At 41.4% G+C, this 115343-nt stretch carries 90 protein-coding genes, 3 tRNA genes and 1 pseudogene (2 of these 94 running past the window's edge); 39 read left to right on the top strand and 55 right to left on the bottom strand.

Annotated features, from left to right (window positions below):
- The 5 genes from D8S85_RS02145 to D8S85_RS02125 form a co-directional block, all read left to right on the top strand.
- A protein-coding gene (locus D8S85_RS02145) for a polysaccharide deacetylase family protein (RefSeq protein WP_106624587.1) crosses the window boundary here: on the top strand, window positions 1–383 show its 3' end. 943 nt of this gene lie to the left of the window's left edge; the window shows 383 of its 1326 coding nt (coding positions 944–1326); the start codon falls outside the window, past its left edge; its stop codon occupies window positions 381–383.
- The gene (locus D8S85_RS02140) at window positions 380–1522 is read left to right on the top strand and encodes a carboxylate--amine ligase (protein ID WP_106624586.1); all 1143 of its coding nucleotides are present in this window, start codon (window positions 380–382) and stop codon (window positions 1520–1522) included. The genes D8S85_RS02145 and D8S85_RS02140 overlap by 4 nt, the downstream gene beginning before the upstream one ends.
- The gene (locus tag D8S85_RS02135) at window positions 1519–2193 is read left to right on the top strand and encodes a PHP domain-containing protein (protein ID WP_158641687.1); all 675 of its coding nucleotides are present in this window, start codon (window positions 1519–1521) and stop codon (window positions 2191–2193) included. The genes D8S85_RS02140 and D8S85_RS02135 overlap by 4 nt, the downstream gene beginning before the upstream one ends.
- 193 nt (window positions 2194–2386) lie before the next feature.
- Complete coding sequence (buk, locus tag D8S85_RS02130) at window positions 2387–3460, top strand: butyrate kinase (protein WP_127074759.1); 1074 nt, start codon at window positions 2387–2389, stop codon at window positions 3458–3460.
- 148 nt (window positions 3461–3608) lie between these two features.
- Complete coding sequence (locus tag D8S85_RS02125; protein WP_106624583.1) at window positions 3609–5006, top strand: hypothetical protein; 1398 nt, start codon at window positions 3609–3611, stop codon at window positions 5004–5006.
- 73 nt (window positions 5007–5079) lie between these two features.
- Here D8S85_RS02125 and D8S85_RS02120 read toward each other — a convergent pair whose 3' ends face one another.
- The 6 genes from D8S85_RS02120 to D8S85_RS02095 form a co-directional block, all read right to left on the bottom strand.
- Window positions 5080–6234: a M20 metallopeptidase family protein gene (locus D8S85_RS02120; RefSeq protein ID WP_228423318.1), complete on the bottom strand. Its 1155-nt coding sequence runs from the start codon at window positions 6232–6234 to the stop codon at window positions 5080–5082.
- 47 nt (window positions 6235–6281) lie between these two features.
- Complete coding sequence (locus D8S85_RS02115; protein WP_106624582.1) at window positions 6282–7613, bottom strand: nucleobase:cation symporter-2 family protein; 1332 nt, start codon at window positions 7611–7613, stop codon at window positions 6282–6284.
- Between the two features lie 5 nt (window positions 7614–7618).
- Window positions 7619–8185: a xanthine phosphoribosyltransferase gene (gene xpt / locus D8S85_RS02110; RefSeq protein ID WP_106624581.1), complete on the bottom strand. Its 567-nt coding sequence runs from the start codon at window positions 8183–8185 to the stop codon at window positions 7619–7621.
- Window positions 8186–8313: 128 nt separating this feature from the next.
- Window positions 8314–12003 carry a phosphoribosylformylglycinamidine synthase gene (purL, locus tag D8S85_RS02105; RefSeq protein ID WP_106624580.1) on the bottom strand — a complete coding sequence of 1230 codons (3690 nt, stop codon included), beginning with the start codon at window positions 12001–12003 and terminating at the stop codon, window positions 8314–8316.
- Window positions 12004–12089: 86 nt separating this feature from the next.
- Entirely contained in the window at window positions 12090–13403 is a 1314-nt protein-coding gene (locus tag D8S85_RS02100) for an MATE family efflux transporter (protein WP_106624579.1), read from the bottom strand.
- Window positions 13400–16906, bottom strand: a complete 3507-nt coding sequence (locus D8S85_RS02095; protein ID WP_106624578.1) for an AAA family ATPase — start codon at window positions 16904–16906, stop codon at window positions 13400–13402. The genes D8S85_RS02100 and D8S85_RS02095 overlap by 4 nt, the downstream gene beginning before the upstream one ends.
- A 60-nt stretch (window positions 16907–16966) precedes the next feature.
- Between D8S85_RS02095 and D8S85_RS02090 the strand changes: the two genes are divergently transcribed.
- On the top strand, window positions 16967–17269 hold the full coding sequence (locus tag D8S85_RS02090; RefSeq protein ID WP_106624577.1) for a Dabb family protein: 303 nt from the start codon (window positions 16967–16969) through the stop codon (window positions 17267–17269).
- 64 nt (window positions 17270–17333) lie between these two features.
- On the opposite strand, the gene D8S85_RS02085 is transcribed toward D8S85_RS02090, so the two are convergent.
- Window positions 17334–17987 carry a hypothetical protein gene (locus D8S85_RS02085; protein ID WP_127074758.1) on the bottom strand — a complete coding sequence of 218 codons (654 nt, stop codon included), beginning with the start codon at window positions 17985–17987 and terminating at the stop codon, window positions 17334–17336.
- 348 nt (window positions 17988–18335) lie between these two features.
- Here D8S85_RS02085 and D8S85_RS02080 point away from each other — a divergent pair, with 348 nt between their 5' ends.
- Window positions 18336–18842 carry a hypothetical protein gene (locus tag D8S85_RS02080; protein WP_106482176.1) on the top strand — a complete coding sequence of 169 codons (507 nt, stop codon included), beginning with the start codon at window positions 18336–18338 and terminating at the stop codon, window positions 18840–18842.
- Here the strand turns inward: D8S85_RS02080 and D8S85_RS02075 are convergent.
- The 6 genes from D8S85_RS02075 to D8S85_RS02050 all read right to left on the bottom strand — a co-directional run bounded on the left by D8S85_RS02075 (window position 18839) and on the right by D8S85_RS02050 (window position 22595).
- Window positions 18839–19168, bottom strand: coding sequence for a hypothetical protein (locus D8S85_RS02075; protein WP_127074757.1), 330 nt, complete (start codon window positions 19166–19168; stop codon window positions 18839–18841). The genes D8S85_RS02080 and D8S85_RS02075 overlap by 4 nt on opposite strands.
- Window positions 19134–19484: a hypothetical protein gene (locus tag D8S85_RS02070; protein WP_106482180.1), complete on the bottom strand. Its 351-nt coding sequence runs from the start codon at window positions 19482–19484 to the stop codon at window positions 19134–19136. The genes D8S85_RS02075 and D8S85_RS02070 overlap by 35 nt, the downstream gene beginning before the upstream one ends.
- A gap of 14 nt (window positions 19485–19498) precedes the next feature.
- Window positions 19499–20392 carry an IS1595 family transposase gene (locus D8S85_RS02065; RefSeq protein WP_106482182.1) on the bottom strand — a complete coding sequence of 298 codons (894 nt, stop codon included), beginning with the start codon at window positions 20390–20392 and terminating at the stop codon, window positions 19499–19501.
- Between the two features lie 553 nt (window positions 20393–20945).
- Window positions 20946–22091 carry an IS256 family transposase gene (locus D8S85_RS02060; protein ID WP_127074756.1) on the bottom strand — a complete coding sequence of 382 codons (1146 nt, stop codon included), beginning with the start codon at window positions 22089–22091 and terminating at the stop codon, window positions 20946–20948.
- 347 nt (window positions 22092–22438) lie between these two features.
- Window positions 22439–22511 (bottom strand) — tRNA-Gly (locus tag D8S85_RS02055).
- A gap of 11 nt (window positions 22512–22522) precedes the next feature.
- A tRNA-Gly gene (locus tag D8S85_RS02050) sits at window positions 22523–22595 on the bottom strand.
- Window positions 22596–22847: 252 nt separating this feature from the next.
- Here D8S85_RS02050 and D8S85_RS02045 point away from each other — a divergent pair.
- From D8S85_RS02045 to D8S85_RS02020, 6 genes are all read left to right on the top strand, one after another.
- Entirely contained in the window at window positions 22848–23360 is a 513-nt protein-coding gene (locus tag D8S85_RS02045; RefSeq protein WP_106624575.1) for a gamma carbonic anhydrase family protein, read from the top strand.
- Window positions 23361–23389: 29 nt separating this feature from the next.
- Window positions 23390–24040: a ribulose-phosphate 3-epimerase gene (gene rpe, locus D8S85_RS02040; RefSeq protein WP_106624574.1), complete on the top strand. Its 651-nt coding sequence runs from the start codon at window positions 23390–23392 to the stop codon at window positions 24038–24040.
- An 82-nt stretch (window positions 24041–24122) separates the two neighbouring features.
- Entirely contained in the window at window positions 24123–24998 is an 876-nt protein-coding gene (locus D8S85_RS02035; RefSeq protein ID WP_106625231.1) for a cell division ATP-binding protein FtsE, read from the top strand.
- 297 nt (window positions 24999–25295) lie between these two features.
- The gene (locus tag D8S85_RS02030) at window positions 25296–28013 is read left to right on the top strand and encodes a carboxypeptidase-like regulatory domain-containing protein (RefSeq protein WP_158641686.1); all 2718 of its coding nucleotides are present in this window, start codon (window positions 25296–25298) and stop codon (window positions 28011–28013) included.
- Window positions 28014–28038: 25 nt separating this feature from the next.
- Window positions 28039–28509: a hypothetical protein gene (locus tag D8S85_RS02025; protein ID WP_106624572.1), complete on the top strand. Its 471-nt coding sequence runs from the start codon at window positions 28039–28041 to the stop codon at window positions 28507–28509.
- On the top strand, window positions 28506–28955 hold the full coding sequence (locus D8S85_RS02020) for a hypothetical protein (protein ID WP_106624571.1): 450 nt from the start codon (window positions 28506–28508) through the stop codon (window positions 28953–28955). Before D8S85_RS02025 ends, D8S85_RS02020 begins: the two co-directional genes overlap by 4 nt.
- A gap of 89 nt (window positions 28956–29044) precedes the next feature.
- Here D8S85_RS02020 and D8S85_RS02015 read toward each other — a convergent pair whose 3' ends face one another.
- Window positions 29045–29500, bottom strand: coding sequence for an SPOR domain-containing protein (locus D8S85_RS02015; RefSeq protein WP_106624570.1), 456 nt, complete (start codon window positions 29498–29500; stop codon window positions 29045–29047).
- 430 nt (window positions 29501–29930) lie between these two features.
- Between D8S85_RS02015 and D8S85_RS02010 the strand changes: the two genes are divergently transcribed.
- Window positions 29931–30395 carry a sigma-70 family RNA polymerase sigma factor gene (locus D8S85_RS02010; RefSeq protein ID WP_240648792.1) on the top strand — a complete coding sequence of 155 codons (465 nt, stop codon included), beginning with the start codon at window positions 29931–29933 and terminating at the stop codon, window positions 30393–30395.
- A gap of 35 nt (window positions 30396–30430) precedes the next feature.
- Here the strand turns inward: D8S85_RS02010 and D8S85_RS02005 are convergent, their stop codons facing one another.
- The 11 genes and pseudogenes from D8S85_RS02005 to D8S85_RS01955 form a co-directional block, all read right to left on the bottom strand.
- Window positions 30431–30691, bottom strand: a complete 261-nt coding sequence (locus tag D8S85_RS02005) for a hypothetical protein (RefSeq protein ID WP_106624568.1) — start codon at window positions 30689–30691, stop codon at window positions 30431–30433.
- A 423-nt stretch (window positions 30692–31114) separates the two neighbouring features.
- Window positions 31115–31318 (bottom strand): annotated as a pseudogene (locus tag D8S85_RS02000) (cysteine peptidase family C39 domain-containing protein); the annotation flags it as partial.
- Window positions 31319–31339: 21 nt separating this feature from the next.
- Window positions 31340–34714, bottom strand: coding sequence for a hypothetical protein (locus D8S85_RS01995; protein ID WP_106624567.1), 3375 nt, complete (start codon window positions 34712–34714; stop codon window positions 31340–31342).
- Window positions 34715–34748: 34 nt separating this feature from the next.
- A complete protein-coding gene (locus tag D8S85_RS01990) occupies window positions 34749–35147 on the bottom strand; it encodes a hypothetical protein (RefSeq protein ID WP_127074755.1) in 399 nt (132 codons plus the stop codon).
- A gap of 47 nt (window positions 35148–35194) precedes the next feature.
- Entirely contained in the window at window positions 35195–35974 is a 780-nt protein-coding gene (locus tag D8S85_RS01985; RefSeq protein ID WP_127074754.1) for a peptidase associated/transthyretin-like domain-containing protein, read from the bottom strand.
- Between the two features lie 38 nt (window positions 35975–36012).
- Window positions 36013–37092 carry a redoxin domain-containing protein gene (locus D8S85_RS01980; protein WP_106624564.1) on the bottom strand — a complete coding sequence of 360 codons (1080 nt, stop codon included), beginning with the start codon at window positions 37090–37092 and terminating at the stop codon, window positions 36013–36015.
- Between the two features lie 72 nt (window positions 37093–37164).
- Complete coding sequence (locus D8S85_RS01975) at window positions 37165–38598, bottom strand: PKD-like family lipoprotein (RefSeq protein WP_106624563.1); 1434 nt, start codon at window positions 38596–38598, stop codon at window positions 37165–37167.
- Between the two features lie 21 nt (window positions 38599–38619).
- A complete protein-coding gene (locus tag D8S85_RS01970; protein WP_106624562.1) occupies window positions 38620–39369 on the bottom strand; it encodes a DUF4843 domain-containing protein in 750 nt (249 codons plus the stop codon).
- 29 nt (window positions 39370–39398) lie between these two features.
- A complete protein-coding gene (locus tag D8S85_RS01965) occupies window positions 39399–40853 on the bottom strand; it encodes a RagB/SusD family nutrient uptake outer membrane protein (RefSeq protein WP_106624561.1) in 1455 nt (484 codons plus the stop codon).
- Between the two features lie 4 nt (window positions 40854–40857).
- On the bottom strand, window positions 40858–44010 hold the full coding sequence (locus tag D8S85_RS01960; RefSeq protein WP_158641685.1) for a SusC/RagA family TonB-linked outer membrane protein: 3153 nt from the start codon (window positions 44008–44010) through the stop codon (window positions 40858–40860).
- 220 nt (window positions 44011–44230) lie between these two features.
- Window positions 44231–45397 (bottom strand): FecR family protein, encoded by a 1167-nt coding sequence (locus tag D8S85_RS01955; protein ID WP_106624559.1) that lies wholly within the window; start codon window positions 45395–45397, stop codon window positions 44231–44233.
- Between the two features lie 519 nt (window positions 45398–45916).
- On the opposite strand from D8S85_RS01955, the gene D8S85_RS01950 reads away from it, so the two are divergent.
- The 13 genes from D8S85_RS01950 to D8S85_RS01890 all read left to right on the top strand — a co-directional run bounded on the left by D8S85_RS01950 (window position 45917) and on the right by D8S85_RS01890 (window position 62450).
- On the top strand, window positions 45917–47266 hold the full coding sequence (locus D8S85_RS01950) for an AAA family ATPase (RefSeq protein ID WP_106624558.1): 1350 nt from the start codon (window positions 45917–45919) through the stop codon (window positions 47264–47266).
- 1 nt (window position 47267) lies between these two features.
- A complete protein-coding gene (locus tag D8S85_RS01945; RefSeq protein WP_106624557.1) occupies window positions 47268–47978 on the top strand; it encodes an RloB family protein in 711 nt (236 codons plus the stop codon).
- 170 nt (window positions 47979–48148) lie between these two features.
- Window positions 48149–50698: a prolyl oligopeptidase family serine peptidase gene (locus D8S85_RS01940; RefSeq protein WP_106625230.1), complete on the top strand. Its 2550-nt coding sequence runs from the start codon at window positions 48149–48151 to the stop codon at window positions 50696–50698.
- A 362-nt stretch (window positions 50699–51060) separates the two neighbouring features.
- Window positions 51061–51708, top strand: coding sequence for a DUF47 domain-containing protein (locus D8S85_RS01935; protein WP_106624556.1), 648 nt, complete (start codon window positions 51061–51063; stop codon window positions 51706–51708).
- Window positions 51708–53399, top strand: coding sequence for a LuxR C-terminal-related transcriptional regulator (locus tag D8S85_RS01930; RefSeq protein WP_106624555.1), 1692 nt, complete (start codon window positions 51708–51710; stop codon window positions 53397–53399). The genes D8S85_RS01935 and D8S85_RS01930 overlap by 1 nt, the downstream gene beginning before the upstream one ends.
- A gap of 28 nt (window positions 53400–53427) precedes the next feature.
- Window positions 53428–54807: an OprO/OprP family phosphate-selective porin gene (locus D8S85_RS01925; protein WP_106624554.1), complete on the top strand. Its 1380-nt coding sequence runs from the start codon at window positions 53428–53430 to the stop codon at window positions 54805–54807.
- Between the two features lie 33 nt (window positions 54808–54840).
- Entirely contained in the window at window positions 54841–55677 is an 837-nt protein-coding gene (locus D8S85_RS01920; RefSeq protein ID WP_106624553.1) for a lamin tail domain-containing protein, read from the top strand.
- Between the two features lie 34 nt (window positions 55678–55711).
- Window positions 55712–56356, top strand: a complete 645-nt coding sequence (locus tag D8S85_RS01915; protein ID WP_106624552.1) for a hypothetical protein — start codon at window positions 55712–55714, stop codon at window positions 56354–56356.
- 5 nt (window positions 56357–56361) lie between these two features.
- Window positions 56362–56829, top strand: coding sequence for a CYTH domain-containing protein (locus D8S85_RS01910; RefSeq protein ID WP_106624551.1), 468 nt, complete (start codon window positions 56362–56364; stop codon window positions 56827–56829).
- A 151-nt stretch (window positions 56830–56980) separates the two neighbouring features.
- Entirely contained in the window at window positions 56981–58579 is a 1599-nt protein-coding gene (locus D8S85_RS01905; RefSeq protein WP_106624550.1) for an SLC13 family permease, read from the top strand.
- A gap of 12 nt (window positions 58580–58591) precedes the next feature.
- Window positions 58592–60052, top strand: a complete 1461-nt coding sequence (locus D8S85_RS01900; RefSeq protein ID WP_106624549.1) for a hypothetical protein — start codon at window positions 58592–58594, stop codon at window positions 60050–60052.
- Between the two features lie 94 nt (window positions 60053–60146).
- Window positions 60147–62177, top strand: a complete 2031-nt coding sequence (locus tag D8S85_RS01895; protein WP_181951169.1) for a transketolase family protein — start codon at window positions 60147–60149, stop codon at window positions 62175–62177.
- Between the two features lie 200 nt (window positions 62178–62377).
- A tRNA-Met gene (locus D8S85_RS01890) sits at window positions 62378–62450 on the top strand.
- 51 nt (window positions 62451–62501) lie between these two features.
- Here D8S85_RS01890 and D8S85_RS01885 read toward each other — a convergent pair.
- Together D8S85_RS01885 and D8S85_RS01880 are read right to left on the bottom strand one after the other, a co-directional pair.
- On the bottom strand, window positions 62502–63029 hold the full coding sequence (locus D8S85_RS01885) for a GNAT family N-acetyltransferase (protein WP_106624547.1): 528 nt from the start codon (window positions 63027–63029) through the stop codon (window positions 62502–62504).
- Window positions 63030–63119: 90 nt separating this feature from the next.
- Entirely contained in the window at window positions 63120–63413 is a 294-nt protein-coding gene (locus D8S85_RS01880) for a hypothetical protein (protein WP_106624546.1), read from the bottom strand.
- 162 nt (window positions 63414–63575) lie between these two features.
- On the opposite strand from D8S85_RS01880, the gene D8S85_RS01875 reads away from it, so the two are divergent.
- The gene (locus tag D8S85_RS01875) at window positions 63576–65186 is read left to right on the top strand and encodes a hypothetical protein (protein WP_106624545.1); all 1611 of its coding nucleotides are present in this window, start codon (window positions 63576–63578) and stop codon (window positions 65184–65186) included.
- A 10-nt stretch (window positions 65187–65196) separates the two neighbouring features.
- Window positions 65197–65679: a GNAT family N-acetyltransferase gene (locus D8S85_RS01870; RefSeq protein ID WP_106624544.1), complete on the top strand. Its 483-nt coding sequence runs from the start codon at window positions 65197–65199 to the stop codon at window positions 65677–65679.
- Between the two features lie 43 nt (window positions 65680–65722).
- Here D8S85_RS01870 and D8S85_RS01865 read toward each other — a convergent pair whose 3' ends face one another.
- From D8S85_RS01865 to D8S85_RS01825, 10 genes are all read right to left on the bottom strand, one after another.
- On the bottom strand, window positions 65723–66997 hold the full coding sequence (locus tag D8S85_RS01865) for a DNA cytosine methyltransferase (protein WP_127074752.1): 1275 nt from the start codon (window positions 66995–66997) through the stop codon (window positions 65723–65725).
- A 157-nt stretch (window positions 66998–67154) separates the two neighbouring features.
- Window positions 67155–67313 carry a hypothetical protein gene (locus D8S85_RS21390; RefSeq protein ID WP_158641683.1) on the bottom strand — a complete coding sequence of 53 codons (159 nt, stop codon included), beginning with the start codon at window positions 67311–67313 and terminating at the stop codon, window positions 67155–67157.
- 529 nt (window positions 67314–67842) lie between these two features.
- Window positions 67843–71028 carry a prolyl oligopeptidase family serine peptidase gene (locus D8S85_RS01860; protein WP_106624542.1) on the bottom strand — a complete coding sequence of 1062 codons (3186 nt, stop codon included), beginning with the start codon at window positions 71026–71028 and terminating at the stop codon, window positions 67843–67845.
- A gap of 5 nt (window positions 71029–71033) precedes the next feature.
- Window positions 71034–73364 carry a zinc-dependent metalloprotease gene (locus D8S85_RS01855; protein WP_127074751.1) on the bottom strand — a complete coding sequence of 777 codons (2331 nt, stop codon included), beginning with the start codon at window positions 73362–73364 and terminating at the stop codon, window positions 71034–71036.
- An 11-nt stretch (window positions 73365–73375) separates the two neighbouring features.
- Window positions 73376–75790 carry a zinc-dependent metalloprotease gene (locus D8S85_RS01850; RefSeq protein WP_127074750.1) on the bottom strand — a complete coding sequence of 805 codons (2415 nt, stop codon included), beginning with the start codon at window positions 75788–75790 and terminating at the stop codon, window positions 73376–73378.
- 1 nt (window position 75791) lies between these two features.
- The gene (locus tag D8S85_RS01845) at window positions 75792–76757 is read right to left on the bottom strand and encodes a zinc-binding metallopeptidase (RefSeq protein ID WP_106624539.1); all 966 of its coding nucleotides are present in this window, start codon (window positions 76755–76757) and stop codon (window positions 75792–75794) included.
- Between the two features lie 2 nt (window positions 76758–76759).
- Window positions 76760–78214 (bottom strand): RagB/SusD family nutrient uptake outer membrane protein, encoded by a 1455-nt coding sequence (locus D8S85_RS01840; protein WP_106624538.1) that lies wholly within the window; start codon window positions 78212–78214, stop codon window positions 76760–76762.
- Window positions 78215–78224: 10 nt separating this feature from the next.
- Window positions 78225–81737: a SusC/RagA family TonB-linked outer membrane protein gene (locus D8S85_RS01835; protein WP_240648951.1), complete on the bottom strand. Its 3513-nt coding sequence runs from the start codon at window positions 81735–81737 to the stop codon at window positions 78225–78227.
- Window positions 81738–81874: 137 nt separating this feature from the next.
- Window positions 81875–83035: a FecR family protein gene (locus D8S85_RS01830; protein ID WP_106624536.1), complete on the bottom strand. Its 1161-nt coding sequence runs from the start codon at window positions 83033–83035 to the stop codon at window positions 81875–81877.
- 77 nt (window positions 83036–83112) lie between these two features.
- Window positions 83113–83676: an RNA polymerase sigma factor gene (locus tag D8S85_RS01825; RefSeq protein ID WP_228423317.1), complete on the bottom strand. Its 564-nt coding sequence runs from the start codon at window positions 83674–83676 to the stop codon at window positions 83113–83115.
- Between the two features lie 129 nt (window positions 83677–83805).
- Here D8S85_RS01825 and D8S85_RS01820 point away from each other — a divergent pair, with 129 nt between their 5' ends.
- Window positions 83806–84378 carry a hypothetical protein gene (locus D8S85_RS01820; RefSeq protein WP_127074748.1) on the top strand — a complete coding sequence of 191 codons (573 nt, stop codon included), beginning with the start codon at window positions 83806–83808 and terminating at the stop codon, window positions 84376–84378.
- A complete protein-coding gene (locus D8S85_RS01815) occupies window positions 84378–85511 on the top strand; it encodes a serine/threonine-protein kinase (RefSeq protein ID WP_106624533.1) in 1134 nt (377 codons plus the stop codon). The genes D8S85_RS01820 and D8S85_RS01815 overlap by 1 nt, the downstream gene beginning before the upstream one ends.
- Window positions 85512–85548: 37 nt before the next feature.
- Here the strand turns inward: D8S85_RS01815 and D8S85_RS01810 are convergent, their stop codons facing one another.
- The 13 genes from D8S85_RS01810 to trmD form a co-directional block, all read right to left on the bottom strand.
- The gene (locus tag D8S85_RS01810) at window positions 85549–85776 is read right to left on the bottom strand and encodes a hypothetical protein (RefSeq protein ID WP_106624532.1); all 228 of its coding nucleotides are present in this window, start codon (window positions 85774–85776) and stop codon (window positions 85549–85551) included.
- Window positions 85773–86249 carry a DUF3990 domain-containing protein gene (locus tag D8S85_RS01805; RefSeq protein WP_106624531.1) on the bottom strand — a complete coding sequence of 159 codons (477 nt, stop codon included), beginning with the start codon at window positions 86247–86249 and terminating at the stop codon, window positions 85773–85775. The genes D8S85_RS01810 and D8S85_RS01805 overlap by 4 nt, the downstream gene beginning before the upstream one ends.
- A complete protein-coding gene (locus tag D8S85_RS01800) occupies window positions 86246–86674 on the bottom strand; it encodes a DUF3791 domain-containing protein (RefSeq protein ID WP_106624530.1) in 429 nt (142 codons plus the stop codon). The genes D8S85_RS01805 and D8S85_RS01800 overlap by 4 nt, the downstream gene beginning before the upstream one ends.
- Window positions 86675–86757: 83 nt before the next feature.
- On the bottom strand, window positions 86758–88368 hold the full coding sequence (locus D8S85_RS01795; protein ID WP_106624529.1) for a leucine-rich repeat domain-containing protein: 1611 nt from the start codon (window positions 88366–88368) through the stop codon (window positions 86758–86760).
- A gap of 3 nt (window positions 88369–88371) precedes the next feature.
- Window positions 88372–89328 carry a hypothetical protein gene (locus D8S85_RS01790; RefSeq protein ID WP_106624528.1) on the bottom strand — a complete coding sequence of 319 codons (957 nt, stop codon included), beginning with the start codon at window positions 89326–89328 and terminating at the stop codon, window positions 88372–88374.
- Entirely contained in the window at window positions 89325–91088 is a 1764-nt protein-coding gene (locus D8S85_RS01785; RefSeq protein WP_106624527.1) for a WG repeat-containing protein, read from the bottom strand. Before D8S85_RS01785 ends, D8S85_RS01790 begins: the two co-directional genes overlap by 4 nt.
- A 50-nt stretch (window positions 91089–91138) precedes the next feature.
- Window positions 91139–92014 (bottom strand): fimbrillin family protein, encoded by an 876-nt coding sequence (locus tag D8S85_RS01780; protein WP_158641682.1) that lies wholly within the window; start codon window positions 92012–92014, stop codon window positions 91139–91141.
- 35 nt (window positions 92015–92049) lie between these two features.
- A complete protein-coding gene (locus tag D8S85_RS01775) occupies window positions 92050–95487 on the bottom strand; it encodes a leucine-rich repeat protein (protein ID WP_127074747.1) in 3438 nt (1145 codons plus the stop codon).
- A gap of 16 nt (window positions 95488–95503) precedes the next feature.
- The gene (locus D8S85_RS01770; protein ID WP_158641681.1) at window positions 95504–96403 is read right to left on the bottom strand and encodes a fimbrillin family protein; all 900 of its coding nucleotides are present in this window, start codon (window positions 96401–96403) and stop codon (window positions 95504–95506) included.
- A gap of 174 nt (window positions 96404–96577) precedes the next feature.
- Complete coding sequence (locus tag D8S85_RS01765) at window positions 96578–97510, bottom strand: ribonuclease Z (protein WP_106624523.1); 933 nt, start codon at window positions 97508–97510, stop codon at window positions 96578–96580.
- A gap of 3 nt (window positions 97511–97513) precedes the next feature.
- The gene (gene rpsA / locus D8S85_RS01760; RefSeq protein ID WP_394345041.1) at window positions 97514–99355 is read right to left on the bottom strand and encodes a 30S ribosomal protein S1; all 1842 of its coding nucleotides are present in this window, start codon (window positions 99353–99355) and stop codon (window positions 97514–97516) included.
- Window positions 99356–99533: 178 nt separating this feature from the next.
- Window positions 99534–100544 (bottom strand): DUF4114 domain-containing protein, encoded by a 1011-nt coding sequence (locus D8S85_RS01755; RefSeq protein ID WP_106624522.1) that lies wholly within the window; start codon window positions 100542–100544, stop codon window positions 99534–99536.
- A gap of 170 nt (window positions 100545–100714) precedes the next feature.
- On the bottom strand, window positions 100715–101392 hold the full coding sequence (trmD, locus tag D8S85_RS01750; protein WP_106624521.1) for a tRNA (guanosine(37)-N1)-methyltransferase TrmD: 678 nt from the start codon (window positions 101390–101392) through the stop codon (window positions 100715–100717).
- Between the two features lie 458 nt (window positions 101393–101850).
- Between trmD and D8S85_RS01745 the strand changes: the two genes are divergently transcribed.
- Window positions 101851–103002: a sigma-54-dependent transcriptional regulator gene (locus D8S85_RS01745; RefSeq protein ID WP_106624519.1), complete on the top strand. Its 1152-nt coding sequence runs from the start codon at window positions 101851–101853 to the stop codon at window positions 103000–103002.
- A gap of 182 nt (window positions 103003–103184) precedes the next feature.
- Complete coding sequence (hydF, locus tag D8S85_RS01740) at window positions 103185–104375, top strand: [FeFe] hydrogenase H-cluster maturation GTPase HydF (protein ID WP_106624518.1); 1191 nt, start codon at window positions 103185–103187, stop codon at window positions 104373–104375.
- A 118-nt stretch (window positions 104376–104493) separates the two neighbouring features.
- Here hydF and D8S85_RS01735 read toward each other — a convergent pair whose 3' ends face one another.
- The 5 genes from D8S85_RS01735 to D8S85_RS01715 all read right to left on the bottom strand — a co-directional run bounded on the left by D8S85_RS01735 (window position 104494) and on the right by D8S85_RS01715 (window position 109140).
- Window positions 104494–105393: a porin family protein gene (locus tag D8S85_RS01735; RefSeq protein ID WP_127074746.1), complete on the bottom strand. Its 900-nt coding sequence runs from the start codon at window positions 105391–105393 to the stop codon at window positions 104494–104496.
- A gap of 54 nt (window positions 105394–105447) precedes the next feature.
- Window positions 105448–106362: an anti-sigma factor family protein gene (locus tag D8S85_RS01730; protein ID WP_127074745.1), complete on the bottom strand. Its 915-nt coding sequence runs from the start codon at window positions 106360–106362 to the stop codon at window positions 105448–105450.
- Window positions 106363–106374: 12 nt separating this feature from the next.
- Complete coding sequence (locus D8S85_RS01725; protein WP_106624515.1) at window positions 106375–106860, bottom strand: RNA polymerase sigma factor; 486 nt, start codon at window positions 106858–106860, stop codon at window positions 106375–106377.
- Complete coding sequence (locus D8S85_RS01720) at window positions 106853–108064, bottom strand: hypothetical protein (RefSeq protein WP_106624514.1); 1212 nt, start codon at window positions 108062–108064, stop codon at window positions 106853–106855. Before D8S85_RS01720 ends, D8S85_RS01725 begins: the two co-directional genes overlap by 8 nt.
- A gap of 143 nt (window positions 108065–108207) precedes the next feature.
- Window positions 108208–109140: a YitT family protein gene (locus D8S85_RS01715; protein WP_106624513.1), complete on the bottom strand. Its 933-nt coding sequence runs from the start codon at window positions 109138–109140 to the stop codon at window positions 108208–108210.
- A gap of 184 nt (window positions 109141–109324) precedes the next feature.
- On the opposite strand from D8S85_RS01715, the gene D8S85_RS01710 reads away from it, so the two are divergent.
- From D8S85_RS01710 to D8S85_RS01685, 6 genes are all read left to right on the top strand, one after another.
- A complete protein-coding gene (locus D8S85_RS01710) occupies window positions 109325–109909 on the top strand; it encodes a TetR/AcrR family transcriptional regulator (protein ID WP_106624512.1) in 585 nt (194 codons plus the stop codon).
- Between the two features lie 22 nt (window positions 109910–109931).
- Window positions 109932–110885: a 3-oxoacyl-ACP synthase III family protein gene (locus D8S85_RS01705; RefSeq protein ID WP_228423315.1), complete on the top strand. Its 954-nt coding sequence runs from the start codon at window positions 109932–109934 to the stop codon at window positions 110883–110885.
- A 107-nt stretch (window positions 110886–110992) separates the two neighbouring features.
- Window positions 110993–112387, top strand: a complete 1395-nt coding sequence (gene mnmE / locus D8S85_RS01700) for a tRNA uridine-5-carboxymethylaminomethyl(34) synthesis GTPase MnmE (RefSeq protein WP_127074744.1) — start codon at window positions 110993–110995, stop codon at window positions 112385–112387.
- Between the two features lie 271 nt (window positions 112388–112658).
- Complete coding sequence (locus D8S85_RS01695; RefSeq protein WP_025867783.1) at window positions 112659–113537, top strand: helix-turn-helix domain-containing protein; 879 nt, start codon at window positions 112659–112661, stop codon at window positions 113535–113537.
- Between the two features lie 117 nt (window positions 113538–113654).
- Entirely contained in the window at window positions 113655–114770 is a 1116-nt protein-coding gene (locus D8S85_RS01690; protein WP_127074743.1) for a tyrosine-type recombinase/integrase, read from the top strand.
- Between the two features lie 166 nt (window positions 114771–114936).
- Window positions 114937–115343 carry the 5' portion of a hypothetical protein gene (locus D8S85_RS01685; RefSeq protein ID WP_127074742.1) on the top strand. 367 nt of this gene lie beyond the right edge of the window, so 407 of the gene's 774 nt are visible here — the first part of the coding sequence; the start codon lies at window positions 114937–114939; the stop codon falls past the right edge of the window.

Genomic DNA, 115343 nt, shown 5'->3' with positions numbered 1-115343 from the left:
GAATAAAATATGACACTTCGCTGATGTTTGCCGAACACGTAGGTTTTAGGCGGGGATGTTGCTCCCCATTTTATCTCTACGATTTTGAGAGGAACCGAATCTCCTCGGTGATAGAAATTCCATTGATTGTCATGGATACTACATTTCGCAACAAGCATTACATGGGAATACCTCAAGGAAAGGTGTTAGAGGAGATTAAACCTTTGATTGACGTGACACAACAATTTAATGGAATGTTAACCATTTTGTGGCATAACAATTTCTTTTCAGATTACAAATACGCGGGCTGGCGACAACTATATGTTGAACTCTTACAATATATGAATGAACAAAAAGCGTGGTTGACTAATGGAGAACAAGTTTATAACATGTATACCCAATGAATAAATCAGACATATTAATACTTGATGGAGATCACAAGAATTCTCTGGCCATTGTTCGTCACTTGGGACAAACCGGAAATTATCGGCAAGATATCGTAGCTCATAACAAACAATCGATAGCCTTGTTTTCAAAGTACGTGAATCAAAAATTTCTATTACCTTCTCCTAAAAAGGAACCTGAGGCTTTCTATGTTCAACTAGTGGAATTATTGAAAAGAAATAGGTATAAAGCTTTACTCCCTGTATCGTTTAAGACTTTTCAGATTTGTTCCTTACATCGGGAAGAGATTCGACAGTACACGCATCTAACCATCACAACCTCAGAAAACATCTTGCTGGCTTCCAGTAAAATCCGCACATACAATTTAGCACAGGAATTGAAAATTCCTATCCCGGAAACAATCGTACTGAATCATCCCGAGGAAATCGAATCCGTACATATCACCTACCCCTGTGTGATAAAAGCTCCCGAGGAAATGGGGGCAAACGTGGTGGAGTATGCCCATGATCGAAAAGAAATGATTGAAAAATACCACAAACTTTGCGAACGTTATAATTTTAGCGAAACATGGCCCGTGGTTCAACAATACATCCAAGGAAAGGGCTATGGCTTTTTTGCATACTACGAAAAGGGCATGTGTAAAGATTTTTTTATGCACAAGCGTTTGCGGGAATATCCTATCTCCGGTGGAGCCAGTACGCTGGCAGAATCCTATTCGGATAAAAAGTTGATGCAACATGGAAAGAGAATACTCGATTATTTAAGATGGGAAGGTGTAGCGATGGTCGAATTCAAGCAGGATGAGCGCACGGGTATTTTCTATTTGATGGAGATTAATGCCAAATTCTGGGGCTCACTGGATTTAGCTTTGGTTTGTGGGGTAAATTTTCCCAGAATGATGATTGAAGGAACGGAGGAAAAAAGAGTCTACGAAAAATCATTCCCTCAAGGAAAGCGTTTCCAATGGATTCTGAATGGTGATCTGTTTCATCTATTGGAACGACCAAGAATTTTCGGCTCCTTTTTCAAAGAAGTATTCCGGACGAAAAGTGACTTTTGGATACGAGATCCGTTTCCTAATCTTTATCAGCTGGCATATATACCGGTACACTATTACAAAAAATGGAAGAAAAAATGAAAATAGATTGTCATATCCACACTTGTCACTCTTACGACAGTATTATGCAACCCGCTAAAATCTTGATGACAGCAAAAAAGAGAGGGCTTCATGGCATTGTCGTATGCGACCACAATACCATTCGCGGAGGATTGGAAGCTTATAATTTAAACCATGATCCCGAATTTCATGTGATTGTTGGTGCCGAGATGGCAACAGATGCCGGAGATGTTACAGGAATCTTTTTAACCCGAGAAATCAAATCCAGGAACTTTACAGAAGTGGCATTGGAAATAAAGAAACAAGGGGGTAAAGTCATATTAAATCATCCTTACAAGCAACATGATCTCTCGAAGGTAGATTTCTCTCTTGTGGATTATATCGAAGCCTATAATGCCCGATTAGCCCCGATGGAAAATGAAAAAGCCTTACAATTGGCACAGAAGCATGGTATTCCTGTTCTAGCAGGTAGTGATGCTCACCTTTATGCAGAAATAGGTCATGGCATAACCGAGGTCGATTCCTTGGAAACATTTCACGTAGTTTCGGCCTCTTGTCAATACACCCCGAAAAAATTCACCATCGTAAGCCAATACATTAAAGCTTTAAAACAAAGAAAAATACGGATATTTTGGGTTACTACCAAAGTGGCAATAAAACAATTAAAAAAAAGTTTGAAGACGAATCGATAACTTCATGTTAGCCGGGCAAAAGATTAATAATATCGAAACAACGAAGGTATGAGTTACTATTCTTCGCTATAAAAAAAGAAAAAGAAATATTTTTGAAGAAAAACTTGCGTAATCACTTACAATTTATAAATTTTGCAGCCTCAAAACGTGCGAAAAAGAATAATTATTAATATTTAAAATAACAATTAAAATTATGTCATTTAAAATTCTTGCGATCAATCCGGGATCAACTTCCACGAAAATTGCAATCTTTGAAGATGAAACTGAGAAGTTTGTAAAGAATATCAAACATTCCGCAGAGGAAATTGCGAAATTTGATAACGTGGCTTCACAGTTCCAATTCCGGAAAGATATTATTCTTTCCGAACTGAAAGATGCTGGATTTAATATTAACGAAATCAATGCAATCGTTGGAAGAGGAGGTTTAGTTAAACCTATTGAATCCGGTGTATATGAGGTGAATGAAGCGTTAATTAACGACTTGAATAATCCTCCACTTGGAGAACACGCCTCTAATCTAGGTGGTCTGATCGCAAACGATATCGCTAAATCTCTTAATAACGGAACAAAAGCTTATATCGCTGATCCTGTAGTTGTTGATGAATTACAAGATGTAGCTCGATTAACCGGACATCCTGATTTCACGAGAGTATCTATCTTCCATGCCTTGAATCAAAAAGCAATAGCACGTACTTATGCCAAAGAGATTGGGAAGAAATACGAAGATATTAACTTGATTATTGCACATCTTGGTGGCGGTGTTTCTGTTGGAGCACATGATCACGGACGGGTAATTGACGTGAATAATGCTTTAGATGGGGATGGTCCGTTTTCTCCGGAACGCTCAGGAAGTCTTCCTACCGGTCAGTTGGTAAAACTATGCTTCAGTGGTAAGAAAACCGAAGCTGAGATCAAGAAAATGTTAAAAGGTGCCGGAGGATTAGTAGCTTACCTCGGAACAAACGATGCTTACGAAGTAGAAATAAAAGCAAAAGAAGACCCGAAATACAAATTAGTACAAGATGCCATGTCTTATCAAGTGGGTAAAGCTATCGGAGAAATGGCTGCCGTGTTAAAAGGTAAAGTTGATGGAATCTTGTTGACCGGAGGAATCGCTCATAATCCTTTCTTGGTTGATTACGTGAAAGAGATGGTTGGATTCATCGCTCCGATAAAAGTATATGCCGGTGAAGATGAAATGAGAGCATTAGCCATGAACGGACTGATGGTTCTTCGCGGAGAACTTTCTGGAAAAATCTACAAGTAATCATTTAGGATTAGTAATAGACGGTAAATGACTGGCTAATATTCATTATCCAGTCATTTTTATTAAGTACAATAACCTCTATCAGACTTGCAGACATCCGTTGCATATTTTTTGTAGTTTTGCAACGATACAAAATACAAATAACAACATGAAAAATACCATTTATTCATTCCAAATATTGAGCCTGCTAATTATCCTTGCATTTTCTAACTATAGTATGGCTCAGGAAGTATCCTTGAAAAAACAGGATATAAAAACAAAAGAAAGAATCACGTCCTACTTCTCCGGTCATCTGTCAGGTCATGCAGATGCCTATAACAACAAAAGCTCGCTCAAATTAGCAGATGTAAAAAAGATGCAACAAATCGTGTGGGCCGCATGGAAAGAGGCGAATAACAAATTCACAGAACAAAAACTGATTTATCTCGATAAACTGGAGAAAGCAAATTCAGGGAGATGGACTCTTCCGGTACGCCTTGAACCTCATGCTATCATGCCCTATTATTGGGGCTATAAGGGGGAAGCAGAACCAGAAGGAGGTTTCCCGTTATATTTATACACGCATGGCTCTGGAGACAAAACCGGTGAATGGAAAACAGGACTCAACATATGCCAAAAGTTCGATGATGCCCCATGTGTTTATTTTATACCTCAAATACCCAATATGGGTGATTACTATCGTTGGTGGCAAAAGGCAAAGCAGTTTGCTTGGGAAAAGATGCTGCGTTTAGCTTTCGTATCCGGAAAAATCAATCCCAATAAAGTTTACTTTTTCGGAATCTCAGAAGGCGGGTACGGTAGTCAACGGTTAGCCTCATTCTATGCAGACTATCTTGCAGCGGCAGGTCCAATGGCTGGCGGGGAACCCCTGAAGAATGCTCCTGTTGAAAATTGCAGAAACATTGCCTTCTCCCTGCTAACAGGAGAAAATGACAGAGGATTTTACAGGAATAAACTCACACAACGTACGAAAGATGCATTTGATAAATTAGAAAAAGCTAATCCGGGTAACTTTATCCACCGCATAGAACTTATCCCCGGTATGGGACACGGTATTGATTACAAACTTACAACTCCTTGGCTAAAACAATATACCCGGAATCCCTATCCCAAGCATGTGAGCTGGGAAAATTTCGAAATGGACGGAATATATCGTGACGGATTCTACAACCTATTTGTTGAAGAACGTTCTAATGATGATACGCAATCCAGGACCTACTATGAAATGGATATACAGGAAAATCATATTTCTTTAAAGGTGGATTTAGTTACTTATAAAGCAACAGAAATTGATCCGAACTGGGGGATCGAACTGGATTTTGAAAAAAGCTATCAACCTGCAACAAAAGGAAAAGTAATCATTTACTTGAATGATCAGCTAGTGGATCTAAACAAGGAAATTACATTGGTAGTAAATGGAAAAGAAGCTTTCAAGGGGAAAGTTAAACCACAACTTAAAAATATGGTAAATAGTTGTGCAGCATTCTTTGATCCGGAAAGAATCTATCCGGCAGCGATAGAAGTAAATATAGCAGATTTACAGTAATCATCGGAACATGTGATTAAAAATCCCCAAGACTCAGAGTCTTGGGGATTTTTAATATGTATCCTAAAGTATTTCATGAACCCAACATCTTGACACAATTTTCCACCATTAGTGTGATACCTATTTTCATGGCATTCTCGTCAGGAGCCATTCCCGGATTGTGAAGCGGAGGCATACTCTCCTGTTCCGGTGGACGAACACCCAAGACCCAGAATACTCCTGGAATCTTCTCCAAGTAAATGGCAAAATCTTCTCCTAAAGTAAGATGATCCATGAGGATCACATGTTGTTCACCCAGTAAATCCGTTGCATTTTTCGTCACAAATTCAGTCAAACTCTTGTCATTCACCAACACGGGCAATCCATTCCATGTTTTATCCAAATGGAATGTACAACCGTACAAATCACAAATAGAATTAGATTTCTCCTCAATTAACTCGAAAATCTTGTATCGTAAAGAGTTGTCATGTGTACGAACGGTTCCCAACACATCTACACGATCCGGAATTACGTTATTACATGTGCCTCCGTGTATAGAAGTAATTGAAAGAACGGCCGGGATCAACGGATCTCGAAATTTAGTAATTAACGTCTGGTAAAATTGTATCAAGCAAGCCGTGGCCAATATGGGATCCGACCCCATGTGTGGCATAGCAGCATGAGTACCTTTACCTTCCACGGAAAAAATAATATTATCAGAAGAGGCGAAAAAGGCCCCAGGACGAATTCCGACAGTTCCGGTCGGAAGGTTCGGAAATACGTGTTGTCCGAATATAGCTTGCGGAACGGGTTCTTTTAAAAGCTCGGGAAGTAATAAACGAGCCCCTCCCGGACGCTTCTCTTCACTGGGTTGAAAAACAATTTTTATTGTTCCCTGTAATTTATCTTCCCGTGATTTAAGAACAAGTGCAGCCCCTAAAACCATAGCCATATGCATATCATGTCCACAAGCATGCATCATGCCTTCATTTTGAGAACAATAGGGTAATCCGGTCTCTTCCTTGACTTTCAGAGCATCCATATCAGCCCGAATCGCGATACATTTCTCTCCTTTCCCCACGGTTGCAATTAATCCCGTCCCCACTTTTTGGTACGGGATTCCATTTCGTTCCAGTACTTCCGCAATATAGCGCTGCGTCACCACTTCTTGCATGGCAAATTCCGGATGTTGATGAAAATAACGTCGGAATTCAACAGCCAAAGGGTAAATCTCTTCTATTCCTATCATTTTATGCTATTCATCTAATCATTATTAATCCTAACAAGATGGCATCGTTATTCTTTCACGTGTATCAGTACATTCGACAAAATTGCCGTCAAACCTCCCGTTGTGATTCCGGACGAGAATATGTTTTTAATGGTATCAGAGCAACTGTTCAATATTTCCGGAATGAATTCGACACTTAATCCCAAAGAGAAACTTAATGCAATTACCAATGTGGCCTTCCTATTTATATTTTGGGAAGCAATAATGCGGATTCCGGCAGCAGCAACCGTACCGAACATAAGTAGTGTAGCTCCCCCCAGAACCGGTTCCGGCATTAACGAGAACACCAGTCCGACAGCAGGAAAAAGTCCCAATATCACTAGAAAAGCGGCAATATAATATCCCACGTAACGACTGGCCACTCCCGTCAATTGTATCATCCCGTTATTCTGGGCAAACACGGAATTCGGGAAAGAGTTAAATACCCCTGCCAAAAAAGAATTGAAACCATCGGCAAGGATTCCTCCGGAAGCCCGTTTAATAAACTTCTCTCCTTCCACGGGTTCCCCCGAAATCATAGAATTAGCCGTAATATCACCATACGCCTCGATAGCAGTAATCATATAAATCAACCCAACGGCAATAAATGATGACCAACTGAAAGCTAACCCATATTTAAAAGGAATAGGAATATTTACCCCGGAATAACTCTGTACAGACGAAAAATCTATCATTCCCATGAAATAAGCGACAACATACCCAACGACTAACCCGATCACGATGGAACTCATCCGTAAATATTTATTATTGCTTCGATTAAAGAAGATAATCAAGACCAACACCAGTAAAGCCAACCCAAGATTCTCGAAACTACCGAAAGTACCGTTCTCTTGAGCAATAACTCCCCCACCACAAGCCGTAATACCTACTTTCACCAAACTCATTCCGATTAATGTAACCACGATTCCCGATACCAGCGGGGTAATGACTTTCTTGGCATATTTCAAAACCCTACTAATCAGCATCTCAACCACAGAACCTGCCATGCACACCCCGAATATCAGAGGCAAACCACCCGCTAATCCCGTAGATATAATCGGACCTATAAACGAGAAACTTGTCCCTTGAATACACAATAACCCGGTTCCGATAGATCCCACCCGCTTACATTGAATAAAAGTAGAAATACCTGAGGCAAAAAGAGCCATAGAGACAAGGAAACCCGTTGTTTCCAAGTCAAGATTCAATGCTCCGGCAATAATTAACGGTGGGGTTATAATAGCAACAAAGATGGCTAATAAATGCTGTAATGCAGCAAAAAAAGCCTCTTTAAAAGGCGGACGATCCTCTATTCCATAAATAATGGCCGAACTAACCTGACAATTGGTCGTTTCATTCATACGGACTATCTTATTTTTATCTGACAATTATCAAGACTATCTATAATAGCTAAAGATTCAACATGAATCCCACGTTCTCTCAGTACTTCGCCCCCATGTTGAAAAGCTTTTTCAATAATAAATCCCATGCCTACCAATTGAGCCCCCGCTTGGTCTATTAAATCAATAATACCATTCGCAGCGTTCCCGTTTGCAAGGAAATCATCGATAAAAAGCACACGATCCTTCTTTGTCAAAAAATCTTTACTGATACAAACATTATATTCCCGATCTTTTGTAAAAGATCGTACCGTCGTTGAGATCATATTTTCCATTGTCTTCGGCTGCTTTTTCTTGGCGAAGACCACCGGTAATTCCAAAAGATACCCCACCATGATCGCCGGAGCTATCCCACTAGCCTCAATGGTCATCACTTTATTGAAATCCTTATTCGCAAAACGACGCACAAATTCCACCCCGATCGACTTCATTAAAATCGGGTCCATTTGGTGATTAATAAAACTATCCACTTTTAAAATGCCACCTTCAAAGCATTTTCCATCTTGTAAAATTCTTTTCTTGAGTAAATCCATGTTGATCGTACTTTTTTACACGCCGACAAAAATAAGAATAATAATCAAAATAATAGGTTCATTAAGTAAAATAAGAAGGAGTACCTCTGTGTGAAGTACTCCCTTCTATTGCATTCGTGAGATGTATATTATTTATGCTCCTCAATCCACAAACGGGCATTTACAAATGCTTCTATCCATGGGCTGACTTCATCTCCATTCCGATCTTCCGCGTAATATCCCCAGTTCCACGGATGGAGAGAACGTTCCAAGTGAGGCATCATTGCCAAGTGACGTCCGTCTTTACTACAAATTGCAGCCGTGGCAAAAGAAGACCCGTTCGGATTTGCCGGATAAGTATCGTGGCTATATCGAAGTGGTATATTATATTCTTCCTGTCCGTAAGGCAACTGGAATCTTCCCTCTCCGTGTGCCACCCAGATACCCAAACGAGACCCGGCTAATGATTTCAATAATACAGAATTACTTTCAACAACATCCACGCTCAAGAAAGCGGATTCGAATTTATGGGAAGTATTATGCAACATCTTTACTTTCTCGCCCTGTTCCGGGTACACCAAATCAAGCTCAACCATCAATTGGCAACCGTTACAAATACCCAAACTCAAAGTATTTTCACGCTTATAGAAGTTTTCCAAAGCCACCCGAGCCTTTTCGTTATATTTAAAAGCTCCGGCCCATCCTTTAGCCGACCCAAGCACGTCCGAGTTCGAGAACCCACCAACAAACACGATAAAATTCACGTCTTCCAAGGTTTCTCTTCCGGAAACAAGATCTGTCATGTGAACATCCTTCACGTCAAAACCGGCCAAATGCATGGCCCATGCCGTTTCGCGCTCGCACTGACATCCTTTCTCTCGGATAACGGCAGCTTTTATACCAGAAGGTTTAACCCGATTGACATCCAAACCATATTGGGAAAGCTTACCGCTGAATGAAGGAGTAAACTTGTATTTCAGATCGTGATTCTTATAGTTTTTATATCTTTCAAGGGCCAACTCATTACCACTCTGACGACGATCCAGCAAATAAGATGTCTTGAACCACAAATCTCTCAACGACGGGATATCCAAGTTGAAAGTTTTACTATCTTTTTTGATATTCAACTTTCCGGCTTTACCCAAACGCCCCAAGAAATTGTAAGCTACACCGGCTTCATCCAAAATAGCAGCAACCTTCTTGCAATCCTTGATCTGTACAAGTACACCCGGATTCTCTGCAAACAGGATCTTCACGATATCCTTTTCAGCCAAATAAGAAAAATCAATATTCAATCCCAAGCGATTGTCGGCAAAACACATCTCCAATAAGGTCGTAATCATACCTCCGGCAGAAATATCGTGTCCGGCTAAAACATATCCCTCCTCAACCAAACGCTGTATTGCCATGAAAGCATCCACGAAATAAACGGAATCCTTTACATCCGGAGTCTCTTTACCCACCCGGTTCAACACCTGGGCCAAACTGGAACCACCCAATTGCAATTTATCAAAAGAAAAGTCGATATACACGATTTCCGAATCTTGATCCGGTTTCAGTACCGGGGAAACGATCTTCTTCACATCGGTAACCTCACCCACGGTAGAAATAATCACAGTTCCCGGAGCGTACACCTTGTCCTTTCCATACTTTTGCGTCATAGAAAGAGAATCTTTTCCCGTCGGGATATTGATTCCCAACTCAATGGCAAAATCACTGGCAGCTTGAACGGCCTTATACAAACGGGCATCTTCACCGGCATTTTTACAAGGCCACATCCAGTTAGCAGACAAGGAAACACCTTTAATTCCCTGTTCGATAGGAGCCCAAACCAAATTCGTCAAGGCCTCTGCAATCGCCAATCTCGAACCGCAAGCCGGGTTTGCCAATGCAGCTACCGGAGCATGTCCGATGGACGTGGCAATACCTCTCTCTCCACGATAATCGAGGGCCATAGCACCCAAGTCATTTAAAGGTAACTGCAGAGGTCCGGCACATTGCTGACGAGCCACGCGACCGGTAACAGAACGGTCAACTTTATTGGTTAACCAATCCTTACAAGCAACAGCTTCAAGCTGTAATACTTGCTCGATATACTCTTCAACTTTATCTTCACTATATTCGATATCGGCAAAATGCTCTCTTTGGGTTTTATCCTCCATAACAGTTTTCGGGGGATTTCCAAACATATCTGTCATCTCCAAATCGATGGGTTTCTCTCCAGTTCTAGCATCCTCAAACACGAAACGATGATCTCCCGTGGTCTCTCCTATCACGTACATCGGAGCCCGCTCCCTATCAGCCACTCGCTGTAATGTCTCCACATCCTTTGCCTTCATCACGAGCCCCATCCGTTCCTGTGACTCATTTCCCACGATCTCTTTGTCAGAAAGAGTAGGATCTCCGACAGGTAATTTCTCCAAATGAATCAATCCACCTGTTTCCTCCACCAACTCGGACAAGCAATTCAAATGCCCTCCTGCCCCATGGTCATGAATGGATACAATCGGGTTCACATCGCTCTCGGCCATAGACCGGATGGCGTTACATACCCGTCTTTGCATTTCCGGATTGGAACGTTGCACCGCATTCAACTCAATAGCGTTGGCATATACCCCGGTATCTACAGAAGAAACGGCACCACCCCCCATTCCGATGCGGTAATTATCACCCCCAAGAAGCACAACTTGTTCTCCGGCTTCCGGGGTCTTTTTCATGGCTTGTTCTTTATTAGCAAAACCGATACCACCGGCCTGCATAATTACTTTATCGTAACCATACGTCTTTTCATGTTCCTCGTGCTCGAACGTGAACACGGAACCCACGATAAGTGGTTGTCCGAATTTATTTCCAAAATCAGATGCCCCGTTAGAAGCCTTGATCAAAATATCTTCCGGAGTCTGGTATAACCATTTTCGAGGATCAATAGCTGATTCCCAAGAACGCCCTGCCTCCAAACGCGGATATGATGTCATATAAACTGCCGTACCTGCTAATGGAAGAGCCGCTTGTCCTCCTGCTATACGGTCGCGGATCTCTCCACCCGAACCGGTTGCCGCCCCATTAAAAGGCTCCACCGTGGTCGGGAAGTTATGAGTTTCCGCTTTCAAAGAAATAACCGTGTTAATATCTTTTTGCGTGTAAAAATCCGGTTTATCCGGTGTTGCCGGGGCAAATTGCACTGCAGCCGGTCCTTCAATAAATGCGCAGTTATCTTTGTAGGCAGAAACAATCCGGTTGGGATTCGTTCTGGAAGTTTTCTTGATCATGGAGAACAGAGACTCTTCTTGCTCTTCCCCATCAATAATAAACGTACCCCCGAAGATCTTATGGCGACAATGCTCGGAATTCACTTGTGAAAAACCAAACACCTCGGAATCCGTCAAACGGCGATTTAATTTCTTGCTAAGACCTTCCAGGTAAGAAATTTCATCTTCATTCAGCGCCAATCCCTCCTGTTGGTTATATGCCCGGATATCCTCGATATACACGATTGGGTCCGGTTTCTTGTCAATCGTAAATGTATCTTGATTCAGACCTTTGTAAAATGCTTGTAACATCGGGTCAAAAGCCGCTTTTTCATCTTCCACACGAGTAAACTCCTCTATCCGCAAAATTCCGGAAATACCCATATTTTGAGTAATCTCCACGGCATTAGTACTCCACGGGGTAATCATTTCCCGACGGGGTCCCACGAAAAAGTTCTCCAATGAATTGCTTTGAACTTTTTTAGCCCCACTGAATAACCATTCCAACTTACTTACATCTAAAGGGTTTTCCGATTCTTTATAGTGTACGGCATACACTGTTGCATCTTTTTGATAGAATACTATAGCCATGTGTTTTATTTGTTTATTTTCAACTACACGTATTTGCACCGCGAATATAATAAAAAGCGAGCAAATAAACCTATCCCATCTTCAATTTATGATCTCAAACGCTGGAGATATTCTAAAGTAAATACCCTCCGACTCCATAAAGTCTGCATCCCCCCGCGTAGCGCAAGGTAAACCAAGAAGGCCAACCATAACATGTGATTATTCGTAGCCCCGGAAAAACAGTAATAAATCACAAAAAAACTACCGGAAGCGACTAACATAGACCATAACATAAAACGGGTAGCTGTAGCTCCGATCAAAATTCCATCCCACAAAAAAGCAGCAAATCCTGCTAGCGGAATAGCAAGCACCCAGTAGAAATAATGTCCGGCAGTCTCTATCACGATCTTGTCATTCGTCAATAATCCCAAGAAATTTTCTCCTCCAACCCCGTACAATAACGTGAAAACCAACGACAACCCAACACCCCAACCAAACAATGCCCTTACCGCTCGTTTCAACTGTATCAGATTGCAAGCACCCACGTAACGTCCCGACAGCGCCTCCCCCGCGTAGGCAAAACCGTCCATGATATAAGAAAACAAGGTAAACAACTGCATAAGCAACGTGTTAACAGCCAGAATTACATCTCCTTGACGAGCTCCTGTTGAAGTAAAAAATGTAGTCACCCCAATCAAACAAAGTGTCCGGAGAAATATATCCCGGTTCACGGCAAAGAAACGCCGCATAGCAATTAATTGAAGACTTCCTTTAAACGTCATTCGCCCCCACAATTCTTTATAATTATAAAACCAAAGCCCCAAGGCCATCATCACCCCCGAATATTGAGCGACAACTGTCCCTAAGGCCACCCCCTCCACCTTCATCCCGAACAAAAAGACGAAACAGGAACTACATACAATATTAATCACGTTCATCACAATGGCAATATACATCGGATAACGGGAGTTCTGCATTCCGATAAACCACCCCGTGAAACCATATTGTGCCAACACCGCCGGAGCCCCCCAGATACAGATTCTAAAATAAGTGACCGTATATTGTTCCACCTCCGCACTCGTGTCCAATAGCCGAAAAGCCAGTCGCTCTATCGGATATTGCAAAATCAACATAGCTAGGGCAGAAAACAAGCCGACACTCACCGCCTGTACTAGTATCCGTATCTCTGCATCCTTATCCTTCCGACCGTATGCCTGCGAAGTTAGCCCACTGGTACCCATTCGCAGAAAACCGAAATTCCAGTAAAGGATATTGAACAACAATCCACCCACAGCGATGGCACCAATATAAGCTGTCGCCCCTAAATGTCCCACGATTGTCACGTCTACCAATCCCAACAAAGGAACGGTAATGTTAGACACGATAGAAGGAATAGCAAGATGAAGTATTCTGCGATTCATTGTTTGTACCCGATTGTATTCCTTTCTGATATCATACTATCCAACATGGCAGGTGTGAACATCTCAACATCCTGTTTCGTAACCGAGTGCTTCGTTTCCATGTCATTCGCTTTTTTGCTTTTGGCCAAACGCTGTACCCGATTTCGCATCATCATCTCAGCAACCAGTTTGATTAACCGGGCGCTGGCATGACTACGTTTTTTATTCGCAACAATATAAGATATAAATTGTTCCATATGTTGTTGAGCCGTTCTCGTCATCCGTGTATTATCCGTGGCAAGATCACGTTTCAATATTTCCATTAACTGATCAGCCGTATAATCCTCAAAAACAAGAATATTAATCATATCAGAAACCTTTTCTACTTCGTCATTGATAATCTGACGGGGCGGATCCTGTTTCGCGTATATCACGTTATAAGCTCCCGGTTGTGTTGCCAACTGATTCACAAGAATTGCCCTTACTCGATCCCGGAAACCGGCAACTTCATTCAGACTACTGGAATCTTCATCAAAGAAAAATAACCCACCTTTCGATTGCAATAAAGCCGTGCCAATACTTTGTATGACATCTTCCTCGGTCAACCCGAGTAAACGCTCTACCTTAAAACTCGTCACCTCACTCTTGTCTATAATTCCCATGGCTTTATAGATACGAGCAATAATCCGGGCAACCGTTCCTTTTCCCATCCCGGAGTTTCCGGTAAAGCACCATTGCAAGGATACGCGGGTATTCAGTTTTATCCCTTGTTGATTATAATGACGTGCCAAATCCACGAAATCATGAATCTGTTTTTTAAGTTTCGTCTGTCCCACCATGTGATCCAGATCTTTTAAGGCAGAGGCAATCTCTTTCTCGTCGAAGGTATCTCTATAAGAATTGGGTAACTCGGAAGTCGCCGTCGGAATATCCACGGCCATCAATGTCGTAATCTCCTTTCGAGTAAGTTCCCGCTCCTTCCTGATCTTCATGGTCCGAGCAGATAGGTTATGAATGGCTTTATCCACCATCTTCTCGACAAATAAAGCATTTCCAAAGAATTTGTCATGCTCGTTACACACTTGGGAAACCAAGGCTTTAAACGCTTCTTTCGCTTTCGGGTGCAAGGTATAATTCTTTTCCGCCACTTTTTGAACCGCAATCTCTAGCAACTCTTCCGGCGTGTAATCGGAAAAATGGAAATGATACGGGAAAAGAGTTTTCACTTTCGGATTTCCAGCCAAAGCTTTATCCATCGCTTCCGGATCACCACTCAATATAACAATGGTATCTCCATTATCGGTAGGCGACAACTGCCCGAAAATGACACTCAATGCCGCTGCCCCCACATTATCCTGAAACAAGGTATGAGCATCTTCCAAGAAAAGAATACCCCCTCTTGCCTGTTCGAAAACATACATGGCAATCTGCTGCGGGGGAATAGAGCCATCACCGATAAGCTCACCCCTGCTCCTAACAGTTACCATAGAGCTTTCCAAAATCCCGGCCGACTCGAATATTTCCCCGAGCATTCGAGCCACGGTAGTCTTCCCAGTTCCCCGATTCCCGGTAAACAACATGTGCAAAGGCGGAATCACATCCGCATACCCGTGTTTCTGTCTCTCCCGGATAAAATAGATATAATTAATATAACTAATCAAGCTGTTTTTCAACTCTTTCGATCCAATCATCTCATTCAATGCATCAACAGACTTACTAGGATCCGGTTGCTCCGGAGCGTCGATGTCTTCCACTTGAATTAACATCATATCTTCCTTGGTACGTGTTCCCTTGTGATTCGACATCAACCGTTTCGCCATCCGTGTCGAAGCATCATCCAGCCGCTCTTCTATAAACCTACCATTGGAAAAGCCGGATTCCCTCACGGAACAACAATCTTTCAACATATCGGAGAACTTATCCTCAGCCTCTGGAGTAAACTTAAATTGCCGTTTCTCCAACATTTGATGAGTGATTTCCATCAATTCCTCTGCCGAATAATCATCAAAAACAAACTGGTAAGGGAAACATTTCTTCATACCGGGAACACCTTCAACAATAGCCTGCAATGTCATCACATCTCCCGCCATGACAACCAACAAAGAAGGTTGCTCCTGCTCCAGAATTCCCAACAACACGGTAAAAATACGCATAGCCGGATCATTCGGGTCGTTGGTCGGGTACAATTCATCCGCATCCTCGATCAACAGAATACCGCCCATACTCTTCGCGATAGCCTCCCGGATCAACTGTTCTTCCGCATCCATTCCCGGACGGGTAAAATCCTCTCTCTTATACCGATGCACTTTACCGTTTACCAATACTCCCAAACGGTAAAACATCTCTCCCGTGATCTCGGTAACCAAGTGCTTACCCGTTCCCGGATTTCCCATAAGGATCATATTCAAAACCGGAAGTTTATCGTTAAAACCGTTCTCTTGTCGCATTTTCACAAATTCCGCCAACTCGTACATCCGGGTAATTTCTTCTTTCACCTTACGCAATCCCACCAACTGGTACAGGCGAGATAAAGCCTCTTCTTTATCTTGTGGAGTTGAGGGTACACCTGCGACCTCGTGTACCTGCCCGTTAACTTCTGCAATTTCGTCCGTAAAATTATAGGGTAAATCCTGCTCCCCGATCGAAAACTCCAAATGTATCACCGGTTGATCAAAACATAACACATCAACCCTATATTTCCCTTCTTCCCAAAAATTATTCAGCCCTGCCCCTAAATCCAATGCAAAGCAAAGCAAGCGCTTCCCTTCCCGATTCGGAATGTAATAATTCCCTTTAGCCACTCGGCTTGCTTTTAATATGCCATTCGAATCAAATACATTAATCAAAAATTCATACGTCCATTCGCTCGATAAAAAATTCTCTGCCACCAAATAAAACCGAATATCCTCCAACCCCTTGGCAGAAAAAGCTTGATACGAGTGAGGGCGCTGCACATCAGGAGCTTCCTCCACGCATTTATCGAACCCGATATCCAATAACTGGAAATAATCCCGAAACAAATCGTGCGGTTCCAATAAATGGATTTCATCCGATACCCCGGCTTGCCCGTCTATCATCACCTGTACCCGATAGACACCTTCTTGAAACTTAAAGTCCGTAAAATCCTCAGCAGAAAAAGTGGTTGAGAATTGGAAGACAGACTCTGTTTCAGGGATTGTAACCTTTCCTCCTTTTTGCGCCACCAACATAGGTCGGTCTCCCTGCATATATATCAAAGCAGCCACGATCTCCGCATCCCAAGGTTTTTCATCAAACTGCTTGTTTATCACTTCCGTGTCCACGAACAATGTCTCGATTTCGTTCAATCGAAAAACTGTACGATAACGCTTATTTCCGGTAAAATCAACTACCTCGCTACAACTCGTGCGAATACTTTTAAACTTGAAATTTATATCTGTAACCGTCTGTTTTTTTGATATTTTTGATTTTCTAGCCTTCTCCACCATAACTCGTTTGTTTTTACATTCATTCTTCAATCCCCCACCAATCTCACTTGCATTCAAAATTAGTTTTATTTTTTATAAAAGACTATTTTTGCAACGTATTATTTAAAATCAAAAAGTATGCTAAAACATATTGTCATGTGGAAACTCAAGGAGTTTGCCGAAGGAAAAACAAAAGCAGAGAACGCCTTAATCATGAAAGAGAGTCTGGAAAGACTAGTCGGTATCGTTCCGGAAATAAAATCCCTACAAGTTGGCATTAATGAAAAAACATCGGATATGGCATACGATGCCGTATTAATCTCCACATTCGAAGATACGGATGCCCTTGCTCGTTATAAAGTACATCCGGAACACGTGAAAGTCAGCAATTATTGCAAGAAAATCAGAGATAGTCGTGTATTTGTTGATTTTCACGAATAAAAAACAAATCAAATAAATTTGAGGAGGGAACTCAAACATAAAGCTTTATCCCTCCTTTATTTTCCTAAAAATGCACACCTATACTATCTAAATACTTTTTATTTTCATCCACTTGATGAATTGATTCTAATATAATTTCGCACAATATTTCTTCTGAAATCTCTTGACCTATATTCGTTGAATAGATTGTTTTCCCATTTTTATAATAAAGAAAATACTCGATTCCCCCTACTCGAAATATTTTAAAATCTCTTGAATCTGCATCCTGCAACCTTTCTGGGAACCATTTTATAACCTCTCCCCAATTTTCTGAAAATCTACTTAAAACCCAAGAATCTTCTTTCTTTTTCGCAAGCAAACTATATGCTAGACATCCGTCTTTTGAAATTGCAAAATACAAATCATCTGACACTGTAAGACTCTCTAGTATTTTTTCTGGAGAAGGATCCTCATAAAAAATAGCCGTATCAAAATCATAATATGGTAATAATGTAATATTTGTGCTATCTATATTTAAAATTTCAGCAAAAGAAAATGGGATCGCTGTCATCCTACTTTTTCCAGTAAACCCCAGAACCATTTCTTTGAGATCCTTTATAGCATGAATTTCCCTACTGGTTAAAGCGACACCTAATTCGGAATTTTTTTTATTATCATTTATTGCAATTGAATAACTGGATAATAAAAAAGCAATACTGATCATACATATTTTTCTCATACGTAATTATATACTATTTACACCAAACATAAGATTTTAGTTTGGATTTTCCAAATCGCTTTTAAACATCAGCCTCATACTTTGTTATTTCTTATAAAGTAACTACCTTTGTACCGTTAAAATATTGATAGCATTAGCTATTGTTTTGAGGGCTAAGAAAACGACCAAATTTCAAAGACAACCTCGAAGAACATTAGTTAGTGCCTGCGTCTTGGCGTGGGCATTACTCTTGTTGTGGTTGTCGGGTGCTTGGTCGTACCTCTTAGTCAGACAAGGTAAGTCCACGCCTTTTTGCGTGTTCAAATAATAGGTGTGCTGTCGCATTATTCACCTATAAATACACGTAAAATGGAGAAATTACTCTTAGCCTTGTGTTTGTTATTTGTAAGTTGTGGCAATAACAAGAAAACAGAATCTACCACACAAGAAACCTCGCAACCTGTTACTGAAACAAAAGCGGCAAAAGAACCTAAAACATTAATCGCTGGTGATGAACTTACATTCCCAAGTAAAAACGGTGGAGAAGTGAAGTTCCTTTTCAAAGAGATTAACACCATTAAGCTATCGGACGGAACATATAATCTTGTTCTGAAAGTTCAAATCAAAAACAACTTAACCCAGCAACTTCTTATAAGTGATGTTTCTTGGAAGCTAACAGATACCGATATGATAGAAGTTGAAGAATCTGGGGTATATGATTCTGAATTTGAAATGTTCAAACCCGCAATGTTTTTCTTCACTACCGTAGATGCTGGTTTCGGAAAAGTGGAAGAAGTAGGCTACAAAGTAAACAAAGGAACTTACTACCTTAGTATATGGGGATATACTTCTGCAAAGATTGAAATACGGGATTAAGATTCCGTATTTTTATTTTTCAGAGAAGGCCCTTTCAGAGATTCGTCCACCAAAAAATTGAAAAGATTGGTTGCTTTTGTATGCTCTATATACAAATTGAAATCTTCAATTTGCAAACCTGCTTTAGTTAAGAGATTCTTTACTTGATTTTTTGTGAGGTTTTTCTTTTGCGGTATTTTAATGTAAAGTTCTCCTTTCTTATGTATATCAAAGCCATTAGTTATGTTAGTACAGGTAAATCCACTTTCACTTAAAAAGTGCTCAAATATATCTGTGGCTATTGGGTACAATTCACCACAATTTTCTTGCTGGTGGGACTTCAACATCTATTTTTACTATTTGATAGTTACTAATTGTTACTTCATAAGACTGTTCGGTAAGACTGACAGCTTCTTCGTCTGTAAAAATAGGAACTTTAATTGAAGTATCCGTAATATTCCAACCTAAATTATGAAGATTTTTATACGCATTCCTATTTTGAAGTTCCTCAAGTAGCGTTTGGTGTACTTGTTCTACAACTTCATTTACTGTTTCACCACGTCCAAAGAAATACTGTAACTCTGGGCAGTAACTACAATAGGTATCCCATCTCGCAGGTTCCGGATGTTTGAAAACCACGAGTTTCACTGAAACTGTTTCCATAAAATTAATTGAGTTTATGTGCCAGTTATTGTTCTATAACTAACACGGATTAAATTCTTATCAATGATTTTCTTGAATTTAATTTCCGGTGAGTTTTTGCGGGTGTTGTAATTATACTCGAACTCTGCACAATACTTAGAAAGGTGTTCCCTACTCGGTCTATGGTAAGTTCCCATTATTGACCGCTTCAAATGTGACCATGCACCTTCAATAGTATTAGTGTGTACCTTACCACGAACATATTCTTTACGTCTGTGATTTACTACATCATGTGCATAGTCCGAGCATAGTTTAGTGTATGCCCACCATTCATCGCTGTTTATATGGGTTCCTTTCTTAACTCGTTTGTGGATAATTGGCTCTAAGGTTTTACGCTTCGCATTTGGTACGGGTGTAATGGATAAACGTCCACCACGTTGTACAGCACCAAATACGGGAGTTTTATTCTCAGAACCACGACCACGTTTGCCCTTTTTCTTTCCACCAACATACGTTTCATCAACCTCGACTGTACCACGTAGCTGGTTATCGGAATTACGATGTTCCAGCATATAACGAACCTTGTGTAATAAATACCAAGCGCTCTTTTGTGTAACACCGATAGTCTTGGACAACTCAATAGAGCTAATACCTTTCTTAGATAATGAAATCAGATAGAAAGTAAGAAACCATTTCTGTAATGGGATGTTTGAGTTTTCATAAATTGTACCCGTTTTCACCGAAAACTGCTTTTTACAATGTGCGCACTTGAAAGTTTTCCCGTTTTTATAACGGTATATTTTCTGTGCGTTTCCGCAATGCGGACAAGTTGGAGTATTACCCCATCTTCGTTTCTCTAAATACTTTCTACAAGAATCCTCATCGGGAAACTGTTTAAAGAAATAGAATAAGTTAGCGTTATTACTCATATTTCACCGAAATTTACTTGAAGTTACAAAATTTCGCTGAAACATCCAAATTACTAATCAACAATATCTTATGTTATTTTTATAGTGATAACTAATGATATTTTTATAGGAATAACTACTTTTGTGCCCATGAATACAGATAGTTTACGCTTTAAGAAATACCTAAAATTTAGAGTAGAACCTAAAAGATGTCCTACTCATAACAAATCTGCCCACATATCAGTAACCCACATGGAGTATAAGATTACGGATTGCTGCTGTTCGGAGTTTGAGTCTTTTTTGAACGACCTTTGCGAAAAATACAGGGTTGGCATCTTGTTGGGGAAGTACAAAAACGTCCCAAGGAAACGCTTACGACCACCTCATCAAAATCATCAGTAGAATGTTTTTCCGATAACTCTTGTAATTTTTGTATTACTTCATCAAAAGACTTACATCTTTGAAAAGATAAATGCCGAGAACAATAATCTCGGCATAAACCACGTTTATTTTGATAGTGTACCAAAAAGTGTGTATAGCCCTTCTTTTTTCATATTTGCAAATCTATTAATTTTTAATAAAATAATCTTGATTCTAAAAAATTATAAATTGGGTACTTGTAAATATCTGCATTTTGCGCCACCGTTCCCATGAGCAGGATGACGGCTCGCGGGTTTGGCATTGCGCCCCTCATGTTTATAACCCTCTTGTAATCCCTGTTCAGCCTTTCGATCCAGTTTGTAGTGTAAATCATCCCCCTGATTTCTCTTTCATACTTGAAGTACGTGAAGTAGAACCTGTACCTGTCGTGACAATATCTTTTCAAGACGGGATAACTTTTCTGCCACCTGGCAATAAACTCTTTAAATTTTAGAAAAGCCTTTTCCGGCGAGATCTCCCACTGGTCGGGAGCGCAAATTTGTTTAAGCTCTTCCAGCACTTGTTTCTTGTCCCTTGGCTTGACCTTTCCCGCGATATTCCTCTTCAAATGCACGGTACATAGCTGTAGATCCGCCAGCGGGAAAGTATCCGCCAGGACATTTTCAATGCCGGGGAGCCCGTCACACACCAGGAGGTTAACCTCCTGGACCCCTCTCGCTTTTAGATCCTCGAACACGTCTTTCCAGTTCGTGGCGCTTTCCACGGGGAAGTTCACGACGGTCAAAACTTCCCTTGTCCGGTCTTCTTTCACCCCTAAAACCGTGTAGTAGGCTTCGTTGCTCACGGACTCATCCCGCCGGGTGAGGACATAAGTGGCATCAATATAAAGAATGGGGTAACGCTTCTCAAGTTTACGCCCCAGCCAGGCGTTTACATCTTCACGTGCCGTGTTCAAGAGACGACTTACCTGACTTTTACTGTAATGCTTGCCGTAAAACTGTTCGTAAATTTTACCCACTTGTTCCGTGGTTAAACCACTACAATAAAGGCTACTCACTAGCTTTTGCGCTTCTTCTTCCTGGTCTTTCAACACGCCTAGTAACATCGGGTAAAAATTACTGTTACGACTACGCGGGACCCGAAGCTCGAAGACCTTACCTCCATGACAGACTCTACGGCCTCGAAAACCGTTACTCACGTCTGATAACGTTTCGTTATGAAGACTTCGCTCGGTGAGCATTAAACTCTCTAACCCGCGTTTTACTAATCCATGAAAACCGGATTCGCCATTTGTTATTTCTGAAATTATTTCCGAGATTTGTTCATGTGTAAATTCCATAAATATTCATTTTTGACAGTTCCATTACAAAAATAAAAAATTTGGGATTTACACACTTTTTGGTACACTATCATTTTTATCCATTTTTATATTAGGTTAGTATTGTATATAATTGCGTTCTCATAAATAACAATTTACATTGATTAATTGTAAAAATCAAGCTGAGACATCAAATGACATCAAAACTACGTAGGTACACTTTCATTCACAAGTTACAAAGAAAAATAGAAAAAGCAATAGAAATTCTAGCATTTTTTGAAACACTATCAAAAAATCAGTAAACTTTTCGAAAATAACATACGATTTAAAATAAAAAAAGACGCACAAGAAACTTGTGCGTCTTGAAGAGCGAAAAACGGGGCTCGAACCCGCGACCCCGACCTTGGGAAGGTCGTGCTCTACCAACTGAGCTACTTTCGCATTCAAAAGCGAGCGAAAAACGGGACTCGAACCCGCGACCCTAACCTTGGCAAGGTTATGCTCTACCAACTGAGCTATTTTCGCATTTATCATTCCATTTAAGAACTCAAGCGTGGGTTATTCCCAACTGCGATGCAAAAGTAACACCTTTTTTCTAAAAGCAAAAAAAATCAGAGAATTTTTTCCGGTCTCCAAGCGGAAATCTTTAAAAAGACCATCCCCTCTTGTTTTCTGCTATATATTTCGTAATTTCGACACGTTAAATTAGTTTACAAACCGGAAAGTTGAAAATGGAACACAAAATTCAATTTTCAACTCTCAATTTTCAATTATATTATGGCAATAATCAGAGAATTAAATGGACACACACCGAAATTCGGCAAGAATTGTTTTTTAGCTGAAAATGCCGCTGTTATTGGCGACGTGGAGATGGGTGACGATTGTAGTATATGGTACGGGGCTGTTCTGAGAGGCGATGTACACTATATTAAAATCGGTAACAAAGTAAATATTCAGGATAACGCAACGATACACGCAACCTATCAAAAATCCCCTACCAATATCGGAAATAACGTTTCTATCGCCCACAATGCCGTGGTTCATGGATGTACGATTCATGATAATGTACTGATTGGCATGGGTGCTATTGTCCTTGACAATGCTGTCATCGAAAGTAACTCCATCGTGGCAGCCGGTAGCGTGGTGACGAAAGGCACCGTTGTTGAATCCGGCTGGGTATATGCGGGGACTCCTGCAAAAAAATTAAAACAAATGGGGCCGGAGCTCTTACGCGATGAAGTGGAAAGAATTGTAAATTCTTACTCCATGTACGCTAGCTGGTACAAATAATTTAAATTCCAAATTTTAAACTCTTAGAAATGAGCGTTATTGTTTCTCCCTCGCTATTATCTGCAGATTTTCTGCATCTATCAAAAGATATTGAAATGGTAAACCGGAGCCAAGCCGATTGGTTTCACTTGGATATCATGGATGGAGTATTTGTCCCTAATATATCTTACGGGCTCCCGGTTGTTTCCCAAATAAAGAAAATGGCCACCAAACCACTGGATGTGCATTTGATGATCGTGCAGCCGGAACGTTACGTGGAGGCTTTTCACAAAGCCGGAGCAGATATCTTAACCGTACATTACGAGGCATGTACTCACTTACACCGTACGATTCAGCAAATAAAAGCACAAGGTATGAAAGCCGGGGTTTCACTGAATCCGCATACCCCAGTCTCCCTGTTAGAAGATATTATTAAGGACATTGATGTCGTTCTATTAATGAGTGTGAACCCGGGATTCGGAGGGCAGTCATTCATTGAACAGACCATCAACAAAGTCGATAAACTGAAAAAACTCATCATAGAATCAAATTCCCATACCCTCATAGAGATTGATGGCGGGGTCAATTTTGAAACCGGAAAACGCTTGGTAAATGCCGGTGCCGATGCCCTTGTAGCAGGTAGTTTCGTGTTCAACGCCACCGATCCGGAAGCAAACATCAAAGGACTAAAGGAGCTATAGAAAAGATTCAGTGATTACAAAAACGTTGGCCTTGTGCAGTTGGAATCTGCAATCTACAATCATTAAATCTAAAATTAATAAGGTGGAAGCAATTATAAAACTGGAAAACGCCGTTATTCGGCAGCAAAAAAACACGATTCTCAAAGATGTATCTCTGGAGATCAAGGAAGGCGAATTCGTTTACCTGATCGGTAAAGTCGGGAGTGGAAAAACGTCTTTGCTCAAAACATTATATGCAGAACTTCCTCTTGCTTACGGTAAAGGAGAAGTTGCCGGTTACCAATTGAGCAAGATCAAGAAATCACAAATTGCTTACTTGCGACGCAAATGCGGGATCGTGTTCCAGGATTTTAAATTACTGACAGACCGGAATGTTTACGCAAACTTGGAATTCGTTCTGAAAGCCACGGGATGGAGAGACAAAAAAGCGATCAAAGAAAGGATAAACGAAGTGTTGGACAAAGTAGAACTTCCCGACAAACGGGATAAATTCCCACACCAATTGTCCGGAGGTGAACAACAACGCATCGTGCTTGCCCGAGCATTACTAAACGCCCCTCCTATCATCCTGGCTGACGAGCCTACCGGGAACATCGATCCGGAAACTTCCTATCGACTGATCGAATTACTGAAAGATATATGTGACAGTGGTAAAACGGTCGTTATTGCCACTCACCAATACGATTTGATAGAACATTTCCCCGGGCGAGTTTTTCGTTGCGAGAACGGAGCCCTTCAAGAAGACTTCTCGTTTGCAGAAAAATTAGCTGCAAGAAATAAGGTCATGAATGAGGGCCTAGAAAGCGAATTGATTAACATCGACAATTCCGAAACTATTGAAAACCAGGAAAACATCGATCTTTCGGAAATTCAAGTTGAACCCCACCTAAAGATTATCGAAGAAAAAAAAGAAAAAGACAATGATGACTCCGATGTTATCGGGTTTGAATTGCTCTAACAAAATAAGAGTGTGAGGTCTAAATTCTCCGGCCTCATACTCTTTTCAATACACCTTTCGGACATCCACCTCGAAGAGTAAGTTATCATGTTCCCTCTAACTTACTTTCTCCCCCTTTAACCTAAGTTTTACATGTAAACACATAATTCTCAATACCAAACAAATTTCCCATCAAAACTAGTTAAAAATAAAATATCATTTTTTCAAGTTTAGGATAGTACGATATTAACATTTTCGTGTTATACAAGTAGAACCTATACCAACTAAACGATGAAAATTTCCAAATTAATCATGATTATGTGTTTTTCAGTCATGGGGTGTGCCCTTACACAAGGCCAAATCTACACGCCGACAACAGATAACAAGATTCACTTTTTTGGAGTAATCGTCGACTCCATAACGAAAGAACCTTTGCCAGGAGCCGTTATTTATCAAATCACCGAAGAAAAATTCAGAAAACTCACTCAATTCACGGTAGCCGATAAAAATGGTAAATTCCAATTCGAAACACCTAAATACTTTTCTACGCGCGTGGAGATTTCATGTGTAGGATACAAAGTTCGTAAATTCGTACTCCCGAAAGATCATCAAACTATGAACATGGGGAAGGTTTGGTTGGCTCCTGACATACAAAAACTTGACGAGGTTACCGTATCTGCCAGAGCAAAAATGTACAAGCAATTCGGTGATACCACGCGTATTTATGCCCGGTCCGTAAAAACACTAAAAGGAGATGCAATCATAGAGATCTTACGCCAAATCCCAGGTATTAAGGTGAATCAGGATGGTAGCGTCTCAATGGACGGGAAGCCCATAGAGTACACCCTTTTAAATGACAAACTGATCTTTGGGGATGACAAAATCACGGCTCTCTATACCATTGATGCTGATCAAGCGATGACAATCGATATTTATGATGAAGAGATTGAAAGTGCAACCTCTTTTAAAAAACAAAAAAGCACGGTGATGAATATCCGGACGAAAAAAGACTTTAACCGATATTTCACGGTCGAAGCATTGCTTGAAGGTGGACAAAATCATATCAAGCACGAAAATGGTAATGACCCAAAGATATACAATCTTAACGGAAAATTAGGGACATTTCAAGAAGGATTTCAAGCACAATTAAATACCATGAAATCAAATTTCATGGGTCAACAAGACAGGTACAACCAAGTGTTAAAGAATGAAATGCCACGAAAGCAAGAGTATATTAGAGGAAAATTAGTTCGGGAATTTGGTGATTTTAATAATTATCTGCGAGATCGTTATTCAATAACTGGTAGTTATTCAAAGGACAAAAATCAATACATTATCCGAAAGGAGAACACGTATTTCCCCACAGAAGATTTCGAGTCGCAACTTGCCAATAACGAGAATAAACAGACATCAGCCAATACAATATACAACGTTGCTGTAGATGGTAATTATACTTCAACCCCTAACATCAAGGCTCATTTTTCAGGATTGTTTATGTCTAAAGATAGCGACCAGTCACGAGTAAACCAATCTGAAACATTTCGAAACGGGACTCTCCTTACGACAACGCACAATAGAATAAATTCGGAAATAAATCATGCATACTCAAGTTCATACTTAAACTTTGCTTACAAGTTGAATAAAAAGAACTTTATGCATATCAACTTGGGAATAAATCATGAAAAACCGAAAAGGACAGAATCGCATGATTTGGAAATCATGAACTCGGAACTTGAAACTCATACTACTTTAGGAGTAAAAAACAATTCTCCGCACACAGACCTCTCGTCCTCGCTACACGTCACGCACCTGTTTGACACATCCATCGTCTCGGGACATTCTATCTCGTTACAAATTGAAACACTACACAAAAAAGCCAAAATAAATAATACAGCCGTAGATAAACAAACAGGCCTTATAGACGATATTTACTCGGAAAATTACGAAATGAATACCCAAACACTTTCCTCCGGCTTGGAATTTATTCATAAAATTCCGGGTAGAAGCATCACATCGAGAGTAACATTCAATCATATCGCGATAAATCGCGACGAAAGAATCCCGGAAAAATACGTTATTCGCAAAACATTCAACACGTGGTCTCCCTTCATTAATATATCTTGGGAAGGTGAAAAGCGTGGAAACATTTCATTAACATTCAGTATTTCGCAACAAATCCCACACGTAAAGCTTTTTAGCAACATACTTAATATCTCGAACCCTATGTTTCCGCAAACAGGGAATCCTGATTTAGATCCGGTTAAAGAGTACAATTTCAGTATGAAACACCGTTTATCCTCGGTGAAAAAGCAAATATCACTTAACACGGAAGTCAGATTAAAATATTACACGGACAATGTCGTGTACAAACGTCAATACTTCAAGAATAACACGATACTTCCCGAATATGACAGCTATGAGTTTCCAGCTGGTTCAACCCTCATCTCCCCGATCAATGGCAACGATTATTGGGACTTAAAGATATCCTCCTCCATACAAAAACAAATAAACTACTTGGGACGACTGGAAACCATTGTAAGTTATACCTTCAGAGATCCCCAATCCGAAGTGGCAGGAAGACTCGTCAGACAGCAAGAGCATAAAGGAACATTTAATATAAAATTGGCAACAAACTTTTCCAGACATATTCGATTGAACCTCTCGAACAGCACATCCTATCTTTGGAACCAAAATAGTGAAAAATATAAAGAACGGGGAATCCAAAATAAGGCAACCGTACATCTTCTCTTGAATTTCTTGCAGTACGCGAATTTCGAATCTGGGTACATCATGGACTATTACAACCCATCTGTATCCAACACGAAAATCAACAGTCATCTTTTAAATGCCATGCTAGGTTACCGTATTTTCAAGAAACGCAAAGGCTTGATCAGTCTTAATGCATTCAATATTCTCGACAAGAATACAAATTTCAAGACCTCTGTTTCAAATCAATTCATTTCCAACAGTTGGGACAGGCTTTTCGAAAGATATTACACGATTTCATTCGAGTACAAATTCAATTCTCAAAAATGAACTTAACACTTAAATATCAAGCATTATGAAAAAACAAATGAAACTATTATTCACAATCTTATTTAGTTGTACGATCACAAGCGTCTGCGCACAACTACAACAAGGGCAACTGATGAATATAAAGTTCTCAACTACCAAACCCATCCAAAAAGGGGATTCCGTTACAATCGTTGTAGAATGGGATCCTCAATATATTTCGACTATCATTTTCGAGAACGTATATACACCAACAAAGGAAGAAGTGAATAAGAGAAAATTCACCTTAGTTGTTAAACCGCAGAAAACTACAACATATCAGATAACAAGAATATACACAGAATGGAAACCAAATACTTTACCTCATACAATTAAAGTACTTGACGAAAATGGAGTTGAAATAAAAGAGGATAAAACAGAACAAAAAGAAGTAACAACAAACAAAGAAATACCTACCCCCAATAAACACAGCAATAATTCAAGCAAAAACAAGAAGAAAAACAAAAAGAAAATGCCATGAAAAAATACATTATACCGCTACTAATCGTCTTACTTTGCAGTATCATCGTAGGAGGATACTATCAATTGAAAAAAATAGGAATCACGAATATGTCTTTAAATAAAGATAAACCATCCATTCAAAAAGGAGATTCCGTTAACATTACGACTCAAATAGTAAGCGAAAAAAAAATTATGGAGATAAAATACTCAACTAGAGAACCCATCCCAAAAGGGGATTCCTTTACATTCCACGTGACATGGGATACCCTATACATTTCGAACATTATTTTCAAGGACGTGTACTCGCCAACAAAAGAAGAGATGAAAAACGGAATGTACACGCTTGTTGTTCATCCCGAAAAAACAACTACCTACCAAATACAAAAGGACTATACAACAGGAGAATCACGTATTTTACCTCATGAAGTCAAGGTGCTTGACGAGCATGGAATTGAAATAAAATAGGAATAAAAGAAGGTCCGATTTTAATACAAACTTACCCAAGAATACGCTAAAACTCGTAAACTTGGGTAAGATTTTATTCTTGACATTTACTATTGTTTGGAAATCAGCAGCCATGCATCTGCAAACTCCGGATATTGTTCACGAACTTTTAGTAATTCTTCACGAGCGGCACCCTCTTCATCAAACCCGGCAATACTTACCCGGCTCATCCCTGCACTATTTTTCATGATAATACTATGATACCCCATCCCGTTCAACTTAGCCTGTAACCTCACCGCGTTATCCACGTTAGAAAAACTACCGACAATCACGTTATATCGTTTCAACACGTCTCCATGAGTCATGGTCACGTTTTCTTCTCGAGAGACAACAGGCTTTGTATTTTCAGTTTTCTTTGTGGGATTCTGTGCCGTGGTTCGCACATTCTCTTTCACTACCACTGATTCTGTCTCCTCTTCCTCAAAAGGTGGTGCGTAAACACGTTTGTTCGTACCGCAACTGATCGTGATAAATGCCAACAAAATTACAGATACAATAATTCTCATTTTTCCCAATTTTTAATGTTATCAATCTTAATATTAAACAGACAAATTTAGTGATAATACATGAGAATCGGATTGGAATAAAAAGATTTTTTCTCACATAAGTGTATAACAAGGGATTGCTAAACATACAAAGAAATGAAAAAATAACCCCTTTGGAAAGAATCAAAAAACCAACGTTTAATAATAGCACAAATATAGGTTATTAATGATTATTTCCACCCGAAATGCTGTTTTATTATTTATTTTATTCTCAGGTGAAAGGCGCTCTAATTAACATTTCGTCTTATCATAATGGAATCGCATTTTTATAATTATTAAACGTTGGTTTAAAGATACTGCATTTGCATGGAAAGTCAATTAACAACAGATTTCTGGGGACAAGACAGCGATAAAGCTTTGCGCTATTTATATAACAAATACGTAGGCGGCTTTGCGCTATTTTTCAGCAAAATACGTAGATGATGATGCCACCATTGAAGACGTGGTGCAGGATGCATTTCTCAATTTGTGGGAGAAAAGGCATGAATTTAAAACAGAAAACACGATAAAAGCCTATCTATACAAAATCGTACGTAGTTTCTCTGTTGACACGATTCGCCGTAGAAACATAGCCAATCGATATGCCGAAAAAATTGTTTTCGAAAAAGACGATCAAGAATTCTTTCTGGAAAACATCGTTGAATCTGAAGTCTTTCAAATGATCCAAACAGTCTTTAACGAACTCTCTCCTGCCTGTCGTGAAGTCTACCAACTCAGTCTCCACGGAAAATCACACGAAGAGATTTCCCAATTACTGGACATCTCCGTGAACACCGTGAAAAAGCACAAAAACAATGCCAACCATTACATGCGTGAAAGACTGAAACACGTGCTTTCTTTCTTGTTATATCTATAATTCACTCTCCACATACCTATTTCTTTATTCAATCTTCACTTTATTTGCCATCTGAATAAATCTATAAGACCACATGTCTTTTCCCAAATATATTCATCGGGACAAAAAGTAAAACGACCTATTGCTTGTTTCACAGCTTCAGTAATTTCGACACGTTGTTGTGGCGAAAGTCCATTTTCTCTATCGATAGCGAAATAGGCAAGTTTCTCAACTATTTCAGCCGATTCAGAATAAGCCTGCACATTATAGGCATTCTCTGCAATTCGGAGATAATCTAATGCGTCTTGGTAAGTCATATAAATTATTCTATATTCTTTATTTCAAGTGCAAAACTACACCATATTCCTAATCAACACAATCTTTATGTAACCATTTATTTTGAATGAAAATAAAATCCAAATAAATGATTTCCGTCAATTCGGATACGGTCAGAATAGAAAAATGGTGCGAAACAGCACGAGAATCCAGTTTAGTTTGTTAGCCTATTATAGGCTAAACTAAACGTAGGCAGGCATTTGGGATGCCTATGTAGAAATATTATCTTTGCAAAAGTTTTAAACCTATGCGTTAAAGTTTGATTATTTATTAACGGCGAAAGCCACTGAAACTAGATTTTATGAAAAGAATTTTTCTAAACCTAGCCGCTTGCGCGCTGATGGCAATTGTTGTTTCGTGTGAGTATGACTCCCCGGACATCAGATACCAACAGACGACTTAAGAGCTTTTACCCCTTTTGCCAATAATCCTAATTTACTAGAAGCTTCTATCAGTCCTAAAACATTCGTACCTTTTTTATCTGTAGAAGCATATTGACGTATTCTAGCAATAGGAATCATCAGACCATAAAATGCAACGATCGAGGCGAGACAGATAGCACCACAATCCGTTATATCATGTTGTTTTATACAAGTTTTTCTTTTCATTAATTCAATTTTAAAGAGTATTTATCTCCTCTTCACCCACTTCACCGCATCCGCAAAAATCAGTTGCCCAGGGAAAGCTCCTCGATCAAGAAGCGATATACTTATTTCTCCCTTTGACAATTTATATTTTCCTAAAAAAATCCATCTACTTTCAAATATTTGCATATCAAACGTGGAATCCTCATCTCGTCCCTCATTGTCCTGCAAAAAAACATTTCTCGTACCACTAGGAAGTATATCTACCCTAATATTAGCTTTATAACCCTTTTGTTCTACGGAATAACAATATGAAAACAATTCAACTTGATACTGAAATCTATGATTCAACCCTAATTGATAAACGTAAAGTTCGTAATCTCCGTCTTCCGGAAGTAATGCTTTCCACGTTGCTTTTCCTGTCCCGTTTTTTACTACTTTACCACAAAAACTTCTCACGGGTTCCCCGATAGCATCATTAAATACTGAAGGCAACCACCCAGAAAACTTACCCTGAAGAAAATCTGTCATCATTCCATATTTAGGAGTATTTTGATGAAGTAACTTACTCAACCACGTTTCCCTTGATTCTGACATTGTAGTACAAAACATATCATCCTCATTATCAACAAGAATTTCATCCTTATCAGAAGTAAAGCAAATTGTATCTATTGATACTATTTCCATAAAAGAATCGCTTGTAGTTTTCAATTCCTGTGAAAATAATTTAAAATAACTGTCAGGATTATTCTGAGAAAAATTCGTATGAAGTAAGATATTCCATTTTCTTTTTTTCATCGGTACAGAAACATGTATACATGTACCAGAATAAACCGGAATGCTCTTTACTTCTTGTAGATCGGGAGTATAATCGTCCCCCTCCGAGTAAAGCGTAACAACACCATTACACTCCGATGGATTCCACACATCAAAAGAAACTAATGTCTCACAAAACTGACCTTCTGTCATTATTTTCTGATCCAAGTTTCTAATAAAGAAAAACGGAACTCCCGACATTCGATAGAATTCTTCAACAAAAGTAAGAAAATCAAAATGAAACTTTTGTTGAACCTCCTCTACAAATTGTTCAAAAGGGACTTCACGAAACAAATTACGAGAATAAAAATCAACAAGAAATGCTTTGAATTCATCTTGATCAATATGGCAATATATGTATTTTGCAAAATACTGGCTTTTAAGTTTGAGTATAGATCCTTCAAATGAAGACAACCTAGAACCACTCAAGACATTTTGCAAACTATGTGAGGAAAGATAATCAATCACACTATCATCCTTTGTACTCCCAACCTCAATACTGTTTTGTAAGATTTGAACACGATTATTCATCAGCATCTGACGAATAAAATAATCAATATAAGGGTATTTATCAGAGTATAAACACCCGGTAAAATTTGTAAACCAAAATGCCACGGAAGACATATTTTTTACAGGAGTTAAAAACAACTGATGATTTGACAAAAATGACAATAAATCCATTTTAGGAAATTCCATCGCTAAAGAATTAAAATAGCTTTCCGACCAGCTTGATATTTTCTCTTTTTCAGATACCTCCACAGATTGCATAGGCCTCATTTTCTCCATTTCCCGTGTATAGTTCTTCATGGAAACATACTGACTATTCTTACACCAATTTTCCGGTTGAAAAACCAATTCTGGCTGTACAAATTCACTTCCTTCTTTACCGATTCGGGAATAGGAACAAAGAGACACAGGGATCTCTACAAGAGTCATTTTAGAGAAAGGATACTTTATCCCGTACTTGTACTCAAATTTTTCTTTTACACCTCGTATCCCCTCCACTACTCCTTTTTGCGATCCATCAAGTATAGCTAAGAAATTATTTCCCTCGTTAAAAAAATATATTTCAAACAACGTACTATCAATCAATAGACTTCGACAATTATACTTACCCATACATAGAGTCAGTCCGGGTAAAGGATTTGTATTTTTAAAATAAGAACCTTCTCTCGAACGTGACGGTTTTCCTTGAGAAATCACCGTATACATCGTATCGTGAACGACTGTCAATGAATAGTTTGAAAAACTGATTTCCGAAGCCAATGGTTGAACGGGATTTACCAAAGGAGCACACACGGGATACCATAAACATTCCGGAGTTAAAAATGTATATGCTTCCTCAACCATTGCTGTACGCTTTCCATAACGCAAAATACTATTACTCCATTTGGTATTATTATATTCAGAATCATCTACATCTAAATAACAAACACTTTCATCAATTTTACCCGAATAATGAATAACAAAATTCCGGTACTCTCCGCAACCTATCGGGTAATCTAATAATAAGACTTGTTCATTTTTTCGATAGTGAACTTTTTCTCCCATACACGTCACGTTATTTACCGTTAAAGAAGGATTTAAATACAAAATAACATCTTTAATCTTTTTCTTGTTCGGATTATAAACTGTTATACTATCAAGCACGGATATCCATTCACCCTCCTGTTTATAAACTATTTTCTGTTCGCTGATTCTAATTCGTTCGTTATCTTTATATTCTTCATATAGAGCGATGTATTGTTTCCGCTTCTGGTTGATTTTATAGTAATGCCAATAATAGCTCCATCCACATCCTACACCTATGCCAAATAAAATTATCCCCAACAAAATACATCGTCGAACATCTTTTATAGAACCAGCCAAACGCTGCAATCTACTAACAGCAAAAAACAAAAACGAAATTCCAAATAGTATATATGCGAAACGTTGCAACAAATAAGTTGAAACACCAACATGACCGACTATATCAGAAAAAACATTTGGTATCGTCATTGCTAAAAAATCAAAGCAACCAAATTGTATATCAGATAAATAAAAAACATCTACAAGAATATATCCGAATAATATAAACATGGACAAAAATGGTGTTTTGAATACCACATTCAACCACACTGTTAATCCTGTTACAAATAACAACACGGGTAACGCCAGAGTTAACAAATAAAACAAATAAGGAAAAAAAGTAAAAGGATAGCTACCATTTCCTATATGAAATATACCGAGAATAATCAAATTTATAATATAGACCGTTATAAACAAACTAATAATAGCGATCCACTTACCAATAAGATAATCCAGATTACTATAAGGACGAACCAAAATAGCATCCAACGAATCTAATTTGCAATCTCTATAAATATAATTTCCTGCAATAAAAACAAGAAAGAATGACTGAAAAAGATTAAATAAGTACGTATTGATAAAAGGAATAGAACAAGAGAGTGCATAAAAATGATATACCGGAAAAACATGCTGCAAGACACTTTGTAACAAGATAAGTCCTAATATCGTCAAAAACACGAAAAAAATGAATAACCAATTCCTCCGCAATAATTTCATTTCATTACGAGCCACTAACATGATAAAATCAATATTCATAATTTCCGTATTTTAATTCAATAACAAACTATGGCTAAGCTATCATTATTAGTTTATTTTCAGGCAAAATAGCACACAATTGCAATAATTCAACGAGATAATTTAATGATGTATAACTATCAGACCATACTGTTGGAGATACCGTTACACGAATCTCGTTACAATTACTAGGAATCATGATACTAGTAACCGGTAGAAGGGCCATTGATAACCCCGGTACAAAAATATCACAATGACTAAAAGCAGCAACAGCAAAACAGGCTTCTCCAAATTTATCTGTATTTACTCTCAAATAATCTTGAGTCCCACTTTCATGAATCATAACAACAGTTCCAACAATAGGCTTCCCTTGATTATTACAAACAACTACTACTAAATCCACACAAAATGCTGAAAAATTCACAAAGAGTAAACAAATTAATATACTCATCATATATAAATACTTTTTACACATAGCACATGTATTTAAAATTATACAATTCATTTCAAACTTCCATTTCTTGAAAAAATCCTACCTTTTTTCATTATCACCCAAATGCCTAAACTCAAGACAATCAAACCAAAAATAATCCACCATAACTTTCCAGAAAACTCTGGTAAAGACTTCATCACAAAAACAGGAGTAATACGAGTTTGTACATCTTCAAGAAGTACCTCTTTTTCCATTGTTTCATACCCATTTTTACTGAATTTTATATGATATTTTCCGTATCTTGGAACATCTATATGAGTAGTTCCGCGAGATTCTGTTGTGGTTAATCCCCCATCTTTCACAAATTGATGAAGACTATCGTACACCATCATTTTTACTCCGACAATAAGTTCATTGTGAATATCTACAACCTTTACGTTAATTTGAGGTATTCCATATTTATATCGCGTACGGACACAATACCGTCCATCCTTGTTAATAATTTTAGAATGCCCTTCTTTGATTAATTCATTATCCTTATTCCATCTATTACACACATATTGAAATATATTCTCAGATATATAAATTTCGGCTCCATTTTTAATATTCCATTGCAATTGATTATCCTCAATAAATAGATAATTCTCCATTCTCCTTAGTGCCTTATAATAAATAACCAAATTCGGTCTCATCACCTGAGGATTATTCAAATCACCTTCGATCTTAAAAAAAACAGTATCCGGCTGACACGTTCTTCCCTCGATTTCTACTTTTTGGGTATACCCTTCGTTTACTAAACATATTCCCAATACACCGCAAAAAATAAATATAAACAAACACCTTTTCATATGCATATATATATCATGATTTTGATCTTAAATTCAAATCACCCCTCCTTCACAAAAGTTTCAATCTCTTCCATCCCCGGATTCGTATCCAAAACCGCCCCGTCTGGAGATATCAAGTATAACGTTGGTAAGAATTCCACCTTGTAATCATCCGAAGTATCACTCCCGTTAATATCTATATCTACAATCAATTGTTTCCACATTGGTTGATCTTCGTCAAGGGCTTTCAGCCAATCAGCCTTCTTTTGGTCACAGGATATCGCAATCACTTCCACACCCAACTCCTGCAAACGTGAATAGTGCTTTTTCAATTTTCTGATCTTAACTCGACACGGTTGACACCAAGAAGCCCAAAAATCAATTAACAAATACGTTCCTTTATAGTCCGACAATTTTACCTTCTTCCCTTTTGCATCCGGCAGAGTAAAATCCGGGGCTTTCCCGGTTAACTGCTTTGAACAAGCCTCTTCATATTTTTCCATCACTTTTTCTTTCACCTCAGAAACAGGCCCATTCCCCATCGCTTCTATTGCCCGAGTAAACACTTTGAAATCGTAACCTAACGTCCACATATTGTCTTGTACCAATATGGCTGCTATATCTGTATTCCTAAAATCAGCAACCATTTCCAGAAGTAAATCATTTCCTTGCTTCCACAACTGCTCGTTCTCTTTTCTCAATCCATCTAAAACCTCTTCGTTTCCTGTTTGCCTCATCTGTTGTTGCAAATTCATTCTTGCATCCGAATTCATTTTAACTTTTTGCAAATGTCCATTCAATTTAGCCTGAACACCATTCCGACCTGTTACGATTTGATAGTCATCTCCCATCTTCTCCAACTGATAGTTCCCTTCTTCCGGGTAAAAATAGATTCGTCCTCCCCGTTTCCCCATACCGAGATAAAGCAAACACTTCTCCGCTTTCCCTTTTAACGTAAAACTTCCGTTAGGCTTTACTTGACCTCGTGCAAGTGTATCCGCTCCTTTTCCCTCTTGTGTCAGTAAATAAACTTCCGTCACTTTACTATTTTCTGGCAAAACACCTGTAAGTTCATAATTTCCAATGGAAGAGCATGAAACACACACAATTCCCAATAAAAAAATATATATTATCTTCATAATGATTATTTATAAAAAGAGGAGGATATAACATACACAAATCCTCCCCTAATAATTTCAACTATATGTTATTCAAAATTTCCAACTTCCAGTCTTTGTCATTGAAACGATTTTTCCACTCATTTGTAAAGGATCTTCCTTAAGTGTTCCAAAATCATTTACCAAAACACTTAAAACATATATCCAGCTATTCACCCCGTCGCTTGAAGCTACAAATAAACGTTCCTCTTTCGAATCCAAAATCATTTCTGTTACCTGCCCGTTGGGAACTGTATATAGATCTCGAACTTCACCCCCATCTCCATGTATTCTTACAATTTTATTCCCGTTAGCAATAAACCAATAGAGAGAATTCATTCCCAAAACACTCACCGAATTTTCATCAATCAAATTCTCTCGTTCCATGATTTTCTCGTAAGAAATAGACCACATAGGCAACCAAGTCACAGGATCCCAATCAGAAGAAGCCATCAATAAACGATAGAAATAAGCTTTCTTCTCTTCTGCGTTATAAAGTACGGGACGCAACTCCTCATAGCCAAAATGTCCTGCTGTCAAAAATTTTTGTCCTTCAGTCGAAAATTGATCTGTAGTAATTGGAATTATCTCATCATACAATGCTCCTGATCCATTATGCAATCTTAAAAATTGATAATTCGTATTATCATAAGAGAGCCACGCGTAAGCATCCATTTGCATATTTCCATCTGCCCATACTGCAAAATCATAATTTCCAGCAATAGGACGCATAAGAGCCTCGTTATTCATATAGTTATAAGTAAATAACCCCTCTTCTGCTGCAATAATTCCTCCCATATACAAGCTTATACTTCTGGGAGTAAATGTTCCCGAATATTCCCCTTTTATGACTTCTGGTCCATAAATTCGTTCCAATTTCATCGTTTTGGGATTCATGGCTACCATTTTTCGATCTCCCTCCGCACATAATATGACAAAATTATTATTATAATAATACACTTGTTGCGGTCGTTTACTCAAGCTTCCTAAAAGCGGATTGGCTATTTCAAACACATCATGAATCAAAGTGGCATTTTCACGATCTCTCCGTTGCATGGACAACTTTGCATATCCATCAGCATCCTCGCTTAAAATATAAAGAGCATTCGTGTAAGCTGTTCCTACTTTTACCCAAAAAGTTTTATAATATTTCAAATTGGTAGTATTATCCGTAACACATAAAAATGCATTATATCCGCCACTTCCACTAGGAGATGGGTCTTCTGTCACAATTCCATCACAAATTCGTGATGTTGAAATAACATGGTTATTTACTTTCCATTCGAAGCTCAAATCTTCAATATCCTTTCCTGTTTTAAAATTCAGATAGGGTTCTATCTCTAAAATATCATACTGATCAAGCGAGTACGCATCTTTGATGCTATCAATACCTATTTCATTTACAATTGAATAGGAATAGTTTCCATCATCATCTGCACATCCAATAACCCAAAGTAATGTTATAAAGATATATAAATATTTTTTCATGGCATTAACTCTTTAATTAATTTAATGTGTACACGGAATAGTTAAACGTATATTGTTTTCATCATAAAACTCTTCCCGTTCAAACAAATCTTGCAACTCTAATACTAACGTTAACTCTAACGAAGCTCTCCACCAGTCCGGGTCTTTACCCGTTAAATCTCCGGTGCCACCATATAATTTAATCCATTCCCGATATTTTATTGGATGATAAGTCCCAAAACAATCACTCCATTGATCCCACCAAGATGGTTTCTCCAATATATCTGAAACTTGTACTGCAAAAAACAATCGTTCTTGGGTTCCTTCAACGAAATCACCTCCCGTTTTTATTCTCAAACCTATTTTACGAGCAACTTTATCCATATCTCGACGGAAAAATTTAACACGCAAAGAATCTGTCGTTTTGCCTGCTCCCAGAATCTGTTCTTCGCTAATTGCCTCATAATGAACATCGGCTTGTGTCCCGTTATATTCTTCAACTGTAACTTTATATTTGCGATCATATTCTGTCGCGAATCCAGCTATTTGAACAGGAATACAAATCTCCCGTTCTGTTGCTTCCATATCAAAAGCAAACGAATAAACCACAGTATCTTCGCGGAATATTAAACTAGAATCCAATTTACGATATTCTTCTATATCCTCACTCGTTGTAGGAAATCGAAAACATATTGAATTCGGGCCTTCAAACATCTCTTTACCTGCTTCACTACAGGCAAACATGGATAGAAAAATGATCCCCAATAATAATATATAATATACTCTCTTCATTATATTCAGTTTATTAAATTAAAACCTTATTAATTTCCACCGTGCTCCAATTCGCTATCCGGTATCGGTAGTTCAAACAATGCACGAGAAGCCCTGATATTACCTTCTCTCGTGATAATATCCCGATACAACCGTTTATATTCATAAAACAATTTTCCTTCTCCCCAATATTCTTTTATACACTCATACATAATCTGTTCCTTCAAAGCAGCTTTATCATTCTGCAAATTCTCAGGAATCGGAGTTAAATTACGTGAAACTCTTACTTCATTTAATAACCGATAAGCCTCAGGAGTATCGATCTCCAAATTAGCTTCTGCCGCAATATAGTACATCTCCGATAAACGTATCATCGGTAATAACTTATCCCATATTGTAATATCTTTTCTTGAAATAGAAGTTCCACTTGTATTACTTTCATAACTACGGGCATATTTAGCTAAAAACCAAAATGATGTCGATATTTTTGCCTCTTGCCACCAATATACACGTCTATAATCCTCTACACTACCATAGCCAGAGTCTTCATAAACAAATCCTCGTGTTGGCAAATCAATCGTATATTTAAAATAGGTATAAATTTTAGCACCTAATTTTGTTTCGAGCTTTTCATCATAAAGAGACCAAATCAACTCTCTCTCAAACATCAAATTAGCCCCTTTACTATCCATGATATCATCTCGTTTTAACAACTGAAAAATAGTTGTTGCATCAATAATCTCTTTGGCATATTTTAAAGCATCAGAATAATTGCCTTTTAGCTGATAACAACGAGCTAAAGTTCCACAAACCGCATAATAATTCATCCTTACACCTCGATATTGGAAAGCCAAATCTTTATTATCCAAATTTTTACCCGCTTTTCGTCCATATTCTTTAATAGGGTCATTAGCCAATAAAACATAAGCTTCCAACAAATCTTTCTCAATTTTTCCAAGCACTTCTTCTGCAGTCATAAACGTAACAAGCTGATTGGAAAATTCTTCTCTGTAAGGAATAGATTTTTGATTTAATCCTTCTTTTAGCACAGGACCAAATAATCGTAACAAATCCAAATGAATGTAGGCCCGTAATCCCAACGCCTCCCCCCTGATCAAATTATAATTTTCAAACTTTTCCTTATCACTATCTTTCAAATTCTGTAACAATAAATTGAGATTAGCAATTGCTTCATACATTTTTCCCCACGTCCCGTCAAACCTGCCGACCAACGTTGCATCTTGATAATCAAAATCGTAAGCTTTACTAGCTTTATTCCAATACCTTACAATCTCATCGACAAACCCGACTGTTAACTCTTCTCCATACGCCTCGGTAGATGCGAGTAACATATACGCTCCCGTCAAAGTTTGTAAACAACCTTTCTCATCCTCAAACATTTTCTCGGCATCAACTTGTCCTAGTGGTTCCACGTCCAACCATTCATTACAAGCTCCTCCTAGTAATATAAAACCAAGGAGTATGATATATTTCATTTCTCTCATAATATTAAAAATTTAGATTCAACGAAAACGTAAACTGCCGGGCAAACGGGTATTCAATACCTCTCTCCCGCTTAACGGTAGATGCATAAAACAAATTGCTGCTATTCAATCCTAAACGTAATGCAGAAATACCGAATTTCTTCAATGATTCTGAAGCAAAACGATACGATATAGAAATGTTACTTAATTCCAAATAATCATTATCTTGTACAAAACGACTTGAAGCTTTTGAAACTGTACGATCTGCGATATTTTTATAGAATGTATAATCTCCAACTTCTTGCCATCTTTCCTCTAATACACGTTTATCTGCATTCGTTGTAGGATCAGCACCTTCAACTCGTTCGGCTAATGTTGAATTATAAATCTGTCCGCCAAAACCGTAATTAAATAATAAATTCAACGAAAAATTTTTCCAAATCACATTTGTTCCAATATTTCCTTCTAATTTAGCATCTGTACACCCGGCAACAATCTTATCTTGATAATTCCACTCTTCAGTAATCTTGCCGTCTCGAGTTTGGTAAAGTTCTTTTCCATTAGCAGGATTGATTCCCAAAGAACGAACAACTTTTATTGCATTTAGAGATTCTCCCTCCTCGTACATGGCAATTGCTTTCGTTTGGTCCGATTCAAGTGCATTCGTTTCATCATTAAGACTTCTCAAGGCATTACTAATCTTCTCTATGCTATTTTCATTGTGTGTACCACTAATATTTACTGCCCAATCCAGATTCTTTTTCCGAATAATAACAGCATTCACATCGAATTCATACCCCGTGTTACGTTGTTCTCCGAAATTCTCCGTATAACTGCTAAAACCTAATGATGGAGCAACACTTACCGGTAGTAATAAACCACTGGTTAGATCATTGTAGTAATCAAAACGAATCGTTAAACGCCGTTGCATCACCTCCAAATCTAACCCGATATTTCTTTTTTTACTTCGTTGCCATTCCAATTTATCATTACCATAAGTGATAAAAGAAGCTCCTAACGATTGATAGTAATACCCGTCTTTAAACGCCAACGTAGTACGTGCAACATAAGGATCAAAATTTTGATTACCCGTTAAACCCATCGAACCTCTTACTGTTAATCGACTTAACCAAGTATACTCTTTTAAGAAACTTTCATTATTCAAGTTCAATCCAATACCAACAGACCATAAAGGAGCAAAACGCTTATCTTTACCATATTTTGAAGAACCATCAAGGCGTCCTGAAAAATCGGCAAAATATCTATTGTCATAAGAATAGTTTATATTCCCAAAAAATCCAACCATTCGATCTGTACCTTCCGAACCTTTCGGTTTTCCCCCATCCAAATAAGTTGCTGCAAATTGTATTTCATTAAAACGTTCATCCATAAAACCAGTTGCTTCAAAACTACTCGATGAAGATTGGTTATCAACAACATTTAATCCTACACCCGAAAAAAGCGTATGCTTATGAACATTCAACGTATAATTCAATGTTGTATTTATATTATAAGAAAAACGCTTATTCATACCTTGCTTATAACTTCCCTTCTTGGCAGCATCACTTTCATTTGAAAAAGACGTATGTTCAGGGGATAAATATTTGTCACTTGTCCCCAATGTCTTTGTTAATGAAATAGATCCCATCAAGCGTAATGTCGGAGTAAAAAAGTAATCAATTTTCAAATTATCCGTAATAGTCTGAATACTTTCTTCATCTTTATAAGGTAATGTTGAATTGTAAATCGGATTTTTATATTGAGGATCACTTGATTTTTTTGACAATCCAGTATGCACTGGATATGTTTTTACAAGTTTACCATCTTCCCCGTAAATTGGATTATACGGATTCGCCGCTGCATAATCGGCAAAAGAACCATAAGGAGAATTTTGTACTTTTGTCTGACTAAATTCAAAACTATTACGAATATTTATTTTCTCTCTTACCCGATAAGTCAAATCAAACGAAAGCCCCAAAACTTCTCGATAAGATTTCTTCATTACCCCATTGTTACGATTATAATTAGCTCCCAATCCATATATAACAGCATCACTCCCTCCCTCAAGGTAAAGAGAATGAGAATGGGATACAGCATTACGAACAGGTTGTGCCAACCAATCGGTATTTACCCCCTTAGAAACATTCGCTTTTATATATTCTTCTATCTCCATACTAGAAACACTCGTATAATCAAATAACTTAGCTTTTTGTTCATATGCTAACTTTTCTTTCGCATTCATCAAATCATAATCCGATAAATCTGCAACAGACAAACTAGTTCGATTAGAATATGAAATCGTAAATTTTCCAGAAGCTGGCCTGCGAGTTTCAATCACTACCACCCCATTGGCAGCCCGAGACCCATAAAGAATCGTTGCAGAAGCATCTTTCAAAATTGTTAAACTTTCGATACGTTCCATGTCCATATCGAACACCCGTTGTAAGGTTACTTCATAACCATCTACAATAAAAGTAGGAATATTACTGTTTCCCATAAAGCTACTCTCACCCCTAACAAAAAAATCTGGTAACGAGTTCGGATCCGATCCTCTTGCATTATTCTCTTTTATTTTAAATGAAGGATCAACCATTTTTAACGCTTCTATTAAATTCACGTTACCAAATTTACGAAGCTCTTCTCTTTTTACTGATGTTACGGCTCCTGTAAAACTTTCCTTGGATTTGTTAAAATATCCAGTAACAATCACATCTTCCAAATGCTCAGAATCTTCAGATAACCTCACATCCAACTGATTTTTCGATCCGATAGGAATTTCTTGGGATTTCATCCCTATAAAAGAAAACACCAATATTTGTTCCCCACCACCGGGGATTTCCAACCGGTATTCCCCATCAGCACCGGTTGCCGTTCCCAAACTCGTACCTTTAATCATCACGGTAACACCCGGCAACGCGTTTCCTTGCTCATCGGTCACTTTACCCGTTATCACTTTTGTCTTACCCTTTTCTTGGTTTACAGCTTGCCTCCGGATAATAATAGTTTTTCCATTTATCTCGTAAGCGAGATCCGTCCCTTTCAGGCAATCCGTCAAAATTTGTTCAACCGTCGCGTCTTTAAAAGATACATCCCGCCGTGCAAATGATTCCAATTTCACATCGCGATAAACGAAATCATAATCGGATGTTTTACGAATTTCACTGATAATCTCTTTCAAAGAAGCGTTTTTCAATGAAAACGTAATTTTCTTCTCTTGCGAGAACGCACTCTGACTGATTTGGGTCGTGAAAATGAAGAAAAGGAGGAATAAATACCACCTCTTCCCAACGACATTAGAATTTTTCTTCATAATTTTGTTTTTTGAATTCAACAATTCCTCACGCTCTATGGCCAAATAGAGTGTGAAACGTAAAAGTAGTGTTAGCCGCACTACTTTTTTATTTTACAATAACCGTGTTATCCTTTATTTCAAATCGCACCTCTCCCGTTTTACCGATTAATTCCAACACCTCCGAAAACGCCTCGTGCTTTTTCATATTCAACGAAAACTGGTACGAACGCAATTCATCCCGACTATAAAAAACATCCATATTATACCATCGCCCCAGGTCGGTCAAGATTTTCTCCAAGGGACAATTATCATACACCAAACGTCCGTCGGCCCAAGCCAAATACAAATCAACATCCACGTTCCGCACCACCAGTTTCATGGTTGACTTGTCGAATAAAGCCTGCTCATTGGGAACAAGTTTAACACTTTTCCCCTCGGCCTTAACCGTTACATTCCCGCTTGCTAGGGTGGTTTGTATATCCGTCTCGTCTTCATACGCCCGCACTCCGAATGTCGTTCCCGTCACTAAAACCTCCAATCCTCCGGCCACCACGACAAAAGGCCGTTTCGTGTCCTTTTTCACGTCAAAATAAGCCTCGCCCGTTAAGTACACTTTACGCTCCCCACCTTGAAATTTCACGGGAAAACTTAACGTTGACTCCGAATTCAGATAGATAACCGTGCTATCCGATAAGACCAACAGATATTCTCCTCCCCTGGGAATTTCCAACGCGTGGAACACCTCGGTCGTATCCGGGGTATTGATGTCCCGGTATTCCAAAGAATTTGCCCTAACCAATAACGAACTGTCCTTTCCAAGAAGATGCGAACGCGATGTTTCGTCATCCAAATCCACCTTACGCCCGTCAGGCAGGACTAATACCGCCCGATAACCGGGAACCTGTATATCGTGTTCCACCATCGATAGCACCTCCGGCTGTTTCTCTTGCCCGAAAAAATAAAAAATACTGCCCACGCTCAAGCACAAGGCTATCGCTGCCGCGTATGGGAGCCATTTTATCCTCCGCACCAAATGGCCGGACGATCTCTTCGACCGGAGTTCCTGCCATCTCTTTTCTTCTTCCTCCTCTGTCTTCACGAAACGGGAAATTCTTTTTTCCATGTATTCACGCGACATCATCCGTTGGAAAAGTTCCTCCCGTCCCGGAGCTGCCGTTCTCCATTCGTGCAGTTCACGCTCTTGCATTTCATCCGTCAATCCTTGCATATGCAAAAAAATCAACCATGCGATATGTTCTTCTCTATTCAACATCTTTTTAGCTTTTATACTAAAGCGATTTGAATAGCGTTTGGTGTAATAAAAAAATCACTTTTTTTAATCAAATAATAACAATTACTTCCTTCAGACAACAAAAAGAAAAGCTATCACATTGATAACAAACGACATGAATTCGATATAATCATCAGCAATCGTTCCTACTGAAAACTACGGGAAATCCTACCGAGAAGCTATGGAAATAATCCCCCTCATTCGTTGTTCAAACGTTGTTCAAACGTTGCTCAGCCGTTTCGGAATGGTTCAGCAACGTGTGAACTTCGAATAATCACCGGGTATGTGGTATTATTTGGGTATATTTACTACTTTATTGGGGTAAGATTTGGGTAATATCACGGGAGGTGATTTCTTTTTATTTTCCCGTATATAAGCTGCCCAAACATGAAAAAGGCTTTTTTCAGCATAAAACGATTAAACTATTCAAAAAATATCAGTAAAAGTAGTATTGTATGACGAAAATTTCGTAACATTGTCTCAAACTTGAAAGATACAGATATGCTAATCAGGATTGTAATAACGAATTTTCGGTCATACAGACAAGAAACGGAATTCAATATGTTGCCGTCATCCAATGTCCGCAGAAAGGACTGGCATGTCCATAGCCGAGACCGTGGTGCCAATGTATTGCGCACGGCGGTTGTTTATGGTGCCAACGGTGCAGGCAAGTCGTGTTTGATAAAAGCACTTGGTCGTCTTCAAGCAATGGTGGCCGCGGGCTGTCTGCCGCCCACAGCCTTTAGAGATGCTAACAAGTATAATGATTCAGACATGCCTGTTACCATTGAAGTGGAATTCGGTACAGAATCAGACCAATATTCTTACGGGGTGAGCTATTGTGGTAGTCTCTGTGTAGAAGAATGGCTGTATTCGACCTTAAGGAAACCTATATACGTTTTTGAGCGTAAACATGATGTACAAACAGGCAAGACAAACATCAAGTTAGCAAGTAACAAGAAGGACGAGGCTAAGAATAAGCTGCTAATTTCGCTATTAGAAGACAATTTGCTAAAAGGCAACGAGCTGATGCTGTCGAAACACGATATGGTGAAGAACAGTCAGATAACAGATGCCTTCCAGTGGCTTACTGCCAAGTTGCACGTCATTTTTCCAGAAACTCGTTCGACCTCCATTTTCGACAACAGGTATTCGGACGAGACGTTTAAGTCTCAGTCGGAAGCCCTTATTTCAGCCTTGGATATCGGCATCAATGAACTGACCTTGAAAGACGAGGATATTGAGTCGTTCAAGCAGAATATTTCCGAATGGCCCAAATTGGTGCAAGGTGTGGATGGGATTGTCAAAAGACTCTCCCGTTCTCCCGAGGGCACAGAAGAGGTGATGATAGACACAGGAGCCTTTACTGTCAGTATGCGCCGTGAGGGCAACAAGTATTTCGTGCGTCGCGTAAAGGCCCTCCATAAGGTAAACGACAACCTTTACGACTTCGAGTTGAAAGAAGAATCGGATGGCACCCAACGCATTTTCGACTTTGTGCCGATGGTACAGAATGTCAAGAGTGAGGCTTGCACATACGTTATCGACGAGCTTGACCGAAGTCTTCATCCCACGTTGGTGAGAGCATTGGTTTCGAGGATTGTCACAGACAAGCACATGAAGGGGCAGCTAATTTTCACCACTCACGATGCCGGTCTGCTTGACGGAAAGGTGTTCCGCAACGACGAGATTTGGTTTGCCGAGAAAGACCGCGATACACAGAGCACCCATCTGTATACACTTGATGAATTCAAACCCCGTGCGGATTTGGATTTGGAGAAAGGCTACCTCAACGGCCGTTTCGGTGCCATTCCTTTCCTGGCACGTTTTAACGAATTAAACTGGGAGTGATATGGGATTCAAGGTTAGAGGTTACACGAGGAATGTCCCTCAAGAAAAGGTTCGCGACTATTCCTTGTTTGCCATAGCAACAGAGGGTACCGAGCGCGAGCCGGACTACTTCAGACTTTTCGACGGCATCGATCGTATCAAGGTTGACATAATTGAGCCGGAACTTTTAGACGAAGAGAACGAGCAAGAAAAGAGAAGAGCCTCTTCTCCATCGAAAGTATTGGAGAAGGTAAAAGCATATATCGCCGAGAACCAGTTGAGTGCCGAGGACGGTGACTCGTTATGGTGTGTCATCGATGTAGATCGTTGGCCGCAGGAGCAAATAAAGGAACTTCATGCTTTCTGCTCCCAAAAAGACAACTGGCATCTGGTCATCAGCAATCCAAGCATTGAGATATGGCTTCTCTATCATAAACGGGCAGATTTGACAGACTTTGACATTCAGACGGCCAAAGATGCCAAGCAGGTGCTTGACAAAATTGAGAAAGGTGGCTACTATTACATCAAGTACCTACCGTTGATGCTTGATGCCATTGAAAATGCCCACAATGCAGACTCAAATCCGGACGACTATATGCCCGAGTTGCTACATACGAAAGTCTATCAGTTGGGACGTTCGCTCTACGAACGCATGGGCAAGGTACGTTTTGAGAAATTCATTGCCTCGCTACCCGACATAGAGAAAGAAATCCTAAAAAAGAAGAAAAGATAATGGAACTTATATACAAGTTTACAGTCAAAGTATCAACCATACCACTGTGTAACAGTAAGTTGGATGGGTGAGAGTAGGACGGAGGAGTTTGAGGTAAAATAAAGCTTGTGCTCATTTACTATAAAATGGTATATAATTACCGTGGATTAAAATTAACAAAATACAATAACATGAGAAAACTTTTACTTTTATTTGCCCTGATTTGTACCATGCAGTTGCACGGGCAGACCGTCAAGGAATGGATGGGATTACCTCCTGCCCCGGTAGAGTTTCCGGCTTTCGGGAACATGAGAAATGTGGAAAACAAAACATTTTCCCAAGCAGATTTATTAACTCTTTCCACGTTTAACATCGATAACTTAACCCCTGCCGTGGGAGAACAGGAATTACGATATCACTCCCTAACCTGGGAACTATCGACCATGAACGATAGCATTGTCATCGCCCCCAATAACAGCGCCGTTCCGGCTATCGGATTATATGCCGTTTACGCGGAAAACACACAATGGATGAGTGGGAAACTGCAATTTTCATTTTACGGGAATGCCGAAGTTTACGTGGATGGAGTGAAAAAAATCGCATACACCGGCCACAAAGGAACCGAAGCTGTAAAACAAGGATGTACCTTGCAATGGGTTCCGGGAAAACACGCCATCATCGTGAAAAGCCTGCAAACAAAAGAAAGCGACAAACTATTTTCAGCTCAATTCATTGCAGATCCTGATTTCAAAGATGCCCCGGTAGAATTCACCTTATCTCCCAAACGAGGGAAAAATATACTAGACGTGCTGAACGGTCGCAGAGTCGGTGGAATTCAGGTTTCTCCCAGCGGAAAATACCTGATCATGGTAGAAGGTGAGATCATAAAAGGCAAAAGCAGTTCCATGACAAACGTGTATAGAATTGCAGACAAAGAGATCGTGTACACCTTCTACGGCAACAACGCAAGTAACTTGACCTGGATTCCCGGGGAAGACAAACTGTCGTACCTCATAAAAGAAGGAACGGGAAATTCCCTATACACCTACGATATTGAGCAACAAAAGATGGAACGTTTGTTCCGGGACGATCAAACAATCGGCTCGTTCTCCTGGTCACCGGACCGGAGTTATCTTATCTATTACAAGAATGAGAATTATGCCCCGAAAGAATGGGAACTCCGTAAACTCGACGGGATTGAAGACCGACAGGCCTACTACCGGAATCGATATTTCCTATGCAAATATGATTTAGCCACGGGCATACATACCCGCTTAACTTGGGGCAACCAAACCACCTCCATCATGGACATCAGTCATGACGGAAACCAAATTCTGATCAGCACCGGACGACCGGACTATAACGAATACCCGTACCGGAAACAATCCGTTTACTTGTTAAATGCCCGTACCCATCAAATCGATACGCTTTGGAAAGACCGCTTGATTGGCATTCGATGCCTCTTTTCCCCCGATGATTCGAAATTACTTATTGCCGGAGCGGCTGATGCTTTCGGACAAATGGGGGTAAAAATCAGTAAAGGACAAATCGTGAACGGATACGACACGCAACTATACATTTATGACTTAAATTCAAAGGAAGTAACCCCGATCACAAAAGATTTCAATCCTACCGTATCGAACTACATCTGGCATACCGACGGAAATATCTATATCGTGGCCGGAGATACGGACTATGTTTACTTGTTCCGCTATGGAAAAGACGGAAAAATCACGAGAATTGAATGTCCGGGTGATCTCGTGCAAAAAATCAGTTTGGCTAGAAACGGGAGTACCGGGGTTTACACCGCTTCCGACGAGAGTTACCCGACCCGGGTCTATACCTTGGATTTGACGACTCTCAAAGCACAAGAATGGGCCGATCCACAAGGCGAACAATACAAAAATATAGAGTTCGGACAGGTAAAGGATTGGGACTATAATTACAAAAAAGGGACCACGATAGACGGACGCTACTATCTCCCGGCAAACTTCGATCCCAAGAAAAAATACCCGATGATCGTGTATTACTACGGGGGAACAACTCCGGTGGAAAGGACTTTTGGAGGAAGATGGCCGTTCAACCTATACGCTGCGAATGGATACGTTGTATATGTGATGCAACCCTCTGGTGCAATTGGATTCGGACAAGAGTTTTCAGCCCGTCATCAAAACAACTGGGGTAAAATCACGGCAGATGAAATCATTGCCTGCACGAAAGCATTCTTGAAAGCACATCCTTTCGTGGATGCCCAACGTGTCGGATGCATGGGAGCCTCTTACGGCGGATTCACAACCATGTACCTGCAAACCCGCACGGACATCTTCGCTTGTGCCATTTCACATGCCGGAATTTCCTCCATTTCCAGCTATTGGGGTGAAGGATACTGGGGATATAGTTACAGCACGAACGCATCGGCCCACGCTTTCCCGTGGAACCGGAAGGACATCTACGTGGATCAAAGCCCGCTATTCAACGCGGACAAGGTGAAAACCCCCATGCTTCTATTGCATGGAACGGCCGATGTAAATGTACCCACGGGCGAAAGCATTCAGTTCTATACCGCACTGAAACTCCTGGGTAAAGACGTGGAACTCGTGCTGATCAAGAATGCCGACCATGCCGTGGTGGACTATAATCAACGTATTATCTGGGGAAACACGATCATGGCCTATTTTGCCAAATATTTGAAAGGAGAGCCTGCATGGTGGGAAAATATGTATAAGGATAAAAATTTATGAAATACCTGATATAAAATAAAGAAAGGTTAGATTGTGGAAAACACTTTCTAACCTTTTTTTGTAGTGTTCCACGAAGAATGTAACAAAAAAGTAATAAAAATTTAACCTTTGGAATATCATGAAAAACACACCAACTAAAACTCTACAAAAGTATAAGCACTTTTCCTTATCCGGATTCACGTAGCTCTACAAACAAATAATTAATTAAGTAATTATCAAGCATATAAAAACACTTATTTACACTACATGAAATTGTTACGAAATTTCCATACAGGTTTTCATCTCTTTTTCATCCCATGAAAATAGTTTTTCTTTGTAAAGGAGTTTCGGACAAACAACATGAATTTTAAAAACGAACAACCATGTTTAATCTGAAAAATACAAATAAGACAATACAAGACATTGATACATTTTTTGACACTATCGATGAAACGATCCTCGTGTTCAAAAGCGGTGTTAAAAACTACCTATATAATAACACGGAACAGTTTAATGACAACTTGCAATCCATGGCAAAGTTGGAAAAAACATCCAATGAGTTGAGAAGAAGCATCGAGAGTAAACTCTATACTCACTCGCTCATGGCCGAGGTACGCGGAGATGTCTTACGTCTATTGGAACGTCTGGAAAATGTTGTTGACATTTTAGCTCGTAATCTGTTCCAATTCGAGGTGGAAATCCCGTTCATTCCCGTGGAATTGAACAACGATTTTATCAAATTGACCGAGACTTCCACCCTATCGGTAGAGGGTATCATCCCGGCAGCGAAGGCTTATTTCCGGACTCCGGATTTAATGACGGACAAAATACACCGGGTTTACTTCTATGAACAGGAAACCAATAAATTGGCACAATCTATAAAGCGGAAAGTTTTCCATGAAATGGATAAACTGAAATTAAGCGAGAAATTCCATTTGCGCTATTTTACCTTGCATATTGAAGAATTGTCACACGCTGCCGAAAAAATTGCTGACCTGTTATCCGTAATGGCTATAAAACGAAATTTCTGATGTTAATGTTCGAGATCATATTAATTGTATTGCTATTCGGCTCGTGGATGTGTATAAACGACATATCCTTTACCTTTGCCAGCGCGATACAAACAGGTTCTATTCGCTTTCGAGTAATGACCGTGATCCTCTTAATATCCCTTTCCATCGGATTTATTATATGCAGAAGCAGTAGCTGGACGCAGTATGAAGAAAATTGGAATATTTCCTCCCCTATCGTGGGTACTATTCTTGCATTTTCAGCATCACTGGCTATGTTTTTGCTGAGAAAAAACGGTCCGGTGAATTCGATTTGTTATGCCATATACGGTGCCATTTTGGGATGGGAGGTATTTAATCATGTCAACGAGGTGTACACATCCCTGTTTCCCTTAATCATCGTATGGATATTAGCCCCTTTGATTTGTGGGGGAATTACTTGTTTATTGTACCGGTTGATCCAGAGTATCACGCGGAAAGGAAATATTCATTTGTTATACTTGAATATCTGTTTCCGGGTGGGAATAATCATCGCAATCACGCTGATGAGCATATCCATCGGAGCCAATAACGGTCCTCTATTCATGGCGATCGTACGTTCACAAACTCTGGATTTCGGATTGGATTTCGGATTATTTTCCTTGGATGACCAATCTTTGCTTTGGATCATATCTATTTTTATACTCGCGCTGTCGATGGCAATTCCTGTAAAACGGAAAATACTATCCTATGGTAACAATATCACCGATATGAATATCGTGTCCGTGTTTACCATATTGATCGGGGGAAGTATTGTTTTGTTCTTTTTCAATCATCCATGGGCATGTGGATCCATCGGATTGCCTGTCACAAGCGTATCTCCGGTACACGCAGTGATCGGGGGCATGACGGGGATCAGTATTGCCCGAAGAAGAAAGAACGCGTTACCTCTCTCCCTGCCTATCCGAATGGGAATATCCATATTGGGGACTCCGGCTCTCGCTTTTGGAATAGCGCACACATTGTTTCAACTGATTGATTTGCCAGGACTGATGCAACGCAACGAGGTGGGTACGTCACCTGAACAAATGATCAACATGACGATACCCCTTATATCGATCCTATTTATCTCGTTCATCTTATTCGTGGGATTTTCATTCCGACATCAGCAAGTCAAACGAATTCAAGCACAAAACGCCTTAAAAGAGGAGCAACATCAACGGTTCGAGGCTCAGCAAGTACTGATATCCATGGAATTGAAGACTATTCAATTGGAAAACGAACGACTGAATACGAAATTGGAAATCAAGCGGAAAGAGTTGGTTGACTTAGCCTTGGACATCAGTGAACAACGCAAATTTTTTGATGGCATATTCCAAGAAATAAAACGGATTCAATCCATCGATGATCTTCAGGAAATTAAGACAGGATTAGAGGACATAGCACAAACCATCAGCAGTAGAATGACTTTTTCGAATGAAATGAGTGGTTTCTACACGCAGGTGGAAGAACTGCATAAAAATTTCATAACCAAATTACAGGAACGATTCCCGGATATCACCGAGCAAGAAAAACGCCTGGCAACGTTATTGCGACTCGGATTTTCGACAAAAGATATCGCCGGGTTGATGAATATATCGCCCAAAAGCGTAGAAATCGGACGTTACCGCCTACGCAAGAAGCTGGAGTTAACAAGAGAGGATAATTTAATACAATACATAAAGTCTTTATGACACATTTTTTAATTAAAACAGTTCAATTATGAAAAAACTTATCCTATCATCGGTAATCTGTTTAGTGACCCTGGGCGTTTTTGCTCAAGAGCAAAAAGAAGACGGGGAACGCTATAACCAGTATGGTGTGAAAGTGAATCGACAAAAACTTCAAGCAGAAGAGCGTAATGGTATTCTCGTTTTCGAATCCTTAAATCAAAGCTACAAATTTTGGTTTGATATCCGCGTGCAATTGGATGGTGCCGTATTTTGGGGTTTAGACAAAGATTTTGATCCCATCGGGAACAATGTTTCCGTTCGAAGAGCCCGCTTCGCCGTTAAAGCCCAAATCAATAAGAATTGGTATGGAGAGATCGATACCGATTTTTCGAACGGAGAATTCGAATTGAAAGATGCCATTATCGAGTTTACCGGATTAGACAATTTCTCTTTTAAAGCCGGTAATTTCAAAGAAGATTTTTCAATGGAACAAACCACTTCTTCACGTTATCTTCCTTTCATGGAACGTCCTATGGTGGTTCAAACGTTTGCCCCATCCCGCCACCTGGGAATTCAAGCAGAATATGCAAAACACTGGTGGAGAGCTTCATTCGGAGTGTTCTTTCAAGCCATTGATAATCTTGAAACCAGTACATTTGTAGCTGATAACAACAAAGATTACGGACGTAATCAAGGAATGTCGTACACGGGAAAAGTAAACTTCATGCCATTCTCCGATGACCGCACGATGGGATTGCATTTCGGTATTGCCGGATCTTATCGTACCCCGAAAACAGATGTTGATCCGAAAGATTTCGGGGGAAGCCGCTTCAGTAGCAGAAACAGTACTTCTATTAATCGTAAAAAATACCTGGATACCGACGTGATCAAAGACGTGAAGCACGATCTTCTTTACGGTTTTGAATTGGCAGGATACAAGAATGGTTTCCGTTTCCAGAGTGAATTGATCGGTAACAATACCAAAGTTAAAAATACAAACGCCGAATATGCCGGAACACATCATTTCGGTGGTTGGTACGTGATGGCCGGTTACCTCCTGTTTGGTGGACAACAACGTTTCAATAATGCCGAAGGAGAATTCACACAACCCGGCAGAGGAAAGAAATGGGGAGATCTTGAAATTTTAGCACGTTATGATTACATGGATTTAAATAGTCGGAGCATCCGGGGTGGTTCAGGTGAAAACTACACCATCGGATTGAACTATTACGTGAATAATTCCGTGAAATTTGTATTAAACTATCAATATAGCAGCAATGACCGTTATGCCAATGGTAAAGGCAAGTTAATCGTGGGACATGATGCTGACGGAAAACCGACTGCCGATTACACGAAAGTAGCTGCAAAGAAAGGTAAAGCAGGCGTGAATTACAGCATGTTGGGACTTCGCATGGAAATAGATTTCTAATTTCAAGTTTAAATATAATACATGGATTAAATTATGAAAAAACTATTATTATTTGCCACAATATTAACGCTCGGTTTTAGCGCTTGCGTTGAAGATAAACCTTACGAAGGCCCTGCATCTATCAGTGATGTAGCTTACACACCCACAACGGTAACTTCGAATGATGACGTAACGGTAACAGCCAAAATCACGGATTTGAACGGTGTAGCATCTGCCAAAGTCCAATACAAAATAGGCGATGGCAATTATACATCCGTAAATATGACTGCCGATAAAAATATCTACACGGGTATTATCCCCCAACAAGCCAATGAAGCGGAAGTTACTTTTTACGTGGAAGCAGTCAACAAAGCTGGGATCACAACAAAATCACAAGAGAAAAAATATACGGTAGGAGCAGCAGCGATAGATTACACGAAGCTGGTATTAAATGAATTAAATAGTTCCGGAAGTGATGCTGAAAAATACATTGAACTTTACAACAACTCGGATGTAGAAATTGATCTTGAAGGCGTAACTATTAATAAGGATGAGGAATTAACCTGGACTGGAAAAAGCGGACAAAAGATAGCACCTCAAGGATATTTTGTAATTTTAGGAGCTAAAGGCTCGACACCCGATGGGTTTAATAGCGGATTTTCCGGTAAAAAAAGCGTTCTGGTTGAACTATTTGCCCCGGACGGATCATTATTGGATACATTCAAACGAGGAGAAAAAGGAACTGGGTGGGGAAATCAAACTTTAACCGATGTTACGAAAACGAGCACTCCCTCATTCAGTCGTTGTCCGAACGGAACCGGAGCCTGGAAATTAGCAGAAGGTACACAAGGAAGTAAAAATCCGGATACAGGAGTTGATATGCCGGATTAAAAAGATTTAGATAAAATTAAAACACAAACCAATTATGAGTAAAGAAGAATTAAAAATCGGGGAAATATCCAAACCGCGTTTCGAGTTTCGTTCATTCGGACGTTGTTTCTGTCCGCAAGAAAAAAGAATGGCACGCTTAAGCGTTCCGGTACCGGAAAAAGTGTGGGAACGTCATAGCACGGAAACATACATTGTCAGTCGTACGAATGACGTGAACAACACGAAAATTCGTGACGGGAAAATGGATATAAAGACGTTCGTGCAAGCCGTTGACGGGTTGGAACAATGGAATCCGCTGATGAAAGGCGAATTCCCAATTTCCGCAAAGGTTTTGAATGAAGAGGTATTCCCGGCATTCAAAGTGGCCAACATGCCTAAATTGACTAAAGAAACCTACACGCTGGAAGAATTTTTGAATATGATCAACGAACATCCGGACTTGCAGGCTGTAACCGTGGAAAAAATTCGCTACGGGTATATGGTAAACGACACGATCTGTGAAACCGGAGAAGTATATATCAACGGCGCTATGGTTCACACGATTAATTCCGAATCCACGGAAATCGAAGATATCAAAAAAACGATCAAAGATGTCGGTTTGGAAGGTGTTGAAAATATCAATTACCTGCAAGCTATCAAGCGCGTGATCGGAATGATAAACAAACCTTTAGCAAATTAAACATCATGGCACAAGAAATAGAACGTAAATTTTTAGTGAAAGGGGATTTCAAAGCTGACTCGTTCAAAGCCACCCGTATCACACAAGGATACTTGTCCTCTGTTCCAGAACGTACCGTACGCGTGCGTGTCAAAGGAGAAAAAGGATACATCACGATTAAAGGTAAAGGAAATGACTCCGGGGCCAGTCGCTACGAATGGGAAAAAGAGATTCCGGTAGACGAGGTAAAAGAACTATTGAAACTTTGCGAACCGGGAATTATCGATAAAACCCGTTACTTGGTGAAAGCCGGAGAACACACATTCGAAGTAGACGAGTTTTACGGAGAAAATGAAGGACTCGTGATGGCCGAAGTTGAATTGAAAGACGAGAATGAGAATTTCATTAAACCGGCATGGCTAGGTGAGGAAGTTACCGGGGACGTGAAATATTACAATTCAATGTTAATGAAACATCCTTACACGAAATGGTAATTTAAAGGGGGGGTCAAAACTCAATTTGCTGAATAAATAGGAGTTTTGATCACCCTCTTCCCATGCTGGAAGAGAATGGAGAAATGGAAATACGCCCACTCGCAAGCAACGGCAATATACAAGGTAAAAATAACCCTATAAACGAGTTTTCATGGAAAAAGGAATGCAAAATTTTGACCCGTTAGATATGAACAATTACCGGATTGAAAAACTTCCGAAATTAAACAAATCCGGTTTCGAAAAATGGATGGCCTACATGGGAGGACCTCTTGCTGTTCTCGTGTTTGCTTTCTTATACTGGTTTTCGGATATCTCTTTTCTCCAAAATATCGATCCGGCAACCTTGACTCAAAATGCCCTCAAACGATTTAATGAAATAGGAGCCGATGAATTTTCCCGGATAAATTATGCCATGCTGGCCGTCTTTGCCGGGGCGATCATACTATGGATCACCGAAGCCATTCCCAATTACCTGACATCGCTCATTGTCATATTGAGTATCGTGCTAACCGGAATTACCACGGATAAGACAGCCTATGCTCAACTTGGTCACCCGGTAATGTGGTTGAATATATTATCTTTCGTGTTAGCCAGTATGCTTGTAAAAACCCGGGTGGCCAAACGTTTCGCCTTGTGGTTTGTCATTCGTTTCGGTAAAAACTCTACCGGGGTTCTTTTTAGTTTCATCGTGATAAACGTGGTCCTGTCCGCCTTCATTTCCGCGACGACGGCAAAGGCTGCCATCTTGTTACCTATTTTTATGGTTGTTGCCGCAATTTACGGGGCAAGAGGCGGTGATCAACGCAACAACTTCGGGCGTAATCTTGTGTTACAAAACCTGTACCAGATCAACTTGGGGGCGAACGGCTTTCTAACCGGATCGGGAGCTACCTTGCTCGCCGGATCGTTAATAGCAGGGGCCATGGGGTGGAATGGATTCAGCTACCAAGATTGGTTCACCGCGGCATTCCCCATGAGTATAATCCTAATTTTCATCGCTTGGTTCGTGGGCAGTAAAATTATATTTCCCTTGAAACCGGAAGAGAAAGTTCCTCAAATTGAAGGTGGCATGGAACGCCTGCGGGAAGAACTGCACAAACTCGGCAAGATGAATAAGGAAGAATACAAAGCCATAGCCATATTCCTTGGCGTGTTAATCCTTTGGGCCACCGATAAACAACACGGGATCAACCAAACCGCGGTAGCATTTCTCGGAGCCGTTATCGCTTTGATGCCTAAAATCGGCGTGGTTAAATGGAATGATGTCGACATCCCGTGGCATTTACTGCTATTCTCCGCCGGAGCCTACACGCTGGGAGCCGGATTGGACGCAACCGGACTATCGGGGACATTAGTAAATGCAGCCTTCGACAACCTGGGCATTACGCAAGCAACTCCCTTCTGGGCGCTCTACATGTTGCTCACGGGAGCCATGTTGTTCAGTGCCTTGCTTTTCCAATCGAAAACCATGCAAACGCTTATCTTTGTTCCCATTGCCATCGGGGTGGCACAAAAGTTCGGGTACCCAATTCTAAGTTTGGCATTTCCCGTTGCCATGCTCGTGGGACACGTGTACGTGTTGCCCTTTAACAGTAAACCTGCCGCCTTACTTTACACCACCAATCAATATAGCTGGAGTGACACGTTCAAATTCGGTATTACCATGATGTTTATTGCCTGGATCATGATCATCGTATGGGGAGAAACCGTTTTACAGTGGTTGGGATATACAAACGGATTGTTTATATAAGGGAGGGTAACCATGATTGAAATTCAAGCAAAGATTCACGATAAATTCTCTATCGAATTTAAAGTAGGGTTCATCACTCGAAAACGTTTAGCCATAAGCGATTTCGTGATGAACACGTGGATCTTTGTTCCTCATAGTCTGGATATCAACCCGATGACGTACGACAAAACCCGATTTTACCGGGACATAAAATCCAACGTACGTTTGATCACCCCTGTCTACCTGCTGCGGGATCTGGCAACAACGGACACGCTTCCTTTTCAAGAGTTGGAAAAAGCATTTCGACAACTCTCCTCCACCCCTACCCGCACGGCAACAGCCGAATATGAATCACAAGTCAAAATGTTCGCTTCGATCGTGAAGAGTGCCTTACGAGACGAGTACACGCACATCATCAACAGCACGATCGAGGAAGACCGTTGTTATCTCACAAGAGAATATTTAGCGAATATCCGACAAGTAACCACGAAATTCAGAAATTTACGAAAAATCATCAATGTTTCGACCGTTCATGCCAATACACTGGAATATTTCCATTTCGGGGATGAGTTTATCAGCAATGTTGTCGAACAACACGTCAATAAATTGCAAGATTTTCTAAGCCGGGAACACCCGAAAGATTATTTTGTGTTGAAAAAATCGATGCAGGAACTTTTAAAAGATGAATTGCATTACAAATGGGAAAAAAATTACATAACCGTCAACACGGAAAATAAAAGCAACAACCAGGAATTCATTTCACGGGCTGGCATGTTGAAAAAATACATTGAAAGCGACCTTTACCTCATTGCACGTAAAAAAAGGAATACTTTTCTGCTGGAACAAATTCTTTTCAGTATAGCAGCCGGCATGTCCATGGTTTTCGCCACGATTGTTTCTTTCTCCTTCCAGCAAAAATACGGAAATTTCACCCTACCTTTTTTCATCGCGTTAGTGATCAGCTACATGCTGAAAGACCGGATCAAAGAATTGATGCGCTTCTACTTCGCCCACAAACTGGGTTCCAAATTCTATGACAATAAAGTTCAAATCAGCATAAAGTCTCAACAAATCGGTTGGAGTAAAGAGGGCTTCGATTTTATTTCCGACAATAAAGTTCCTCGCGAAGTCATGGAGCTACGAGGGCGTTCCTCCTTGCTCGAAGCCGAAAACCGACGTGTGGATGAAAAAATCATTCTCTACCGGAAAAGGGTACAACTGGGTCGGAAACAACTGCTCAACATCAGTGCCTACCCGATTCCCGGCATACATGACATCATCCGTTTCAATGTTTCGGAATTCATTCGCAAAATGGATAACCCGGAAGTCCCGATATTCGGGAATGACGCGGAAGGTAACAGTATCCGGGTACACGGGGAAAAGACTTATTATCTCAACTTTGTTATCCAATGTCAATACGAAGAACAGCTGGAATACAAGCGTTACCGGATCATGTTCAACAGGCTAGGCATCAAAAAAATTGAAACATTCTAACGGTTACGCTTTTAAGTTTCACATGCTTTGATTTCCCGACAGAAAAGCATACCTTTGCCGAAAATTTAAAATTTTCATCAAAAAAAATATAGGCATGGATAAGATCCTTAATCGAGCAGCGGACAACATCCGCATCCTTTCAGCTTCTATGGTTGAAAAAGCCAAATCAGGGCATCCGGGGGGTGCAATGGGTGGTGCTGATTACATTAACGTGTTGTATTCTCAATTTTTGAACTTCGATCCGGATGATATGACATGGGCAAACCGGGACCGTTTCTTCCTTGACCCGGGACACATGTCTCCGATGTTGTATTCGATGTTGAGCCTGATCGGTACGTATAGCATGGAAGACCTGAAAAACTTCCGTCAATGGGGAAGTGTAACCCCCGGACATCCGGAAGTGGACTTCAAACGAGGCGTGGAAAACACCTCCGGCCCTCTCGGCCAAGGTCATGCCATGGCAGTCGGAGCCGCTATCGCGGAGCGTTTCCTGGTAGCTCGTTTCGGAGAATGGATGGCTCACAAAACGTATGCTTTTATCTCTGACGGGGGTATTCAGGAAGAGATTTCACAAGGAGCCGGACGTATTGCCGGAACACTGGGATTATCCAACCTGATCATGTTCTACGATGCAAACGAGGTGCAGCTATCCACCCGCGTGAATGAAGTAACTCACGAGGACACCGCTGCCAAATACCGGGCTTGGGGATGGAACGTAATCACGATCAACGGGAATAACGCTGACGAGATTATCAAAGCATTACAAGCCGCTAATGCCGAAAAAGAACGTCCGACATTGATTATCGGTAAAACCTTGATGGGTAAAGGAGCCATGGGGGCTAACGGAGAAGATTTCTCCGACAAAGTTTCCACTCACGGACAACCTTTAACCGGAGCCGGAGCTTCTATTGAAAAGACGATCGAGAATTTGGGTGGCGATCCGCAAAAACCGTTCACGATTTTCCCGGAAGTAGCCGAGTTCTACGCTAAAGTACTCGATGAAAAACGGGCTTACGCCAAAGCTAAAAAAGCAGAACAGGCAGCTTGGGAAAAAGCGAACCCGGAATTAGCAGCCAAACTGCACAAATTCTTATCCGGCAAAGCTCCCGAAATTGACTATAAAGCAATCCAACATAAAGCAAACATTGCCACGCGTGCCGCTTCGGCTGACGTGCTGGTGGCCTTGGCTCAACAGGTAGAGAACATGATCGTTTCCTCTGCCGACTTGAGTAATTCAGACAAAACCGACGGCTTTATCAAAGGTGGAGCCCGTAACCTCGTGAAAGGGGATTTCAGCGGTGCATTCCTCCAAGCCGGAGTGGCAGAGTTGACCATGGCCGTTATCTGTAACGGTATCGCTCTCCACGGGGGTATCTTCGTGGCTTGCGGAACCTTCTTCGTGTTCTCCGACTACATGAAACCTGCCGTGCGTTTGGCTGCCTTGATGGAAGTGCCGGTGAAATACGTTTGGTCTCATGACGCCTTCCGCGTGGGAGAAGACGGACCGACACACCAACCGATCGAACATGAAGCCCAATTGCGTTTGATGGAGAAATTAGAGAATCATTCCGGAAAGATGAGTTTGTTGGCCCTGCGTCCTGCCGATGCTGCCGAGACTTCCGTCGCTTGGAAAATGGCCATGGAAAACACCTCTACTCCTACCGCTTTGATCCTGTCTAGACAAAACATCACGGATCTTCCGGGAACAGACCGTTACGACGAGGCTTTACAAGCTGAAAAAGGTGCTTACGTGGTATGCAAAACCGGAGAGAACCCGGATGTCGTGTTAGTTGCTTCCGGTTCTGAAGTTTCTACACTGGTGGAAGGTGCTAAACTTCTTCAAGAACGGAAAGGAATCACCTCTCAGATCGTATCCGTGATCTCCGAAGGTTTATTCCGCCATCAAGCACAAGCATATCAAGAACAAGTTATACCGGCTAACAAACCGAAATACGGACTGACAGCAGGTTTATCCGTTACCTTGGAAGGCCTGGTGGGTTGCAATGGTCGTATCCACGGTGTAAACCACTTCGGATATTCCGCTCCTGCCAAAGTATTGGACGAGAAATTCGGATTTACCGGAGAATGTGTATTTAACGAAGTATGTGAAATGTTAGGAAAGTAATTTTCCAACCAACTACCTCCCTACCCCCTCCTTACACGAGAGTGAATGCCGCTTGGTAATCAACGCTTCTCTCGTGTAAGTGGGGGGGGATTTCATGACAGCTAATTTTATTTATTCTAAAAAAAGAAGGAAATACTTGCATACACGATAAATATACACTATCTTTGCAGACGCAAAACAGAAGATGTTTTGACTAATATTGCGGGATGGAGCAGTTGGTAGCTCGTTGGGCTCATAACCCAAAGGTCGTCTGTTCGAGTCAGGCTCCCGCTACGAAGGAAGGATCGAGAAATCGATCCTTTTTCTTTTAGCCTCCACTAGAAACTATCGATTCTCCTTGTAAGCCATTTGTTTTATACGCTCGATAAACTCCTGTAAACGATCAGACTTCCGATTACCCATAATCCAAAGGTTACCCACTTCAATATCCTCGTCATAAGAAGGTTGCATGTAAGTCTTATCGAGAATCTCATACCCGTTTCGACGATAATAATTTACCCTACGAGTCGTTATTTCATCCGTGGTCGGTTCCACTTCCAACAATCGCATACCGGTTAAATGTTCTGCAATGTAGTCCAACACCTGTTGTCCGACTTTCAGATTACGCATCGGGGTAAAAACGGCTAAATGTTCAAGGTAATAAAAATCTTGCATATCCCAGTAGATAAACAAACCGGCTAAAATACCGTCTGTCTCGATAGCATTAAAATACATTTCCGATCTTTCGCTTATCAACCGTTTCAATTGCTTGATTTTTCGTCTCTCTTCCTCCGGGAAAGCCTCCTCGTAAAGAGAAATAAGTTTTTGTAAACGAATATCTGTCGGATCTGTTATTCTAATCAAATTCACCATAACACGAATCTTTAATTATATCTTCTTATTTTTATAAATGCCGGTATCAAACGATTCACGGAATATACATTCCACATCGGAATCTTTATTTCATACCCCCAATAACTTCCACATTCCCCACGCCACAAACATAACTAATAGCAATATTCCCAGAAAAGTAAACATAAAACGGGAGTAGTAGACCTTTTCATCGTGTTCTCTTGCCTTTATGTCTTTTTCGATTTGCTCCATTTTCCCCTCCGGCAATTTATCCGGATAACCTGTTAAAGGCTTCTCGTTCATTTTCTCGATAAGACCTTTCGTCCGATCGCGACGATTTTGAAGCATTTTTCGATTCTGCTTCGCACGCTGAATCATATCAAATACATGTCCTTCGCCTCCCATAATGTTTACAAATTTAGTTAGTAATATCGTACTTTAAATGTATGAAAAATAACTACAAGAAACAAGTATTTTACAAATATTGTTCCAAGATCAAAAACCGATAACGCATGATGATTATCAATTTTATAAAATTTGATTATATTTGCACGAAACGTGCGTATTATGAGAAATTACAACCAGTGTGAATCCGGGCTTATCTACAATGAATTTTCCATCATTCTAATACAGACCTTTACCTCTGCGGAAATTGAAATTCCCTTGACTCCCGAAACGAATTTCTTCATCAAGAAAGATGATGACGGACATTTTGATGACCAGTTATTTACCCACACGGATAAAGTGATCAACCGTTATCGCCTGAAAGGTTTTGATATATGTATTGATATTGACGGGAACGCACCCGCTAAGCTATGGGGACATGTACATGTACGGGCAGCCGTGTTCTTCAACAAGACGGTTGAAATTTCCTACCGGATCATCGTGAGCCCGACAGGAAGAATTAACGGGACCAAATTTTGCCAGACGGACGTTCCATTCAACACGGATCAACTGATTGCCGTAGCCGGGATCGTGCAACACGTGGAGCATTGGGTATATAACAACAAAAAGAAAGGCCAAGAAATCGATGGTTCTTTAAAAGTAGTTTCAATTAGCGACTTACACATCGATGAAGAATCACACGCCCACACGACAAACGTGAAAATTAAAGGTGTTACTTTCGATGAAGTGCAAAGGCGTTATCGCTATTTTTTTGACAAGCAGAGACAAAACTTAAGAAAAAACAAGGATTCCAAAGAATTCGAATACGGATGTCATAATTATATTTTTCTGGACATTTGGGAAAGTATCGGTCACGAGGGACGAATTCGTTTTGACCAGATGCGGGAAGACCTGGTTATCGAACACATCGAACAATGTCACAAGGCGGAACTCGTGGGCCTCATGAGTCTTTATCCCGAAGAATGGCCTTACCGCATGGATTCCAGTTTCGAAGATATTTGCGGAAAAAACATCGCTATCGATACCGATGATCTCGTACTGACAAATGAAAACATGAGTCTCGTTATCGGTACGTACGGGAACCGCGGGAAAGAAGCTCCTACCGACTGGAAGAAGCACTTGGCCCGACGAGACCGCTATCACGTCAGCTGGCCGGAATATCTCGTGCTAATCGAAATCCTATTGGCTAAAAAACACACGATTAACTATGTACTGAATAAATATATTTTCAATTCCCGCCAAGCAATTAAAGATAACAGTCATCCGGAATCGAAAGACGGACAACAAGGATTCACGATCATCAACGACAAGATACTGGATATGATTGAACAAAATGCCCGTTTAAGCATCAGTTTATCCGACGTGATTCTACAACTCGATTCCGTGCGTTACTTACGCTATATGTCCCACAAGCATATGTATCACGAGGCAAGCCGAAGACTGCGAATCGACGTTGATGAACAACAATTGAAAGATATCACGGAAAGAGTGGATAAATCCCTAACAAATGCCAATAATATTGCTGATCTGAAAGAAGCTAACAGCACGAAGAACATTCTTCTTTTTATCTCTATAGCCTCTCTTTTCGGGGTATTATTGGAAGGTAACGGTGAAGCACCCGTATTCTCTATGATATCTAAAGAGTTTGGTGTTTTCACGGCTGTCGTACTTGTCATTATTACCACCATTGGAATATATTTCAGCATGAAAATTATGATTCGTGCAATTATTCACTATCTTCGCAAAAAACATAATAGAAGAAAATTACAATAAATCTACACGCATGATAACAATATATTCCACCGATTACAGAACACAACTTTGCGAATTTTTCTCCCGTATCATCGAGTCACACAAAGCCTACATTTCCCATGGAGAATTGCAAATGGGCATCGCTCTTGACAGCAACGAACTTGCCCCGAATTATAAAGAAATATGGCTAAAGTATCTCGACCGACAAGTGGATAACCCGGACAATACTCTCCTGCTCTACCTGGAAGGCGAAACAATCATCGGTTTTGTATTATTTGGCATCACGAATGACGGAGCCTCTCCTTACGGGGTTATTTTTGATCTCAGTGTCGATCCTGCATACCGGGGAAAACGTATCGGTCAGGAATTATTACAAAGAGCAACCGAGAGTTTCCGGGCAAATGGAATACAAGATTGTTACCTCGAATCAGGTGTCAACAATCATTCTGCTCATCAATTCTTCGAGCATCACGGTTTCAAACAGGTATCCGATATTTTCCGATTAAAATTGTAGAAGACGGCGGCTAACGAATTAAGTCAAAATCCTTACGTGAAAACTAAATAATGACTTCATCGGGTCCGAAATAAAGATTCCACAAATTTTCAATCCGTTTCCCTATATGATATGCCAGCAGAGGGGGGACAGCATTTCCTATGATCTTATAGGCTGCCGAAGGACTTAGAATATATCCCTGTTTATTGTCCTCCCGAGGAATCACAAATTCATAATCTAAAGGAAAGGTCTGAATCAACGCACATTCTCGCGGAGTTAAACGACGCTCTTTCAATCCCTTTTTCAATTCCTTGTCAAGGATACCGCCATGCTCTTTTGACAATCGTCGGTACTCTATATTACCATGATGTTCAGCCCGAATCGTCGGTCCGATCCCATTAATATCCACTTCTGTCTGCCCTTGACAATGAGTTCCCATAAACTTGGCTTTAGAATAAACCCTTTGTGAAGGATCTGTGCTATATTCCGGTTCTTTTAATCCGGCAAACATATCTCCCACCGTTTGAGGTTCTATCAATCCCTTGTTCTTAATATGGTACGCGTGACTGGGAAACGGGTAAGGCACGTACTCATCAGGAATAACATCACGCGTCAAAGCCTCACGAGCTGCAGGAGTTAATGCGGATTTACGAATACCGATAAAAATTACCCGTTCACGGGATTGGGGAACACCATAATCCGCAGCGTGCAGTACACGAGGCTCCAACACGATATATCCGTCTCCATCCGCCCGAGAAAAGTCCCGTTGAATAATCTCTTTCACGTTCGAAAGATTCACCAATCCTTTCACGTTTTCGGCAATAAATAACTTGGGTTTCGTGATTTCAATCACCTCTTTCATCCACATATACAACTTACCGCGGGTTTCCTCCGAGGCAATCTCCCCTTCAATTATTTTTCCCTTGTGGTCTTTGTGAGAATTGAAGCCATTACGTTTCCCCGCAACGCTGAAATCTTGACATGGGAAACCTCCTGTAACCACATCTATTCCCTCCGGAAAAATCTTTTCTCCCGCCTTATGACGTTTCACGAGATCCACGATACTCTCTTCCCGGTAGACATCCGGCGAGTAACCATACTTGGCGAAATAATGCGTCCAAGCCGTCCGGGCCTCTTTTAAAATATCATTGGCAAAAACAAGTTGAAAACGAGTAGAACGTAATTTTACTAAATTACCTCGTTCTTGTTTTTCGATAAAATCAGGATTAGTTTGCTCGTTAATACACCCCTTGTGGATCAAGAATCCTCCTTCCAATCCTAAATCCATTCCACCACAGCCTGAGAATAAAGATAATACCCGAATCGTTTTAGGTGCCATTTACATATACGTTTTACACCTACAAAAATAGCAATATTTATCGGGTTATTGACATGACTCGGAAAATTTATCCGCCATTTCTCCCTTTCTCGGTTAATCTACCACTTAACCAATTCCCCAGGTTTTCACCACTCCCGGACTTACAACATTCGTACTGTTACAATCCTATCACTTTCATCCCCGTGAAAGCCTTGCCTGCAGCGTGATCAAAAAAATGGATCAACTCCGCACAACCAATCCACATGTAAACAACAATACTCGTGATGACGACCAGTAGCAGAACTACGATTACCATTTGATTCCATTTAGTTCTCATCTCGTTTCATTTTAAAGGTTACTAATTTCAAATCAAACTCTCGTTCCTATCATTGCTCTCTGTAAATATATAACATTATTTTGGATTTTCCAAGTATTTCTTAATAAAATCATAAATTTAACATTAAGAAAAAAAAGATAAAGACAACACCATCCAAATAGATCTCAGCTTTATGTCATCTTTATCTTGGTACTTATATACCACTTTACAACGAAATATAAAGTAAACTTTTCCCAGGTAATACACGTTTATCTTCTGCAGTATATTCGATATTCTTAGGGATTAAAGACGTATCATTTTCGTATCAAAGACGTATCAAAGACGTTCACGAACATCCCTGATACGTCTCCGTGGTGAAATTAATTGGCGCTTGTCTTAGAAGTTAATCCCTTATCCATTTGATTATGAATGGTAAATATTCCTTCTTGCATGCAGGAGTTAACCTCTCACAATAAAATTGTATATAATTACCAAAAGGAGAAATCCGTTTTACCGGAAATCTCCTTTCACACTTATACAATTCGTACTATTATTCTGCCAATAAATACTTCGTGAAATAATCCCTTTTCTTCTTCTCAAAATAAGATTTATAAGGTCCCTCATAAGCATGTCCTTGATTCGGTAATAGTAGCAAATCAAAATCTTTCCCTTGCAGAATCAATTCATTGGCTACCCGAAATGTGTTAGCCGGATGCACGTTATTATCCACTTCCCCCGTAACCAAAAGTAAATGACCCTTCAAATATTTTGCCAATTTCTGATTAGTTTTCACTGTAAATTTATGATCGTCCCCGATTCCTTGGTAAGTCTCTCCCCAGGTACGATTGTATATACGATTATCGTGATTTCCGGAAGAAGCCACGGCTACCTTATAAAAGTCGGGGTAAGTACAAATTGCCGCAAAAGCCATCATACCACCCCCTGAGTGTCCGAATATACCTATTCTGTTCGTATCAATAAATGAATACCTGCGTCCTAACTGCTCAAGTCCTGCCTTATCATCCGCCAAAGCATAATCCCGCAAATTACCATACCCGTAAGTTGCATACGCTTTGTCCCTATACGGGGAACCGCCCCGATGTCCGAAACACACCACGATGATACCTCTCTGCGCCAAGGCCGTGTTATTATAGCGATCAAAAACCGTAAAATCCGTCCACACGGTTTCTGTCTGCGGTCCGGGGTACACCTGCGACACGATCGGATATTTCTTAGAAGGATCAAAATCATAAGGCTTCCACATAATCCCGTAGAGGTCTGTTTTCCCATCTGCCGCCTTCACGGTAAACTGCTCCGGATATTTCCAACCGTATTCCAGTAACCGAGATATATCAGTTTTTTCCAAAATGGTTAGTAAACGACCATTTATATCACGTACGGCAATTTGAGGAACCGTATCAATACGGGAAAAATTATCCACGATCAAACCTCCCCCTAAATGAACAAATGCACTATGCGTGGCATTTCCCGGAGTCAACAGGGTTAAACGTCTTCCATTGAAACCGACACGATACATATGCGTGTAATTCGGATTACACCCTTTCTCTTTACCATATCCGTACAAGTAAATCTGTTTTTTTACCGTATCGATCTTCATGATCCGTCCGGCAGTCCATTCCCCCGAAGTCACGGCATTCAGCAACTTGCCATTTCCATCATAGTGGTAATAATGTCCCCAACCGGAACGATCCGACCACAAAAGAATGTCCTCACCTCCATTCAACACCCGACAACTGAACAACTCCTCATTTAAATACGGTTTACTCACTTCATGCAAAATCACCTTCACGTCCCCCGTTTTCGCATCCACCGAACACAATTCGAACTCATCCCTAGTTCCCTTTTTGCGTATAAAAAATGCCCGGTCATGTACATCCGACACTCTCAATACTTCCAACAACTGTCCCTGCCACTTCACAACATCCACCTTCTTAAACATCCCCGTTCTCACGTTCCCGATAAACAATTCCTGTTTCAAAACGGCAGTATCTCCCGGTAATTCATATTTATATTCGCTGACAACCGGAGCCGGTTCCCGCAAAGAATACACCAAAGGAAACGTCCGAATACTTCGTTTATCCTCTCTCGTAATATAAAATGCTCCATCCTCTGACAACCATTCGATACTTGCCGTTTCAAACCCGTAATCCTTCCCCCCGTCAAAAGTTAATTGAGTCTCTCTTTTCTGCTCTTTATCCTCTAACCAAAGATTTTCATCTTTCACTATTAACTCGTATTTCAAATCAGGAGAAACCCCATACGGACGAATAGACGGATACTTTTTGCGTTCTGAAGGAATCAAAGATTTATTCTTTGCATCATACACGAATACCTTACCTTCTATTTCCAATTTAGCCACTAACCCATTTTCATCAAATTCAGGATTATAATACACCCGATCTTCCTCTCCCGGGAACATCTTCCGAACCAAACTATCTATAACCCGGTAATCATACACCTCCCGTTTTCCATTTTTCACATCATAAGCGTAATATGCCCGTTCCCCCGGTTGCCGCTCAAAAGAATACCAAAACAAAGGTTTCGTCGGATGAAAAAAGGGAATGATCACTGTGGAACCAATCTTGTCTTTCAAATTCTGCACATCATACTTTTCTCCCACGTACGCTTCATCCGGAGGTAAAATCGATTTAAAATAACTCACCAGATTCTCCAAACCATCTCCCTGAACAACTTTACGGGCAATTCTCAATAGTTGTGAATCATACACTCCGTTTTTTGAAGGAAATAAAGACATTCCTCCGAACATGACTTGTTGATTCTTCTTATCAAAATCAGCAATATACTCCTCCAAAAGATTCCGGGCCATTGTCTTATTTTCTTCACAAACAGCCTTATTCACATCCATCATAACCAGATAATCATGTTGAAAATGAATTGGTATCGCCGCTATTCTTTGTTTATAATATTCAAAATCTTTCGGATTACGTTCAAAATCATTAAAATACCATCCCTGCAATACCCATTCCGTCATATCCCTGTATAACGAAGCAATCCTATCAAACACTTTCTCTTCACCGCACTCTTTCACAAACTCTTGCCAATGTTCCAACAAATAACGCATATTCGAACTATTGACTCCTCCCAGCACCCGATCTTCAAACAGAAACCAATTTTCCGGTTTTACCCGTTCCTCTGGGGAAAGTCTGTCAAAATACTCTTTCCCGATCCGAAGACTTTCTTCTTTTTCCAATAATGTTAACTTCAACTGGAGATATTCACGTAAAAAATCATTAGAATATTTCCCGGAAGCATACGTTTCATTCATCAAGGCAACCCGATTATCCGGTTTCATACCTTTCTTGATCTCTGCCATAAACACGTCTGCCGTTTTTCCCCCGACAAACTTGTACACAATCTCCCCTTTATTATCTAGCAACAAGAATGAAGGATACGCACCGATTTTATATTTATCAGCATATTGCTTACCATCCTCTGACAACATATCCAACTTCACATTCACAAACGTGGAATTAAAAAAATCAGCAACACTATCCAACGTGAACACCGAAGCATCCATCGTCTTGCAAGGCCCGCAATATTCCGTGTAACAATCCACGAATACCAATTTTCCGACGGAAGAGGCTTTATTCAAAGCCTCTTGTAAAGTCGATTTCTCAAATGCTATTTTCCGATTTTGTGCTTCAACCTGGCAAAACACCAGTAATCCCCATAGCAAAAATAAGATTCTTTTCATACCTTTTATTGTTTTTCAAAATATTCTCTTTTCATCCTCAATAACATCACCTGATAATTACTCCGGGTGGAAACATCAGTATGTCTCTCGCTTAAATCCTTCACCTTACGGGCAAGCTCTACAAAATAAGCATGATACACCCCGTTGGCCTCATTTGATAACCCGAAAGAAATATTGTTTTCGGCCATAAATCGGGCAAAATCAGAAACAAAACAAGCTTGAATACCCTGTTTATAAGTTGATACCGCTTTACTTGAATCAAAATTTTCGAAAATAACCCGATCAATATAAGCGAATAACTCCTTCGCCGTGAAAGCCTTTTCTTCCAATCGTCGCTCCCCGGCAACAAGTGACTCCATCACCCCTTTATTCATAAAATGCTTTAACAACGCCTGAGCCAACCCAACCATCATCTGCTCCGTATCGAAAACTCCGGACTGCTCTAGCTCCTTTACCCGTACCCATTCCGGAAATTCACTGAATATCGCTGATTCCAAATAATTCAAAGCCCCTACCTGCTGTTCCCGAGGTACATAAGTCACTAACGTTTCATTTACCCCCTTAATTATCGGACGCACGGAACGTCCTCCCACCAACTTCACCATCTGAGTTAAGTAAGTTTGGAACAAACTCTGCGCCCTCACCGCAAAATCCGACACATTCTTCCACGTGTTCTGATCCTCCGGCAATCGATTGATCCACCCGTTCAATTGTGGATAAATCTTTTTTACCGACTCAACACCCTGTATACTTGCATTCAATATATCATTCGACAAAAAGCCATCCTGAGCATAAGGATCAAGTTTATCTTCCGGAGTATAAAAAGCTCCCCGCATGGAAGGTAAAGCATCACTATTACCATAAGCATACCTGATCGCATCATAATCATAAGCAGACACACGGGGAAAAAGATTCTTCACGCTCACGCCATCCCCCGGTTGTGCCAGATAATTGAACGTCACGCCGGAAGTAATGGATGCCGTTATTCCATAACGATTCAACCACTTCTCGGAACGAATATCAGCAGGTGTAAAAACCGTATATCCGGCCTTGTTAGGTTTCATCTTCAAGACTTCAGCAAAAGCCGCTGCCACCTGCGCTGTCAATACATCCTGCCGTACGGCCAAACTATGCAAATCCTTCCGGATTCTCCCGTCCAGCAATCCACATTGCAAAAAATACATTCCCAACAACTCATCCGCCGCAACATCCATCACGTTCACTCGGGCACATAAAATCTCCCCTGTCACCGGATTCTCTATTACCGAAGAGTATATCCCGTTGTAGGCACTTCCCCAACGGAACAAAATCGTCCTATAGCTCAACGAAGCATCCTCCTTATCGGAACTAAACCGGAAAACATTCTTCCATCCGGCAGCCTCAAAAGCCTTTCCCCACTGATTCACTGCATTTTTTATACACACCACGAAAGGATCCGGAGTCACCGGGTCTATATACACGCAAATCTGTCTTTCCGGTTCTATCACCATCCCTCTTTTCTGTTTCTTCATCTCTTTAACGGCAGCGGTCAGATTCCATTTCTGAATATATTCCTTTTTTCGTGCTACATATTCTTTAGAATCGTACTCTGTTACTCCTATTGTCTCGAATCCATACGCGGGATGACTGACCTTCAAATTCATCCTCCTCTCCGGAAGTTGCTGTATCACCATCTCCAGAATATATCGGCTAGCAATATCACGTCCCTCCTGCGTCTGGGGATTTGACTGATAATCCGACTGTCCGCGAGTCACCGAAAAAACCACCCCTTTATCTATCATTCTCCAACCGTCCACCCAAGAACGGGAAGGATCCGGATGACTCAACCAAGCATATGAACTCACGTTAAACAACCCGCTTCCCGGATTATTCAATTCATTTGTCAATTCAATAATGGCAGACTTTCCATCCTCTCCCCGGGCCACGATCGGGAATGTATAATCAATCGGTACAAGTCCCGATTTTTTCAATGCCATTATCATACACACGTCCGTGGAATCCGCCGAGACATCGGTCAAGCGGTTGCGTACCACCTGCAAGGTATTATTCCGCCCCTCCGAAAACCGGATTACCCCGGACGCATCAGAAACAAAAGCTGCCATACCGTGTGCCACTTGCGTGGTAATCAGCACTTCTTTTCCCATTCCTTCTGCCGGAATCTCCAAATAATACTTATCATTCAAACGATAAATCGTATAAAAACCCTTATCTGTCTGTAAATCTTTCTGTTCTTTGAATTGTTCATAGGTCATAGGCTTCGCATCTTGCTGTGCCACAACCGGACAAGCGAACAACAAAGTTACCAACAGAACCAAACATACATTTAATACTTTCATTCCCAATATTTTTAATTCAATTCAATCAATGCTTTATTTCCCCCTTTTTCCCACAGGGCAATAAAATTATAAAGTGTCTTATAATGGCTCGCAGTCAACGTATCTTCACACCCCTCCGCCTTGATTTGTACATATCGTTTTATTTTCATAATCACCTGCTGTATCACGACACCGACACCATTAGAAAGGTTATAAGGATTCTCCACGTTTACCACCAGATTTTGAAGCAAACCACGTTGTAACGCCTGATCATACTGGGATAACTTGCCATTCTGCCCTTTCGTCTCGAAAATAACCGAATACAAACGATTCAACAACTCGTCCACCGTAAATCCATCCTCGTTCAACTGTCTGTTTTTATGTAACATCGAATATTTCAACAACCATTTTGTCAACTTTCCCAACGCCTCTTCCTGTTCATAAAATTCAGCATTCACCCCGGTCTTTTCCATGATCTCTTCCACGAAAAGCCAATCCTGCTCGTGACACACGAACTCCTCTAAAAAAGCCCATGCTTCTTCCTCTTTTTCCCGAGGAACCGGTTGGTTTACCTTCAATTCCTCCTCGCGGGTAGGATTATCCGAGTAACGCCCTCCCACGTAACGCAACACATGTTCCACATAATTCTGGTACTGGTTCAAAACAGACAAATAACGTTTCCGTAAAACATAATAATCCGGATCATTTCCATCCGTCCACTCTTCCAGATGGGTCATAATATATTTCAGGTTATTTATTCCCAAACGATTTGCTTTAATCACGTCATCCCCGCTATCCTCCGATTGCACCCGAGGATCACCGTAAGTCGTTTCCTCGATATAAACCATCTTCGGATCATAACGCTTTTCATCCACCCATGCCCGCAACTTCTCGTTATCCCGCTTCAAATCACTCGCCTCCGGGAAATAACGGTATCCCCATTCTATCGCAAATTCATCATATATACCGATACGGGGTAATAAATCCTGCGGTTCTAACCCGTCTCCGGGTTGTGCAACATAATTAAACCGCTGGTAATCCATAATCGAAGTTCCCAACCCGTGTTGCCGGATAAAGGTCTTACTCCGCAAACTATCCACCGGATAAGCCGTACTCCCCATAAAATGATGACGCAATCCCAACGTATGCCCCACCTCATGGGTCAACACGGTAGCTGCCAGTTCTCCCATCACCTCTTGACTCAGAGGATATTCCCTAGCACGAGGGTCCACCGCCCCACACATCACGAAATACCAACGCTGAATCAACTCCAATACGGAATGAAAAATAGCAATATGCGACGTGATAATCTCTCCCGACCTCGGATCAAAAACCATCGGTCCGTAAGCATTTGGGATGGGAGAAGCTTTATAGGACACCAACGGATAACGAATATCCCCCTCGCAATAATCCGGATCTTCTTCCGGTGTGGGGGCTAACTTCCCATAAATGGCATTTTTAAACCCGGCTTTCTCGAAAGCCCCTTGCCATACATTGACCGCTTTAATAAAATAAGGAACTAGAAACTTCGGTGTAGCTCGATCGATATAAAACACGATCGGTTTCACGGGTTCAACCAATTCTCCTCGCAAATATTTCTCCATATCCTCCGGTTTAGGTTCCAAACGCCAACGTGTTGCCATCATCGTTTTATCCATCAAATCCGTGCGTTTCACCATTCCCTCCAACGAGAAAGCGAAATACCCCACTCTCTCGTCAAACACTCTCTGTTTCATCGGCTTTTCCGGTAACAAATACCAAGAAGCTCCCACTTCCCAAAGCGTGGAAGGAAATTCTCCTTTCTTCACCTCTCCTGTCGGACCATAACTTCTGATGGATCGGAAGTTGATGTTTTCCGGAAAAGCCTTCACGTCCAACGCATAAGACTGTCCTTGCTGATAACCGCCTAATTTCAAGGCCTCTTTAGCCCCTTTTAAAGCAAATAAATCACTGTCACTCAAAAACAAGTCTGTAATATCCACCAAATATGAATTCTCGGAACGAGCCTCAATCCTCAAAGAGGCGATAGCCGGAGATTCCAGATTTTGATAGTACTTATCATACAATCCGGTAGAATCCCCCAGGTAAACCACCTGGGGAGAAACTATTTCAATCCGGTCCCGATTCTTGGTAAAGCGAATCATCCGATCAAACACCGAATCACCACCATACCCGAAACGGGCAGTCCGACTTCGTTCTTTTTGGGCAGCACCCTTGACGATTGTCACTGCCACTAAAATATCCCGTTGAAGTTTATCATCCGGAATTTCCAGATAATACCTTCCATCCTGCACATAAACATTGAAGAATCCGGAATCCTTCGGGGTATCTTTCCGAATAAATTCAGCGATCGATACCTCTTTTCCTTCCTCATTCAAAATCACACGACTTCCAGCCCCGCTACTAAAAGCATACAGGGATAACAATACAATCAACAAATACTTCATACTAACGATTTAATTCATTGCCCACTTTTTGCAAATCCATGTTATAATTCTCGATAAAATAATTCCGTACCATGTCATAACGTTTCTTCAACAGACCGTTCACATCTTTCACCGGGTTCAGAAGGCCATCCCAATTCTTTTCCGTATAATCCCAATCACTATTGAATTCAGGCGTACGGGTCAAAAATTCTTCAGAACAAGTAACCATCATCAATAAAAAACTTTTCCAATCATTTTCCACGGTTACATTATAACTGACGGAACGCGGAACACCCAATTTCCATAATTCCGAAGCTTTCAAATAACCAATTCCATTCGTCTGATAATTTGTAATCTCTTCAAATTCTTTCGTGGGAATCGTTTGTTTTCTACCGATCATACTCTCTACAAAGATATATCCCATCTTCCTCCAGAAAGCAAGAGAGTCCGCTTTTGTCATACTCTTTACATCCTCATTACCGTAAGACACACAAATATTGTCGTAATTGTACCACGCTTTCACTTTCTTCGACTTATAAACTTGCTTAGCAGGCCATGACGAAAAATCCCATTGCATATATACAGAATCAATATCAGCACAAAGCATAATTTTTACGGGCAGAAATTTCTTCAAAAACTCTTCGGAATAAGGAGCAAACCATGCTTTCCGAATTAAATCCACTTGCTCTCCCACATAAGCTTCATCTGCAGGTGTTATTATATAACCATTTTTCCCCTCTTCCCCTAAAACACCATTCATCCAACCGGAAGGAGTCCAATAAGTATCTTTATCTGTATATTTATATAACAAACAACTACCATACTGATTGAAAATATCCACAATCACATCATCATAATCATGCGTTCCTTGGGGAACAGAATAACTGGAAATTTCTCCCGAAGGTTCCAAACTCTTTTCATCGTAACAGGAAGCCGCCAACACCAATTGCAGCAGCAACCCTATATAGAAATAATTATTCCATTTCATAACTATCTGGGATTTTGTTTTAATTTATAATTCCGTTCTATCGCATCATACGGGATCGGTAAAGCATATAACAGCGAATTACTTTCCAATACATATTCCTGTTCGACCCCTTCACTATCAATGTATTTATGGGTTACAGACAAACCTAAACGTTTAATGTCAAACCAACGGAATCCTTCCTCTATACATAATTCCAATCGACGTTCCTGCAAGCAAAAATCCAGCAAATCTTGTGCATCCGCAATCTCTTCTTCCACGTAAGTGCCATCTACATATCTGGTTTCTCTCAACGTATTCAAATCATGCAATGCCTGCACTCGATCATTCCCATCTCCTTTTGCCATAAAACGACGAGCTAACGCTTCCGCCCGATTCAAATAAGCTTCTGCCATACGGATACCGTGGTCACCACCATACGAAGAATTTCGTCCTATTTTTCCACCATATTCCCCGGAACCGAAAGTCCGGACAAAATAAACGCTTCTCCTCAAATCATTTGAACCATATTGATTAAGTAGTTCCGTTGAAATACTCCAAGGTACTGTTTCCGAATAAGCTGAGGTAAAAAAGTATGTCGTATTTTTAAAAGAATTAGTTCCATAATTCCAAACCACTTCAGTACTCTGGTCACTATCAAAAACACTCTTGTCTGTTCCAGAGAATACGGACAAACGAGACAGCATCGGTCCCTCTTCGATCGCCTTTCCTGCATATTGGATAGCTTTATCCAAATCTTCCGCCTCTCCCCGGAACAAATAAAAACGGGAAAGCAATACATAAGCTGCAATATCGCCCACGCGATATACACTTTCCGGAGTATAATTTTCTTTCAACAACGAAGCCGCTTCCAAAAGATCTTTCTCTATCTGCGCGTATGATGCCTTTAATGAAGGACGTTCAGGATACTCATCCGTCAAATCCATGGTTAACATCAAAGGTATCCCCAATGCATTTTCCGGATCAACACCGGAAGCTCTATAAGCCTGGCAATAAATCATGGCTAATTTCAAATGATAATATCCCCGCAATAACATGGCTTGCCCAAGTAATGCATTTTTCTCTTGTTCCGTTCCGGAAACCTCGGATACGTAATCAATAATTACATTACATCCCTTAATTTTCTCGTAATAAATCTTCCATGAATTTACATCATTTGTCGGAAATACTTCTCCCCCGTCAAACATCATCGGATTGAAGGTAAACACGGGAGTCGCATTTCCATGTTGTGTTGCATACTCATTACGTAATAAGCCGTTACATTGTATCTCATCCGTCAAAAACATCAAATAGTTATCCGATGCAAATTGATAAGGATAAGCCTCCTTGTACATCACTGACCGCAAATCCTCCACAGAAGAAGGTTTTATCAAATCCTGGCTGGATTCTTTGAAAAAATCATGGCATGAGGAACTAATAAACAAAATTACCCATAACCATATATATAAATTCTTTCTCATAATCAATTAACTAAAAGGTTACATTAAGACTGAATGAATAGGAACTCGTTATCGGTTGCGCACCTGTTGCCACTTCCGGATCTCGTCCCTTAAAATCTTTATGCGCAATGGTAAATGGATTGGACATACTTGCCCCCATACTAATGAATTTCACGCCAAAACGTTTGGCCAACTGTTCCGGGAAAGAATAATTTAACGAAATACGATTGCATTTCAAGGAAGAAGCATTCACTACCCTTACATCGCTATAATTATACATCTCGTAAACATTACTATATGTTTTATTGTTTGGCAGATAAAAATTCACCACATTCTTATCCGGCAAACCCGGGAATTTTGCAGACGTATCCCCCGGACGCCAACGTTTATTCAACTCGGAAGACAAATTCTCATATTCAGAAGGAAGAGTCTGCGATGCGTAAGCTTCCATCAAAAACTTTTTACCGCCTACTTGTAAATAAAAACTGGTAGACAACGATAATTGCTTATAGCGGAATGACATGGTCAATCCACCCGTGAAATCCGGATCTAATTTTCCGGCATACTTCATATAAGCCGTTGGATCATTTAACGGATCACTCCCATCGTGAACATCCAAATTAATAATCGGATAACCGGTTTCCGGATCAATACCATCACAATCAAATGCCCAAAAAGCAGAAACGGGATAACCTTTCTTGTAATAGTTTCCACCAACAGCAGTTTTCCAAGTAAGATTTTGGACTCCCACTTTTGTAATCTCATTATTATTCTTGGAGGTATTCATTCCCATATCCCAAGTAAAATTCTTAGTCCGTACCGGGGTGAAATTTACACTTAACTCCCATCCTGAATTTTCCATACTTCCCCCGTTCACCGGCATATTTTCTATACCATACTCACGAGGCACCAGTAAAGAAGTAATCATATCCTTTCCTTTCTTCACATAATACTCAAAACCTACCCGTATCTTATTTTGGAACAATCCCATATCTAAACCGTAATTATAAGAAGAGGTCTTTTCCCAACGCAAATCTTCATAAGGCAAAGAACTGATTTCCAGCAAATCATCTCCCGTATTCAAATCAGTAATTTCACTAAGTGCTCCAGTCGGTACTTTCACAATCAAAGAGGGACTATAATTTGTTGCCATATTTCTCTGATACCCGTAACTGAAACGCAAACTCAAATCAGACACGATATTCTGTTTGCTGAACCAAGCCTCCCGGGATACATTCCAACGAAGTCCTCCGGCCCACACCGGGTTAAAATTCTCATTGGCATAACGCCCAAAACGGTTGGAAGCATCCAATCTCACGCTGAAATTCACAACATATTTACCGTCATAAGCATAATTCATTGTCAAATAAGCGCCTAGTTGATTGGTCTTCCGGTCTGTCACCTTCCGTGTAAATTTCTTCATTAACTCGTTTGCATATTCTGTTTTGCCATACGGATTGATCAACACCGTTGGAACTTGAGCAAATGACTTTCCCCTATATTTCAGATAACCGTAAGCCGTGGAAGAAAAACCTGTATTTTTCGTACTACTCAATTCCAATCCCAACATCGTAGTTAAAGCGTGTACCCCATTAAACACTTTATCGTAAGAAAGCGAATTTCTCCAGTTCCAAGATACCGTTTTATTCTCATCTTGACTATACTCCCCACCAACCGGAAGCGGTGAGTTTTTATATTTATCATCAACCGCTTTATAGGCACCATAATCATAGTACCGAATTTTAGCTATATATTCTGTTTTCTCCGTTGCCCAAGACTCTCCTATAACAGAAGCTATATTCACACTTCCCAGCATCTGAAACTTCAAAGATTCCGTGAAATCATAATTCAAATTCAAATTCGTATTCAACGACAATGTTTTATTTGAAGTTCCGGACTCATCTCTCTCATTGATAATATTAAACAAATAACCACTCTCTTTTTGATAATAAGCTAACTCACCATTATCTTCATAAGCGGCAATAGACCGATTCGTTTTTGTCGCATACTCATAAGGACTGACAATCGTAAAACCTTTTGTCGTACCATGAGAACCGGCCAATGTAAACGAAGCTCTAAACTTATCTGTCACCGTCATATCCAATCCCACGCTCGCCCCGTAAGATTCGGAATCATTCCCAACCGCTGTACCTTTAGTGGAACTGTATGACAAAGACGTATAATACCGCACATCTTCACTTCCCCCAGAAATTGAAAGCGAATGATTATGACTAAACGGATTACGGAAAAGAATATCAAACCAATCCGTATTGGTTGTTTCCAATTTTGCTACACGTTTCTCAAATTCCTCTCCAGAAATCTCTTTATTCAGATATTGACTTAGTGCACCGGCATAACCGATATTATTATTCGACCAAGAAGCTGTCAATCCTCTCTGAAAAATTTCCCGGGATACAGCCACCCGTTCTTTTGAATTCATCAATTCCAGTTTATCATAAGTTACCTGTTCTGCCACGTTCATCGAAGCCGAGTAAGAAATTGAAGCGGCACCCGTTTTCCCCCGTTTCGTCTTGATAACGATGACCCCGTTGGCAGCCCGAACTCCATAAATAGCGGTGGAAGAAGCATCTTTTAAAACAGTAATACTCTCTATATCATTGGGATTCAACCAAGAAATGGAACTACCCACAAAATTCCGTATGTAATCAAAATTATCGGAATTAATCTCTCCCACGCTATTGAACGTCTGCGTATCAAATGGAAGCGGATCTTCCTGTATAATTCCATCCACAACCCAAACAGGCTCTTGACTACCTAACAAAGTAGAAGTTCCACGAACTCTTGTTTTCTGGCGAACTCCAACCAACCCGCTCGTGTTAGTGATAACAACTCCCGGCAAACGCCCTTGTAAAGCCTGTTCCAAAGTATTCGTTCCATTAAAATACAAATCTTCAGCCTTAATGGAAGAAACGGATCCGGCCATTCTGGTCTTATCAAACTCCTGGTATCCGGTAACAACCACCTCTCCCAACTGCGTGACATCCTCTTTCATGACAACCGTGTACTCCAACTTATCTTTTTCAAGTTTCAAATACACGGTCTGCATCCCGATAAAACTGACAATCAAAGAATCTACGCTTTGAGGAACCCGAATGGAAAACTCGCCTTTAACATCCGTCACCGTCCCAATCGTCATACCTTTCAGTAACACGGTTACACCCGGAAGCGGTTCTTTACGTGAGTCAATCACTTTCCCCTTTACAATAACAAACTTTTCATCCGTAGTTTCAGCTTTCCGCTTAATCACCACAATTTCATCCTTCACATCATACGTGAACCCCTCCTTATCCAAGACTCTCTTCAACACCGTTTCCCAATTTTCACCGGTTGCCGTCACGGAAACAGGTTTTGCATCCTTAAACAGCAATGAATTGTACAGGAAATTCAATCCCGTTTTCTGTTTCATCACCTCCACGAACCTCTCCAATTTCACCTCTTGCAAATTCAATGAAATAGTGTCTCGCACGGCTTTTGCGCCATATCCTGACAAACTACCCAATGTCAGAACAAGCGTCAAACTCATCACGTGAAAAAAGCTTCTACACTTTATAAGCCTTTTCCACCTTAAAAATGGATTTTTTTTCATAGATTTGTAAATTACTTGTTAAGATGAGATAATGGACATCGAACCTGAGAAATTTGTAGCCCGTTATCTCGTTTTTATTTATATAGGATCACTTGATCTCCTTCCACCCGATACTTCATATCCCCCGTACGGGTCAAAGCATCAAAAAATACATTTATATCATCATAACGTTTCAAATTACCCGTAAACGGCAAATCAACCAAACTCTTCTCCTGGAAAACTACGGATATATTATACCACCTCTCCAACGTCTTCATAATCTCTCCCAAACTCTTCTCCTTAAACACGTAAATTCCATCTTTCCAACCCACAAACTCTTCAACATCCACCTCCTTCTTTATCATCTGTCCGTCTTTAGAAGTCACTACCTGTTCACCTGGTAAAACGACAATAGGTTTACCCCCTTCTCTTTCAACACTTACTTTGCCTCTTACTAAAGTAGTATAACTTTCCGGTTCACCCGTGTAAGCACTTATTCCAAATGCTGTTCCCAACACCCGCACATCTCCAAAAGCAGTCTTCACAACAAAAGGTTTTTCATTTTTTGTCACGTCAAAAAATGCTTCTCCTTCCAAAAACACTTCACGACAATCACCAACAAAAGCCACCGGATATTTCAACTTCGTTTCCGCATTTACCCATACCTTAGTCCCGTCGTCTAGCGTGATTATACACTCTCCACCCCGAGGAACCTCCAGTTTGTTATAAATAACCTCTGTCGTTTTTTCCTCACCTTTATTATAAGCAATCTCCCCATTCTTATATTCAATATTCATACCCTTCTCCAACAACACTTGTGTCGCTATTTCTTCCACGTTAACTTTCGTACCATCTGCTAAAGTCAACGTGGCTTTCTTCTCCCCGGCCGGAATAATTTTCGAAACCAGTGGGGTCGGGACCACGTTTTCTTTCTCCCCCAAGGTCATCCACAAGGTAATGCCCAATGCCAATACCCACACGGCTGCAACCGCAGCAACCCAACGTATAGTTCTAATTCGTCTTGTATGTCCCCTTTTTTCTCTAAACTCACCATACGCCTTATCTGAAGAATACTTTTCATATTCCATAAATTGCTTCTTCAAATAGTCGCGATCCTGCAACTCCTCATACACCTCCTGTAAAGATTGATCATCCAACAATTGATCTAACTCCTTTTGTTCCTTATCACTCAAATCCTTTATTAACGATTTTCTGATCAAGGAAGCATCATCATATATATTTTTCTTTGTCATCATCTATTATATTTCACATTGTATACTCATAATACACAACTCTCGATTTCAGATGACACGAAAAGACACTTTTTTTTCAATTAAATTAAAAACAAACACACGGAATCTTGCAATTTTGAACGTAAATATTTGAACCCGCGACTCTTATGCGTTTTGACGGTATTTACACTTATTCTCAATTTTTCAGCAATTTCATCCCATGAATACCCTTCAATACTCATTAAAATTACTTTTTTCTGTTCCGAAGGTAGCCCTTCAATATACACGTACAACTGCCGTGTTACCTCCTCCCGAACCGTTTGCGCATACACGTCATCAGCAGTAAAATCACTTTCTGCCCCTATTGAATTCAATATGGTATCATGAATCTGGTTATTCCTCACGAACACCAACGCATTATTATAACAGGCCCGGTACAGATAACGAGTTAAATCCTGTACCGAATCAAACCTTTTTTCAGATCTCCAAACAGCAATAAAAACCTCCTGCACCAAATCCTCCGTACTCTCCGATCCCTTCAAAATCCGGTTCACATAAGTACACAATGCCGCATAGTAATGCTCGTAAAGACTCTTCCAAGCCTTTTCATTTTTGCGATTTACCCCGGATAAAATCAACTGCTCATCTATCATATCGGCATACATACTTCATCACCAATCAGACAAATATAGTGATTTAATTTTGACTTGCTTTTATCCGTTTAAAAATTTTTCTATTCCGCCATATTCTAGTAAATTTGTCATCATTTATAAATAAATCTAATTGTATATCGAATGAATAAATTGAAACCGGAAATAATGGAGCTATTGACATTAGTCGGAAAAAAGTATTCTCGAAACTTACTTACCACGACCGATTTCGACGAATTCTCTCTTCATTTAAAATCCGAACACGGTTATTTGATCTCCACCTCCACCTTAAAACGCTTGTGGGGGTACGTCAACGACACACATCAACCGCGCACACAAACCCTAGATTTATTATCCCGATACATCGGTTTCAATTGTTTCAGTGATTTTTGCATTCATTTGAAAACTAGTACAATATACAATTCTTCATTCTTCACCACACGACAAATACAAGTGCAGAATTTGAAACCGGGAGACGAGATAGAAATAGGCTGGTCGCCCAATCGTTACTTGCGCCTGCAATATCACGGGGAAGCCCACTTTCAGGTTATCGACTCGAAACAATCCAAACTGAAAAAAGGAGATTGCTTCGAAACAGCTTGTTTCCTAATGGGCCAACCTTTATTGTTATCCTACATTTTAAGAGATAACCAAAAAACTCCGCCTTTCATAGCCGGACGTAACGGGGGACTCACGTTAATCAATCAACTGACATAATGAACGAGGAGACTTTATCATCCGGCTTTTTCGGAGAAGATATAACCGTGGATATATACTCGGACCTGAAAGAATTCTATACGCCGGCTAACGGGTATAGCAGACTACATCTATGCCGCCGGTATGGAAAACTGCATATACTCAAAAGCCTACAGCCTTTCTATTCCTCACAAGAATTCTACAAACAACTCCTGTTGAAAGAATTCAACATCGGTTATCAATTGGACCACCCCAACATCCGCCATACCATCGGTTGGGAAAAGAATGACCTTTTAGGAAATTACATCGTACTGGAATATATCGACGGCATTCCGCTAACCACCTTCATTGAACAAGGCAAACTAACCCGAGCCTTAGCCTACAAATTTATCACGGAAATATGTAACGCCTTGCAGTATATCCACAACAAACAACTTATTCACAAAGACCTGAAACCCAACAATATTCTCATCACGTACAACGGGAATAACGTCAAACTTATCGATTTCGGACTTGCTGATTGTGATGATTATGAAATCCTAAAAATACCTGCAGGAACAGAAAAATACCTCGCTCCGGAACAACTAGACCCGAATGCGACTCTGGATTGTAGAACGGATATCTATTCACTAGGCATCATCATCGAAGAACTAGCCACAATCCTAAAAGATCGTAAACTAGCCTCAATTGCTCAAAAATGCACCTGCCAAAACCCAAATTCACGTTTCAACAATACCGCTGAAATCGTCGAAACCCTAAAAAGCAAATCTTTCGGAACAATCTACAAATACGCCGCATTCATCATCGTATCCTTCCTGATCACATTTCTTTACTTGCAATACCCTTTTGCCGGAAACAAATCACCGAATAGAAATACGATTACCCAAGTATATAGCAATTTTTCAACCGGTAACGCCTACCATCACACCCTCTTACAAGAGAAAAGCCGTTTACACCGGAATATAACCCGCTACTCGGCAAACCGCCAAGATTTAGTGCAAGATAGCCTGTTAATGTATCAAGCATTACGAAAAGCTTTAAATACCGATTACCCTGAATCTAATCAACGGAAAACCCCGGTGTACAAAAAACTCCTGACCAACATGCAACTAGACGTGAAACGGGAAATTAAAAACATCCGGGAAAAACTCTAAGATGAAAAACTCATTAATTGTCGGAAACAAGAATGCATTATTGCACCAGTTTCCCGTTTTTCAACTCTGAAATCAGAAGATCATAAACATAAGCCGGACTTTCAATGTATAAACCTGTTGAGAAATCTTCCAATTGGGCGAATGTTTCCGAATTGTGAAATACGGAGATGGCTTCCTGTAAATCCATATCATTTCTTTCCACCAAATAGCGGACTACATCAGCGGATATTCCTTCAAAAAGAAATTTTGCATTATTTGTATTCATAATCGTTTCAACATTTTTAGTGCTGTCTCCGAGTGAAAGAAATATTGTGACGTAACTTTCGAGAATGTCAGTTCACGCAATAACTGTTCTTCGCTAATAAAATTCTCGATATATAACCGTAATAACCGAGCAATGGTATCATCAGCAACCGGACCGATAACAATATCATAATCATGACAAGGCTGAACGGTATTTATATCTCTGTTAGACATAACAAACTTAGCCCATTCCCTGTCAGGCTTTTCAAAGATTCTTACTTTCAATCCGCTTGCCCGCATTACCTCTTTCAAGTCAAATTCAAATGCGGTCAGTGTCGGATCTCCCTTGAACATCCGTGCAGTCCTTGCAGCCATCCTTTGGGCCTGTTCCTGAATATCTGTGAGATAAAACCCTTTGCCGAAATCTTTATACGGACGGCATTTGTCGAGATCGATAGTGTCAATTGCCATATTCGAGCCGTGGTACAGTATCATTTCAATGTGCCTCCGTAATTTTGGCAGACAACGGTCAAGTCATCCACACAATCATTAAATGACAGAGTATGTTCCACATCGTAAAATTCAACGAGAAAATCAATCCCCTTGAAACGTCCGATATAATTGCTTGCCTCCCGAATTGTCAAACCATGCCGACGTGCAAACTCGATAATTACCGTCATCACATAATCAATCAGGTTCTTGTCCGCTTTCTTTTTGGGTTTGAGTCCGACTACCGGCTCGACACCCAATGCTTCTGCAAGACGATTGATCGTATTAAAATTGACACATAGGCCGTTTTCGACCTTTGAAACCATCGCTTTTTGAACACCGATCATCGCCCCCACCTCTTCTTGGGTCAGACCTTTACTCTTCCGATATTGGCTAAGAAGTTCTCCTATTTTCTGTAAATTCGTATTCATACAACAAAGATACAAAAAGTATCTTATTCAGGAAACTTCAAATTACAAATAAAATTCCAAATGATATTTCTCCACAAACTCATTTACTCCACGACCCGTCTAAACTTCCCCCACGGATCGGCATAACGATACCTGTTTTTACACCCGGAAGGCACGTAAAGCACACACGAATCAAAGAAATTCCCTCCTTCAAAGGCCTTTGACGCACAGGCAGGAGGAATATCCGCCAACACACGCAACTCCTCCAACATACACCCGTCAAAACAATAATCAGATATATACATCGTTCCACTCCCCAACGTCACGGAACGTAACCCGGTACATCCTTGAAAAACAGCCCCCGGTATCGTTGTAATTCCATCGGAAAGGATCACTTTCTTAAACTTGGCACCTCGAAACGCCTGAAGTCCCAAACCGACAACCGAATGTGCCATCATCAAAGTATCCACGGGTGCATTTTGAAAAGCACACCCGGCAATCTTCTTCACCCCTTCCGGAATTTCAAACACAGTTTGTACCCTCCCCTCCGGGTACAACAACAACGTCTCTTTCCCCTTGTCATACAAAATGCCGTTTTCCATCGTGAAACTGGAATTCACAACAGATACTCGAAACTCTTTCAACGAAATACATCCCTCCGAAGAGGCAAAACTTCGCACCTCGTCGGGAATCGTCAGCACCGTCAACCCCGTACACCCCTTGAATACATCCTTCTCCACCACCTTCACCGTATTCGGCAAGGCCACCTCCAGCAGATTACTACAATTCATAAACATACCATACCCCAACGTATCATTAGCCGTATAGCGGGAAGAATAGTAACTCATTCCACCCTCGACAACCTGTACATCCGTCAGATAAAGCCGACTCAGCTTTCCCGGAGTCTCTTCTCCGTCAACTCCCCTCCCCAACATATCCCGCAACAAACGGAAATCGGAACCGTTCAATTTTCCACTAATAGAAATCTCGGTCAATTCATATTTCAATCGTTCGCCAATCACCTCCGACAAGGTCCCCGGCTCCGAAATATATATCGCGTTATCCGTGACAAACTTCACTTCCCCCGTGTACACCTCTCCCACGGCATTGGCAGCATAAGCCCGAACCGCGTAAGACGTGGATAAATTCAAATCTGTCAACCGAGCCCTAAAAACACCCTCTTCTTCCAATTCTGCTGCAACAAACAACTCTTCCGCCGACCTCTCTCCCCGGTATTTAAATCCCAAAAAAGACAAAGCCTCCCCACCGTCCTCGACCAACACGCACTGCACAACTGCCGTTGTCGGCCCTTTATTAATCAAAACCATCTCTTCCAACACAGGTTCCGTGTTCGGGTAAGTACGGAAATGCAACACATCCGTTCGTACCGCACTGCCTCCATTAGAAACCTCCAAATAATAATAATACTCCGTCCCCGCCTTCAGCCCTTCCAACATAACCTCTGCCCCCTCTTCCGTCCGGGTAGCGGCAACCCGCACTACCTCCTCCGGTGAACTGCCATACACGAAATAACAATCCCGCACAACGCCATCCCCGTTTAAAGCAATTTCTCCGGACAAACAGGCCGTATTCCGGGTAATCCCGGTAGCTTCATGCAACGTCAGCGTCGGGGGTAAAACCGTTGGCCCTGTCTCTTTCGAACAAGCTGTTCCCACCATCACACAACAGATAATATAGAAGTAAAACTTATACATACTCTAAAAATTAATCCCGACACCTAACACGGGTTCCCAATATTCACCCCGGATCGTCAATACCCCCAAAGAAACTGCCACCCGGCGCACCTCCATCAGTACCCCGACTTCACCCGCAACCCCTTTCACCGAATAATCCGTATTTTGTAACTTAACACCTTCCAAGGTCTCCCAAACCACTCGTTGCTCCCCGTATCCAACACCCTCGTAAACATGCAACAACCCGATTACCCGATGGATCCCACCCGCAGTAACCGTGTTCAAAGCCCGGGATACGGAACTCTTGTAATAAGGAGTCGGTTCTCCCGAAACCAACTCACCCGCCTTATTACATTTTCCCGAAGTCGAAAGGAACCGGAAATTACTCTGCACGTGCAACCATACTCCATGCTTTCTCATGACCCCGCACCTCAACCCATTCGCAATCTCCCCCTCGTGTATCCCCAAAGTCGCCAAAACAAAATAAGCCGGTTTTCTTCCCCTCAACTCACCCCCGGACACGGCACGAAGCGAATAATCCAAAGGAGTATTCTCCAATCCCCGGAACGAACGCCTCAACACCTCCGGGTAAGGCTTCTCCTGCACCTTCTCGGGAGGGGGAGCAATCACCAACTCGTACGTCAAACGGGACTCCAACGCTGACGGGAAGCGATAATCCCTCAACACCCCCCAACGGGGATGCTTGATCGTCAATTTCATCGTCCCGTGAGGCACGTAAATCCATATTTCACCGACCTCGTTCTTTCGGGCTACAATCCCCAAGGGAGTTGAAAAAACAACGTCCGGGTCTCCCACCACCTTAATCAAGGCACAAGCTTCATCGTTTAAATCCCTTACCGGATCCACCCAAGCCGTGATGTCATTCGTCAGACAACGAAAAGAGCGGACCTCGAACTCCTGGGCATCAATCGAATGTCCCAGGAAACACAACAGGATTATCAATGCTATTTTACCCATCATTCCAAATTAAAACTTCCGATATTAAATATCTCCTGTTCAGGTAACGGCGTGTATTCATCCATCATGCGGGGTTGCCACGTACGCACGTGTATCTTGGGAGCCGTTTGATCCCGAAAATCCCACAACAAAAACAAATACCCCTCGTCGGAATATATATCCGATTTATAACTCTGTTTCACCGAAACCCCGTATATCCCCTTTTTCGTGGGATGTCGCTTTATCGTGAAATCATTGAATTTCACATCAATATGCTGATTTCTCCTAAAAATCATCTTCAAATGATACAAGTACTCGCGCTTACTCTTCACGCTATAACGTACCTGCTCGGAGGACAAATAAAGCCTCTCATTTGAGGGTGCTTTCCGGATCACCGTCCCCACGACAATCAACGCCTCCTCGCTAAACAACTGCTCCAGAAAATCAATATCTTTCGTCAGATATGCCATCCGAAAATGTTCCATATAATTCAATATAACCCGTCGATTCGAAGCATCCTCCTCCTGCAATCCCCCATCCAACACTTGCTTGGCCTCCCGGTAAAAAGGACTGTTCTTATCTATCACACGGGCCTTAGACAAAACAGGTTCCCGGGATGGTTTAACATCTTTCTTTTCCTTCACGGGCCCAACCATCACCGAATCTTTCGCCGCCTCATGTCGCATGAACACTTGGGGATACTCCCTAGCTGCTTCCTGATCCCAGTGAATAATTGAAAATTTATTCGGTCCGACCATCTGCCCCCCTTCGTCTATCAAATAATAAACGCCATTCTCACACACGAAAGCATATCGGTCAAGATCTGAAATCCAATCATACACGAACTCACTAAGCGGTCGTCCCTCGAAATCAAAAAGAGCCCACTTACCCCGTAACTTCAATGCCACCCGCCGATCTCCAATCATCCGTCCATCGTCATAATTCGCCGGAATCAACACCTTGCCGGACTTATCCATCACCCCGACACCCGATTCCGTCCAAAAAACCGCCGCATCATAACGGAACGGCATCACCTCCTGTACCCGTGTCGGCAAATACAAACAAACATTTCCTTCCCGATCCAACGCCCCGCAATAATCCTGTTCCAGATTCTTAAACATCAAATACCCACATGAAAAACTCTCTTGTATCCGACTATTTTGTAACGTGATATAAAATTGGACACCCCCCTGTTTATTAATCACCTGATAAGCCAACCGACCCTCCCCGTCGGCAATTCCCACAACAGCCAAACCTTCCGAGAAATCAGCGGCATAATCGTACACCGGTTTAATCACCATTTCGCCACGCGTATCCATATAACCGTACTTCCCGTTATTCGTGTACACCAACGCCAAACCTTCCCTGAAATTATGTGCCATCAATATGCCATGCCCCTGGTAACTATCCACAACCGCCACTTTTTTCCCGAAGCGATCCACCACCATCAACGGCCCGTCCTTCTCCTCTTGGGCAAACGTCACCTCCTCAAAGAAATAACCGATCGTGACAAAACTCTTGGGCGATACCGATTTCAACTCACCCGAAAAACTATATAACTCGTATCTCCCCGAATCATTCGGCACGCTCAACCTTTCGTTCACCACCGCCGAAGGCCGGTATGCAAAAGCGTTGATCGTCCTGATCGTCCCGTCCGTACCAAGAAATCCCCATTCATTTCCCCGGGTCACCTTAAACGGTAAAGCATCTATTGCTATTCGCCTCTCTTCACAAGAAGCAAATAGCAATAGACACGTGAATAGAAATATTCCGATTCTTATCATAGACGGGGCTTTACAACATCACATACGGCAAAAATACACATTTCTTTCTATTAATCCCAATTTTCAATTTCACCCCCGATCTCAATTTTCACCTGTTCCGGATTTTTCGAAATCACCACCGTTACCGTGTGTTGTATTCCCGGCTTGAAAACAAATCGGCTCTCCACCAGATAAGCAACTCCTTTCATCACCACCTCCACCAGCGGTTTGCTATTATCAATGCGCTGAGGCACCAATATGGCCGAATACTGGTAAGTCCCCGTCTTCATCGCCCGAATTGTCGCCGCCGTACCGTAAGGATTCTTGGTTACAAACCCCGCACTCAAATCTATCGTGGCCGATGGAACCGTGTTATGTACATACACTTCGGCCTCTTCAGGCAGTTCCCCGTCATAATCCTCACCCTTGACCAACCGGACATTCAATCTACTCATCCGGTGAGCAAACGTTAACTTCACCGCACCATCCCCAGCGGTCACGTTCTTCGACCTTGCCCACAGGAAATCGCTAGCCTCGTAACCTCCCAACAAACTCCCATCTCTCGCCGTAGTCTGGTCCAACGCCACCTCAAACGGCATATCATCCACGCTAGTTAACGGGGAAACGTACGGGTAATACCCGAACACGTCATACGCACCGTCATTCCAATAAATCTTTCTTCCGGACTCCCATTTCGAACCGGAATACGTCAACAACTCGTTATTCACATAATTCCCGGAAACTTCCAAAGGAGCATCTTTCTCCGTCAAGAACACCCCCATCCGGTCACCCGCCTCGAAATCAGTCGCGGTGGCCCGGGCAAGCGAAGGATGTACCACGTCAAAAGTGACAAACAGATTATCGGGCTCTATCTCCTTTTTCGAATTAGAGCAACCAGCCGAGAGGCACAGGAAATAGAGTATCCCGATTCTGTATATTATTTTCATGCAATTCATAGCTTACTTGTTTTTACATTCAACCCTTATTTCAAAATATCCGGTTTCCCCTCATGAATCCGGGGCGCGTATTGATTACCCCGCACCGTAACACCCGGACGATCCGCGTAACGGGACAACGATTCACCGGCATCGCGCTTGTCATTCGCCACGAACTTCTCAAACGAGTAAGATTCCCCGGCATATTCCATGATTCGTTTCACGATCGCTTCTCGACTGATCGCACTATAATAAGGGATGTCATTATTCATACAGCTATTCTGTTCCGAACGGAAAACTCCACGTGCATGCATAAATCCTCCCTCGTAAATATCCACCACGTCACTATACCGATCATCAAAAATGAAATGAGCCCAAGGCACTTCATGCATTTTTCCGGTAAGGGACAAGTTTTCGTACCATCCCAAAGATTTCGCAGAATTAAATTCTTTTACATGCGCACAACAAGTACAATCACAGAAATCAATAAACGCATTGTGATAGATGTACTCATCCCCTAGCTTACCGAAACCATGTCCTCCGGCCTCATGTTGAATCACACCCCGGGAATCCAACGGATACCCGTAATCACTCAACGGACAGAATGCTATAGCGGAACCATCTCCCCACATCTGGCAAATTCCACCGTAATCCGTTGAATTCGGTGTTATAATAATCAATGTTTGATTCAAATTCCCTTTGTTCACCGTCGGCATGTTCAATGCGTAAGCAAAGACGGCATCGTAATCACATCGCAAACCAACCCCTCCCGTGTACGTTGTCTCGAATTTCGTGTATCGAATCGTATTTACTGTGCCGACACCACTTTCTGGGGAAACTGCGATCCCCGTGTAAATATTGAAATAATCTCGATATGTCCGATAAGGTTCTATATCAAAGAAACGTTCTACTTGCTCCTTTATCATTGTCATATAATTCCCTTTCGAAATATCCAAAGCACTATAACCGTCTCCCAAAAATACCAGATTAACCCCGTTACCAATTTTATGCTCCTGCAAGGTGATAATCTCGTCCTCTCCGTATTCGTAATCATATTGTGTTACATGGCAACGTGTCGTGTAGTCTTTATCCTTCAACTGGAACACGACATCCCCCTCGCGAGGTTCTCCACCCCGGCTCAACTCCTTTATTGTCAACATCAATTCGGTCTTTTTCGATCCTTCCATTTGAGACAACACACACCAGTCAGGCAATTCGATTACCTTCCAATCTCCCTCGGCATTCAGCACCAGACGACGAACACATTCCGTATTTATAGCTGTCGCCAACGCCGGCCTGCAAACCAATTCCCGATGAGCTGCAATTCGTTTAAAATCACTCCATCCAGGAGTAACTTGATACTGTGCTACAACAGGTTCCGGGACCTCTAATGTAAAATTATCTTTGGGCACCCCATCAAAAGCCCCCGCCTGCACATAAGCCGGAATAGTACCTTTACAGACAATACTTCCGATACCGAAACAATTTTGGAAAGCACCACCATTTTCTCCCCAACTCACCTCGTAACGAATATTTTCCAAACTTTCCGGAAAAACCAAACCTTCAATACTACGACATTGGGCAAAAGCCCCGGCCCCGATACTCTGTATCCCCTCCGGGAATTCCAAAACACCCATCAAACGCCAGTTATAAGCGAAAGCCTTATCACCGATAGACCTCAATCCATCGGGCAAAACCAATGTCCCCGAAAAATCACAACCGCAAAATGTATTCTCACCGATTGCTGCAAGATTCTTTGGCAAATGCAACTCTCCTTTTAGAGAAGTGCCTTCAAAAGCGCGTGCTCCAATAGATACAATTCCATCATGCAAAGTTAAAGTTCCATTCAATCCCGAACAACCTGCAAATGTAGCTTCTCCAATCTCCATTACTCCCTGAGGTATTGTTATTGAACCCGTTAAATTTCTACATCCACCAAATGCATCGCTATCCAGAAATTCCAAACTACCCGGTAAATGCAATTCTCCATAAAATCCCGAGCATCCATAAAAAGCTTGTATTCCAATGTATCTTAATTTTTCCGGAAGCTTCAATTCACATACAAATTTACAACCTCTGAAAACGCCAATACCATACCCAGTACCTAATACTTCTAATGTTGATGGCAGAGACAAAGTTCCTGTCAAATTTTGACAATTGAGAAAAGCCGCATTCTCGATTTTCGTAACACCCTCCGGTATAATTAACGAACCGGTCAAGTTTCTACAATTGCTAAAAGCACTGTGGCTGATTTGTTTCAATTGATCCGGCAACACTAATCTTGTCAAAGAATATTTAGACTCCAATGCATTACCTGGAATTACATCATCCTCACCTTTTATCTTTACCTCCTTCAGATTCAACGACTGCAACAAATTCATCGAATCCCGCATAAAATAAAAATCACCTGCATCAATCTCCCCCGTAATCTTCAGATTCTGCAACTTTCGAAAATCCTTATTCGCCGCAACAATCGCCTCCTTCAACTTCCCAGCCTCAGATTCAATCACGATATACTCCCTTGCCGTCGCATTGTGCGTTATCTCATCATTCTCCCATGCCGTAATCGATTCGCTCACCAACACGAACTCATACGCACCGGTATTTTCCTTTTTGTCTACTCGAATCGTGAAATTATGCATCTTCGAAGGCACGTAAGTAAATGCCTCGTTCTTCTTGAAAGTATACACCACACCATCAACCGTTATCTTGAACAACTCCGTTCCGGCATTCACCTCCTGCGGCACGACGATCGCCCGGAATACCCCATCCTTCTGATAAGGTATCGTTCCCGTGGTAGCAACCGCCCCCGTGGCCGTCACGTCCCCGGTATTCAAATCAATCAACGCCTTCCGTTTCGTATTTGTCACCAACACCTGTTTCTCCAACCCCGTCCATTCCCCTTCGGCAAATCCCTCTCCTTCCATCAGTGTCACCCGTGCCGTACTCATTTTATGACGGAAAGCCAAACAAATCACTTTCGTTGAAGGTTCCACCTTCTCCGCCTTTCCCCAAAGAAAATCACTCGCCTCATAGCCTCCCAAATTCCCATTTGCCCCCGCCTTCGCCTGATCCTTCTGCACCTCAAAAGCATACTCGCTGATACTCCCCGGAGAACTCCAAGGATAATACCCGTACACGTCTATCGGGGTCTTCGTATCATTCCAGTAAATATCATACGCCCCGCTCCATTTATTATTAGCCTCATTGTACGTGAACTGCACATTAGAAGCCCGATTCCCTTCCAATGCCAACTCTCCGGGATTTCCTCCCTCGTAGTCCACGATATACACCCCAATCACATCCTGATCACAAAATCCCCCGTCATTCACCCGCGACAGCATCACCTGGTCAATCTCCCCCGACAAATCAATCGGAAGTCGGGGATCCTCGCCTCCCATCACGCCTTCATCTTCCCGGCAGGCAAAAAGCAAGCATAGAAACGCCATCATGCAGGCAACCAAAACACAATATCTTCTTTTCATAGCTTATCATTTTAAACTATTCAGCCACACCCCCGTGGTCAACACCATCCTCCTCCCAACTACCGATGCCGACATTTATACCATTATTCGTCTTATCGACCGTAACCGTAAACGTGTACCGTTTATTCGCTTCAAACGTGAAAGCCTTCCTCAACGTGTACTCTTTCTTGTTAATAAGAATAACGATCAGTCCCACCTCCTCAACAGATTGCGGAACGATCAACGCCTTGTAACACTCGCCACTCTTCCAAGGGATGATCACCTTCTCCCCGCCTTCCGCCGTCACAGTTCCCGTTGCCAAGTTGATCGAAGCTCCGGCACAGACACCGTGTACGGTCACGCTCTCGATAACCCCGTTCAACTCCTCCTGCGTGTACCCCTTACCGGCAGCCACCTTAATCTGCATACAACTGCAAACATGTTTCAAGGTAATATCAACCGCGTTGCTCGACGGTGACACCGCACCCGTTTTTCCCCACAAGAAATCGGATGCCTTATAACTGGTTTCCGTCGATTGATCCTCTGCCACCGAAAACTTGTACGCCGTAACATCCGTTACTGTCGCATACGGATAATAACAATAGAAATCAGCCTTCGTCGTACCATCTTTCCAATATATATCTCGCTCTGGTGTCCACGCAGAAGAATAAGTAAACTTCACGTTATCCGCATGATTTCCCGTGTTCTGCAACGTCCCGGCAGACGAACCGTTATAATTCACCACGAACAAACCGACCTTGTCTCCCGACTCGAAATTCGTTTCCGTAGCCCGGGAAGCGATACCGCAATTTAAAGCAATTCGCACTTTCGGAGTTTCCGGTTCCATTGGAGGGATTACTTCCTTTTCACTGCCCCCTCCTGAACACCCGTACAGCGAAAGAAAAACTAAAATGTGCAACCAAAATACTACTTTCATAACTGTTATTTTAAATATGATTTCATTTTTTCTATACAAAAATACAGGACAATTCAACATCAAACAAGTTCATAATAGTTCACACCACCTACTATATGCCACTTGTCTTGAAAATCAGAATAAAAGTTAGAGAAACCTTAGCTCAAAAGTGGAACAAGCCATACCAGAACAACATTATCCCCTCTTCACGGCCGGCAATTCGAATACCGCCCCATCATAACACAAATCCGTGTTCGGGAAAATCTCCCGTGCTTGTTCCAACAAAGGGGCTGGGTCAGGATAACGGGACGAAAAATGTCCCAGCAGAAGATGTTTTGCCCCGGCAAGTACGGCCATTCGGGCTGCTTGACCTGCAGTACTGTGAAAAGTGTCCTTGGCCAACCCCTCAAACTCGTTCCCGTAAGTGGATTCGTGATAAAGTAAATCAACCCCCTTCACGTATTCGGCAAAAGTCTCCCGGAAAAGCGTGTCCGTCATGTAAGCATAAGAACGGGGTGCAGGTGGTGCTGTCGTTAAGCGACTATTCGCTATCACTTCACCGTCGGGAGTAATATAATCTTCCCCTTTTTTCAAACGATGCATGAAAGCCACGGGAACATGAAAAGCATCCGTCATCTCCCGTTTAATGTTCCGCTCTTTCTCTTTCTCGGCAAACAAAAATCCGGTCACCGGAGCCTCGTAACGATGTTTCAAAGGAAAAGTGTGAACCGTCATCATACGGTCTTCATATATCACACCGGGTTCACGGTCCAGGTAATGGAATATCAACGGGTAATTCAGACGAGCGTTCATCACCTTTAACTGGAACTCAACAATTTCCTGCAAACGCTTATCCGAATAGATATGCAATTCAGCCCGACGATTCTGTAATGAAAAACTGGACAACAAACCGATCAGTCCGAAAAAATGATCCCCGTGCAAATGGGAAATAAAAATATGATTAATCTTATTGTAGGGTACCTTAAAACGCCTCAACTGTTGTTGAGTACCTTCACCACAATCAATAAGAAAGTACCGCTCAAGTACATGAAGTACCTGAGCGGCAGCATTTCTTTGAAGCGTGGGTACGGCCGAACCGCACCCTAATATAGTCAATTCGAATTTCACAAATTAATTGTTCTTTTCGCCTTCTCCTTTAGCTTCCATTTGATCTTTCAAAGCAGCCAACTCGGTGATGTCACCCAAAGTTGTCTTTTCCAATTTCTCTTTTACTTTCTTCACTGCTTTTTTAGTAGCGCTAGCTTCATCTTTCTTCTTGGCATTGTCGGCAGCCTTTTGCTCATCTTCGAAAATACGAGAGTGAGAAAGAATGATTCTCTTGGCACCCTTGTTGAATTCGATCACCTTGAACGGTAATTTCTCGTCAACTTTAGCTTGAGTTCCGTCTTCTTTTACCAAGTGGCGAGGAGTAGCAAATCCTTCTACGCCGTAAGGTAACGCAATGACAGCACCCTTGTCAAAGATTTCAGTGATCGTTCCTTCGTGGATAGAATCAACGGTGAAGATCGTTTCGAACACATCCCAAGGATTCTCTTCCAATTGTTTGTGACCCAAGCTCAATCTTCTGTTTTCCTTGTCGATTTCAAGAACTACAACATCGATCTCGGCACCGATTTGAGTGAATTCTGCCGGGTGTTTTACTTTCTTCGTCCAAGACAAGTCAGAGATGTGGATCAATCCGTCAACTCCTTCTTCGATCTCAACGAACACACCGAAGTTCGTGAAGTTACGCACGATAGCTTTGTGTTTCGTACCAACAGCATATTTCTCCTCGATATTTTGCCACGGGTCGTTCTTCAATTGTTTGATACCCAAAGACATCTTTCTTTCGTCGCGATCCAAGGTAAGAACAACAGCCTCTACCTCGTCTCCCACTTTCATAAAGTCTTGAGCTGAACGCAAGTGTTGAGACCATGACATTTCGGATACGTGGATCAAACCTTCTACACCCGGAGCAATCTCAACGAAAGCACCGTAGTCAGCCATAACCACTACTTTACCCTTCACGCGGTCACCCACCTTCAAGTCTGCGCTCAAAGCATCCCACGGGTGCGGAGTCAATTGTTTCAAACCAAGAGCGATACGTTTCTTCTCGTCATCGAAGTCAAGAATAACAACGTTCAACTTCTGATCCAACTCAACGATTTCATTCGGATGATTTACGCGGCCCCAAGAAAGGTCGGTAATGTGGATCAATCCGTCTACGCCACCCAAGTCAATGAATACTCCGTAAGAGGTGATATTTTTAACAGTACCTTCAAGTACTTGTCCTTTTTCCAATTTAGAGATGATATCTTTCTTCTGTTGTTCCAACTCAGCCTCGATAAGAGCTTTGTGAGATACAACAACATTCTTGAATTCTTGGTTGATCTTAACCACTTTGAATTCCATGGTCTTACCAACATAGATATCGTAATCACGAATCGGCTTAACATCGATTTGAGAACCCGGTAAGAATGCCTCGATACCGAATACATCAACGATCATACCGCCCTTCGTGCGACATTTAACGTAACCCTTGATAATTTCGTCGTTCTCCAACGCTGCATTAACGCGATCCCAGCTACGTAAAGCTCTTGCTTTCTTGTGAGAAAGAGTCAATTGACCTTTCTTGTCTTCTTGAGTCTCAACGTAAACTTCTACTTTATCTCCCACTTTCAATTCCGGATCGTAACGGAATTCGTTCAATGAAATGATACCGTCTGACTTGTAACCGATGTTTACAACGACTTCTCTCTTGTTCATTGAGATAACAGTACCTTCAACCACTTCTTTCTCTACTACAGATGAAAGCGTCTCGGCATATCTGTTAGCCAATTCTTCTTTTTCTGATGCGGGGATTACATCATCATTTGCATAAGCTTCCCAGTCAAAATTCTCGTCAGCCTCTGCGCTTGTGGTTGCCACGGGAGCAACATTCTTGGTTTCTTCTTGTGCAAGTTCTGCTTGCATTTCTTTTTGTTCTTCTGCCATAATAAATAATAAATGCTTATCTCCTAATAAATTAGACATTATGTTTTTATAACACGGGCGCAAAAGTACAAATAAATATCAACCTGCCAAACAAAATGTGCTGAAAAATAACGGGAAAAGGCATAAAAAAACGGGGAAAACACCCCGTTTTAACACGCTATTGTAGATTCACGTTATACAACGAATTCGGACAATACAACAATCCATCTTTCCCCATCGGTATCCCTTCGCCTATAGCATCATAAAAACCTTCTTTAGGTATTCGGAAAATAGAAATATCCCCTGTTTTCATGTAGCTATCGAAATCATAAATATCGAATATACTCACCAACTCTTGTGGATACAGGAACCAATCAAGACCACAACGTTCTCCCTTCTTGTTGCAATAGGTATATTCATCATAGATTCTAGTGAATATCAAGCCATAAGGTCTTCCTTCTTGATTTAGGCATACCGGATTATTCGTAATAGCATACAATCTTGTCCCGCCATCCACTTCAATAAACCAATTCACGGCACATCTAAGGTCATTACTCTGTTTGGCCAACTCTTTCCGATACGTATATTTACCGTTATTAATAATCACCTTTTCTTTGCCGGAAAAAGTATTGATAAACCCCTCTCTCCCCTCAAACAGATCTTTCCGACAATTCTCTGCCACGATAACCTCGTCCACGCTCGAAATATTACCATCCATTTTCTCAAATCCCAACTTAATTTTCTTAGAAGATCCTAAAGCAATTGGATGAACAGCCACCGTGTAGCTATTTTCCCGAATGCTCCAGTTCACGTGTATGATCAAATCGTTGTAGTCATAATCACCTTTTTGACTATCCTCAAAAACCACAACTTGCCAAGCATTTAACACGCCTTGATAATAATTATTCTCATTTTTGATATTTTCAATCGTGATCGGACTATTTTCAGAAGCCCGACTCAATTTAGACGCCCAGTAAGTAGGAACCGAAATTGTTGTTGAATAAGTACAAATGGCCAAGGTATCATCATATAACTTGACAATCGAGGCATACCCCTCCGGAACAATGACCTCCATATCCTCGTATGGTTTCAACAGATTCAAATCTACCTCCGGAGCCTTATACACGTCTTTATCTCCACATGATAAAAACAATGCTATGCAACTCAAAATATACATCACCTTTTTCATACACAAAGAATTATTTATTTTCACAAAGGTATGACTATTTATCCACACGACAAAGGAAATGTCATATTTTATATATTCTAAAATATACCTACATAGCAAATACAACAACTGCAACCCTACCCACTTAAAAATGCAAACAATAAAATATCACCACGCCAAGCTGTAATCATCTAGTCATCAAGCAAATCCGGACGTAAGGCCTTTGTCCGTTCCAAGGCTTGTTGTTCCTGCCACTCATCAATCAGGGCATGATTACCGGATAACAAAACTTCAGGCACCCGCCACCCGTTAAATTCGGCAGGACGCGTGTACACGGGTGGGGCCAACAGGTTGTCTTGAAAAGAATCAGTCAAAGCAGAGGTTTCATCCCCCATGGCTCCCGGCAACAGGCGCACGATGGCATCCGTCATGATACAAGCCGGTAATTCACCGCCCGTTAAGACGTAATCCCCCACGGATATTTCCCGGGTGACCAGATGTTCGCGCACCCGATGATCCACCCCCTTGTAGTGTCCGCAAAGAATCATGATATTTTCTTTCAATGACAATTCATTTGCCGTCTTTTGATTAAACACGGGAGCATCCGGAGCCGTATAGATAATCTCGTCATAATGCCGCTGGGAAGTCAACTCGTTGATGCAGTCAAAAATCGGCTGAACAGCCATCACCAACCCGGCATCTCCCCCGAAAGAATAGTCATCCACCTTCCGGTGTTTATCTTTCGACCAATCCCGAATGTTATGAATATGAATTTCCACGATCCCCTTTTCTTTTGCTCGTTTAATAATCGAGTGATTCAAAGGACTTTCCAATAATTCCGGTACTACACTTAATATATCGATACGCATGGTTAAACAATTGAAAATTGAAAACTGAAAATTGAATATGACCTTTCAAATTCGGCACAAAGATAGTAATTTATCATTGCATACATGAAAAAGTATTTTGCACATCCTTCATTTAATTAATCATCGGAAATAACTTCTACTGAAAACTAATGGAAATCCTACTGAAAAGCTATGGAAATAATCCCCCTTATTCGTTGCTCAGCCGTTGTTCAGCCGTTGCTCAAACGTTACGGGATGGTTCAGCTACGAGTAAACGTCGAATGCTCTCTGAGTATATGGTATTATTTGGGTTTATTTACGGCTTTATTTGAGTTAGAATTCAATAAGAAGAAGGGAGTATTGATTTGCTGTAAACTTGCCTATAAATTTCAATTGATGAATTCACCGAAGGCAATGACCCGATATTTCTTTTTCCGAATTATTTAGCTAAATTTGCGGTGAGAGAAAAAGAATGTTGTATGACGAAAATATTAGTGATTGATGATGAAAGAAGTATCCGTAATTCGATGAAGGATATTCTACAATACGAAGGATACGAAGTCGTGCTGGCTGAAAACGGAATGGAAGGACTTGTTTCCGTGAAGTCTGAAAAACCCGACGTTGTCTTCTGTGATATTAAGATGCCCAAAATGGAAGGTATCGAAGTACTGGAGCGTATCAAGGAATTCTCCGCGGACACCCCGGTAATCATGATTTCCGGTCACGGGACCATCGACACGGCCATCGAGGCTATCCGGAAAGGTGCATACGATTTTATCGAAAAACCGTTGGATTTGAATCGTATACTGATCACGATAAAGAACGCGACAGACAAGCACTTATTAATTCACGAGACGAAGACGTTGAAAAACAAGGTCAGCAAAAAATACGACATGATCGGAAATTCCGAGGCGTTAAACCATATACGGGCCATGATCGACAAGGTGGCCGTTTCCGATGCCCGAATATTGATCACCGGACCTAACGGTTCCGGAAAAGAGCTTGTCGCCCATCAGCTGCACGAATTAAGCCACCGAAAAGACAATGCCTTTGTCGAGGTGAACTGTGCTGCCATTCCCTCGGAACTGATCGAGAGCGAGTTGTTCGGACATGAAAAAGGGTCTTTCACCTCGGCCATCAAGCAAAAGAAAGGGAAGTTCGAACTTGCCAACGGGGGAACGCTTTTCCTGGACGAGATTGGCGACATGAGTCTCAATGCCCAAGCAAAAGTACTGAGAGCTTTACAGGAACAAAAGATCACCCGTGTGGGCGGGGATGTCGATATAAATGTAGATGTGCGGGTCATTGCCGCCACGAACAAGAATTTAAAAGAAGAGATCAAGAAAGGAAATTTCCGGGAAGACCTTTATCACCGGTTAAGCGTGATTATTATTGACGTACCTCCTTTAAGCCAACGCTTGGAAGACATTGATGATCTGGCCAATCACTTTTTGACGGAAGTATGCACGGAAATGGGCATCTCTCCAAAAACGCTATATCCCGATGCTATCGCCGCCTTAAAAGAATGCGAATGGACGGGTAATATCCGCGAACTGCGTAACGTCGTGGAACGATTGGTCATTCTTTGCGGTAACACCATCACCCGGGAAGACGTGAAAATGTATCGATGATAGGAAATTTAGAATGTAGAGTTTAGAATGTAGAATGGAAAAACGCGTAAAGTCGCTTCCATGTTCCGGTGCAGCATATCCTCCCCCTGTGCAAGGGAAAGTTAGAGGGGGTAGTCAAAGCGTCAGCCTTGTGCAGCCGGAATTCAAAATCTAAAATTCAAAATCTAAAATCAGTCAGCTTTATGGGAAAAGACAATAAATTACACATCATATTATTGGGACGGAGAAACAGCGGGAAAAGCTCGCTAATCAATGCCTTGACGGGTCAAGATATTGCTATCGTTTCGGATGTGGCCGGAACGACTACCGACCTGGTAAAAAGAAGTTATGAAATCCCGGATTTTGCATCCGTTATCTTTATTGACACGGCAGGCATTGACGACTCGGGTCCTTTAGGTGAAATGCGGGTGGAAAAAACCAGAAACGCTATATCTCAAGCCGACATGGCCCTGCTTGTGATCACGAATAACCATTTCGGGGAACACGAGCGACAACTTGCCGAACAATTAAAGAAATCGGAAATCCCGTTTCTGGTGATCCATAACAAACGGGACGAAGTCGCCTTGACTCCCGCTTTAAAGGAAAAACTGACAACAACCTACCACTGTCCGGTAATCGACTACTCCACACGGGAGGACAACACGGATCTAATTCTGGATGCCTTAAAAAGTACATGGAAAAAGGATAATGCCCCGAAATCATTAATCGGCGATTTACTTTCTCCCGGAGACATCGTGTTACTGATTACCCCGATCGATTCCGAAGCACCTGCCGGACGATTGATTTTGCCGCAAGTACAGATGATTCGGGATATACTCGACAATCATTGCACTTCGATCGTGCTGCAACCGGAAGAGATTGCTCCTTTTCTGGAGAAAACGGGTATCCGCCCTCGTCTGGCAATAACCGATAGCCAGGTATTCAAGAAAGTAGCAGCCCTCGTCCCCCCGGAGATTCCTCTCACGAGTTTCAGTATCGTTCTTGCCCGCCACAAAGGGAACTTTAAGGCTTATCTTGCCGGAACTCCCCGGATTGAAGAATTAAAAGAAGGCGATCGTATCCTTATGCTAGAGTCCTGTTCCCATCATGTTTCCTGCGAGGACATCGGACGCCACAAGATTCCCCGCTGGCTACAGGAATACACCGGGAAGAACTTTCAATTTGACTTTATTGCCGGCTTGGATGCCATCACCCGTCCCATCACCGACTACGCCATGGTCATTCAATGCGGGGGCTGCATGATCACCGGAAAGCAATTGAAAAACAGACTCCAGCCTGCCATTGATGCAGGGATACCTGTCAGCAACTATGGAATGACAATTGCTTACCTGCATGGAATATTCAGAAGGGCGATGAAAGTGTTTCAAGATTGAAGAGGAAACATCGCCCGGTAATCAACCCTCCCCCAGTGTAAGGGGGAGTTGGAGAGGGTAGTATTTTCTCTTCTGAAAGGACTTTTCCAGTACTATCGTAAACTTGCATATAAGTTCTTTAAATATTTATTCCAAACCCTACCGCAAAAGGTCTCAACTCCGGAGTCCGATTCGTGTTAAACATATTTGTCAACGAATAATTTCCCCAAATACACACGCCCCGGTAACCAACGCGCAACGTGTAATCTACCTTAAAAGGGACCATGCCGTAACTTCCGTTTTCTTTCAATTTACGTTTATTTCCTTTCTCACTCGTGTAGACAACCTTTGTTTTGGTATGCAAACGGATGCCTCCTACAAAACCGGTAGACACGTAAAATCTTTTCCAGCCAGGAGCCGGGAATTGCTTTTCCAGCATCAGGGGTATCGTTAAATAGAGCGTCTTGAATGTACTCCGCTTCACATCCGCAATCTCCCATTCTGACAACGGTACGGCATGCAGCATCTCGCCTTTTCCCCTGCGAATAGTAATATCTCCATCCAGACACATGCGGGAGTAGTCCAGGCCGAATCCCGTGAATATACCGAAACGCTGCCGGGGACTCAAACCAAAGCTAAACTTGGCAAAGTTAAAATGCATTGTAAACGAATTTGCCCAATCCAGCTCCATGAAGTGATCACCGCCATATTTGGAATAGTTTGTTTTCCCGAAATTTACAAACCCGAAATAAAACCCGTTCCAGTGTCCGCGAAATTTGTTCGGCCGGAGAGGCTTCTTGGATAATACCCTGACATCCCAAGGGTACTTGACCGGATGGTTAATCCTTTTCTCGCTGCTTTCTCGCACCGTGTTATCCCAAATTATCATTTCTGTTTCCTTGCTAATGGTGTCCGATGCCTGTTCTTTGGTGCGAACAGTATCTTTTCGCCAACCGTCGTTGACAATCACACTGTCTCGTTGTGCCGAAGCTGATAACCCACACACCATAAGCATGATAAAAGCAGCTATTATTCTCATGATCTTATCTTTAATTAATTTTTTTCTTACATGACGTTTAATTCCCTTAATTAGTTACAGGTTTTCCATGTCTTTTTTCTCTTTACTTCGAAAATGTTCCAGCACATTCTTTCCCGCATCAATCAAGTTATTCACGATATTATCAGACTTGCCCGATCGGGTGATCGATTGAAACACGGGTTCCTGTTGCTCTTTCTCCGACATCTGAAAGCGGAGTTCCTCGTACGGGGAAGTCAGGATCTCACTTGGCTGTGGAGCCATAATCACCACGGGAATTTTCAGATGTTTCTTCAATTGAATGACATCCGGTGGAATCACACGTTCCACAACTTCAACCGGTACTTTTCCCGGTTCCATCGGTCGTACGATGACACTTTCCGGTTCCTCGATTATTCCCGCTTCTCCGGTTTCATCCGGTTCTGACGCTTGCGGTAACGGGAGTGTTTCAGTTTTCACCACCGTCATAGGTATATCTTCCATAGAGAATTCTTCTTCCTGCGTGGTATAAATGGCAACCACGATAGCCAAAGCTACTACCGCGGCAATAGCCGCATAACGTTTAACAAGAAGTATCACCCCGGACTTACGGTACAACCCGGCTTTTCCTTCGAACCAAGATGCCGGATCAGATTTCACTTTGATCTTGGCATATACATCGACTTCCCGTTCAAATACTTTTTTATCGGTATTCTCGTCCACCCACGCCCGTTCTTCATCCGTGATAATCCCTTCGGTGGTAGCGATGGCATAATACTCCATTTCCCTTTCTCTCACCATTTGTTTGATCTGTTCTTTTTTGCGGAAAACTTCCGTGGAAACTTTCAGTCTCACCTCACTCATCCCGTCAAGCTGTTCCCGCAAATCGGGGTGAACTAACAAAAAAGCCTCCACCTCTGCCCGCTCCCTCTCCGCCAAATTCCCATCCATGTAATCCATGAAATAGATCTCGTAACTCTCTCTCGTTATCATATCTCCTCCCACTTAAATAATCACATCTAGCCTACAGATGTATGCTTTCATAAATGCTCTCGCCCGAAAGATGTACACTTTCACTTGCGATTCGTTCAACCCCGTGATCCCGGCTATCTCCTCGTAGGAATACGCCTCGTAGTCCCGCAGAAGAATCACCGTTTTCTGCACCGGGGGCAATTTCTCCAAAGCAACATCCAATATTTCTTGTAATCCAGTGTATCCCTCCCGCACATCCCCTACCCGGTCTGCCACGTTCTCGATGTCCCCGAACTTCGTTTCCCGCCGCAAGACATCAATCATCCTATGATATGCCGTGCTGAAAAGAAAAGACTTTGTCTTATCGTAGGCAATATGTTCCACTTCCTCCCAGAGTTTCATGAAACTATCCTGCACGACATCCTCCGCCATCTCTTTCGACTTGCACATTTTAAGGATAAAACGATAGACACAGTCAGAGAAATGGTCCACGGCCCGGTTATATTCGATTCTAGTCATTCTGTTTTCCCTTGGTCCATAGCTCAATCCGTTTCACGTCCCGCCAACGCACGTAAACAACTTCTCCCCCGGTCCGGAAGATCAGTATTCCATCATTCGTTGCCATCACGTCATACATTCCCCCCAACACCAGTTCTGTGTCTCCCGACAACTTGACCCACGTGTATTTATAGTTTTTAGGTTCTATTTCCCGCACATACTTGAAAGGTATACGGTAAGATATATTCCCGTTCTTCCCGTCCAGTAATTCAAAATCCATGGCCTCGTCGAGATCATACACCAGTATGCCCTCCAACGAACGCCCATCTCGTGTTTCCACTCTCCCGAACAGACGCTCGGGAGCCCCGAAATCATCGTAAACGGGAAGATTTAACTGATCGAGAGGAATCGTACGAAACGACTTAAAATCATGCCACCCCACGATCACCTGTCCAATGGAGGGCATATTGATAGCTATCCCCCGATTCGTGGCATTCACGTCGTTCTCTCCCCACATGCAAAGTTCCCTGCCACTATGAAGGGTTACCAAGGAAGAGTTACCCAACGACTTGATGCTCTCTATATTCTTGAAGGCTACTGAAACCCAAGTGGTTTCCGTCCTCCCGTCAAGTAATGATTCCTGTGAATTCTCATCTAAATCCCATTGAACAAGCCCCTTGTACATCCCGTAAGGCGTTTCCACGATACCCGCGATAGGACGGTCTTTCGGCTCGTTGATCGTGTCGGGAGCGGCGGAAAAAACGATTTCGCTGATATGTTCCCAAACCACGTTTTCAGTCTTCCCATTCCGAGGTTCCACGGCTATCCAACTACCGATAGCAAGCGACCGTCCCCGTTCGATTTCAATGACATTTCCTCCTTTCACGCCCAACTCAATCCGCTTATCACCAATCACTCGAATTGACCGGATATTCCCAAAACGACAAGAAAATTCATGATTTGGCGGAGTATCTCTCCGACCATCGCTAAAACGCACGTTGTCACCCATGATATTCCGATAGCACATATATGGGTTCCCGATTTTTCCCGCAGAAAAAATATCTGTCCAGTAAAGATTCTTTCCCCACGTGATGTACCCGCATATTTTACGATTCATCACGGTGGTCACTTCCCCGTAAATCCGTATCGTCCGACTCCCCTGTGCCGCCCCATTCGCCACACAAGAACAATAAATCAAGCATCCAACAATCCAAGTTTTTAACATACCACTATTTTGTTTATTCATGGGACGAATGAACGAGACGAAAAGTTACAAAACAATTTAAACTAAAATCCGGTTCAACAAAAGAGATTTCTCCATGTCAAACCGGATTTCCAATAAATCTATTTCGAAATACTATTCTTGACTCATTCTGCATCTAACCGCTTAAACCCTTTTCCAAGAATCTGGTTAGCATCGAATATCGTCACAAAAGCATTGGGGTCAATCTTATATATGGCCTGTTGCAAAGTTACCATCTGCCGACGATTAACCATCGTCATGATCATCTCCTTTTCCGCTCGATTGTACATACCTTGTATCGGTAAGATGGAACCACCGCGGTGCAAGTCATTCAATACATACATCCGAATCTCCTCGGCTTTATCGGAGATAATAAAGAAGCTTTTCTCTGCATTGACCCCTTGTAGGATTATATCAATTGTCTTCCCCATAAGGAAGATGGAAAGCCACGAATACATCGGCACCTTCCAATCTTGAAACATGAGGAAACCGAAGATCACGATACACGAATCGACCATCATCTGCAACTGTCCCAACGGACGGTGAGTCCACTTGTGAAGTATGTTCGAAAACACATCGGTTCCCCCGCTCGAAGCACGGGATTTCATGATCATACCCACACCGACACCCATGACAACACCGCCGAAAATACATGCCAACAATACCTCATCACCTAGTTTGAAAGGATCGAGAGTCACCATCGGGTCCGTAGGAATCGGCTCTCCCATCAACGTCAACAAGAGTGTGGGTAAACTATCCGAGAAAACAGCGACAAGGATGAAGCAAATAAATGTTTTCACCCCGAAGCCGGCTCCCAAAACCCGCAGGCCCAATAAACTCAACGGCAAATTGAAACACAAGGCAGCCATACCGATCGGGAATCCCCACTTATGTTGAAGAACGATCGTGATACCATAAATTCCCCCCGGAACAATTTTATAAGGCGCCATAAAACAACTATATCCTAGTGCTAGCACAAAAGCACCCCCGATGAGTAAGGCGTATGTCCGGAACCACTCACGGGTAAACGGTTTCTCTTTTAAAAGTATATTCACCATTGCATCTAATTTAAATTCGGCCGCGAATATACACCTCCCCTACCTCATGAAATATGACAAAAGTCATCTTTTCGAGGTAAAATATCTTAATCTTTTTTACACATTCGTGTTACCTGTGGCATTAATTTTGCTTGTACGAGAATATAAATTATAAATGCACACTTTTTTCAATTTGTGAAATTAAATGAGAACAACCTTACTGATTACGAAAGAAAAAATTGTTAGCGTGGCACAAAAATTGTTCATAGAAACAAGTTTTTATCGAACAACTATGAAGGATATTGCCCGTGCCGCTAAAGTCAGTCGGCGCACGCTATACACTCATTTTAACAGTAAGGAAGATATTTTTAATCACATCGTGGATCAAAAAATAGAATTAATCGAACAAAAACTTGAACAGGCAGTCAGAACGGCCTTGCCAGCCGACAAACGGTTGAAGTTATACATCAAGGAACGATTTAATTTAATTGCAGAGCTAATGGGCGGCAGTCAACCTATTAAGGAAACTTTTCTCCATAACAACAGTAAGATTGAAATACTACGAGAGAATATTGACAGGCAAGAAATAGAGCTTCTCTATTCAATCCTCCGGGACGGGACCGATGCGGGAATATTCTCGATCAAGCAACCTCGACGCCTGGCAAACTCGTTACAATCCGTTTTCAAAAGCCTGGAATTCGGTTTTATACGCCAGTACGAACATCAACCACGACCACAAGTGATTAACGAGTATATAAACATATTATTTCACGGAATTCTTAAGAAATAAACTAACACACACTACTTATTATATGGAATTGTATATTAACGCTTTCGCACATTATCTCCCGGAAAATCGGGTTCCAAACTCCTACTTCAAGGAAGTGAACGGTTTAGATGACGAGTGGATTCGCACCCGTACAGGAATAAGCACCCGAAGTAAGGCCGGCGAAAACGAGAACACGAATACCATGGCCCTGGAAGCCGTCAAGCGTTTAAATGAAAAACTACCCTTTCCCATAGAGGAAGTCGACTTGATCGTGGCCGCAACTTATTCACCTTACGACACGGTAGCCACGGCGGCACATACGATACAGCGCCATTTCAAGGCACGAGGAGCACACTGTCTCACCGTTTCGGCAGCCTGCTCCTCGTTTATCAACGCCATGGAAATTGTCGAAGGGTATTTTGCCATGAACAAGGCCACGAAAGCCATCGTTGTAGGCTCAGAGCACAACACGGAATACAGCAATGAAACTTGTCCGCAAAGTGGTCACCTGTGGGGTGACGGATCTGTGGCAATCGCCATTTCCACCATGCCGGAAGGAGAAAAAGCAGCTCGTATACTAAATATATTCACCCGCGGACTCGGACACATCGGCAAAGCAGACACTGCCGTTTACCTACGCCCACATCACGAGGGTATCGGCATGCCGGAAGGACGTGACGTGTTTATCAATGCCTGCCATTACATGATCGAGGGGTTAAATGCTGTAACGAACAGCCAAGGAATAAAACTGACGGACTTGAAATTCATTGCCTCTCACCAGGCCAACAAGCGAATCATGTCTACCGTTGCCCGTCAACTTGATTTCCCCGAAGATCACATGCTGTCGAACATCGAGGAAGTAGGTAACACGGGATGTCCCAGTTGTGCCATCACCTTATCGCAAAACCTTGACCGAGTTGATCATGGTGACCTCGTGGCACTCTCCGTGTTCGGAGGTGGGTACTCTTGCGGGGCTGTACTCTTGCAATTTTTATAAGCAAATACAGAATTTTTAAAAATGAATCCAAATGAACAGCTCATTTGGATTCATTTTTTAGTCTATACGCAATAAAAAAGATATACCTTTGCACGAAAGAAATTACCATGAATGACCAGACTGTAATATGTGCCATTGGCACGGCTCCCGGAATGGGTGCTATCGCCGTGATTCGCCTATCAGGAAAAGGATGTATTGAAATTTGTGACCGGATATTTGTTTCCCCTTCCCATAAAAAACTGATAGATGTTCTTCCGAATACAATTCATTTCGGCAAGATCGTCAACAAGGAGGAACTGATTGATGAAGTATTAATCTCCGTGTTCCACGCCCCCCACTCCTTCACCGGGGAAGATTCCATCGAAATCTCCTGCCACGGTTCAGTATACATTCAGCAACGCATATTACAACTATTAATCTCCTCCGGAGCACGCCTTGCAGCCCCCGGAGAATTTACTCAACGGGCTTTCTTGAATGGTAAAATGGACCTTTCACAAGCGGAAGCCGTTGCAGATCTAATCGCCTCATCCTCGGCAGCCGCCCACAAAATGGCATTAAGTCAAATGCGGGGAGGATTCTCGGACGAACTGATGAAACTGCGAATGGAACTGCTGCACATCACCTCCCTGCTCGAACTGGAACTGGATTTCTCGGAGGAAGACGTGGAGTTCGCCGACCGATCGGAACTACGGGGTATTGCCGTCGGTATTGACACGTTGATTTCTCGCCTATGCGTTTCCTTCTCCCTTGGCAACGTGATTAAAAACGGCATTCCGGTAGCCATTGTTGGTAATACCAACGTGGGGAAAAGTACCCTACTCAACGCTTTACTAAAAGAGGATCGTGCCATCGTGTCCGACATCGAGGGTACCACCCGTGACGTGATCGAAGACACCATTAACCTCCAAGGAATCACCTTCCGTTTTATCGACACGGCAGGCATCCGCCACACAGACGACCGAGTAGAAAATATGGGTATCGAACGTACTTTTACCAAAATTGAACAAGCCCGTATCGTATTGTTTTTAATCGATGCCACCAAAGACACGGAACAATTCCTTCCCTATTATACCCAAGTGAAAGAACACCTCGGACCGGATACCCGCTTAGTCATTCTACTCAACAAGACAGACCAAACAGATTCTGCCGACATAATCTTGTCGCAAATCACATCTCTATCTTCCGGGGAAAAGATTCTCCCGATTGCCGCAAAGACAGGGTATAACATCCATCACCTGGTGGACGAGCTAGTTTCCACGATCAACCTAAACGCTCTTCATTCAGGAGATGTTATCGTCAGCAATGCCCGCCATTACGAAGCCCTCTCCCATGCCCGCCTAGCCATCGAGCGAGTCATCACAGGACTGGACTCCCATCTTAGTGGTGAGTTTGTATCACAAGACATTCGGGAATGCCTGCATTATCTTGGTGAAATCACGGGACAAATCACGACGGATGAGGTATTGGGAAATATATTTAAGAATTTTTGCGTAGGCAAATGATGGCTTGGAAACAGCCATAACTAACTATAACCATTTAGAATAAAGTCGCTGTATTTCAGCGACTTTTCTATTTTAACACTTTCCAGTCCGTATTTGGAGATAACGGTTTTTATCCATATTTTTCTATCATATTTCTACCGCGACAGAAATTCACGGTTAGCCCGAATGTCACAGTGACGCATTAGTTGACGTGTGTTGACAATGGTTTACATGTGTTGGCAAAATCCGGGAGAAATAAGGAGAAATTATCCCCAATGTAAACAAGGAAAATATGGAAGTAAGAAAGATTTGTCAATGGTGTGGAAAGCCATTTATAGCCCAAAAGACAACGACCTGCTATTGTAGCCATCAGTGTTCCAATCTTGGCTACAAAGAACGCATCCGGGAACGCAAGCGGCAGTTGAAACGCTCGCAAGAGTTGCTACAACCTCGACAAGCCGCCGAGGGACAGGATTTCTTCTCTTTTGCCCAAGCAGCAAAGTTGATGGGCGTAACCAGACAATACATATATAAATTGGTAAAGGAATCCAAACTTCGGGCTTCACGCATCAGTGGCAAAAAGTCGCTCATTCGCCGTGCTGACATCGAACTAATGATGAAAACCAAACCGTATGAACGCATCATGCCTAAAGAGGACTTCGACATCACCGAGTATTATACTGCTGAAGAAATTGCAGAGAAATATAAGGTCAACGCCAAATGGGTGTGGACTTATACACGGCAGCACAAAGTTCCGAAAGTGAGAATCCGCCAGTTCAACTATTACAGCAAGAAACATATTGATGCCGCCTTTGCCAAATACGAAGTAGATTCCGACCTGACCGAATGGTACACACCGGAAGAGATTCAGGAAAAATACGGCATGACACGCGTCGCCATCCGTTCGCAGGTGTATCGGAACAATATCCCATCCAAGAAAGAACACGGACAAATCTATTATTCCAAACTCCATTTCGACCTATCCAAAACATCGGAACAGGAAAGCAAAGCGGAATATTACACAGTCAAGGAGGCTATGGAAAAATTCAAACTCTCCCGCGACTCTGTTTACGGAATTCTGCAATTCCATCAGATCAACCGCGAGAAGAACGGACGGTTCGTCCGATTCCTAAAAGTAGAGTTTGACAGGGTTATGGGTGTTCACAAATAATCTAATTTGTCGCTATCCATTAATTCTTCAAAAATTAATCTCTGCTGTATGTAATCTGCATGATTACACTACAGAGTTTTGCAAGCGAATTAATAATAACCATAAAAATATATTAGTATGCATGAATGTAAAACAGTAACGTTGAGAACACGTCCGTTAAAAGGTAGAATGATGTCTTTCTATTTAGATTATTATCCTGGGTATCGGGACAAAGAGACTATGAAAGTTATCCGTCATGAATCGCTTGGCATCTATGTTTATGCCAATCCGAGAAACAAACGAGAGCAGAATTTCAACGAGGTAATGACCGAGAAAGCCGAAGCCATCCGTTGTCGTAGGTTCGAGTCTGTTGTCAATGAACGGTATGACTTCTTTGACAAGTACAGACTCAAGGCAGACTTCTTGGAGCATTATCGCAAGCAACTCCGTAAGCATGACCAGAAATGGGAGTTTGTCTATCTGCATTTCAACAACTTCGTACATGGTAAATGTACTTTTGAAGAGATTGACATAGACCTTTGCAACAAGTTTCGGGAGTATCTGCTCACGGCTAAGAAACTGAGACGTAACGGACGCATAACACGAAACTCCGCATCGGGATACTGGTCTACCTTCAGGGGATTCCTGAAAATACTCTACCGCAATGGAATGATAAAGACCAATGTCAATGATTTTTTGGATAAGATTGAAACGGAGGATGTTGTTAAAGAGTATCTGTCTGTAGATGAACTGTACAAGTTGGCTGAAACACCGTGCAAGAAGCCCATTCTGAAAATAGCATCGCTGTTTTCATGTATGACCAGTTTACGTATCAGTGATATTCTCGCACTATGCTGGGAAGATATTGTAGACTACTCAGCCGGAGGGAAATGCGTACATATCATCACACAAAAAAACAAAGCGGAAGACATCATTCCTATTAGTGAAGAAGCGTTGGGATTGATAGGCTATAGTTCAGAAAAGAAAGGTTTAGTATTCAAGGGACTTATGCGTAGTTGGACGCAAATTCCGATGAAAGAGTGGATTCGTTCTGCCGGAATCACCAAAAATATAACCTTCCATTCCTATCGTAGAACATTTGCAACGCTACAAGCAGCTGCCGGAACGGACATCCGCACCATACAGAGCATTATGGCTCACAAGAGTATTACCACCACTCAAAGGTATATCAAAGTCGTGGATGCCAACAAACGTGAAGCCAGCAAGAAGATTACCTTGACACGGAAGGACTGACAGCCACTTATCCCTATTTTAAGCGGTTAGAGTATGATTTTTAGTCTGAAATCATACTCTAACCGTTATTTTTTACAAATATTGAGCAATTCGTCGTCACTAATTATATATATCTGGAATATAGCACATAACTTTGCCATATAACCATTTCAAATACTTGCAGTAGATGACAAATAATACTCAAATTCGGACCAAGAGGATAAGTTTTATTCTTGCATTATTGGTAATTGCCTATGTGGCAGTAGACACTTACCTATTCACTTATCATAAAATCAATACCACAACAATAACGACTCCAGTTATAATAGGCCTCGTGGTTACAATTCTATTGTGCGGTCTACTGCAACGATTTTTCTACACTTGGCTGACGAAGAATCCAATCAATTTTTCTTTTGACCGGCAATCTCCTATTATTACTGACTCTGGTTTCGAAATAAAAACCGATTGTGCAGATGAAACTAAAACTATTGAACAGCCCAATAATTCAGTTATAGATAATTATGATACAATACGAGAGAACATCAAAAAGAAAGAAGCAGAAAAACAAGTAGAAGTCATGAATGCTATTCGTGA

The organism is Butyricimonas faecalis, from assembly GCF_003991565.1.
GTDB classification, from domain to species: domain Bacteria; phylum Bacteroidota; class Bacteroidia; order Bacteroidales; family Marinifilaceae; genus Butyricimonas; species Butyricimonas faecalis.
The sequence above is the reverse complement of the archived record's forward strand: the minus strand, read 5'-3'. Positions and strand labels throughout refer to the sequence as shown.

Bases quoted from the DNA above. Each gene is read 5' to 3' on its own strand.
- D8S85_RS01990 (WP_127074755.1), bottom strand. From the start codon at position 35,147: ATGATGAGTATATTAATTTGTTTACTCTTTGTGAATTTTTCAGCATTT.
- rpsA (WP_394345041.1), bottom strand. From the start codon at position 99,355: ATGCAAGCAGAACTTGCACAAGAAGAAACCAAGAATGTTGCTCCCGTG.
- D8S85_RS01730 (WP_127074745.1), bottom strand. From the start codon at position 106,362: ATGATAACGAGAGAGAGTTACGAGATCTATTTCATGGATTACATGGAT.
- D8S85_RS01795 (WP_106624529.1), bottom strand. From the start codon at position 88,368: ATGTATAAGTTTTACTTCTATATTATCTGTTGTGTGATGGTGGGAACA.
- D8S85_RS02115 (WP_106624582.1), bottom strand. From the start codon at position 7,613: ATGAATGAAACGACCAATTGTCAGGTTAGTTCGGCCATTATTTATGGA.
- D8S85_RS02125 (WP_106624583.1), top strand. From the start codon at position 3,609: ATGAAAAATACCATTTATTCATTCCAAATATTGAGCCTGCTAATTATC.
- D8S85_RS01790 (WP_106624528.1), bottom strand. From the start codon at position 89,328: ATGATGGGTAAAATAGCATTGATAATCCTGTTGTGTTTCCTGGGACAT.
- D8S85_RS02100 (WP_106624579.1), bottom strand. From the start codon at position 13,403: ATGAATCGCAGAATACTTCATCTTGCTATTCCTTCTATCGTGTCTAAC.
- D8S85_RS01805 (WP_106624531.1), bottom strand. From the start codon at position 86,249: ATGATACTGTACCACGGCTCGAATATGGCAATTGACACTATCGATCTC.
- buk (WP_127074759.1), top strand. From the start codon at position 2,387: ATGTCATTTAAAATTCTTGCGATCAATCCGGGATCAACTTCCACGAAA.
- D8S85_RS01735 (WP_127074746.1), bottom strand. From the start codon at position 105,393: ATGAGAATAATAGCTGCTTTTATCATGCTTATGGTGTGTGGGTTATCA.
- D8S85_RS02015 (WP_106624570.1), bottom strand. From the start codon at position 29,500: ATGAGAATTATTGTATCTGTAATTTTGTTGGCATTTATCACGATCAGT.
- D8S85_RS01690 (WP_127074743.1), top strand. From the start codon at position 113,655: ATGCATGAATGTAAAACAGTAACGTTGAGAACACGTCCGTTAAAAGGT.
- D8S85_RS01995 (WP_106624567.1), bottom strand. From the start codon at position 34,714: ATGAATATTGATTTTATCATGTTAGTGGCTCGTAATGAAATGAAATTA.
- trmD (WP_106624521.1), bottom strand. From the start codon at position 101,392: ATGCGTATCGATATATTAAGTGTAGTACCGGAATTATTGGAAAGTCCT.
- D8S85_RS01980 (WP_106624564.1), bottom strand. From the start codon at position 37,092: ATGAAGATAATATATATTTTTTTATTGGGAATTGTGTGTGTTTCATGC.
- D8S85_RS01715 (WP_106624513.1), bottom strand. From the start codon at position 109,140: ATGGTGAATATACTTTTAAAAGAGAAACCGTTTACCCGTGAGTGGTTC.
- D8S85_RS01695 (WP_025867783.1), top strand. From the start codon at position 112,659: ATGGAAGTAAGAAAGATTTGTCAATGGTGTGGAAAGCCATTTATAGCC.
- D8S85_RS01945 (WP_106624557.1), top strand. From the start codon at position 47,268: ATGGGATTCAAGGTTAGAGGTTACACGAGGAATGTCCCTCAAGAAAAG.
- rpe (WP_106624574.1), top strand. From the start codon at position 23,390: ATGAGCGTTATTGTTTCTCCCTCGCTATTATCTGCAGATTTTCTGCAT.
- D8S85_RS01880 (WP_106624546.1), bottom strand. From the start codon at position 63,413: ATGGGAGGCGAAGGACATGTATTTGATATGATTCAGCGTGCGAAGCAG.
- D8S85_RS01710 (WP_106624512.1), top strand. From the start codon at position 109,325: ATGAGAACAACCTTACTGATTACGAAAGAAAAAATTGTTAGCGTGGCA.
- D8S85_RS02085 (WP_127074758.1), bottom strand. From the start codon at position 17,987: ATGAGAAAAATATGTATGATCAGTATTGCTTTTTTATTATCCAGTTAT.
- D8S85_RS01900 (WP_106624549.1), top strand. From the start codon at position 58,592: ATGATTGAAATTCAAGCAAAGATTCACGATAAATTCTCTATCGAATTT.
- D8S85_RS01745 (WP_106624519.1), top strand. From the start codon at position 101,851: ATGACGAAAATATTAGTGATTGATGATGAAAGAAGTATCCGTAATTCG.
- D8S85_RS02020 (WP_106624571.1), top strand. From the start codon at position 28,506: ATGAAAAAATACATTATACCGCTACTAATCGTCTTACTTTGCAGTATC.
- D8S85_RS01925 (WP_106624554.1), top strand. From the start codon at position 53,428: ATGAAAAAACTTATCCTATCATCGGTAATCTGTTTAGTGACCCTGGGC.
- D8S85_RS21390 (WP_158641683.1), bottom strand. From the start codon at position 67,313: ATGAGAACTAAATGGAATCAAATGGTAATCGTAGTTCTGCTACTGGTC.
- D8S85_RS01870 (WP_106624544.1), top strand. From the start codon at position 65,197: ATGATAACAATATATTCCACCGATTACAGAACACAACTTTGCGAATTT.
- D8S85_RS01855 (WP_127074751.1), bottom strand. From the start codon at position 73,364: ATGAAAGTATTAAATGTATGTTTGGTTCTGTTGGTAACTTTGTTGTTC.
- D8S85_RS01885 (WP_106624547.1), bottom strand. From the start codon at position 63,029: ATGGTGAATTTGATTAGAATAACAGATCCGACAGATATTCGTTTACAA.
- D8S85_RS01720 (WP_106624514.1), bottom strand. From the start codon at position 108,064: ATGTTAAAAACTTGGATTGTTGGATGCTTGATTTATTGTTCTTGTGTG.
- D8S85_RS01850 (WP_127074750.1), bottom strand. From the start codon at position 75,790: ATGAAGTATTTGTTGATTGTATTGTTATCCCTGTATGCTTTTAGTAGC.
- D8S85_RS02025 (WP_106624572.1), top strand. From the start codon at position 28,039: ATGAAAAAACAAATGAAACTATTATTCACAATCTTATTTAGTTGTACG.
- D8S85_RS01840 (WP_106624538.1), bottom strand. From the start codon at position 78,214: ATGAGAAAGAATTTATATATATGGTTATGGGTAATTTTGTTTATTAGT.
- xpt (WP_106624581.1), bottom strand. From the start codon at position 8,185: ATGGATTTACTCAAGAAAAGAATTTTACAAGATGGAAAATGCTTTGAA.
- D8S85_RS02005 (WP_106624568.1), bottom strand. From the start codon at position 30,691: ATGACTTACCAAGACGCATTAGATTATCTCCGAATTGCAGAGAATGCC.
- purL (WP_106624580.1), bottom strand. From the start codon at position 12,003: ATGGCTATAGTATTCTATCAAAAAGATGCAACAGTGTATGCCGTACAC.
- D8S85_RS02120 (WP_228423318.1), bottom strand. From the start codon at position 6,234: ATGATAGGAATAGAAGAGATTTACCCTTTGGCTGTTGAATTCCGACGT.
- D8S85_RS01815 (WP_106624533.1), top strand. From the start codon at position 84,378: ATGAACGAGGAGACTTTATCATCCGGCTTTTTCGGAGAAGATATAACC.
- D8S85_RS01865 (WP_127074752.1), bottom strand. From the start codon at position 66,997: ATGGCACCTAAAACGATTCGGGTATTATCTTTATTCTCAGGCTGTGGT.
- D8S85_RS01775 (WP_127074747.1), bottom strand. From the start codon at position 95,487: ATGAAAAGAAGATATTGTGTTTTGGTTGCCTGCATGATGGCGTTTCTA.
- D8S85_RS01785 (WP_106624527.1), bottom strand. From the start codon at position 91,088: ATGATAAGAATCGGAATATTTCTATTCACGTGTCTATTGCTATTTGCT.
- D8S85_RS01955 (WP_106624559.1), bottom strand. From the start codon at position 45,397: ATGTTGAATAGAGAAGAACATATCGCATGGTTGATTTTTTTGCATATG.
- D8S85_RS01895 (WP_181951169.1), top strand. From the start codon at position 60,147: ATGGATAAGATCCTTAATCGAGCAGCGGACAACATCCGCATCCTTTCA.
- D8S85_RS01770 (WP_158641681.1), bottom strand. From the start codon at position 96,403: ATGAAAGTAGTATTTTGGTTGCACATTTTAGTTTTTCTTTCGCTGTAC.
- D8S85_RS02080 (WP_106482176.1), top strand. From the start codon at position 18,336: ATGGAGAAATTACTCTTAGCCTTGTGTTTGTTATTTGTAAGTTGTGGC.
- D8S85_RS02060 (WP_127074756.1), bottom strand. From the start codon at position 22,091: ATGGAATTTACACATGAACAAATCTCGGAAATAATTTCAGAAATAACA.
- D8S85_RS01825 (WP_228423317.1), bottom strand. From the start codon at position 83,676: ATGTATGCCGATATGATAGATGAGCAGTTGATTTTATCCGGGGTAAAT.
- D8S85_RS01845 (WP_106624539.1), bottom strand. From the start codon at position 76,757: ATGAAATGGAATAATTATTTCTATATAGGGTTGCTGCTGCAATTGGTG.
- D8S85_RS02030 (WP_158641686.1), top strand. From the start codon at position 25,296: ATGTGTTTTTCAGTCATGGGGTGTGCCCTTACACAAGGCCAAATCTAC.
- D8S85_RS02135 (WP_158641687.1), top strand. From the start codon at position 1,519: ATGAAAATAGATTGTCATATCCACACTTGTCACTCTTACGACAGTATT.
- hydF (WP_106624518.1), top strand. From the start codon at position 103,185: ATGGGAAAAGACAATAAATTACACATCATATTATTGGGACGGAGAAAC.
- D8S85_RS01725 (WP_106624515.1), bottom strand. From the start codon at position 106,860: ATGACTAGAATCGAATATAACCGGGCCGTGGACCATTTCTCTGACTGT.
- D8S85_RS01810 (WP_106624532.1), bottom strand. From the start codon at position 85,776: ATGAATACAAATAATGCAAAATTTCTTTTTGAAGGAATATCCGCTGAT.
- D8S85_RS01950 (WP_106624558.1), top strand. From the start codon at position 45,917: ATGCTAATCAGGATTGTAATAACGAATTTTCGGTCATACAGACAAGAA.
- D8S85_RS01915 (WP_106624552.1), top strand. From the start codon at position 55,712: ATGAGTAAAGAAGAATTAAAAATCGGGGAAATATCCAAACCGCGTTTC.
- D8S85_RS01860 (WP_106624542.1), bottom strand. From the start codon at position 71,028: ATGAAAAGAATCTTATTTTTGCTATGGGGATTACTGGTGTTTTGCCAG.
- D8S85_RS01930 (WP_106624555.1), top strand. From the start codon at position 51,708: ATGTTAATGTTCGAGATCATATTAATTGTATTGCTATTCGGCTCGTGG.
- mnmE (WP_127074744.1), top strand. From the start codon at position 110,993: ATGAATGACCAGACTGTAATATGTGCCATTGGCACGGCTCCCGGAATG.
- D8S85_RS01830 (WP_106624536.1), bottom strand. From the start codon at position 83,035: ATGATGACAAAGAAAAATATATATGATGATGCTTCCTTGATCAGAAAA.
- D8S85_RS01910 (WP_106624551.1), top strand. From the start codon at position 56,362: ATGGCACAAGAAATAGAACGTAAATTTTTAGTGAAAGGGGATTTCAAA.
- D8S85_RS01800 (WP_106624530.1), bottom strand. From the start codon at position 86,674: ATGAATACGAATTTACAGAAAATAGGAGAACTTCTTAGCCAATATCGG.
- D8S85_RS01965 (WP_106624561.1), bottom strand. From the start codon at position 40,853: ATGAGAGAAATGAAATATATCATACTCCTTGGTTTTATATTACTAGGA.
- D8S85_RS01975 (WP_106624563.1), bottom strand. From the start codon at position 38,598: ATGAAAAAATATTTATATATCTTTATAACATTACTTTGGGTTATTGGA.
- D8S85_RS01780 (WP_158641682.1), bottom strand. From the start codon at position 92,014: ATGAAAATAATATACAGAATCGGGATACTCTATTTCCTGTGCCTCTCG.
- D8S85_RS02045 (WP_106624575.1), top strand. From the start codon at position 22,848: ATGGCAATAATCAGAGAATTAAATGGACACACACCGAAATTCGGCAAG.
- D8S85_RS01835 (WP_240648951.1), bottom strand. From the start codon at position 81,737: ATGAGTTTGACGCTTGTTCTGACATTGGGTAGTTTGTCAGGATATGGC.
- D8S85_RS02090 (WP_106624577.1), top strand. From the start codon at position 16,967: ATGCTAAAACATATTGTCATGTGGAAACTCAAGGAGTTTGCCGAAGGA.
- D8S85_RS01970 (WP_106624562.1), bottom strand. From the start codon at position 39,369: ATGAAGAGAGTATATTATATATTATTATTGGGGATCATTTTTCTATCC.
- D8S85_RS01875 (WP_106624545.1), top strand. From the start codon at position 63,576: ATGAGAAATTACAACCAGTGTGAATCCGGGCTTATCTACAATGAATTT.
- D8S85_RS01755 (WP_106624522.1), bottom strand. From the start codon at position 100,544: ATGAAAAAGGTGATGTATATTTTGAGTTGCATAGCATTGTTTTTATCA.
- D8S85_RS01905 (WP_106624550.1), top strand. From the start codon at position 56,981: ATGGAAAAAGGAATGCAAAATTTTGACCCGTTAGATATGAACAATTAC.
- D8S85_RS02065 (WP_106482182.1), bottom strand. From the start codon at position 20,392: ATGAGTAATAACGCTAACTTATTCTATTTCTTTAAACAGTTTCCCGAT.
- D8S85_RS01820 (WP_127074748.1), top strand. From the start codon at position 83,806: ATGAATAAATTGAAACCGGAAATAATGGAGCTATTGACATTAGTCGGA.
- D8S85_RS01705 (WP_228423315.1), top strand. From the start codon at position 109,932: ATGGAATTGTATATTAACGCTTTCGCACATTATCTCCCGGAAAATCGG.
- D8S85_RS01920 (WP_106624553.1), top strand. From the start codon at position 54,841: ATGAAAAAACTATTATTATTTGCCACAATATTAACGCTCGGTTTTAGC.
- D8S85_RS01985 (WP_127074754.1), bottom strand. From the start codon at position 35,974: ATGAAAAGGTGTTTGTTTATATTTATTTTTTGCGGTGTATTGGGAATA.
- D8S85_RS01935 (WP_106624556.1), top strand. From the start codon at position 51,061: ATGTTTAATCTGAAAAATACAAATAAGACAATACAAGACATTGATACA.
- D8S85_RS02140 (WP_106624586.1), top strand. From the start codon at position 380: ATGAATAAATCAGACATATTAATACTTGATGGAGATCACAAGAATTCT.
- D8S85_RS02075 (WP_127074757.1), bottom strand. From the start codon at position 19,168: ATGTTGAAGTCCCACCAGCAAGAAAATTGTGGTGAATTGTACCCAATA.
- D8S85_RS01940 (WP_106625230.1), top strand. From the start codon at position 48,149: ATGAGAAAACTTTTACTTTTATTTGCCCTGATTTGTACCATGCAGTTG.
- D8S85_RS02070 (WP_106482180.1), bottom strand. From the start codon at position 19,484: ATGGAAACAGTTTCAGTGAAACTCGTGGTTTTCAAACATCCGGAACCT.